At 61.0% G+C, this 115,343-nt stretch carries 95 protein-coding genes, 1 tRNA gene, 3 pseudogenes and 1 riboswitch (1 of these 100 running past the window's edge); of the genes and pseudogenes, 49 read left to right on the top strand and 50 right to left on the bottom strand.

What is annotated here, in order from left to right; all coding sequences use genetic code 11:
* The 7 genes from M0H32_RS02285 to M0H32_RS02255 all read left to right on the top strand — a co-directional run.
* A protein-coding gene (locus tag M0H32_RS02285; RefSeq protein WP_248150172.1) for an acyl-CoA dehydrogenase C-terminal domain-containing protein crosses the window boundary here: on the top strand, nt 1-1,500 show its 3' portion. It extends 297 nt beyond the left edge of the window; 1,500 of the gene's 1,797 nt are visible here — the last part of the coding sequence; the start codon falls outside the window, past its left edge; it ends in the stop codon at nt 1,498-1,500.
* A gap of 115 nt (nt 1,501-1,615) precedes the next feature.
* On the top strand, nt 1,616-2,254 hold the full coding sequence (locus M0H32_RS02280; RefSeq protein WP_248150170.1) for a glutathione S-transferase family protein: 639 nt from the start codon (nt 1,616-1,618) through the stop codon (nt 2,252-2,254).
* A gap of 27 nt (nt 2,255-2,281) precedes the next feature.
* Nucleotides 2,282-3,490, top strand: coding sequence for an acetyl-CoA C-acetyltransferase (locus M0H32_RS02275; RefSeq protein ID WP_248150167.1), 1,209 nt, complete (start codon nt 2,282-2,284; stop codon nt 3,488-3,490).
* Nucleotides 3,491-3,493: 3 nt separating this feature from the next.
* A complete protein-coding gene (locus M0H32_RS02270; RefSeq protein WP_248150164.1) occupies nt 3,494-3,877 on the top strand; it encodes a cupin domain-containing protein in 384 nt (127 codons plus the stop codon).
* Between the two features lie 20 nt (nt 3,878-3,897).
* Nucleotides 3,898-6,108, top strand: a complete 2,211-nt coding sequence (locus tag M0H32_RS02265) for a 3-hydroxyacyl-CoA dehydrogenase NAD-binding domain-containing protein (RefSeq protein WP_248150161.1) — start codon at nt 3,898-3,900, stop codon at nt 6,106-6,108.
* A 160-nt stretch (nt 6,109-6,268) separates the two neighbouring features.
* Nucleotides 6,269-7,342 (top strand): AraC family transcriptional regulator, encoded by a 1,074-nt coding sequence (locus tag M0H32_RS02260; protein ID WP_248150159.1) that lies wholly within the window; start codon nt 6,269-6,271, stop codon nt 7,340-7,342.
* A 544-nt stretch (nt 7,343-7,886) separates the two neighbouring features.
* Complete coding sequence (locus M0H32_RS02255; RefSeq protein WP_248150156.1) at nt 7,887-8,165, top strand: DUF6460 domain-containing protein; 279 nt, start codon at nt 7,887-7,889, stop codon at nt 8,163-8,165.
* Here M0H32_RS02255 and M0H32_RS02250 read toward each other — a convergent pair.
* Both M0H32_RS02250 and M0H32_RS02245 read right to left on the bottom strand, forming a co-directional pair.
* Nucleotides 8,128-9,060 carry a histone deacetylase family protein gene (locus M0H32_RS02250; protein ID WP_248150153.1) on the bottom strand — a complete coding sequence of 311 codons (933 nt, stop codon included), beginning with the start codon at nt 9,058-9,060 and terminating at the stop codon, nt 8,128-8,130. The genes M0H32_RS02255 and M0H32_RS02250 overlap by 38 nt on opposite strands.
* 86 nt (nt 9,061-9,146) lie before the next feature.
* Complete coding sequence (locus tag M0H32_RS02245; protein WP_248150151.1) at nt 9,147-9,884, bottom strand: hypothetical protein; 738 nt, start codon at nt 9,882-9,884, stop codon at nt 9,147-9,149.
* An 89-nt stretch (nt 9,885-9,973) separates the two neighbouring features.
* Here M0H32_RS02245 and M0H32_RS02240 point away from each other — a divergent pair, with 89 nt between their 5' ends.
* The gene (locus tag M0H32_RS02240; protein ID WP_248150148.1) at nt 9,974-10,315 is read left to right on the top strand and encodes a winged helix-turn-helix transcriptional regulator; all 342 of its coding nucleotides are present in this window, start codon (nt 9,974-9,976) and stop codon (nt 10,313-10,315) included.
* Nucleotides 10,316-10,364: 49 nt separating this feature from the next.
* Entirely contained in the window at nt 10,365-11,711 is a 1,347-nt protein-coding gene (locus tag M0H32_RS02235) for an MATE family efflux transporter (RefSeq protein ID WP_248150146.1), read from the top strand.
* Between the two features lie 197 nt (nt 11,712-11,908).
* Here M0H32_RS02235 and M0H32_RS02230 read toward each other — a convergent pair whose 3' ends face one another.
* Both M0H32_RS02230 and M0H32_RS02225 read right to left on the bottom strand, forming a co-directional pair.
* Nucleotides 11,909-13,003 carry a quinone-dependent dihydroorotate dehydrogenase gene (locus M0H32_RS02230; protein WP_248150144.1) on the bottom strand — a complete coding sequence of 365 codons (1,095 nt, stop codon included), beginning with the start codon at nt 13,001-13,003 and terminating at the stop codon, nt 11,909-11,911.
* Complete coding sequence (locus M0H32_RS02225) at nt 13,000-13,344, bottom strand: DUF952 domain-containing protein (RefSeq protein ID WP_248150141.1); 345 nt, start codon at nt 13,342-13,344, stop codon at nt 13,000-13,002. The genes M0H32_RS02230 and M0H32_RS02225 overlap by 4 nt, the downstream gene beginning before the upstream one ends.
* 206 nt (nt 13,345-13,550) lie before the next feature.
* Here M0H32_RS02225 and M0H32_RS02220 point away from each other — a divergent pair, with 206 nt between their 5' ends.
* From M0H32_RS02220 to M0H32_RS02205, 4 genes are all read left to right on the top strand, one after another.
* Entirely contained in the window at nt 13,551-14,114 is a 564-nt protein-coding gene (locus M0H32_RS02220; protein ID WP_248150139.1) for a helix-turn-helix transcriptional regulator, read from the top strand.
* Between the two features lie 65 nt (nt 14,115-14,179).
* Entirely contained in the window at nt 14,180-15,061 is an 882-nt protein-coding gene (locus M0H32_RS02215; RefSeq protein ID WP_248150137.1) for a thermonuclease family protein, read from the top strand.
* A gap of 165 nt (nt 15,062-15,226) precedes the next feature.
* Nucleotides 15,227-17,203 carry a methyl-accepting chemotaxis protein gene (locus M0H32_RS02210; RefSeq protein ID WP_282449009.1) on the top strand — a complete coding sequence of 659 codons (1,977 nt, stop codon included), beginning with the start codon at nt 15,227-15,229 and terminating at the stop codon, nt 17,201-17,203.
* 99 nt (nt 17,204-17,302) lie between these two features.
* A complete protein-coding gene (locus M0H32_RS02205) occupies nt 17,303-18,106 on the top strand; it encodes a pyrroline-5-carboxylate reductase family protein (RefSeq protein ID WP_248150132.1) in 804 nt (267 codons plus the stop codon).
* 281 nt (nt 18,107-18,387) lie between these two features.
* Here the strand turns inward: M0H32_RS02205 and M0H32_RS02200 are convergent, their stop codons facing one another.
* Nucleotides 18,388-20,046, bottom strand: a complete 1,659-nt coding sequence (locus M0H32_RS02200) for a lysine--tRNA ligase (RefSeq protein ID WP_248150130.1) — start codon at nt 20,044-20,046, stop codon at nt 18,388-18,390.
* A 217-nt stretch (nt 20,047-20,263) separates the two neighbouring features.
* Here M0H32_RS02200 and M0H32_RS02195 point away from each other — a divergent pair, with 217 nt between their 5' ends.
* The 3 genes from M0H32_RS02195 to M0H32_RS02185 all read left to right on the top strand — a co-directional run bounded on the left by M0H32_RS02195 (nt 20,264) and on the right by M0H32_RS02185 (nt 22,304).
* Complete coding sequence (locus M0H32_RS02195; protein ID WP_248150539.1) at nt 20,264-20,677, top strand: tellurite resistance TerB family protein; 414 nt, start codon at nt 20,264-20,266, stop codon at nt 20,675-20,677.
* Between the two features lie 18 nt (nt 20,678-20,695).
* Nucleotides 20,696-21,751, top strand: a complete 1,056-nt coding sequence (locus M0H32_RS02190; protein ID WP_248150128.1) for an alpha/beta hydrolase family protein — start codon at nt 20,696-20,698, stop codon at nt 21,749-21,751.
* A gap of 148 nt (nt 21,752-21,899) precedes the next feature.
* A complete protein-coding gene (locus M0H32_RS02185) occupies nt 21,900-22,304 on the top strand; it encodes a hypothetical protein (RefSeq protein ID WP_248150126.1) in 405 nt (134 codons plus the stop codon).
* 15 nt (nt 22,305-22,319) lie between these two features.
* Here the strand turns inward: M0H32_RS02185 and apaG are convergent, their stop codons facing one another.
* Nucleotides 22,320-22,721, bottom strand: a complete 402-nt coding sequence (apaG, locus tag M0H32_RS02180) for a Co2+/Mg2+ efflux protein ApaG (protein ID WP_248150123.1) — start codon at nt 22,719-22,721, stop codon at nt 22,320-22,322.
* Nucleotides 22,722-22,862: 141 nt separating this feature from the next.
* Between apaG and M0H32_RS02175 the strand changes: the two genes are divergently transcribed.
* Nucleotides 22,863-23,474: a CDP-alcohol phosphatidyltransferase family protein gene (locus tag M0H32_RS02175; protein WP_248150120.1), complete on the top strand. Its 612-nt coding sequence runs from the start codon at nt 22,863-22,865 to the stop codon at nt 23,472-23,474.
* 12 nt (nt 23,475-23,486) lie between these two features.
* Here the strand turns inward: M0H32_RS02175 and M0H32_RS02170 are convergent, their stop codons facing one another.
* Nucleotides 23,487-24,389 carry a LysR family transcriptional regulator gene (locus tag M0H32_RS02170; RefSeq protein ID WP_248150119.1) on the bottom strand — a complete coding sequence of 301 codons (903 nt, stop codon included), beginning with the start codon at nt 24,387-24,389 and terminating at the stop codon, nt 23,487-23,489.
* Between the two features lie 87 nt (nt 24,390-24,476).
* Between M0H32_RS02170 and M0H32_RS02165 the strand changes: the two genes are divergently transcribed.
* The gene (locus M0H32_RS02165) at nt 24,477-25,088 is read left to right on the top strand and encodes a LysE family translocator (RefSeq protein WP_248150117.1); all 612 of its coding nucleotides are present in this window, start codon (nt 24,477-24,479) and stop codon (nt 25,086-25,088) included.
* A gap of 52 nt (nt 25,089-25,140) precedes the next feature.
* Here the strand turns inward: M0H32_RS02165 and M0H32_RS02160 are convergent, their stop codons facing one another.
* Nucleotides 25,141-26,340, bottom strand: coding sequence for an O-succinylhomoserine sulfhydrylase (locus M0H32_RS02160; protein ID WP_248150116.1), 1,200 nt, complete (start codon nt 26,338-26,340; stop codon nt 25,141-25,143).
* A gap of 41 nt (nt 26,341-26,381) precedes the next feature.
* Nucleotides 26,382-26,461: riboswitch (SAM riboswitch) on the bottom strand.
* Nucleotides 26,462-26,589: 128 nt separating this feature from the next.
* Between M0H32_RS02160 and M0H32_RS02155 the strand changes: the two genes are divergently transcribed.
* Both M0H32_RS02155 and M0H32_RS02150 read left to right on the top strand, forming a co-directional pair.
* Entirely contained in the window at nt 26,590-27,726 is a 1,137-nt protein-coding gene (locus M0H32_RS02155) for a 2'-deoxycytidine 5'-triphosphate deaminase (RefSeq protein WP_248150115.1), read from the top strand.
* Nucleotides 27,727-27,733: 7 nt separating this feature from the next.
* The gene (locus tag M0H32_RS02150; RefSeq protein WP_248150114.1) at nt 27,734-28,282 is read left to right on the top strand and encodes an IMPACT family protein; all 549 of its coding nucleotides are present in this window, start codon (nt 27,734-27,736) and stop codon (nt 28,280-28,282) included.
* A gap of 217 nt (nt 28,283-28,499) precedes the next feature.
* Here the strand turns inward: M0H32_RS02150 and M0H32_RS02145 are convergent, their stop codons facing one another.
* Nucleotides 28,500-29,300: an ion transporter gene (locus M0H32_RS02145; protein WP_248150113.1), complete on the bottom strand. Its 801-nt coding sequence runs from the start codon at nt 29,298-29,300 to the stop codon at nt 28,500-28,502.
* 183 nt (nt 29,301-29,483) lie between these two features.
* Here M0H32_RS02145 and M0H32_RS02140 point away from each other — a divergent pair.
* Nucleotides 29,484-29,557: transfer RNA gene (locus M0H32_RS02140), tRNA-Gly, on the top strand.
* 6 nt (nt 29,558-29,563) lie between these two features.
* Here M0H32_RS02140 and M0H32_RS02135 read toward each other — a convergent pair.
* From M0H32_RS02135 to M0H32_RS02130, 3 genes and pseudogenes are all read right to left on the bottom strand, one after another.
* On the bottom strand, nt 29,564-31,465 hold the full coding sequence (locus M0H32_RS02135) for a hypothetical protein (protein ID WP_248150112.1): 1,902 nt from the start codon (nt 31,463-31,465) through the stop codon (nt 29,564-29,566).
* A 359-nt stretch (nt 31,466-31,824) separates the two neighbouring features.
* Nucleotides 31,825-31,959, bottom strand: a pseudogene (locus tag M0H32_RS29710) (IS481 family transposase); the annotation flags it as partial.
* A gap of 681 nt (nt 31,960-32,640) precedes the next feature.
* On the bottom strand, nt 32,641-40,788 hold the full coding sequence (locus M0H32_RS02130; protein WP_248150111.1) for an Ig-like domain-containing protein: 8,148 nt from the start codon (nt 40,786-40,788) through the stop codon (nt 32,641-32,643).
* A gap of 585 nt (nt 40,789-41,373) precedes the next feature.
* Between M0H32_RS02130 and M0H32_RS02125 the strand changes: the two genes are divergently transcribed.
* Nucleotides 41,374-43,125 (top strand): ATP-binding response regulator, encoded by a 1,752-nt coding sequence (locus M0H32_RS02125; protein WP_248150110.1) that lies wholly within the window; start codon nt 41,374-41,376, stop codon nt 43,123-43,125.
* 15 nt (nt 43,126-43,140) lie between these two features.
* On the opposite strand, the gene M0H32_RS02120 is transcribed toward M0H32_RS02125, so the two are convergent.
* Nucleotides 43,141-43,791: a response regulator gene (locus tag M0H32_RS02120; protein WP_248150107.1), complete on the bottom strand. Its 651-nt coding sequence runs from the start codon at nt 43,789-43,791 to the stop codon at nt 43,141-43,143.
* 352 nt (nt 43,792-44,143) lie between these two features.
* Nucleotides 44,144-44,368, bottom strand: coding sequence for a DUF1127 domain-containing protein (locus tag M0H32_RS02115; protein WP_248150104.1), 225 nt, complete (start codon nt 44,366-44,368; stop codon nt 44,144-44,146).
* 145 nt (nt 44,369-44,513) lie between these two features.
* Here M0H32_RS02115 and M0H32_RS02110 point away from each other — a divergent pair, with 145 nt between their 5' ends.
* On the top strand, nt 44,514-44,963 hold the full coding sequence (locus M0H32_RS02110) for an Lrp/AsnC family transcriptional regulator (protein WP_248150102.1): 450 nt from the start codon (nt 44,514-44,516) through the stop codon (nt 44,961-44,963).
* Nucleotides 44,964-45,281: 318 nt separating this feature from the next.
* Nucleotides 45,282-46,148 (top strand): transporter substrate-binding domain-containing protein, encoded by an 867-nt coding sequence (locus tag M0H32_RS02105; RefSeq protein WP_248150100.1) that lies wholly within the window; start codon nt 45,282-45,284, stop codon nt 46,146-46,148.
* Between the two features lie 210 nt (nt 46,149-46,358).
* On the opposite strand, the gene M0H32_RS02100 is transcribed toward M0H32_RS02105, so the two are convergent.
* The gene (locus M0H32_RS02100; protein WP_248150098.1) at nt 46,359-47,207 is read right to left on the bottom strand and encodes a sterol desaturase family protein; all 849 of its coding nucleotides are present in this window, start codon (nt 47,205-47,207) and stop codon (nt 46,359-46,361) included.
* 126 nt (nt 47,208-47,333) lie between these two features.
* Between M0H32_RS02100 and M0H32_RS02095 the strand changes: the two genes are divergently transcribed.
* Complete coding sequence (locus M0H32_RS02095; RefSeq protein WP_248150096.1) at nt 47,334-47,975, top strand: alpha/beta family hydrolase; 642 nt, start codon at nt 47,334-47,336, stop codon at nt 47,973-47,975.
* Here M0H32_RS02095 and M0H32_RS02090 read toward each other — a convergent pair whose 3' ends face one another.
* The 5 genes from M0H32_RS02090 to M0H32_RS02070 form a co-directional block, all read right to left on the bottom strand.
* Nucleotides 47,976-51,368, bottom strand: a complete 3,393-nt coding sequence (locus M0H32_RS02090) for an efflux RND transporter permease subunit (protein ID WP_248150094.1) — start codon at nt 51,366-51,368, stop codon at nt 47,976-47,978.
* Nucleotides 51,369-51,382: 14 nt separating this feature from the next.
* The gene (locus M0H32_RS02085; protein WP_248150092.1) at nt 51,383-52,786 is read right to left on the bottom strand and encodes an efflux RND transporter periplasmic adaptor subunit; all 1,404 of its coding nucleotides are present in this window, start codon (nt 52,784-52,786) and stop codon (nt 51,383-51,385) included.
* A gap of 191 nt (nt 52,787-52,977) precedes the next feature.
* The gene (locus M0H32_RS02080; RefSeq protein ID WP_248150090.1) at nt 52,978-53,955 is read right to left on the bottom strand and encodes an Hsp33 family molecular chaperone; all 978 of its coding nucleotides are present in this window, start codon (nt 53,953-53,955) and stop codon (nt 52,978-52,980) included.
* Nucleotides 53,956-53,967: 12 nt separating this feature from the next.
* Nucleotides 53,968-54,897 carry an ornithine carbamoyltransferase gene (argF, locus tag M0H32_RS02075; protein ID WP_248150086.1) on the bottom strand — a complete coding sequence of 310 codons (930 nt, stop codon included), beginning with the start codon at nt 54,895-54,897 and terminating at the stop codon, nt 53,968-53,970.
* On the bottom strand, nt 54,894-56,093 hold the full coding sequence (locus M0H32_RS02070; RefSeq protein WP_248150084.1) for an aspartate aminotransferase family protein: 1,200 nt from the start codon (nt 56,091-56,093) through the stop codon (nt 54,894-54,896). Before M0H32_RS02070 ends, argF begins: the two co-directional genes overlap by 4 nt.
* A 438-nt stretch (nt 56,094-56,531) precedes the next feature.
* Here M0H32_RS02070 and M0H32_RS02065 point away from each other — a divergent pair, with 438 nt between their 5' ends.
* Complete coding sequence (locus tag M0H32_RS02065; RefSeq protein WP_248150081.1) at nt 56,532-57,062, top strand: GcrA family cell cycle regulator; 531 nt, start codon at nt 56,532-56,534, stop codon at nt 57,060-57,062.
* A 382-nt stretch (nt 57,063-57,444) separates the two neighbouring features.
* Here M0H32_RS02065 and phoB read toward each other — a convergent pair whose 3' ends face one another.
* From phoB to M0H32_RS02020, 9 genes are all read right to left on the bottom strand, one after another.
* A complete protein-coding gene (gene phoB / locus M0H32_RS02060) occupies nt 57,445-58,143 on the bottom strand; it encodes a phosphate regulon transcriptional regulator PhoB (protein WP_248150079.1) in 699 nt (232 codons plus the stop codon).
* Nucleotides 58,144-58,227: 84 nt separating this feature from the next.
* Nucleotides 58,228-58,923 carry a phosphate signaling complex protein PhoU gene (gene phoU / locus M0H32_RS02055; RefSeq protein WP_248150077.1) on the bottom strand — a complete coding sequence of 232 codons (696 nt, stop codon included), beginning with the start codon at nt 58,921-58,923 and terminating at the stop codon, nt 58,228-58,230.
* 31 nt (nt 58,924-58,954) lie between these two features.
* Complete coding sequence (gene pstB / locus M0H32_RS02050; RefSeq protein ID WP_248150074.1) at nt 58,955-59,752, bottom strand: phosphate ABC transporter ATP-binding protein PstB; 798 nt, start codon at nt 59,750-59,752, stop codon at nt 58,955-58,957.
* A gap of 11 nt (nt 59,753-59,763) precedes the next feature.
* Nucleotides 59,764-61,113, bottom strand: coding sequence for a phosphate ABC transporter permease PstA (pstA, locus tag M0H32_RS02045; protein WP_248150071.1), 1,350 nt, complete (start codon nt 61,111-61,113; stop codon nt 59,764-59,766).
* The gene (pstC, locus tag M0H32_RS02040) at nt 61,113-62,585 is read right to left on the bottom strand and encodes a phosphate ABC transporter permease subunit PstC (RefSeq protein ID WP_248150069.1); all 1,473 of its coding nucleotides are present in this window, start codon (nt 62,583-62,585) and stop codon (nt 61,113-61,115) included. Before pstC ends, pstA begins: the two co-directional genes overlap by 1 nt.
* An 82-nt stretch (nt 62,586-62,667) precedes the next feature.
* A complete protein-coding gene (locus M0H32_RS02035) occupies nt 62,668-63,705 on the bottom strand; it encodes a substrate-binding domain-containing protein (RefSeq protein ID WP_248150067.1) in 1,038 nt (345 codons plus the stop codon).
* Nucleotides 63,706-64,059: 354 nt separating this feature from the next.
* Entirely contained in the window at nt 64,060-65,058 is a 999-nt protein-coding gene (locus tag M0H32_RS02030; protein WP_248150065.1) for a substrate-binding domain-containing protein, read from the bottom strand.
* A gap of 170 nt (nt 65,059-65,228) precedes the next feature.
* Complete coding sequence (locus M0H32_RS02025) at nt 65,229-66,584, bottom strand: ATP-binding protein (RefSeq protein ID WP_248150063.1); 1,356 nt, start codon at nt 66,582-66,584, stop codon at nt 65,229-65,231.
* Nucleotides 66,585-66,773: 189 nt separating this feature from the next.
* The gene (locus M0H32_RS02020) at nt 66,774-67,250 is read right to left on the bottom strand and encodes an SRPBCC family protein (RefSeq protein WP_248150060.1); all 477 of its coding nucleotides are present in this window, start codon (nt 67,248-67,250) and stop codon (nt 66,774-66,776) included.
* Nucleotides 67,251-67,396: 146 nt separating this feature from the next.
* Here M0H32_RS02020 and M0H32_RS02015 point away from each other — a divergent pair, with 146 nt between their 5' ends.
* Nucleotides 67,397-68,308, top strand: coding sequence for an MBL fold metallo-hydrolase (locus M0H32_RS02015; protein ID WP_248150057.1), 912 nt, complete (start codon nt 67,397-67,399; stop codon nt 68,306-68,308).
* A gap of 5 nt (nt 68,309-68,313) precedes the next feature.
* Here the strand turns inward: M0H32_RS02015 and M0H32_RS02010 are convergent, their stop codons facing one another.
* On the bottom strand, nt 68,314-69,303 hold the full coding sequence (locus M0H32_RS02010; RefSeq protein WP_248150055.1) for a DUF1499 domain-containing protein: 990 nt from the start codon (nt 69,301-69,303) through the stop codon (nt 68,314-68,316).
* A gap of 197 nt (nt 69,304-69,500) precedes the next feature.
* Here M0H32_RS02010 and M0H32_RS02005 point away from each other — a divergent pair, with 197 nt between their 5' ends.
* The 3 genes from M0H32_RS02005 (at nt 69,501) to M0H32_RS01995 (ending at nt 71,497) form a co-directional block, all read left to right on the top strand.
* Nucleotides 69,501-69,941 carry a hypothetical protein gene (locus M0H32_RS02005; RefSeq protein ID WP_248150053.1) on the top strand — a complete coding sequence of 147 codons (441 nt, stop codon included), beginning with the start codon at nt 69,501-69,503 and terminating at the stop codon, nt 69,939-69,941.
* A gap of 281 nt (nt 69,942-70,222) precedes the next feature.
* A complete protein-coding gene (locus M0H32_RS02000) occupies nt 70,223-70,366 on the top strand; it encodes a hypothetical protein (RefSeq protein WP_248150051.1) in 144 nt (47 codons plus the stop codon).
* Between the two features lie 156 nt (nt 70,367-70,522).
* Nucleotides 70,523-71,497, top strand: a complete 975-nt coding sequence (locus M0H32_RS01995) for a magnesium transporter CorA family protein (RefSeq protein ID WP_248150049.1) — start codon at nt 70,523-70,525, stop codon at nt 71,495-71,497.
* A 10-nt stretch (nt 71,498-71,507) separates the two neighbouring features.
* Here M0H32_RS01995 and pdxH read toward each other — a convergent pair whose 3' ends face one another.
* Entirely contained in the window at nt 71,508-72,143 is a 636-nt protein-coding gene (gene pdxH / locus M0H32_RS01990) for a pyridoxamine 5'-phosphate oxidase (protein WP_248150047.1), read from the bottom strand.
* Between the two features lie 80 nt (nt 72,144-72,223).
* On the opposite strand from pdxH, the gene M0H32_RS01985 reads away from it, so the two are divergent.
* Nucleotides 72,224-72,691, top strand: coding sequence for an RT0821/Lpp0805 family surface protein (locus M0H32_RS01985; RefSeq protein ID WP_248150045.1), 468 nt, complete (start codon nt 72,224-72,226; stop codon nt 72,689-72,691).
* Nucleotides 72,692-72,888: 197 nt separating this feature from the next.
* The gene (locus M0H32_RS01980; RefSeq protein WP_248150042.1) at nt 72,889-73,872 is read left to right on the top strand and encodes a DnaJ C-terminal domain-containing protein; all 984 of its coding nucleotides are present in this window, start codon (nt 72,889-72,891) and stop codon (nt 73,870-73,872) included.
* A gap of 75 nt (nt 73,873-73,947) precedes the next feature.
* Here the strand turns inward: M0H32_RS01980 and M0H32_RS01975 are convergent, their stop codons facing one another.
* Together M0H32_RS01975 and M0H32_RS01970 are read right to left on the bottom strand one after the other, a co-directional pair.
* Entirely contained in the window at nt 73,948-74,439 is a 492-nt protein-coding gene (locus M0H32_RS01975) for an SRPBCC family protein (protein WP_248150040.1), read from the bottom strand.
* Nucleotides 74,440-74,448: 9 nt separating this feature from the next.
* Nucleotides 74,449-74,802, bottom strand: coding sequence for an ArsR/SmtB family transcription factor (locus tag M0H32_RS01970; RefSeq protein ID WP_248150038.1), 354 nt, complete (start codon nt 74,800-74,802; stop codon nt 74,449-74,451).
* A 96-nt stretch (nt 74,803-74,898) separates the two neighbouring features.
* Here M0H32_RS01970 and M0H32_RS01965 point away from each other — a divergent pair, with 96 nt between their 5' ends.
* The 3 genes from M0H32_RS01965 to M0H32_RS01955 are packed head-to-tail and all read left to right on the top strand — an operon-like array spanning nt 74,899 to nt 76,434.
* Complete coding sequence (locus tag M0H32_RS01965; protein ID WP_248150035.1) at nt 74,899-75,420, top strand: MarR family winged helix-turn-helix transcriptional regulator; 522 nt, start codon at nt 74,899-74,901, stop codon at nt 75,418-75,420.
* Complete coding sequence (locus M0H32_RS01960; protein ID WP_248150033.1) at nt 75,417-75,737, top strand: antibiotic biosynthesis monooxygenase family protein; 321 nt, start codon at nt 75,417-75,419, stop codon at nt 75,735-75,737. Before M0H32_RS01965 ends, M0H32_RS01960 begins: the two co-directional genes overlap by 4 nt.
* Nucleotides 75,730-76,434: a GNAT family N-acetyltransferase gene (locus M0H32_RS01955; RefSeq protein WP_248150030.1), complete on the top strand. Its 705-nt coding sequence runs from the start codon at nt 75,730-75,732 to the stop codon at nt 76,432-76,434. The genes M0H32_RS01960 and M0H32_RS01955 overlap by 8 nt, the downstream gene beginning before the upstream one ends.
* Nucleotides 76,435-76,438: 4 nt before the next feature.
* Here M0H32_RS01955 and M0H32_RS01950 read toward each other — a convergent pair whose 3' ends face one another.
* Together M0H32_RS01950 and M0H32_RS01945 are read right to left on the bottom strand one after the other, a co-directional pair.
* A complete protein-coding gene (locus M0H32_RS01950; protein WP_248150009.1) occupies nt 76,439-76,957 on the bottom strand; it encodes a ClbS/DfsB family four-helix bundle protein in 519 nt (172 codons plus the stop codon).
* Nucleotides 76,958-77,034: 77 nt separating this feature from the next.
* On the bottom strand, nt 77,035-77,661 hold the full coding sequence (locus M0H32_RS01945) for a GNAT family N-acetyltransferase (protein ID WP_248150005.1): 627 nt from the start codon (nt 77,659-77,661) through the stop codon (nt 77,035-77,037).
* Between the two features lie 942 nt (nt 77,662-78,603).
* Here M0H32_RS01945 and M0H32_RS01940 point away from each other — a divergent pair.
* The gene (locus M0H32_RS01940; protein WP_248150003.1) at nt 78,604-78,840 is read left to right on the top strand and encodes a hypothetical protein; all 237 of its coding nucleotides are present in this window, start codon (nt 78,604-78,606) and stop codon (nt 78,838-78,840) included.
* Nucleotides 78,841-78,888: 48 nt separating this feature from the next.
* On the opposite strand, the gene M0H32_RS01935 is transcribed toward M0H32_RS01940, so the two are convergent.
* Both M0H32_RS01935 and M0H32_RS01930 read right to left on the bottom strand, forming a co-directional pair.
* Nucleotides 78,889-80,211: an NAD(P)/FAD-dependent oxidoreductase gene (locus tag M0H32_RS01935; protein WP_248149999.1), complete on the bottom strand. Its 1,323-nt coding sequence runs from the start codon at nt 80,209-80,211 to the stop codon at nt 78,889-78,891.
* Between the two features lies 1 nt (nt 80,212).
* Entirely contained in the window at nt 80,213-81,538 is a 1,326-nt protein-coding gene (locus tag M0H32_RS01930) for an NAD(P)/FAD-dependent oxidoreductase (protein ID WP_248149996.1), read from the bottom strand.
* 204 nt (nt 81,539-81,742) lie between these two features.
* Between M0H32_RS01930 and M0H32_RS01925 the strand changes: the two genes are divergently transcribed.
* Nucleotides 81,743-81,973 (top strand): hypothetical protein, encoded by a 231-nt coding sequence (locus tag M0H32_RS01925; protein ID WP_345779312.1) that lies wholly within the window; start codon nt 81,743-81,745, stop codon nt 81,971-81,973.
* 6 nt (nt 81,974-81,979) lie between these two features.
* Entirely contained in the window at nt 81,980-84,358 is a 2,379-nt protein-coding gene (locus tag M0H32_RS01920; protein ID WP_248149990.1) for a fatty acid cis/trans isomerase, read from the top strand.
* Between the two features lie 510 nt (nt 84,359-84,868).
* Here the strand turns inward: M0H32_RS01920 and M0H32_RS01915 are convergent.
* Nucleotides 84,869-85,756 carry a LysR substrate-binding domain-containing protein gene (locus M0H32_RS01915; protein ID WP_248149987.1) on the bottom strand — a complete coding sequence of 296 codons (888 nt, stop codon included), beginning with the start codon at nt 85,754-85,756 and terminating at the stop codon, nt 84,869-84,871.
* A 170-nt stretch (nt 85,757-85,926) separates the two neighbouring features.
* Here M0H32_RS01915 and M0H32_RS01910 point away from each other — a divergent pair, with 170 nt between their 5' ends.
* Genes M0H32_RS01910 through M0H32_RS01900 form a run of 3 tightly spaced genes read left to right on the top strand, consistent with a single transcriptional unit; the run spans nt 85,927 to nt 90,249 of the window.
* On the top strand, nt 85,927-87,540 hold the full coding sequence (locus M0H32_RS01910; RefSeq protein WP_248149985.1) for a GMC family oxidoreductase: 1,614 nt from the start codon (nt 85,927-85,929) through the stop codon (nt 87,538-87,540).
* Nucleotides 87,540-89,027: an aldehyde dehydrogenase family protein gene (locus M0H32_RS01905; protein WP_248149984.1), complete on the top strand. Its 1,488-nt coding sequence runs from the start codon at nt 87,540-87,542 to the stop codon at nt 89,025-89,027. Before M0H32_RS01910 ends, M0H32_RS01905 begins: the two co-directional genes overlap by 1 nt.
* Before the next feature lie 10 nt (nt 89,028-89,037).
* Nucleotides 89,038-90,249 (top strand): mandelate racemase/muconate lactonizing enzyme family protein, encoded by a 1,212-nt coding sequence (locus tag M0H32_RS01900; RefSeq protein WP_248149983.1) that lies wholly within the window; start codon nt 89,038-89,040, stop codon nt 90,247-90,249.
* A 52-nt stretch (nt 90,250-90,301) separates the two neighbouring features.
* Here M0H32_RS01900 and M0H32_RS01895 read toward each other — a convergent pair whose 3' ends face one another.
* Complete coding sequence (locus M0H32_RS01895; RefSeq protein WP_248149982.1) at nt 90,302-91,486, bottom strand: ROK family transcriptional regulator; 1,185 nt, start codon at nt 91,484-91,486, stop codon at nt 90,302-90,304.
* Between the two features lie 300 nt (nt 91,487-91,786).
* Between M0H32_RS01895 and M0H32_RS01890 the strand changes: the two genes are divergently transcribed.
* Together M0H32_RS01890 and fsa are read left to right on the top strand one after the other, a co-directional pair.
* Entirely contained in the window at nt 91,787-92,470 is a 684-nt protein-coding gene (locus M0H32_RS01890) for a nucleoside triphosphate hydrolase (protein ID WP_248149981.1), read from the top strand.
* An 85-nt stretch (nt 92,471-92,555) separates the two neighbouring features.
* Nucleotides 92,556-93,209 carry a fructose-6-phosphate aldolase gene (gene fsa, locus M0H32_RS01885; protein ID WP_248149980.1) on the top strand — a complete coding sequence of 218 codons (654 nt, stop codon included), beginning with the start codon at nt 92,556-92,558 and terminating at the stop codon, nt 93,207-93,209.
* Between the two features lie 26 nt (nt 93,210-93,235).
* On the opposite strand, the gene M0H32_RS01880 is transcribed toward fsa, so the two are convergent.
* The 3 genes from M0H32_RS01880 to M0H32_RS29410 form a co-directional block, all read right to left on the bottom strand.
* Nucleotides 93,236-95,335: a putative bifunctional diguanylate cyclase/phosphodiesterase gene (locus M0H32_RS01880; protein WP_248149979.1), complete on the bottom strand. Its 2,100-nt coding sequence runs from the start codon at nt 95,333-95,335 to the stop codon at nt 93,236-93,238.
* Nucleotides 95,336-95,628: 293 nt separating this feature from the next.
* A complete protein-coding gene (locus tag M0H32_RS01875; protein WP_248149977.1) occupies nt 95,629-97,791 on the bottom strand; it encodes a malate synthase G in 2,163 nt (720 codons plus the stop codon).
* Nucleotides 97,788-97,916 carry a hypothetical protein gene (locus tag M0H32_RS29410; RefSeq protein ID WP_282448997.1) on the bottom strand — a complete coding sequence of 43 codons (129 nt, stop codon included), beginning with the start codon at nt 97,914-97,916 and terminating at the stop codon, nt 97,788-97,790. Before M0H32_RS29410 ends, M0H32_RS01875 begins: the two co-directional genes overlap by 4 nt.
* A 106-nt stretch (nt 97,917-98,022) precedes the next feature.
* Here M0H32_RS29410 and M0H32_RS01870 point away from each other — a divergent pair, with 106 nt between their 5' ends.
* The gene (locus M0H32_RS01870) at nt 98,023-98,937 is read left to right on the top strand and encodes a DMT family transporter (RefSeq protein ID WP_248149974.1); all 915 of its coding nucleotides are present in this window, start codon (nt 98,023-98,025) and stop codon (nt 98,935-98,937) included.
* Nucleotides 98,938-99,037: 100 nt separating this feature from the next.
* A complete protein-coding gene (locus M0H32_RS01865; protein WP_248149971.1) occupies nt 99,038-101,920 on the top strand; it encodes a cation:proton antiporter domain-containing protein in 2,883 nt (960 codons plus the stop codon).
* 290 nt (nt 101,921-102,210) lie between these two features.
* Here M0H32_RS01865 and M0H32_RS29705 read toward each other — a convergent pair.
* The 7 genes and pseudogenes from M0H32_RS29705 to M0H32_RS01830 form a co-directional block, all read right to left on the bottom strand.
* Nucleotides 102,211-102,361 (bottom strand): annotated as a pseudogene (locus tag M0H32_RS29705) (transposase); the annotation flags it as partial.
* A 532-nt stretch (nt 102,362-102,893) separates the two neighbouring features.
* Nucleotides 102,894-103,004 (bottom strand): annotated as a pseudogene (locus M0H32_RS29700) (hypothetical protein); the annotation flags it as partial.
* A 384-nt stretch (nt 103,005-103,388) separates the two neighbouring features.
* On the bottom strand, nt 103,389-104,195 hold the full coding sequence (locus M0H32_RS01850; RefSeq protein WP_248149965.1) for a mechanosensitive ion channel family protein: 807 nt from the start codon (nt 104,193-104,195) through the stop codon (nt 103,389-103,391).
* Nucleotides 104,196-104,332: 137 nt separating this feature from the next.
* Nucleotides 104,333-105,850 carry an ankyrin repeat domain-containing protein gene (locus M0H32_RS01845; protein WP_248149962.1) on the bottom strand — a complete coding sequence of 506 codons (1,518 nt, stop codon included), beginning with the start codon at nt 105,848-105,850 and terminating at the stop codon, nt 104,333-104,335.
* A gap of 187 nt (nt 105,851-106,037) precedes the next feature.
* Nucleotides 106,038-106,901 carry an SDR family oxidoreductase gene (locus M0H32_RS01840; RefSeq protein ID WP_248149959.1) on the bottom strand — a complete coding sequence of 288 codons (864 nt, stop codon included), beginning with the start codon at nt 106,899-106,901 and terminating at the stop codon, nt 106,038-106,040.
* A gap of 176 nt (nt 106,902-107,077) precedes the next feature.
* Nucleotides 107,078-107,821 (bottom strand): crotonase/enoyl-CoA hydratase family protein, encoded by a 744-nt coding sequence (locus M0H32_RS01835; protein WP_248149957.1) that lies wholly within the window; start codon nt 107,819-107,821, stop codon nt 107,078-107,080.
* A gap of 20 nt (nt 107,822-107,841) precedes the next feature.
* Complete coding sequence (locus M0H32_RS01830; RefSeq protein WP_248149955.1) at nt 107,842-109,626, bottom strand: acyl-CoA dehydrogenase; 1,785 nt, start codon at nt 109,624-109,626, stop codon at nt 107,842-107,844.
* A gap of 217 nt (nt 109,627-109,843) precedes the next feature.
* Between M0H32_RS01830 and M0H32_RS01825 the strand changes: the two genes are divergently transcribed.
* On the top strand, nt 109,844-110,839 hold the full coding sequence (locus M0H32_RS01825; protein ID WP_248149954.1) for an L-threonylcarbamoyladenylate synthase: 996 nt from the start codon (nt 109,844-109,846) through the stop codon (nt 110,837-110,839).
* A gap of 444 nt (nt 110,840-111,283) precedes the next feature.
* On the opposite strand, the gene M0H32_RS01820 is transcribed toward M0H32_RS01825, so the two are convergent.
* Entirely contained in the window at nt 111,284-112,057 is a 774-nt protein-coding gene (locus M0H32_RS01820; RefSeq protein ID WP_248149953.1) for a substrate-binding periplasmic protein, read from the bottom strand.
* A gap of 250 nt (nt 112,058-112,307) precedes the next feature.
* On the opposite strand from M0H32_RS01820, the gene M0H32_RS01815 reads away from it, so the two are divergent.
* The 3 genes from M0H32_RS01815 to M0H32_RS01805 all read left to right on the top strand — a co-directional run bounded on the left by M0H32_RS01815 (nt 112,308) and on the right by M0H32_RS01805 (nt 115,088).
* The gene (locus M0H32_RS01815; protein ID WP_248149952.1) at nt 112,308-113,237 is read left to right on the top strand and encodes a histone deacetylase family protein; all 930 of its coding nucleotides are present in this window, start codon (nt 112,308-112,310) and stop codon (nt 113,235-113,237) included.
* Nucleotides 113,238-113,379: 142 nt separating this feature from the next.
* Nucleotides 113,380-113,628, top strand: a complete 249-nt coding sequence (locus M0H32_RS01810) for an exodeoxyribonuclease VII small subunit (RefSeq protein WP_248149951.1) — start codon at nt 113,380-113,382, stop codon at nt 113,626-113,628.
* A gap of 356 nt (nt 113,629-113,984) precedes the next feature.
* Nucleotides 113,985-115,088, top strand: coding sequence for a helix-turn-helix transcriptional regulator (locus tag M0H32_RS01805; protein ID WP_248149950.1), 1,104 nt, complete (start codon nt 113,985-113,987; stop codon nt 115,086-115,088).
* The last annotated feature ends 255 nt before the right edge of the window (nt 115,089-115,343 follow it).

The raw sequence follows: 115,343 nt of genomic DNA, 5'->3' as shown, positions 1-115,343 counted from the left end.
TATGGCGGCCAGGGTCTGCCGCACACGCTGGCAACCATCTTCAACGAGTTCGCCTCCTCCGCCAACATGGCCTTTTCCATGTATCCGGGCCTGACGGCCGGAGCGGTTGCGGCGCTGACCACCCATGGCACGGACGAGCAGAAGCAGACATACCTGCCGAACATGATCGCCGGCACCTGGACCGGCACCATGAACCTGACCGAGCCCCATTGCGGCACGGATCTGGGCCTGATCCGCACCAAGGCGGTGCCGCAGGCGGACGGTTCTTATAAGATCTCCGGCACCAAGATCTTCATTTCCGCCGGTGAACATGATCTCGCCGAGAACATCATTCACCTGGTGCTGGCCCGCATCGAAGGCGCGCCGGACGGGGTCAAGGGCATCTCGCTCTTTGTGGTGCCGCGCAACGAGATCGCCGATGACGGCTCGGTCGGCGCCAACAACGGCGTCTCCTGCGGCTCGATCGAGCACAAGATGGGCATTCACGGCAACGCTACCTGCGTGATGAACTACGATAACGCCACCGGCTGGCTTGTCGGCGAGGAGAACAAAGGCCTCAAGGCCATGTTCATCATGATGAACGAGGCCCGCCTCGGCGTCGCTGTCCAGGGTCTGGCCCAGTCCGAGGTCGCCTATCAGAACGCGGTCACCTACGCCAAGGACCGTCTGCAGGGCCGTTCGCTGACGGGTCCGAAAAATGCCGACAAGCCCGCCGATCCGATCATCGTGCATCCGGATGTCCGCCGAACCCTGATGTCGATCCGTGCCTTCAACGAGGCCGCCCGGGCCTTTGTCATCTGGACCGCGCTGCACGGCGATGTCTCCCACCGCTCCGACGACGAGAAGTCCCGGCAGTATTCCGACGACATGATGGGCCTGATGACACCGGTCCTCAAAGGCGTCCTGACCGACACCGGTTTCGCCAACGCGGTCAATGCCCAGCAGATGTATGGCGGCCACGGTTATATCGGCGAATGGGGCATGGAGCAGTTTGTGCGCGATGCCCGCATCGCCATGATCTATGAAGGCGCCAACGGTATCCAGGCGCTGGATCTCGTCGGCCGCAAGTTACCGGCCAACGGTGGTCGCGCCATCATGAGTTTCTTCAATGAACTGAACAGCTTCCTGAAGGAACACAAGGACAATGAGGAGCTCGCAGCCTTCACCGGTCCGCTGAAGAAGGGGGCCGACGACCTGCAGGCCGCCACCATGTGGTTCATGAACAACGCCATGAAGAACCCGGACAATGCCGGGGCTGGCTCCACCGACTACATGCATCTCTTCGGCCTTGTGGCCCTTGGCTACATGTGGACCCTGATGGCCAAGACCATCAAGGAGAAGCTGGCGAACGGCGCCGGCGACAAGGCCGAATGGCTGGAAAACAAGCACGCCTTCGGCACCTTCTTCATGGAACGCACCATGCCGGAAACCGCGGCGCATCTGGCCCGTATTTCCACAGGTTCGGACACAATGATGTCGGTTGACGCCGAGGCCTTCTAAGTCTTTCCGGCCCGCTCACTTCTTCGTGTGATCGGGCTGGAAATTCACCCAAGCAAATTGGATCCAATCCGGATAATCTTTCCACCGATTCAATTTGCCAGGGAGATTTCACGTTATGGCTGATTACGTTCTTCATTGTATGGCCCAGTCCGGTCACTCTTACAAAGTGGCCTTGATGCTGGAACTGTGCGGTGCCGACTGGACCCCGAGATGGGTGGATTTCTTCAACGGGGAGACCCGCACGGAAGAATTCCGCTCGACCTTGAACGAGATGGGTGAAGTGCCGGTGCTGGATCACCGCGGCAAGCTGCTGACCCAGTCCGCCGTGATCATGGATTACCTGGTCGAGAAATTCGGCCGGTTCGGCTGGGACAATAACGAAGAACGTCGTGAGGTGCTGCGCTGGACGATCTTCGACAACCAGAAGGTCTCCGGACTGATCGGTCCGCTGCGCTTCATGCGCACGCTGGTAAAAACCGGCGAGACCGACGTCACCAAGTTCCTGGACGGCCGGTCGCAATCCGCGCTCGCCATCCTGGACAAGCATTTTGCCAAGAACGAATTCGCCATCGGCGCGAAGCCGACGACCGCCGACTTCTCGCTGTGCAGTTACCTCTTTTACGACGGCGAGCTCGGCATCGACCTTGCCGCCTACCCGAATGTCGTTGCCTGGCTGGGCCGCATCAAGGCCCTGCCCGGCTGGAAACACCCCTATGACCTCATGCCCGGCCATCCCATGCCGGAGAGCAACTGAGGACGATCTGATCTAGAGGAGGATCTGATGCCCGAAGCCTATATTTACGATCACGTGCGCACTCCGCGCGGGCGTGGCAAGAAGGACGGCGCGCTGCACGAAGTGCCCGCCGTCCGGCTCGCCGCGACAGCGCTGGAAGCCATCCGCGACCGCAACGGCCTGGACACCGGCCGGGTCGACGATGTCGTGCTCGGCTGCGTCGACCCGGTCGGCGAGGCCGGCGGCGACATCGCCCGTGCAGCGGTTTTCGCGGCAGGCTACGACACGTCGGTTCCGGGCATGCAGATCAACCGCTTTTGCGCCTCCGGCCTCGACGCGGTCAACATGGCGTCGGCCCAGGTCATGGCCGGCCAGCACAAGCTGGTCATCGCCGGCGGCGTGGAAAGCATGAGCCGCGTCGGCCTCGGTGCATCCGGCGGCGCCTGGCCGATCGAGCCGCAGGTCGCGATCCCCTCCTATTTCATGCCGCAGGGTGTCTCCGCCGACCTGATCGCCACCAAATACGGCTTCAGCCGCGACGATTGCGATGCCTATGCGGTGGAAAGCCAGAAACGGGCCGGCAAGTCCTGGGACGAAGGCCGTTTTGCCAAATCGGTGATACCGGTCAAGGACATCAACGGCATCACCATCCTCGACAAGGATGAGCATATGCGCCCGGACACCGACATGCAGTCGCTGGCATCGCTCAACCCGTCCTTCGAGATGATGGGCGCCATGGGCGGTTTCGACGCGGTCGGCATCCAGGCCCATCCGGAAATCGAAAGCCTCAAGCATGTGCACCATGCCGGCAACTCCTCCGGCATCGTCGACGGCGCAGCCGCCGTCCTGATCGGTTCCAGCACGGCGGGCCGCTCCTCCGGCCTGAAGCCGCGCGCGCGCATCAAGGCCTTCGCCAACATCGGCTCCGAGCCGGCCCTGATGCTGACCGGCCCGGTGGATGTCACCGAGAAGCTCCTGAAAAACGCCAAGATGGAAATGAAGGATCTCGACCTGATCGAGATCAACGAGGCTTTCGCCTCCGTTGTCCTGCGCTACCAGCAGGCCTTCGATCTCGACCCGGCGACCGTCAACGTCAATGGCGGTGCGATTGCCCTCGGTCATCCGCTCGGCGCGACCGGAGCCATGATCCTCGGCACCGTTCTGGACGAACTGGAACGCCGCGATCTCAACACCGCGCTTGTGACGCTGTGCATCGGTGCCGGCATGGGCACGGCCACCATCATCGAGCGGGTCTGAACGATGATCAGCAACATCGACAAGGAGTTCGCACAGATCACCGACTATTGGTCGCCGCGCGTGGTGGCCGATGTCAACGATCAGACCGTCAAGCTGGCCAAGCTGAAGGGCGAATTCGTCTGGCACGACCATGAGGACGAGGACGAGCTGTTCTTCATCGTCAAGGGCAGCCTGACCATCCGCTACCGCGACCGGGACGACGCCGTGCTGATCGCGGGCGACATGCATGTGGTGCCCAAGGGCGTCGAGCATAACCCGGTCGCCGAAGAGGAATGCTGGGTGATGCTGTTCGAACCCGCGGAAACCAAACACACCGGAGACGTTGTTGTTGAAGGCACGAAGACGGCAGCGCAGCAGCGCGCCCACCTGCCTTCCGGCAACGCCTGACCCCGAGGAGGAATGACACGATGAGCTACAAGAATTTCACCATTGAAACCGATGAGGACGGTTTCGCCCTGATCAGCTGGGACATGCCGGAAAAGTCGATGAACGTCATCGATCTCTCCGTGATGGACGAACTGGATGCCCTGGTCGACCAGGTCGCCGGCGACGAGACCATCAAGGGCGCGGTGATCACCTCCGGCAAGGCCGCCTTTTCCGGCGGTGCGGACCTGACCATGCTGGAAGGCCTTCTGAAGGACTTCCACATCAAGCGCGGCAACGACCCGGAAGCGGCCGCAAAGGCCCTCTTTGAAGGCTCGCGCAAGCTGTCGCTGGTCTATCGCAAGCTGGAAACCTGTGGCAAACCCTTCGTCGCGGCAGTCGCCGGCACCTGCATGGGCGGCGGCACCGAACTGGCGCTCGCCTGTCACGGCCGTGTGGTCGACGAAGGCCTGAAAATGGGCCTGCCGGAAGTGAAGGTTGGCCTCTTCCCTGGGGCCGGCGGCACCCAGCGTGTCATGCGCATGACCGACGGCCAGCAGGGCATGCAGTTCCTGCTTCAAGGCCGTACCCTGCGCGCACCACAGGCCAAGCAGATGAAGCTGGTCGACGAGGTTGCCGGCACCAAGAAGCTGGTCGCGGCCGCCAAGAAGATGCTGAAAGCCGGCCTCGATCCGGTCAAGGACTGGGACAAGAAGGGCTACAAGCTGCCGAACGGCAAGGTCTATTCCCCGGCCGGGTTCCAGTTCTGGCCGGCGGCCAACGCCATCTACCGCCGCGAGACCTTCGACAATTATCCGGGCGCGCGCTATCTGCTGCATTCGGTCGTCGAGGGCCTGCAGCTGCCGATGGATCTCGCGCTTCAGGTGGAAAGCCGTTACTTCGCCAAGGTGTTGCAGACGCCGGAAGCCGCCAGCATGATCCGCTCGCTGTTCGTCTCCATGCAGGAGCTGAACAAGCTGGCCCGCCGTCCGGTCGACCAGCGCCCGAACAAGATCAAGAAAGTCGGCATTCTGGGCGCCGGGTTCATGGGCGCCGGCATTGCCTATGTCACCGCTCAGGCCGGCATCGATGTCGTCCTGATCGACCGCAGCCAGGAAGCCGCCGACAAGGGCAAGGCCCATACCGACGAGCTGATGAGCAAGGCGATCAAGCGCGGCCGCGGCACCGAGGAGCAGAAGGAAAAACTGCTCGCCAAGATCACCGCCACCACGGACTATGAGGCGCTGGCCGATTGCGACTTGGTGATCGAGGCCGTGTTCGAGGACCGTGAGATCAAGAAGACCGTGACCGAACAGGCGGAAGCGGTGATGAAGTCCCGGGCGATTTACGCTTCGAACACCTCGACCCTGCCGATCACCTCGCTGGCCCAGGCCTCCAAGCGGCCGAAGAACTTCATCGGCATCCACTTCTTCTCGCCGGTCGACAAGATGATGCTGGTGGAAGTGATCCTCGGCAAGCGCACTTCCGACCGGGCGCTGGCCATGGCGCTCGACTATATCAAGGCCATCAAGAAAACCCCGATCGTGGTCAATGACAGCCGTGGTTTCTACACATCGCGGGTCGTCATGACCTATATCCGCGAAGGCCTGATGATGCTGGCCGACGGCGTCCCGGCGGCAATGATCGAGAATGCCGGCAAGATGGCCGGCATGCCGGTCGGCCCGTTGTCGCTTGGCGATGAAGTGGCGCTGGATCTGGCCTGGAAAATCGTTTCGGCTACCCGCAAGGATCTCGGCGTCAAATATGTCGAAGGCCCGCTCGACAACATCCTGGAAGAAATGGTGGTGAAGCAGGAGCGCTTCGGCCGCAAGAACGGCAAGGGCTTCTATGACTACAAGGGCCGCGACAAGAGCCTGTGGCCGGGCATTCCGGATGTGGTCGGTCAGCCGAAACCGGCCGAGAGCTTCAACATCGAAGAGCTCAAGCAGCGCCTTCTGGTGATGCAGGCGCTGGAAACCGCCCGCATCTTCGAGGAGAAATGTCTGACGGACGTGCGCGAAGCGGATGTCGGCTCGATCCTCGGCTTCGGCTTTGCTCCCTATTCCGGCGGCACGCTCAGCTATATCGACATGATGGGCACGCCCGCCTTTGTGGAACTGTGCAAGAAGTTTACCCGCAAATGGGGTCCGCGCTTCAAGCCGAACAAACTGCTGCGTGAGATGGCCAAGGAGAACGCGACCTTCTACGGAAAGTTCCCGCCCAAACCCGCCGAAAAGGTCAGCGAAGCTGCCTGATAAAAGCAAAAGTGCCGCCTCCCGACGGAGGCGGCATTGTTATTTATACATAAGTTTAAAGACATATTTGTTTGCAAATTACGACAGAACTTGATCCAGCCTGACTTGTCATGCACAGTTTGAATACGTGAAATCGTGCACGGTCTGGCAGGAGACTTTGATGCCGCTTGAAGGCGAATGGGCGCGCTCGGACGTGTTCCGGGTACTGCGTGACATTTGTCCAAATGCGAATTTGGACTGGCCGGCGATGGCGCGCCAATATGATTTTGATCTCGCCAGCCTCGACGATCCTCAGGGAACCGTCCCGATCACGGCCTGGCATGCCGTCTTCGAGCATGTCGCCGATGTGCTTGGTGACGATGCCACGATGTTCGACCTGTTCAACAATGTCGAAATCGGCTGTTTCTCCATTTTCGACTACCTGTTTGCCTGCGCGCCGACCTTGAGAGAGGCATGCCAGGCCTGGGTCCGGTTCTCGCCGATCCGCACCAACGCCTACCGGATGATTTTCGAGGAAGACGAAACCGGCGGCTATGTCGAATGGCCGATCCTGGAAGGTCGGGGTGAGTGGCGCCAGAACATGTTCGGCCGGATCGGCTGGGCCACCCAGCAGATCGAACTTGCCCTGGACATGCAGGTTCCGCCGATCCTGATCGAACTGGCCACCACGGCACCGGTATCGACCTCGAACTTCCAGAAAAAATACCAGGGCCGGCTGAAATTCGGCGCTGCGCACAACAGGATCCTGATCCCGACCACGCTCCTGTCACGTCCGCTGCGCCGGAACGACGCCCATCTCTACGACATCATCCTGAAATCGGCGAGCAGCGAACTGGACCGGTTCGGGCAAATGGAATCGCCCCTGTCCAGGATCGCCAACGAAGTTGCCTCGAACCTCTCCAACGGCGCTTGCACGCTGCCGCAGATCGCGGCGAAGCTCGGCATGTCCCAACGCGCCGTGCAAAGGCTCCTGGAAAAGGAAGGCACGAGTTTTCGGAAGCTCAGCGAGGAAATCCGGCGGTCGGCAGCGGAACGCTATTTGCGTGGAACGGACATGCCGATGAAGGAAATAGCCTATCTATTGGGTTTTTCCGAGCTGAGTACTTTTTCCCGCGCGGTAAAGACATGGTTCGGCGTCTCACCCAAAAAGGTGCGCGACAGTTCCGGCCTGACTGGCAGGCGGACAACTTTGTTCGCCGGTTCAAGGCCTGACACTGCCGAGGCCGCTGAATGATCGCAACCGAGTAGAAAGCCAAACAGGTCATCGGGAATTGAGGCACGGTGACAGCTTCGGGCAGTGCCATCACCGTGCCAGAGATCTTTCCTTGCAAACAGACATCCGCAAGACTCCCTCCTGAGGGTCTGTCTGGTGCCCTTCCGTCCGGATGAGGAAACGGAGAGCCGTTCTCCGGATCGAGGGCCCCGTTGGCGTGATCGTCTTTTGATCTCCGGCCACCGTCCGCTACGGCCGGGAGACTGTCTTTCACCACCGGTGGAGGAATGCAGAACGCAAGCGCGTGTGGGAGCATCGCTTACGTGTGGTTGCAACTTCCTGCCTTTTTCAATACGCCAGCAGTTGCCTCTTGTCTTTGGCGTGACACGAACAGGATTTAGCGATTTACGACACCACCTGCAATTAATCGGCAAGTTTACGGAGGGTCCGAAGGCGGTCGCTTGAGCAGCGCCCTGAGGGTCTGGCCCATCAGGTCACATTGTAATTTCGCGCTCCCCTTCCTAACTTGGGACTCATGGAACACGACCACGCAGGAGTCCCCGAAATGTCCGATACAGGCCTGAGCCGATTTTTGGGTGGCTCGCCCGCCCAGGTCTTGCTGCGGCTCGTGTTCCTGTCCTTTGTGGTCGGGATCGTCCTTTCCGCCCTCAATCTCGATCCGCTCGACCTGATCGACATGGCCGTGAATTTTGTCGAGCGCCTGTGGGACATGGGGTTCCACGCCATTGACCGTCTCGGCAATTATCTGGTCATAGGTGCGATAGTGGTGGTGCCGATCTGGCTGATCACACGCGTTCTGGCAATGGGACGGCCCCGTTCATGACCGTTCTTGCGGTCCTGTGCAGGGTCAGATGCCGGTCGGCGAGCTCGTCGATATCGGTTGAATAGCCGCCGCCCAGAACACCCGCCAACGGAATCCCCGCGGCCCTGACGGTCTCCATCACATATCGGTCGCGCCGGCAAAGGCCCTCGCGTGTCAGCGCCAGACGCCCCAAGCGATCGCCGCCATAGGGATCGACCCCGGCATTGAAAAAGACGATGTCCCAGGCGCGCGTGGCCAACAGCTCCGGCAGGGTTTCCGCCAGGATCGCCAGATAGACCTCGTCGCCGGTGCCGTCTGCAAGGCCGATGTCCCGATGCGAGGGCACCTTGCGAACGGGATAGTTCTTTTCCGAATGCATGGAAAACGTGAAGACGTCCGGATCTCCCTGAAAAATGTCCGCAGTGCCATCGCCCTGATGCACGTCCAGATCGATTACCAGGGCATTTCGGACCGCCCCGTCCGCCTGCATCACCTTGATGGCGACGGCGACATCGTTGAAGACGCAGAAGCCCGCGCCATGGGCCCGCCGCGCATGGTGGCTGCCGCCGGCCGTGTTGCAGGCAAGTCCATGTTCCAGGGCAAGATAGCCGGTCAGTACCGTGCCGCCGGTGGCGCAGCGGGCACGCTGGGCAATGTCGGCGCGCATGGGAAAGCCGATTTCCCGGGCGACTTTCTCCGGTACATGAGCGTTGAAAACCTGATCCACATAAACCGGGTCGTGGGCAAGCGCGACCCATTCGAAGGGAGCCGGCCGCGGCCGGTAGAACGGGTGGCCGTCCAAGAGATCTTCGGTCCGGATCAACTCGGCCACCGCCAGGAACTTGTCCATCGGAAAACGGTGATTGGCGGGCAGATCGGCGCAATAGGCCGGATGGTGGACAATCGGCAAAGTCATTGAGCGCAATATAAGGCGCCCGCTGACGGGTGACAGCCCCGAAATGCCGCCCGGTCTGACCGGGCGGCGGTATGGCTTACCCCACCTCACGTAGACACGGTGAGCCTGGAATAACTCCTGCGCAGGCGCAGGATCGAGAAGACATGCGCGGACAGGAAAATCGGTACGAAAAACGCCGGAAACAGCACCAATGGGAAATGGTTGATAATGTTCGGATTCGCTTGAGCCATCACGTGAAAGAACCCTTCCGATGTCATCAACCCGGTTCCGACCGCCACCGCAAAGTCGGCGAGCCCGATGACATTGGCGCGCCACACCAGTGCCTTCGCGTTTTCTGCCCCACGGTTCAAGGCCTGGTATGCCTGCCAGCCGGCGATGCCCGCCCAGATGTCACCAAGCCCCGCGGGCAGAGCGAATTGCCAGGGAATTTCACCAAACACCCAGCCCAGCAGAAACACGCCACCCATGACCCGTGGCACCTGGAGGGCGACCAGCACTCTCTGATCGGCTTGTCCCGTCAATTTGCGCCCGAGTTTCGTTGCCCGGCCCAGAAGGATCAGAAGTGCCGAACCGCCGAACAGAAAGAACAGGATATATGGTACACCGGTGACCGTTTCGGGCGGCATCAGTAGGCCCTGCAGACCCATGAAGGCAGCCAGAGCATACCAAAGTCCGAACAGCAGACCGAGACAGCCCACCGCAAGCGCGGTCTCTCGCATGGTTGCTCTGGCCTGTTGTGCCGAAACTGCAACGGCAGCCGCAGCCAGCATGGGCAACAGGGTCGTGAACACCCTCACGTAAAATTCCAGGAAACTTGCAAACATGAAACCACTCCACATACTACATTTCACATAGTCACTATAAAAATTGTAGTTACTTCACAAATTGCAAGTGGCGACCTACATTTCATGCCATGAAACAGCTGTCACGTGCCAACTGCCCGATCAGACGGGCAACCGATGTCATTGGAGATCAATGGTCTTTCCTGATCTTGAGAGAATTTTTCCTCGAAGGAAAAAAACTTCGGTTTCAGGATTTACAGGCCGTACTCGGCCTTTCACCCAATACGCTGTCGAGCCGGCTGAAAAAGCTGGAAAAGATGGGCATCGTCGAAAAACGTCTCTATTCAAGCCATCCGCCCCGGGGAGAATATGTCCTGACCGCAAAAGGCCGAAGCTTTGCTCCCGTCATGGACGCCCTGTACGACTGGGGTAGCGCGCTTGCTGACGATGGAAGCCTTCCTGACACAGGTTGACCTTAAGCAACGAACTGGACACAAGGGACCGGTTCAACACGAGACCTCCATGTCCCAGTCCGCAAACACCCCCGATCCGTCCGGGCTTGCCTTTTCCGTCACTCATCGCTCGGTTCTGGCCATCGCCGTGCCGATGACGCTGGCCTACCTGTCAACACCACTGCTTGGCGTCGTCGACATGGCGGTGATCGGACGTCTGGGCGATGCCGCCCTTCTCGGCGGCATCGCGCTCGGCGGCATCATCTTCGACCTTGTCTTCACCACCTTCAATTTCCTGAGATCCGGCACGACCGGACTGACGGCCCAGGCCGTTGGCGGTCGCAATGAGGAAGAGATCAAGGCAACCCTCTTGCGCGCGCTGGTGATCGCCTTCGCGGGCGGCCTTGCGGTCATGGCCCTGAATGTTCCCCTTTTGAAAGTCGGGCTCTGGTTTCTGGGCGGCAGTGACGATGTCCAGACGGCCACAGAACGCTACTTCGACATCCGTCTCTTCAGCGCGCCGTTTCTCCTGGCCAATTACGCCATTCTTGGCTGGTTCATCGGTCTCGGCCGAGCGGGCACGGGGCTTCTGCTGCAGCTGGTGCTCAACGGGCTCAACATCGTGCTCAGCGTGTTTTTCGTGATCGGGCTGGGCTGGAGCGTGGAAGGCGTGGCGCTCGCCACGGTCCTGTCCGAGGTCGCGGCGACACTCGTGGGCGGATTTCTGGTTCTGGCCCATGCCAAGGGGGGTAACTGGCCCGCGGCCGCCGTCATTTTCGACCGGCGTCTGCTCATACGCATGATGGCGGTCAACCGGGACATCATGATCCGCTCCTTCACGCTGCTCTATGCCTTTGCCTTTTTCATGGCCCGCTCGGCGGACCAGGGCGACACGATGCTGGCGGCGAATGCCCTTCTGGAGAAATTCATCATGGTCGGGGCCTTCTTCCTGGACGGCCTTGCCACCGCGGCCGAACAGCTTGCCGGCCGCGCCGTCGGTGCGCGCTACCGGCCTGCCTTCGACCGCACGCTGAAACTGACCGCCCTGTGGAGCTTTGCCCTGGCCGGACTGCTGGCTCTGCTCTTCTGGGCCCTTGGCCCGGCCATGATTGCCTTCATGACCACGGCCCCGGAAGTGCGTCTCGGCGCGGAGACCTATTTGATCTGGGCGGTGATGACGCCCGTCTTCGGCGTGCTGGCCTTCCAGATGGACGGGGTCTTTATCGGCGCCACGTGGTCGTCCACCATGCGCAACATGATGCTTCTGTCGCTCGCGCTCTATCTGGCGGCCTATTACAGCCTGTTCCCGCTGCTCGGCAACCACGGCCTCTGGCTGGCGTTTCTTCTCTTTTTCGGCATCAGGGGCCTGACCCTGCTGGCCGCCTGCCGGAAGCGGGCGGCGGAGACGTTTGCGTGAGGCGAATGGGGCCAGACGCTGGCGCCTGACGGTCCTCGAACACTCAGGAGGCAACACACTCTCCATCATCCTGAGGAGGGCCAAAGGCCCGTCTCGAAGGATCGGCTGCACGCTCCAAGAGCAAGTGGCCGATCCTTCGAGACGCCGCTGTCGCGGCTCCTCAGGATGACGCGGAGTTTTGTGCGGCTCTTGCGATCCTAAACCGTTTCGGATGCCCAGGCCTCGACATTGGCGTCGCGCGCCTCGCGCAGGGTGTTGAGGCCGTTCTCCCGCAGCTTGGCAGACAGTCCGGTCAGGATCTCGTCGACCAGCGCCGTGCCCTTGAAGACCAGAGCGGAGTAAAGCTGCAACAGGTCTGCCCCTGCGGTGATCTTGATCCAGGCGGTCTCCGCGCTGTCGATGCCGCCAACCCCGACGATCGGCAGGTCCGGACCGGCGAGCTTGCGCGCGCGCGCAAGCACGATGGTCGATTTGCGGAACAGCGGCCGGCCGGAGAGGCCGCCGGCTTCATCGGCCGGACCTCTGCCGCTGAGACCGTCGCGGGTGATGGTGGTGTTGGAAACGATCAGACCGTCGACACTCTTGGCAAGAACTTCCTCGACAATGTCCCTGAGATCCTCGTCTGCGACATCCGGTGCAATTTTCAGCAGGACCGGCACATGCCGGCCGAGTTTTTGTGTGCATTCATCCCGGACCGAAATCACCGCCGTCAACAGGTCGGCCAGGGCAGACCGCGCCTGCAGGTCGCGCAAGCCCGGCGTGTTCGGAGACGAGATGTTCACCGTGAAATAGGACGCAATGTCGGCGAACTGATAGATCCCGGCGACATAGTCGGCAATGCGGTCCTCGGCATCCTTGTTGGCGCCGACATTGATGCCGACAATGCCGGCAAGGCGCTTGCGGGCGTCGAGGCGCGCGCGCAGGGCCGCATGGCCGTCGTTGTTGAAGCCGTAGCGGTTGATGACGCCCTGGTCCTCCGGCAGCCGGAACACGCGCGGCCTGGGATTGCCCGGCTGGGGCCTCGGAGTGACAGAGCCGACTTCGGTATAACCGAAGCCAAGTTTCAAGAGAGCGTCGGGCACTTCGCCGTTCTTGTCGAAGCCGGCCGCCATGCCGAGCGGGTTGGGAAACGTCAGGTCCCAGAGCTTGACGGCCAGTTTCGGATCGCCAGCCGCGGCGCACCCGGGAACAAGACCGGTTTTCAACGCCTTGACCGTTAGTCGGTGCGCGGTTTCCGCGTCCAGGCATTGCAGTCCTTTCAGGGCTGCGTTCTCAAGCAGAGGCAGTCTCACTGGTCCAGCTCCGGAAAGAGATGCGCGCCCTCGGCCGACAGCGGCAGGTCGCGGACCCAGAGCGCGGCGCCGGGCTCGAAGGTGTCGTAGAGATGGGGAAACAGCGCACCGCCGCGAGAGGGTTCCCACTTCAGAGCTTCACCGAACCGCTCCGCTTCAAAGGCCGCCAGCAGCAGATCGGTCTGGCCGGCAAAGTGCTTGGCGGCGGTCTCCCGCGCCTGCTCGCCGGTCGAGAAGTGAATGTAGCCATCGGCGAGGTCCACGGGTGCTCCCTCGAAGACGCCGCGCTCAACGGCCTCCTGCCATAGGGTTTTCGGTACGATCTTGAATATCAATGTCATCTGCGCCCTGGTCCTGCCTGCCGGTTCTGCCTGCCGGTTCTGCCTGTCTGTCTCCCGACCGGCCCGGACACTACTCAGGAGACCGGCGGGGAACAAGAGAGGCACACCGGTGATTTTGCGCCTTTTGCATTTTCACCGGGAAAAACCATATATCGGGCAAGGAATATCTTCCTGTCCGAAGATCCTGGAAAGGAAAACCGGCAACCGTGCTCTCGCATGAAACAGTCTGGGCCGCGATCGACGCGCTGGCGGCCAGGAACGGCCTGTCGCCATCGGGCCTCGCGCGGCGTGCAGGCCTGGACCCGACATCCTTCAATCCGTCGAAACGGCACGCGGGCGACGGCCGCCCGCGCTGGCCATCGACGGAGTCGCTCGCCAAGATCCTGAACGCAACCAACGAGACCCTGGAAACATTCGCCTATCGCTTCGGCAACCCCGACAGCGGGTCGAACAGAGCCCCGGCCTTGACGGTCGGACGCCTCTTCGACGACCGCAATCAGCGGCTTGGATCCGGTCTGACGGAATATGACTTGCCCGACATAGCCATGCCTGGCGCTTTTGCCATGCGTGTGACGGGCAAAGCCTTCCTTCCGCATTACCGCGACGGGGACATCCTCGTTGCGTCCCGCGATGCCGTCATCAGGCAGGGCGACCGGCTTGTGCTCAAGCCGCAAGCCGATACCCCGTCCCTTTTTGAACTTCGCGCCCGCACGCACGCACGAGCTGAAGCTCAGTTCAATAGGGGACAAGCCCGCCTCGGTGAGCTATAGGCACTCGGCAATCGAGTGGTCAGCCCGTATTATCTGGGCAAGCCAGTGAAAGTGAGTGACGTTGGATGAGACTTCGGCCTCTCTTGGTGCCAGCCTTTCTCCTGACCGCCAGCGGCGGCCTGGTGGCTTGGCTGTTGCTCGCCGAGCCGCCATCTGTCGAGGGCGAGACGTCTGTCGCTTCTGCGGAAACCGCCCAACTTCCCGCATCCGTTCTCGATCCGGCCTCAACCGGAACAACCGGACCCGCCACGTCTCAGCAGACCACAGCTCCCCTGCCCGATGACATTCGCGACGTGTCACCGGAAGGCGTATCGGCGCCGAAGGTTGACGGCAGTCTCAAAAGGATCGAACCGTCCAAGCGCTATCTGGAACTGAAGGATCCGCCGATCGAGCCTGTCCCGGACGGCCCGCTGGAACTCGTTCGGGTTCAGGTTCTCGATGGCGGTCATATCAAGTCGGACCGGTTGACGGTCACCCTGGCGCATATCAAACCGTTGAAACTGGATGAAACTTGCCTCTCCCGGCTGGGCGGCACATGGCCGTGCGGTACACGCGCGCGAACCTTTCTGCGCGGGCTGGTCCGTCAGTTCAAGGTGACCTGCGAGAAGATCGAGGAGACGGGACCGCAACAGATCCTCGCCACCTGCACGCGGGGCTCATTCGACCTGAGCAAGCGTCTCGTCCAATATGGCTGGGCCGACCCGGCCGAAGGCGCGCCCGCCGATTTCGCCGAGATAGCCGACAAGGCCCGGGAAAAGAAAATCGGCAAATGGCAGGCAGAATGGCTTACGGACCTGCCCAAGACCAGCTGGGAAGGCGAACCCGACGCAACTCTGCCAGGGCTCGAGGACCTGGAACCGGAGATTGTGGAATGGAGCCTGCGGACGGACACGGCCCCCGCCACCCTGTCCGGAAACGAAGCCGAGCCAGTTTCGCCCGTTCAATGATCGGCCAGCCCGTCGCGCCGTGCATTCCCTAACGTTAACCCTCATTGACCAAGATCTAATATAGTTAATAGGTAGAAATGACATGTCCTACAATTAGACATATATTTACAGAAGTAAGCGACAGTCGGCCCTACCCATCCATTCCGCCACGAGGGCCGAAGAGTAATGAGCGCCGCCGCCCATAAAAAACCTGTAGAAGCTAACAATATCTCCAAATATGTACAGTTCATGTCCCAGAGCGGCAGTAATACAGCGACCGCACAAAAAGCCTGGAAATCCCTGCAATCGGCTCTGCCCGGCATTCTTGACCGCTTTTACGAAGAGCTGCTGAAACAGGACGAACTGCGCCAGAAAATGGGGGCGCACGAAAAGAACACAGGACACCTCAAAAACGCCCAGACCAAACATTGGGATTATATCTTCAACCACGATCCCGATCTGGAATTCATCGGCCAGGCCGCGCGGATCGGTCAGGCGCATGTGAAGATCGGTCTGAAGGCGGAATGGCTGATGTCCGCGTTCGGCCGGCTGCTGAATGAAATCCTCCCCGTGATTGTAAAGAAAAACCGGTTCTCCCAAGGCGCGATGATCCGCGACATGCAAGCCGTTGTGACCCGCCTGTTTCTGGACATGATCCTCGCGCAGCGCGCCTTTGAAACGGAAAACCGCCGCCTGGAGGAGCTGGAAAAGCGCGAGACCATCGATCTCAACAATCTGCGCACGACCGCCAACACGATCAGCGAACTCAACGAGATCGTCATGTCGATGGCCCTGTTGTCGCGGAACACGCAGGAAGCCAACGCAAACGGCCAGTCGATTTCAGCGGCCGCCGACCAGCTTGTCGCCTCCATCGGGCAGATTTCCGAGAACAGCGAAGGCGCCGCCGAGGAAGCCAATCACACCAACGCCGCCGCGAAGGACGGGCTCGACAAGATGTCGGCCGTCTCCAAGGCCATCGGTGACATTTCGTCGACGTCCCGGCAGACTTCTCAGAGCCTGGCCGACCTCAGCGAAGCCGCCTCCCAGATCAGCGAATTCCTGTCGGTCATCCAGTCGATCGCCGACCAGACAAACCTCCTGGCCCTGAACGCAACCATCGAAGCCGCCCGCGCGGGGGAAGCCGGCAGGGGCTTCGCTGTTGTGGCCTCCGAGGTCAAGACACTGGCTTCGCAGACCGGCAAGGCAACCGAGGATATTGCGCAGCGGATCGAAGCCCTGTCGGCAGGCATGGAAACCATCCAGACCGCCATTCAAAGTTCGGAAGGTGCGGTTCAAAACGGCGAGGACGCGATCACGGCCGCCAATGAAATCATGCAGTCCATCGACGGCATGGTCGGAAATGTCTCCGACCGCGTCACCCAGATCACGGAGATCCTGCACCAGCAGAAAGAAGCCAGCCACGAGATTGCGCGCAATGTCGCAAATGTGGCGGACTCCAACCGGAACACGGACGAGCAGCTCGGCAGCATGCAGAAGGTTCTGAAGAAGAGCAACGACAGCTTCAGCGGCTCTGCAAAAACCTTCTTCGACGCCGATTCCGACAGGTCCCTGATCGAAATGGCGCGCATCGATCACGTGCTCTTCAAGAAGCGGGTCGTCGACACGGTTACCGGCCATGACGACTGGGCCTCAACGGCCATGCCGGACCACCATCACTGCCGTCTTGGAAAGTGGTATGACAACATCAAGAACGAGAAGATCCGGGCGCATTCGGCGTTCAAGAACCTCGTTGCTCCCCACAAGGACGTCCACGATGCCGGTCACCGCGCGCTGAGCGCGGCCGAACAAGGCAACACCACGGAGGCCTTCGTTGCGCTGGTGGACCTGGAAAAGGCCAGCACAAAGGTGCTGAAAGGTCTGCAGGACCTTGCGGCCGCCATGGAACAGGAACTCAAGGACGCGGAGGCCCGCAGATCGCCGCGCCAGGACATGGAAACCAGGGCGGAAATCCAGGTCGAAGGCAAAACCCAGTCTGTCACGCTTGAAAACCTGTCCGGCACCGGTGTCGGCCTCAAAGGCGTTTCCGGCCTCAAAACAGGGCAAACGGTCTGCGTGCGTTATGAAGGCAGGGAACGCCTTGGCCATGTCATCTGGGTGGAAGGCACGAAGGCCGGTGTGCAGTTCTTCGACGAACACAAATAGGATGCTATCCGGCCATCAGGGTTCGTTCCAACCCGCGTGACAGTCCAGTTTGTCCCCGCTAGGCTCCGGAGTTCACAGCAATGATCTCCGGAGTTTTTCATGTCTCTGAAAAAGACCCTCGGCATCATCGGCGGCACCGGCCAGCTCGGCAGCGCGATGGCGACCGCCTGGCTGGAAAGCGGCTGCCTGGCCCCGGACAGTCTGTGGATCTCGAACCGGACCGGCAACAGTGCCGGTTTCGACACCTGGCCGGACATCACCTTCACAAACAGCAATCAGGCGCTCGCCGACGCCTGCGACATCATCGTGCTGTCGGTGCCGCCGGCCCTCATTGAGTCAGTCCGTATCGAAGCGCGGGGCAAACTGGTTTTCTCCGTGATGGCGGGTGTTTCGCTTGAAGCGCTCTCCGATCTGACGGGGTCAAGCCGGGTCATCCGCGCCATGTCGAGCCCGGCGGCGCGCCAGCGGCTGGCCTATTCGCCCTGGACCGCGCCTGACGGCCTGCCCGGCCCGGACCGAGAGGCTGTCAACACCCTATTGTCCGCCTGCGGCCTTTCGGACGAGGTCCAGGACGAACGCCAGATCGAGGTCTTCACCGCCCTCACCGGACCGGTGCCGGGCTTCGCGGCCTTCTTCGCCGACGCCATGGTGCGTTACGCGCTTGCCAATGGCGTCGCGCCGGAGATTGCCGTCAGGGCGGTCAAGCAGCTGTTTCTGGCCTCGGGCCAGATCATGTCCGCGGATGCGATTTCCCCCGAAGACCGGGTCAAAGAAATGATCGACTACGCCGGAACGACGGCAAGCGGACTGGTCAGGATGCAGGAGCTGGACCTGCCGCGCCTGATCGCCGAGGGCTTCGAGGCCAGCACCGCACGCGTGCGCACTATTGCGGGCGGGGATTGAGCGGCAACCTCCCATTGATCTGCACGATTTAAAGAGGCGGCGCTCGACGCAGCTTATTTGCCAACGCTATCGATCGTCGTCCCGGACGCAGTGCAACGGAGATCCGGGACCGGGGAGCCGTGTCCTCTCCATGGAAATGGAATATCTAACATTGGTTTCTGGCACCCCGGTCCCGGCTCGCGCTTCGCTTGGCCGGGAAGTCGGCGGCGAAGAAGTGCATTTGTCGTAAAGAAAAGGCGGCGCAAATTGCGCCGCCTTTTCCTTCAAGGATTTGCGTCCGTTCAGGCCGCCAGTTCGCCGGCCAGCGCCTTGCGGATCATCTCGCGGGTCTCGGCAACGCCATAAAGCGCGACGAAGGAGCCGAAGCGCGGGCCCTTTTCCTGGCCCAGCAGCAGCTGGTAGAGCGCGGAGAACCAGGCGACCGATACTCCGGGACCGCCATCGGGGCCCTTCTTGTTCGGATCCTGGTAGCGCTCGATGGCACGGGCCACGTCCAGAACCGCGTCCTGGATCGCCGCGCCGTCTGCATCCGCCGGCAGTGCGGCCAGTTGCCGGTCCAGCTGCTCCAGCGCGGTCCGCTCGACCTCGTCCGGCGTCTTGAAGGACTTGGTCGGTTTGACGAAATCGTCGAAATAGCGGATCGCATAGCCCACAAGGGCATCCAGTTCCGGATGGGTTGCGGCGGTCACGCCCGGTGCATAACGCGAAATGAACGCCCAGAGCACGTCCTTGCTGTCCGCGTTGGAAGCGGACACCAGGTTCAAGAGCATGGCAAACGGAACCGGCATGTCGATCTTCGGGATATTGCCCGAATGGATGTGCCAGGCCGGGTTCTGCAGCTTCTGCTCGACCGGCATCTGCTCGTATTTCTGGACGAAGGTGAAATACTCGTCCACCGCCTTCGGGATGACGTCGAAATAGAGCTTCTTCGCCGTTTTCGGCTTCTGGTAATTGTACAGCGCCAGGCTTTCCGGCGAGGCATAGGTCAGCCACTCGTCGATGGTCAGGCCGTTGCCCTTCGACTTGGAGATCTTCTCGCCCTTGTCGTCCAGGAACAGCTCGTAGACATAGTGTTCCGGTGCCTTGCCGCCCAGAATGTTGCAGATCTTGTCGTAGATCGGCGCATTGGTCATGTGGTCCTTGCCGAACATCTCGAAATCGACGTCGAGCGCCGCCCAGCGCATGCCGAAGTCCGGCTTCCACTGCAGCTTCACCTTGCCGCCGGTCACCGGCAGCGTGATGTCCTCGCCGGTTTCGTCCTCAAAGGTGATCGTGCCGTCCTTTGCATTGACGTCCTTCATCGGCACGTAAAGCACGCGGCCGGAGCTCGGCGAGATCGGCAGGAACGGCGAATAGGTCGCCTGACGCTCCTCGCCGAGGGTCGGCAGCATCACATCCATGATCTTCTGGTACTTCTCGGTCGCCTTGATGAGGACGTCGTCGAATTTGCCGGCCTTGTAGTATTCGGTCGCGCTGGCGAACTCGTAGTCGAAGCCGAACGTATCGAGGAAGCGGCACAGCATGGCATTGTTATGCGCGGCAAAGCTCTCGTAATCGCCGCCGAACGGGTTCGGCACGGCGCTGAGCGGCATCTGCAGATACGGCTCCAGCGCGGCCCGGTCCGGAACGTTTTCCGGGATCTTGCGCATGCCGTCCATATCGTCGGAAAAGCTCAGCAGCCGCGTCGGGATCTTGTCTTCGGTGAGCAGGCGAAAGGCCGTGCGCACCATGGTCGTGCGCAGCACTTCGCCGAAGGTTCCGATATGCGGCAGGCCTGACGGGCCATAACCCGTTTCGAACAGAACCGGTTTGTCCGAATCCCGTTTCTCGACGCGTTTGACCAGTTTTCGCGCTTCTTCGAACGGCCAGGCTTTCGATTTCCGGGCCGCCTCGACAAACTCTTGCGAAAGGTCAAGCGTAGGCAGGGATTGGTCGGTCATTTTTTAAGGTCTGTTCTGTTCATTTGGATGGATGGATCGCTGCACAGGCAGGTTTTTGTGTGCTCCTGCCGTTTGCTGCGGCGCGACACTAGATCAAGCCGCAAGCATGTGCAATCACATGTCGAAAGACCATGACTTGAAGCTTTCCCGCCAACCCGATACACCGGGCCTTCACTTTGCCTTTGAAACCGGCGCCACTGGAGAATGAATAGTGTCTATGAATGAGCCGATCAGCGTTCAGGAAGCCCTCATCTACGTGATGGTCATCGTTTCGGCGTCGGACAATGAAATGACCGACAAGGAACTGGCCACGATCGGCGACGTGGTCAAGATGCTGCCCGTCTTCCAGGGTTATGACGGCAGCCGGATCATCCCTGCCGCCCAGCGCTGCGGCGACATTCTTCAGGAAGACAACGGCCTGCAGCTCGTGCTCGAACTGGTCGGCGATATCCTGCCGCACAAGCTCTATGACACCGCCTATGCGCTGGCTGTTGAAGTCGCTGCCGCGGATCTTCATGTCGAGCAGGAAGAGCTGCGCATTCTGCAGCTTCTGCGTGACCGGTTCCGCCTCGACAAGCTGACCATCGCCGCTATCGAGCGCAGCGCCATCGCCCGTCATCGTCCCGCCTGATCTCGGGGAGAGCATCCCTTGAAACGCAGACGGGTTCTTGTCTGGACCGGGACAACGATCCTCGTTGTGCTTGCCCTGTTGTTGTTGGCCTTCCTGGGACTGCGGGATTTCGACTTTTCCGAATACAGGACGCGGCCACTCTCCTTTTTCTTTGGCGATGCCACGGTTGCCGGAACGCTGCATTTGCCGGAGGCCGACAATCCGCCCGTCGTGTTGCTGGTCCATGGCGACGGCCCCGCCGACCGTTATTCCGGCGGCGGCTACATGCCTTTGATCAGTGAGCTTCTGGACAATGGCATCGCCGTCTACAGTTGGGACAAGCCGGGCGTTGGCGAGAGCAGCGGCGACTGGCTCTCCTTTTCCATGGAGGATCGGGCCGGACTGGCGGCAGCCGCATTGGATGCCGTGAAGGCCCAACCTGAGTTCCAGTCCTCGCGCACAGGATTTGTCGGCTTTTCGCAGGGTGGCTGGGTGGTGCCCATCCTGGCAGAGGCGCCTGCGGAAGCCGATTTCTTCGTGATCATCGGCGGAGCGGTCAACTGGCTGCACCAGGGCAGGTACTATACCAAGCGCAGACTGGAACTGGCCGGAGCGGATATCAAGACGATCGAGGCAACGCTGGCGGACGACGACGCCGGCAACGAAAAGCTGTTGTCGGACGGTTATACCTATGAGGCCTACCTGGCCGATCACTCGAACGGCGCACCGATGTCCGAAGCGCGCTTTGCTTTTGTCCGGAAAAACGCCCATGCCGATTCCAGCGCCAGCCTCCAGCGCATTTCAGCGCCCGTTCTGACGTTGCATGGCAGTGGAGACCTCAATGTCGACCCGGCCTATAATTCCGACCGCTACCGGGAAATTCTGGGCGGCCGGAACGATGCCAATCGTAATCTGGTGATCGAGGGCGGCAGCCACGCGCTTTTGAGAACAGCTCTTTTCAACCAGCAGACCGCAGGCGACATGCCGGCCTGGAGCAAGCTTGCCTTTGCGCTGCTTGGCCGGAAGGCTTATGCGCCGGGAGCGCTGGACACCCTGACGAGCTGGATCCTGGACCGGGCCGGACAAGCCGGTTGACCGGCAACGTCCTCAGATCGTTCAAATTGCACCGAATTTGTTTTCCCTTCCCTAAATCCCGGACCCGTAAGACCGTTTGAGGGAACGGGGAGCGATCGCGCGGAAGAGCTGCGAGCCTGCCTCAAGTTTTACAGCAGCGGGAACGCGCATGAACAGTCAGGCTTTCGGGGAACAAGGCAGTGTCCGTTATCCGTTGAGGCGCCGCCGGCAGCAGCCCCCTTACCGGCGTCATCAGCCGGTGGCCATGCGGCAAATTCAGGTGCGCCGGGGTCCGAAGCCCGTCAACTGGGGCCACCGCATGCTGATTGCCTTTGCCGGCTTCCTGTGCGGACTTGCGGCGGACTCGCTGGTGATGTTCGCCGAACACCATTTCCATCTCGCCAAGGACCGTGACCCGGATCTGTTCGCCCTGGTTCTGGGCACCGGCTTTGCCGGACATGCGCTTTATCTGATCTTTGCGGCTCTGGCCGTGTCGCTCCTGGTGGCGTTCAACCGGCGCAAATGGATCCTGTGGCTCCTGCTCGGCTTTGCCGGCGGGCTCATAAGCATCTGACCCCGACAGCTTCCGTCAGTTGAGGCTGTGGATCGCGTCCGGCAGATCCAGGGAGAACGCCGGGATCGTGACATCGAACAACGACCCGTCCGGGCGCTCCATGGAGAAGAACCCGGCCATGATCCCGCTGTCCGTCGCAAGCGGGCAATGCGAGGAATATTCGTAGGTTTCGCCCGGCTCGATCACCGGTTGCTCTCCGACGACGCCTTCGCCGCTAACCTCTTCCTGGCGCCCGATCGCGTCGGTGATCTGCCAGTAGCGGGTCTTCAACTGCACCGGTTCATCGCCGCCATTATGGATCTCGACCATATAGGCCCAGATGAACTCGCCCGCTTCCGGCCGCGATTCATCATCCAAATAAAACGGCTCGACCGAGACTTCGATCCCTTCGGTGATGGCGCTGTAACTGCCCGACACGTTTGTTCCTTTTGCCTTCAGGCTTCGGTTCCGGAGGCGCTTATAGGGCGAATGACACAAGCGTGAAAGGGACTTGCTTGTGATTTCCGGATGGATTTTGCATGTAGGGCGCGAAATCACTTAAAAACAGGTTCCCAATCCGTGCTCGATGCCCGCCTGCGCCCCCTGATCGACCCACCGCTCAACCGCATGGGCCGGGTTTTGGCCGATGCCGGTATCGGACCGAACACGGTGACCCTGACCGGCTTTGCCATCGGGCTCTGCGCCGCGATTGCGATTGCGGCCGGATATTCCCTAATCGGCCTTGTGCTGATCGCGCTCAACCGCATCGCTGACGGTCTCGACGGTGCCGTTGCGCGGGCGACCCGCAAGACCGATCTCGGCGGTTATCTCGACATCACCCTCGACTTCTTCTTCTACGGTGCCATTCCGCTGGCCTTTGCCCTGCAGAACCCCGCGGCCAATGCGCTGGCCGCCGCAGCCCTGCTTGCCAGCTTCTATGCCAACGGTTCGGCCTTTCTCGCTTTTGCCATCATGGCGGAAAAGAACCGGCTCTCGACGACGGAACAAGGATCGAAGTCGCTCTATTACATCGGCGGTCTGGCCGAGGGCACGGAGACCATCGCGCTCTTTCTCCTGATGGCACTGCTGCCCGGCTGGTTCCCAGCGCTTGCCTGGGGGTTTGCCGCCATCTGCTTTGTCTCCGCGGGCGCTCGCGTTCTGATCGGCATCAAGGCACTGCAAGAGCCTTGAGCGGCGGCGCCGTCACGGCGTGAAGCGGCCGCAGAACTTCCAGAAGGTTTCGGCGGCATTGGACTTGAAGGTCTTGCCGGTCCTCGCCCAGCCAATCACGCGCGGTGCCACAGGGTCCAAAGGCAGGACCCGGCATTTGCCGCTGACATCCGGCAGCGCCAGCTCCGCCATGATCGAAACACCGAGCCCTGCCTGCACCAGCGCCACAATCGAGTTCACCTGCAGGATCGTATGCGCGATGTTGGGGGCGACCCCGGCCTGCGCGAACCAGCGCTCCACAAGCGGCCCGCTGCCGCCCTTGGTCAGAATGAAAGGCCTTCCCGCGAGATCGGGCGCCGTCAGGAGAGACTTGCCGCCGAGCGGATCCGTCAAGGGCACCAGCGCGACCAGCTTGTCCGACGTGATCGGCACGATCTCCAGGTTTTCCTCCTGTTCGACCGACAGGATCGCCATATCAACGATGCCGTCTTCCAGCGCTTTGCGAAGTTCCTCGTCCGGAAATTCCAGCACCTCGACGGCGATCCCTGGGTATTTGCCGGCAAAAGCCGCCAGGGTCTTCGGCAGAATATGGAACGAGGCAGACGAGCCAAAGGAGCCGAGCCGCACCGTGCCGCTGCGATTGTGCCGGGCGTCTTCCAGCGCGCCGAGCGTTACTTGCCGCGCCAAGTCCTCCTGGCGCGCATAGCGAGCAAGCGCCTCGCCTTCCTCGGTCAGCGTCAACGGCCGGGAGCCGCGCCGCACGAGGTTCACACCAAATCGCGCCTCCAGTTGCGCAATGCCCTTGCTGATCGCCGGCTGGGTGACACCGAGCCTTTTCGCCGCTTCCGATACGCTTCCGGTGGTGCCTATCAGGTCCAGGGCCCGGGCAATGCTCAGCGGAATATCCGGTCTGTCTGAAGCAGGCTTCATAACCATGAGTTATTTCCATATGTGAATCATTTCTCATAGTTATGAAAGGTCGCTCCTCATCTGTCATCCCTTTTCAAAAGCAGTCCCGCCGACATGACCCTCGAAGCCTATCTGGCCTTCATAGCCGCTTCCCTGATCCTGACCATGAGCCCAGGCCCCAGCATATTGCTGGGCATGGTGCATGCCCTGCGCTTCGGATCCCGAAAGACCCTGTTCACGGCGCTCGGCGACATCAGCGCGAACCTGATCCAGATGCTGCTGGTGGCCATCGGCCTTGGCGTCCTGATCGCCAGCTCGGTTCTGGCGTTTCAGCTTTTGAAATGGGGCGGTGTCCTGGTTTTGGTCTATATGAGCCTGCGCATGCTGCGCGGGGCCCCCGGCGCTTCACTTGAGACCGCACCCGTGTCTTCGTCGCATCCGGCCCGGCTGTTCCTGTCGGGTTTCCTGGTTGCCTTCGGCAATCCGAAAGCCCTGCTCTTCTTCACCGCCTTCTTTCCGCAATTCATCGACCCGCAAGCGGATCTGGCATCCCAGCTCCTGGTGATGTGCCCGACCATGGCGGCGCTGGATTTCACCTTTGTCATGCTCTACGCCAGCAGCGCCCGCGCGGCCCTTGGCTTTCTGCGCTCCCGTCCCATGCTTTTGAACCGGATCAGCGGCACAGCCCTGATGGGCGCTGCGGGCATTCTCGCCTTTGCCAAATAAAACCCCGGCACGCGGGCCGGGGTCTTCACCAGATTGGAGCTATTCTGGTCCGTCAGACCGCGCCGAGTGCCTGTTCGACATCCTCCAGCAGATCCAGCGGATCTTCCAGGCCGATCGACAGGCGCAGGATGCCGTCGGTGATGTCGAGTTCGGCGCGCGCTTCTTCGCCGATCGACTGGTGGGTCGTGGTCGCCGGATGGGTGATCAGGCTCTTGGCATCGCCCAGGTTGTTGGAGATCTTGATGACCTCGAGCGCATTGGTGAAGCGGAAGGCTGCCTCCTTGCCGCCGTCGATTTCAAACGCCAGCATGGTTGAGCCGCCGCGCATCTGGCGCGCGACCACATCGGCCTGCGGATGGTCGGCGCGGCCCGGATAGATCAGGCGCGACACCTTGGACTGGCCGGCGAGAAAATCGGCGATCTGGCCGGCGGTTTCGCTCTGGCGTGCAACACGCAGCGGCAGGGTTTCCAGGCCCTTCAGCAGCACCCAGGCGCTGAACGGGCTCATATGCGGACCGGTATGCTTGATGAACGGCATCACCTCGTCGTTGATCCATTCCTCGTCCGACAACACCACGCCGCCAAGACAGCGGCCCTGGCCGTCAATGTGCTTGGTGGCGGAATAGACGACCACGTCGGCGCCGAGCTGCAGTGGCGACTGGTAAAGCGGGGTGGCAAAGACATTGTCGACGATCAGACGCGCACCGGCTTCCTTGGCAATGTCGGCAACCGCGGCAATGTCGATCACTTCCAGCGTCGGGTTGGTCGGGCTTTCCAGGAACAGCGCCCTGGTGTTCGGGCGCACGGCTGCCTTCCACTGGTCGATGTCGGTGCCGTCCACCAGGGTGCTCTCGACACCGAAACGCGGCAGCAGGGTCTCGCAGATATAGCGGCAGGAGCCAAACAGCGCCTTGGCGGCGATGACATGATCGCCCGCCTTCACGGACGCCATCAGCGCCAGGTTGACGGCCGCCATGCCGCTGGCGGTGCCGCGCGCGGCCTCCGCGCCTTCCAGCGCCTTGATCCGGTCCTCGAACATGGTGACCGTCGGATTGGCATAGCGGGAATAGACATAACCCGGGTCGTCGCCGTTGAAGCGCGCCTCGGCGGCCTCGGCACCGGCATAGGTGAAGCCCTGCGTCAGATAGATGGTTTCGGAGGTCTCACCGAAGGGCGAGCGCATGGTGCCGCCATGGACCAGATTGGTTGCGGGACGCCAGTTCTTGTTTCCGGTCTTGGTGGTCTCAGTCATCTTCCATGCTCCAAACGCAAAAAACCCCAGCCTCAAGACCGGGGTTTGCACCTCCGGCCTTTTTAGCAACTTGTTTAACGTGGCTGCAAGCCGGCCGGCCCAAATCACCACGAAGTGCCCCTCTCCTACGGGATAACGCCACGCCGGTCAATCTTCTTTGGCGAAAACGGCTTGCCGGGCGCAAAGCCGGTTGGCGCGGCGCGCCGCATCCGTTAAGGACGTTAGGACAGACAAATGCGGGAAAACTCGATGAATGTGACAGCGGGGCAGGTCTTGAACGGAAGCGCATCTTTGCAGGCCGAGGGCATCCTGCCCGAGCGGATCATCCACGCCATGTTCGCAGCCGGCGAAATCGCCGCCGCCCTCCCCCCGGTGGAAGGCCAGGTGCAGCCCGCCAGCCTAGACCTGCGTCTCGGCCAGGTGGCCTACCGGGTGCGCGCCAGCTTCCTGCCCGGACCGCAGATCAAGGTCGCCGACCGGCTGGAGCAGCTGAAGCTGCACACGGTAGATCTCTCCGAGGGCGCGGTCCTGGAGACCGGCTGTGTCTATATCGTGCCCCTGCAGGAAAGCCTTGCCCTTGCGTCCGACATTTCCGCGACCGCCAATCCGAAAAGCTCCACCGGCCGGCTCGATGTCTTCACCCGCGTCATCACCGACAACGGCCTTGCCTTCGACACCATTCCGGCCGGCTATTCCGGCCCGCTTTATGCGGAAATCTCGCCACTGACCTTCCCGATCCTGGTCCGCTCCGGCTCACGCCTCAGCCAGATCCGTTTCCGCCGCGGCCAGTCGCTCATTCCCGACGCGACGCTGGAAGAGGTCCACAAGGCCCACACCTTGATGAGCGGCGGCAACGGCCGCATCGGCAATGGCGTGCAACTTTCCATCGACCTGGAAGGCACCGGCCCAAACAGCCTGATCGGCTACCGTGCCAAGCAGCATTCCGGCCTGATCGATGTCGACAAGGTCGGCGCCCAGGACGTGCTCGATTTCTGGGAACCGATCTACCGCCGCCAGCGCGCCGAACTGATCCTCGATCCGGACGCATTCTACATCCTGGTCAGCCAGGAAGCGGTGCATGTGCCGCCGGACTATGCCGCCGAGATGGTGCCGTTCGACCCGCTGGTCGGCGAGTTCCGCGTGCATTATGCCGGCTTCTTCGATCCGGGATTCGGCCATGCGGGCGCCGGCGGCGTCGGCTCCAGGGCCGTCCTGGAGGTCCGCTCCCACGACGTGCCGTTCATTGTCGAACACGGCCAGACCATTGGCCGGCTTGTCTATGAGCATATGGCCGAACGCCCCGAGCGGCTTTATGGCGAAGGCATCGGCTCCAACTACCAGGGCCAGGCGCTGAAACTGTCGAAACATTTCCGGGCGCCCGCCTGATCCGGACATGTCACTGAAAACGATCACCCGCGAATTTGAAGGCTTTCTGGAAGACCGGAAGTCGCGTTTCCTGGCGCATCTGGTGCCGATCGATCTCTTCGAGCAGCGTCTGGAAGAGTTGCGGAAAGAACACAAGAAGGCCAATCACATCGTCACCGCCCACCGGCGCCTGCTTGACGACGACCGGATCGAGGAAAGCGGCAAGGATGACGGCGAACCGGCCGGCACCTCCGGCATGCCCACTTTACGCGTGCTGCAGGGCGCGGACCTGATCAATTGCGCCGTTCTGATCGTGCGCTATTTCGGCGGCACCAAACTTGGCGGCGGCGGCCTCGCCCGCGCCTATTCCGGCGCTGCGCAGGACGCCATCGCCAACGCGAAACTCGTGCCGTTTCAAAAGATCCTGACGAAGACGGTCAGCGCTGATTTCGCTTCCGGCTCGGAGCTGGAACGGCGGGTCGAGACCCTGGGCCTCAGCGTGATTGCGCGGGACTACACGGAAGACGGCGTCACCCTGACAGTGGAAGGGCCGGAAGAGGTGCTGGCGGCGCTTTAGGGCGTGGGGCCGATCCTTCGAGACGCCGCTGCGCGGCTCCTCAGGATGACGCTGAACGTGTCGCGATCTTGTGATTTGCCACTTCTTCTGCGTCATCCTGAGGAAGCGCGTCAGCGCTGTCTCGAAGGATCGGCCACTTGCTCAGCCGAGCTCACAAAGCGCCACAGCATGATGACGGGCATATCGCAATAAGGCCTGCACCCGATACACAAACGCCTCACGCCTGCTCGCGGCCGACCTCCGCCTTCAACTCCCTGAGTTCCGCCCGGAGCGCCTTGACCTCTTCCAGGATCAGGCCGGTGTCGTCGTGGATGGCCTGGCGGTTGGCGTCGGCTTCCGCGTCGTGCTCCTCCTGCATCGCCGAGACGATGATACCGATGAAGAGGTTCAGCACCGTGAAGGCGGTACACAGGATGAAGGGCACGAAGAACAGCCAGGAAAGCGGATAGACCTCCATCACCGGCCGGACGATGCCCATGGACCAGCTTTCCAGGGTCATGATCTGGAACAGCGTATAGAGCGAGGCGCCGAGATCGCCGAACCATTCCGGGAAGGCCGCGCCGAACAGCTTGGTCGCCATGACGGCAAAGACATAAAAGACCAGTGCCATCAGCACGACGATCGAGCCCATGCCCGGCAGGGCGGCGATCAGCCCGCCAATGACGCGCCGAAGCGAGGGCACCACTGAGATGAGCCGCAGCACACGCAGGATCCTGAGCGAGCGCAGAACGGAGAGATTGCCGGTCGCCGGCATCAAGGAGATCGCGACGATCAGGAAATCGAACACGCTCCAGGGATCGCGGAAGAATTTCGGGCCATGTGCATAGAGCCGCAGCACCAGCTCGACCACGAAGATGCCGAGGATCGTGCGATCGACCAGCATCAGGAAACCGCCAAATTCGCTCATCGCCGCTGGACTGGTCTCCAGCCCCAGTGTCACCGCATTCAGGACGATGATCCCGATGATGCAGAATTCCCACTTGCGCGAGGTGACCAGCGCCTTGACCTGATTTCGCATGTAACCGACCCGACTTTTCCTTTAAAAACGCGGCTTCACGCCGCGCCGGGCGGAACATGGCGATTTCCGTGCCGCAGTGCAAGATCAGGCGGTGCGGGAAAAGCAATCATCCCCGGCGGCGTCCGCTTGACAGGCCCGGCACTTCAGCGCAGAAAGCTTGAACGGTCCGGCACGGGCCGCCAAGCGGGTGTAGCTCAATGGTAGAGCAGAAGCTTCCCAAGCTTAAGACGGGGGTTCGATTCCCCTCACCCGCTCCAGAGAATTCATTGTTCAACCTTGTCGCAATCGACGGCGTCATATTTGAAGACGTCGCCAATTGCGTTGGTAAGAACCATCTGACGTTTTTTCATCTGAAGCGTGAAGGTGTGGGTGCCTCCGAATTGGGAATGCGCGGTGAAAACAAAGCTTCCCTGACTATTGGCGGCGACAGCCACAATCTGGGCCCGCTGTTCCCAATAGACTAGGTCTCCGGAAGTTTTGTTGCCAAACGTGTCCAGCAATCCGGGAATATCGTGGAAGGCTATTCGGTACGTTGTTGTATTATCGCTTCTGAAGGTGAACTCGTCCGTGTCAAGAACCCAGTCACCAATGAGCGACTGGTCGGAGCCTGACTTTCGTGACCAGATGCTCTCCCCCCAGTCAAATTTGGTACCGTCGTTGCTGATTGCAAATTGCTGCTTGCCGCTCGAGAGAAAAAACCTCCCGTCAGCCAGTAGCCGCAAATAATGGGGCCGACCCGATTTGAGGGCGTGCTTCCAACACCCTCGAAACTGCGGCGGAACAACATCGACGTGTGTTGTCTCAGCAGAAACAGCTGTTGCCGGATCTGAATCGTCAGGCATGCGCCAGCCCAGGTAGGGGAACGGCTGCAATGGCAAAGCCTGAATTATGATTCCCTTGTCAATCAAGCTCAAAACGCTTGGTATTTGCGCAAGCGTGACAAGCACCAGAAACATTGCGAGCACGATGCCGCCAAAATAGAAGGCTATTTGCCAAACCCAACCCTCAATAACAACGGCCAACAACAACGGCACTGCAAAACCAAGCAGCAGTGGTGGCGACAATAACAAAATGATCGCAACGCCTATGCCAATCACCTTGTTAAATCCGTAGAAGGCATAAAAACTCGGCACATTCCCGACAACTGTGTCCTTGGACACGATTTTCGGCGCGTATCGAATTGCTCGACTTGTATAAATGGCGATTGCAAGTGTGCAAAAAACGAGTATCCACGGTGCAATCAGAACGGCATCCCTCAATTGAAGCGAAACGGAGATCACCGGCAACTCAAGTTCGCTCGCCTGACCACCCGCTCTCAAGTGCAGCTGAGCTTGTTTTTGATAAGCTTCCTTCAAATAAACGCTGGTTTGTGCGAGCGTAAGCGACACCCGCCGCTGAATTTCCTGTTCCTCGAGTGCGGTATTGGCATTGCCGCGCGAGGCCGAGCTTATCCATTTTTTCCAGATTTTTTCAGCGAATTGCCGCAACCTTTTGTGTTCCATGGATTGGACATCAGCTGAAACACCCGCCAAGTCCGACCCAAAGTCGTCCAAAACAGAACCTTTTTTCAGTGCGTTAATGTGCTTAGTCAAGACTTCCGACCATCTCGGCAAATCGAGTGTGCTAAGCCACAAGTAACGCGCTGCGTCCTCGATCCGCAAATCTTCAATCTTTTCACTAACGAGATAGCTGCCAGCCTCATGCTCGGCGAGAAGAAGGGAGGGTTCAGACGGGATGATGCTTCCATCAGGGTCAACAGCATCGTTTAACAACAACATCCGCCACATGTAGTTGATCGAAGTATTGATTTCTATTCTCTTATCATTCGGCATTTTCGATGTCACCTTAAGCAGGTTTTCATCGAGCCAAATATGTTTCTTAATGATTGAGCTTCGAAGTTTTCGAATTGTCTCAACTCCACCTTTTTCATTTTGGTAGTTCGGCAATAAATAAACTGCCGTTCTAATAATTTTTGCCACAGTGACCGCGTCACGTTCAAAACCGGAGTAGAAATCGATTAGGTGGTCATTCGTATTTACTTCACGGTGATAGGATCGAAAATCGAGAAAGGCAGTCAACAACACCAAGGATGTCACCAACCACATCAAAATATAGAAACTGTTTGCTCGACTAAAACTATCTTCCGAGGCTTCAATATTAGTCATGAAATAAGGCCTAGAATTAAAAATGAAAGTAATAAAGCGACATCGAAGGAGACTGTGAACTAACCGTCTTCGTCAATTGCCTGCAGGTTTTGTGGTCAGCGACCCGCCACATTCTTGGCGGCAATTGCGCCGAGATCACTCTGCCGCTCCCCCCCTTCAATGAGCAGCTGCGAACCATCTATCAAGATAGCGATCGCATACGCTGTGTGCCCGATAGGCGTAAGTTATAGTCAAGTATAAAATTCAACTTATAGCATGTCACACCCATATCGACAAGCTGAAGGAGAAGGCGGAAGCGCCACTTGCGATACCGCCCCGCGCGATCGGTCGCAATGCACGTCCCACGCCTAACGTCAACAACGGCGCCCGATATTATAGCCGGTCTTGCGGGAAATACCGAAATCACGATTAACCGAATTCATGCCTTCTCCATCAAGAAGACGGGCGATGAAACGAAGACGTTCCTCCACTTTGGACACCTCTTGCCACGGCATCGACACCTTCCGAAAAACGGAAAGTGTTACCTATGTGTCCGGAACGTTTTGTCACCCATGTCTCAGGTCGGGCAGCTTCCACCTGAGGGGAGCCAACGTCTCCGACTTCATCGGAGCAGAGGCACTCCTACCACTTGTTCCGGCAAATGGCGTTCTCCATGGCGACAAAGGCTTCGACAGTGACCGGATCCACCGAAACGTCGAGGCGCGGTTCTCTGCCAACAACGCCCCACAAAACACGCAAATGGAAAACTGTTTCTCGCTGTACCCTTACAAGGGCAGAAACGTCATTGAGAGGAGTTTCGCAGGGTCGCAACTCGCTATGACCGCAAAGCTTGGAATTCCCCTCGTCCCTCTGCCTCGCAGCAACCTTGCGTTACTTGTCATGAGTCTCAAGCCTAAGTGTGGAATTGCCGGGGTGCCGGTCATGGTCAGTCCAGGCCGTTGTGAGCGATGGGTCTTCACCGAATGACTCGCGCCGGTTAACACCATCCAGACACGCTCAGCGCACAAACTCTTCTCGTTCTTCCATGGTCGACGTCTCCTGCCATGGCATGAACACCTCCCGCGGCGAAACACATGCCAAAGTGTCAACCATGTCTCCGATTTGTACACCTACCCCGGGGGAGACAAGGCCAAGTGGCGGTGTCTCCCTGGGGAATTGGCGAGGCTTCTGGCCTATCAGGCGAAGAAGTCGTCTCCATTGAGCGTGATCCTCAGGCTCTCGGTGTCCGTTGCCCCGGCCGCATCCGTGATCTGGATCTGGTAGTCGAAGATCAGGCTTTCGCCGGCGCCGAGCCCCTCCAGAACATTCGCAAGGGCCGGATCGGACATATCGAAGTTCCAGTCCACCGTATCGGCACTCTGATCGACGGCTTCCAGATCGAGGAAGTCGAAGGCATCCGACGGGTTCAGCAGGCCGTTGTCGCCTGTAACCGTCACAGATGCCACGGCCGCGCTATGGGTGTCGGTGACATCGATATCGTCAAATGCGACCGTGCCCGAACGGATGATCTCCATCTCGTAATCAAGGCCGACGAAGTAGTTGGTTTCAGTCGTGTTGTCGCTGGCCAGGAACAGTTTCAGGCCGAGAGACGGGTCGAGGGCGTTGGTCTGATCGGCAGGGTCCCCGGCAGCGCTGTACCCGTCGAAGGTGCCAACGAGAGCACCGTTGCTTCTGAAGATCGAGATCGTGTCGTTTTCTCCATCCAGAACGATCTCGAGCCGGAAACTGTTGTTCTGTCCCCCGCTGAGATTGACAGCGTTGGACGTGATCGCGCCATTCTGGACGGAATCCCCGGGTTGAGCATCTGTCTCCAGGTCGCCGGCATAAAGCCGTCCCGAAGCGCCATTGACACTGAAATAGGAGACCTGGCCCCTACCATCGGTCAGACCGAAGAAGATATCCTGATCGCCACCCGTGCGGGTGACCTGACCTTCGACGGTCAGGCTGATCTTGTCGTCCGACTGAAGGACCCCGGCTTCGACGATTTCCAGGAACGTGTGCGGATTGCGCTGGCTTTCCGAATTCACCTGAACCCGGAGCGCCTCCAGGCCATTGACGGTGACGACCGAGGCCGTGCCCCTTGAGGTATCGAACGCGGCGAGGAAGTCAGTGGCGTCGAAACTGCCCGAAAGCCTGAACCCGGCCGTGACCTCTTCCGTCAGATCGGAAGCGGCCAGATCGATCACCGGTGCATCGTTGACCGGTGCCACATCGATCGTGGCGGTTGCCGTGGAGCTCCCCCCGTTTCCGTCCGACACCGTGTAGTCGAACGAGGTTTCTCCGAAAAAGTTCGCGTCGGGCGTGAAGACGACATCGCCATTGACATCGAGGCTTACACTGCCGTTGACGGCGTTGGAGACGGAGGAAATCGACAGGCTCTGGCCGTTTGTCGCGATGTCCGCGTCGGTGTCATTCGCCAGAAGGTCTTCTGCCGCGATCGTCAGCGGCACGTCCTCCTGAGCTGCAATGCCGCCGTCGTCATTGGCAACCGGGCCATCGTTGACCGGATTGACCGTCACCGTGAATGTTTGGGTGCTTGTCGCCGTGTCGCCGTTTGATGTCTCCGTCGACGTTACCGAGACTGTCAGGTCAAACGACCCGTTCCAGTTCTCCGCGGCCCGAAGTGTCAGGCCGCTCAACTGGGCCTGGGTCACTGTCCAGGTGCCATCGTTGTTATCGGTTCCGGCCGAAAGCACGGCGCCGTCCGGCACACCGGAGATCGTGATATCCGACAGGGTTTCCGACCCGTCGGTGTCCGTGAGTGCTGCTGAAACATCGAGGGCGATATCCGTGTCCTCATCGCCCGAGGCGCCGCTGCCGGCCGCCGCGCGGACAAAGACACCCCAGCCCGAACCGTCGGCGCTATTGTCCGACCATGTCACGACATATCCGCCATCCGGCCGGGCGTCGATGCTGGAATATCGCTGGTCATTAGCCGTCGTGGTATTGATCAGAACTTCCCCGCCGACCTTGTTGCCGGCAGCGTCGAATTCCTGCGCCACGACGCCGTAACCGGAGCCATCGGCCACACGACTGTCCCAGATCACCACAAAGCCGCCACTTGCGAGACCCGTAACGCCGCCAAAATACTGGGTGCTGCCCGTGGTCGTGTTGACCTGGAACTCTGAGCCGACGGCATTTCCCGAAGCATCGTAACGCTGTCCGAAGACACCATAGGCACTTCCATCCTGACCATTAGACGACCAGGTGATGACGTATCCGCCGTCGGTGAGCGCCGCGACATTGGCATAGAGTTGATTGTTTGTCGTGTAGGTGTTGACCTGAAACTCAGCCCCTACGGTGTTTCCGTCCGCATCGTATTGCTGGGCGAAGACCGCATAGCCGGACCCGTCTCGGCTATTGTTATCCTGCCAAGAAATGACAAAGCCGCCATCCGCGAGACCGGCAATGTTCTTGTTGATATGGCCATCGTTAAACTGGTAGCCAGATGTAACTGTGTTGACCTTGAACTCGGTACCGACCGGGTCGCCGTAGACATCGTATCGCTGTGCGAAAATTCCGTAGCTGGACCCATCCTGGCCGGAGGAGTTCCAGTTGACGACGAACCCGCCATCGGCGAGCGTTGCGACGTTCGGCAGATACTGCGTGCTGTTGGTGTAGGTGTTGATTTGGAACTCGGAACCGGCAGGATTCCCGTCAGCGTCAAAACGTTGACCGAAGACGCCATAGCTGCTGCCGTCCTGCTCGCCGGATGACCAGACAACGACAAACCCGCCATCGCCAAGATCGGTCGTACTCGCGTATTGCTGTGTGGAAGTCGTGGTGGTGTTGACGCGGAATTCCGATCCGGCAGCCGATCCGTCGGCTGCATATCGTTGGGCATAAATACCCGTCCCGGATCCATCCTGACCGGACGACGCCCAGGTCACGACATGACCGCCATCGGCGAGCGTGGTGACTTCCGAAAAATACTGGGTGCTTAGCGTATAGGTATTGGCGCGCTGCTCTGCCTGCAATTCACCGGTGCCGCCAGGCACTTCGATCACGGGCGCGTCGGCGACCGCATCGACGTTGAGCGTGACCGAACCCGACGCGGTGCCGCCATTGCCGTCGGAGACGGTGTAGTCGAAGGTGGCCGCACCGGAGAAATCCGGTGCCGGCGTGTAGGTGAAATCGCCATTTTCGGCAATCGTGACACTGCCGCCGTCGGACGTCGCAAAGGTCCCCGTGGTAACGGTCAGGCTGTCGCCGTCAACGTCGCTGTCATTTGCAAGGACATTGCCGGTGATTGCCGTGTCTTCATCGCCCGCGAAGGTGTCATCGACCGCAATCGGTGTGTCATTGACCGCGGCGACATCCAGCGTGACGGTCGCCTCACCGCTGTCCTCCAGCCCGTCGCTGGCAATATAGGTAAAGCTGTCGGCACCGTTGTAGTTGAGGTCCGGCACGTAGGTCATGGCGCCACCGGCGCCGATTGTGATCGTGCCGTGGTCGGTCGCGATCGTTGCGCCGGCCGTTGCCGCCTGACCGTTGATGGAAACCACGGACAGCGTTTGCGTCACGACAGGGACGTTGTTGCCGTCGGTGTCGTTGCCGAGGAGATCCAGGGTCGCGGGCGTGTCTTCGGCGACCGTAAAGCTGTCGTCATTGGCAACAGGGGCAACATTGTCTCCAGACCCACTGATTTCCAGCGTCAGAGTCGCCGTATCCTCGCCTCCGTTACCGTCGGAGACCGTGTAGGTGAAGACTTCGAATGCGGTTTCACCGTCTGCCAACGCTTCGGTGTCCGGATCCAGATTGTCCAGCGTGTAGTCCCAGCTTCCGTCCGCCTGAATGGCCAGAGAACCGTAGCGCCCGAGGACGATCTGGACCGTCGTCGCGTCGACAGCCATATCCGAGCCGGGCTCTCCCGTGCCGGAATTCACCCTCGTCACCGAAAGCACATCCGACAGATCTTCATCGCTGTCATTGGCGATGACATTGCCGGAGGCCGTGTCGTCGCCGGCAACCCCAAAACCCTGTTCGACGAGGACGTCGTCGGCGTTGTCATCATTGACCGCGACCGGTCCGTCGTTGCGGCCCTCGATCACGAGGGTTGCGGTGGCCGGCACCGGTTCAGGAGAGACATTGACAGCAAGCGCGTCGAATGCGGGCTGAATTCCCGGCGCCGCCTGATCAAATCCGGTGAAGACGAAGGTGTGGGTGGCATCGCCGCAATCGCCGCCGTCGCGCGGGATCGCGATCGTCAGCGTCGAATCCGCCAGTGTGCCCTCGTAGAACGCGTAGGTAGGGGGCACGTTGTTGGGATCCAGCCCGACCGTGCCGGTGAAATTGGTCATCGATTGAATGGCCGAGGCATCACCGATGGCAAATACACCGTCGACAACGGTTCCCGCGGAGACACCAAGACCCCGCGAATTGTCGTCAACCAAGACGACACTGCCATCTGTCACGCCTGCGGCATTGATGGCCTGCTGGTGCGTGACAATTGCGGAAGACCGCTTGACCCGAATGATAGACCCGGTGTCGTTGTCCGCGATGAAGAACGTGCCGGCATTGTCGAGGGCCTCGCCGGCAGCCGTGTCGTCATAGGCGCGGTCTTCCTCGATCACATCGTAGGCAATCGTCAGCGTGGCCTGTTCACCAGCGGCCAGATCGTTGAACTGTGACGGATCGATGCTGATCTCGCCCGTGGATACGTCGACCGACTGGACGACAACGGTGCGGCCGTCCGAGGACGTCACCGCGACATTGGCTACGCCCAGATCGTCCCCTTCCGCGTCGCTGGCATTTGCTAGAAGATCGACGGTGACGGGAGATGCATCCTCGTGCGTGGTCCCGCCATCCACATTGCCGCTGACGCGCGGCAGGTCGTTGGTGCCGGTCACGGTCACGCTGACCTGAACGGTGTCCGCGCCCTCGGCATCGGAAACGGCAATTTCGTAAGTGAAAACCAGCTCTTCATCGCAGCCGAGATGATCGAACAGGGCATTGTCGGCCGAGAAGGTCCAGTCTACGGAACTGTCCTGCGCAAACGCGCTTGTCGACAAACCGGACAGGCTCAGGAAGGTCAGGGCCTGTGCGGCCGTGATCGGTCCCAGGTCACCTGTGACGGATACAAGCGCGCGTGACGCGGACTGGAGGTCCGTTGTATCAACATCCGAGAAGGATATGGTTCCGGTGTCGGAAAGAGTTTCAGCGCTGTCCTCGACAACCGTCCCGCTAAGATCGGAAGCTGCCGCATCAATGACCGGGGCATCGTTCGTACCAGTAACGGTGACGGTGACAACCTGGGTCGCAGTCGCCCCGAAGTCGTCGGTAACGGTCGCTGTGAACGTCTCCGTGACGGTTTCGCCCACGACCAGCGCGTCGGTGTCACCGTCGGCATTGTCCAGCGTGTAGGCCCAAACACCGGTCGCCGGATCGATGCTGAACGAGCCGTAAGTGCCGGCGGCATCGCCGGACCAGGTTGCGGTCGCGCCCGTGTCGACGTCGGACGAGGTTAGCGTGCCCGTGGCAACCGGGGTTCCCGGAACGCCCGTGTCCCCCGCTTCGACAACAGCGCCTTCATTCGCGCCGGTGGCTGTGGTGATGACCGGGCTGTCGTTCGTGCCGGTGATGGTGACGGTGACAACCTGGGTCGCAGTCGCCCCTAAGTCGTCGATAACGGTCGCGGTGAAAGTTTCTGTGACGGTCTCGCCCGCAGCCAGCGCGTCAGTATCGCCGTCCGCATTGTCCAGCGTGTAGGTCCAAACACCGGTCGCCGGATCGATGCTGAACGAGCCGTAAGTGCCGGCGGCATCGCCAGACCAGGTGGCCGTCGCGCCCGTGTCGACGTCGGACGAGGTCAGCGTGCCCGTGGCCACCGGGGTTCCCGGAACGCCCGTGTCCCCGGCTTCGGTGACAGCGCCTTCATTCGCGCCGGTGGCTGTGGTGATGACCGGGCTGTCATTGGTGCCGGTCAGCGATATCGTGACCGTCTTCGAAGCGGAGCCGCCCTGGCCGTCATCGACCGTAACCGTATAGACCTGTGTGATCACCTCGCCCTCGGCCAGGTCGTCAACCGCACTGTCTGCGACCTCGAAGGTCCAGGTGATCTCGCCTGCACCATCTCCAGTTGCCGCATCCGAGACGACGGCGGACAGCGTTCCGCGTGCCGCCACAGAGCCGAGCAGGCTGTCGGTGGCCGAGACCGGTGTCACGGTGACCGAGTGGGTGTCGATCAGGTCGACATCCGAAAAGGCGATGGTGCCGCTGTCGGAAAGCTGCGCCGTGTTTTCACCCGCAGCACCGTCGGCGATTTCCGTCACGGCGCCGCTGACATCCGCCAGACCGATCACCGGATCTTCATTCGTGCCGACGAGATTGATGGTGACGGTTGCCGTGTCCGTGTTGCCGCTGGCGTCCTGAACCGTGTAGCTGAACGTGTCGGTGGTCTCTTCGCCTTCTGCCAGATAGGCGAACTGGCCGTTGGCGTTGTAGCTGAAGCTGCCGTCGGACTTGATCGTCACGATGGCGCCGCTGTCCAGCGTGATCGTCGCGATGCCATCGCCCGTCCGCTGTGTGAAGGTTCCGGCCAGCGACACGTCGTCGACCTCGAAGATCTCGCCATGAGAAGAGGCCTCCGCGATCAGACGGATCTGAGCCGTCTCCGCGTCCCCCGCCAGTGCGGCCAGATCGTAGGACAGGGCAACAAACCCGTCCGACACGGCAACTTCCTGTCCGCTCTCCCGGCCGACAAAGACCTGCTGACCGCCCCGCCACTCGACGTCGAACACATCGATGGTCCGGTAGGAACCGTCGTCAAAGCGGACCTGAACCTCGACGAAGTCCCGTGCCCAGCCATAGGATTCGAACCGCTGACATCCGAGAAGATCCGCATTCAGGGAAAACGAGAAGATCTCGTTGTCGAGACCGGTAATGTCAACCTCGGCGAATTCAAGCTCGCCACCGGAGCGGTTGGTGGTCCGGGCTGCCCCGTCGACGCCGTGCAGGTCGCTGTCTTCAACCGTCTCAAGCTTTTCAAGGTTGCGTTTGGCGTCGTCGAAATTTTCCTCGAAAACGGTCACATCCTGCTCGATAGAACCGAAGAGGTCGACACCCTCGGCGGAGACGATTTCCAGCGCCTCGCCGTTGCCGTCCGTGTCGTTCGCCAGCAATCCGCTCTCGTAGCCTGTTTCGACCGTCTGTTCGCCCTGGATCAGAACATCGTCGAAGGTCACGATCTCGCCGAATTGCGAGAAGTCGGTGACGAAACGAAGCTGGACAGACCCGGCGCCCTCGGGAAGGGCGTAGGAGAGCGTGGCACCGTCCGAGCTGAAGGTCTGGCCCGTCAGGCTGCCGACAAATGTCTGCAGCCGCCCTGCAAGTCCCTCTTCGGATTCGGGAACCGAAAACAGGTCGAGCAGAATGAACTCGCCGCCATCGATACTGATCTCGACACGTACATAGTCACCGAAGCGGCTGCCGGACGCTTCGAAGCTGGCCCAGCAGGTCGGATCGGAATCGATGACGAAAGACAACGTACCGGCTTCAAGGCCGGTCATGTCGACCGGTTCGAACAGCAGAACACCGTCCGCGCAGGCGTTGGAGAACGCCTTGCCGTCAACGGCGGCCAGATCGCTGGAGGCAACCGTGTCGAGACGTTTCAGATGCCGGGTGCCGGAAAAATCCTCATCGAGGACGGTGACGCTTTCCGTCTCAGTGCCCATGACGGCAGTGACGTCCAGGACTTCGGTTTCGCCGAGATCGAGCGTATAGGAGTCGTTTTCCGCCTGCGGTGCCGTGTCCACCAGACTGACATTGTCGATCAGGGCTCCGACAGTATCCCGGTCTTCGTATTGGGCTGACGAGAAGGACAGCGAATAGGTTCCAGCATCGAGGTCCAGATTGGCCTCGAAGCGCTGCCACGCCACTTCGAGATTGCCTTCCCTGGCGGAAAACTCCTGGAAGAAAACAACGTTTCCGTCTTCGTCGGTGATGGTGACGGAGAAATCGCTGGTCCGCGTGCTGCAATTGGCGGCGTAGCTGAAACCGAGGGCGAAGCTGCTTGCCTCCTCAAGGGTGAAACTCTGGGAAACCGTGCTGTCCGCCTCGCGGCCGTCCGCACGCCAGCACCTGGACTGGTAATCGTAACTGTCAAGCTCCAGAACGGACCCGGAAGCCAGAATGCCTGTCTCATCCACCGGGGTGCCGCGGCCTCCACTCGAGGCGTCCTGAATTTCAATCAGGCCTTCCGTCGCTTGCCAGCCTTCGATGGCTTCGGCGGTGAACCAGGTGCCGTGATCGACCGCGCCAGTCGCGTCGTCGGCGCCTGTTGCTTCGAAATCGCCGTTGGTCAGAATGTTGTTGCTGTCAGACATGCTGCGCTCCCTTGAGACCGGGATGACGACGTCCGACAGGATGTTTCACAGCACAAAAGCTCCCGTTCCGGCGCAGGAAGCACCAGACCAAAATCATTCGTATTGCAAAGGTTTTCCGGCCCAATCGCCTCAATCGGACCAATCTTCCCCCGTCGGAAAAATCGCCTCCAGTGGAGAAATAAAATTTTTCCTTAAATTTATTCGTATTCTCAAAAGTATAATGCCGCAATCACCCATTCGGGTGGCTTGAACCACCCAAATTCACCTAAAATTATCTCACTGGATTCTTGGTAAATTCAATCAAAGATAGATTTAACTTCTAATCGTTCCCGTATAACGTGTCTTTCGCCCGGCGGTTTTTCAGAATATTGAATTCAGGCTAGTCACCCGAAACTGAAGTTCGTCTCATTGTCCGGCAGGCTCTGAACGAACTTCAGTTTCGGGTGACTAGTAAATGTATGCTTCTAGTGTGGTTTTCGAATTTGAAATACGCCACGGCGGGTGCTGCAATGATAAGCCGTATTTCAAATTCACCACACCAGGGTGGGGGCAGATTGACAATCCATATAAGGCCAACGGAAACGCATGCTGAAGCGGTCTGATACACCTGACCAGCTGTCGTTCCTGATTGCCCAGGCCCAGCAGCTGAAGGCGGGCGTGATCACATCCTGCCTGTTCGTCGAGATCATCATCGCGAACAGTGCTGTGATGCTGTTCTTCCAGAACCTGAAATCTGAAGCTGCCATCTGGTTCGGCACCGCGAGCCTTCTGGTCCTGGTGACCTATGTCTACAATACGCAGGCCGCCAAATCGGGGATCCGTGCGGAAAATGTCCGCACCTTCCTCAAAGGGCACATCGCGGTCACCTGCCTTACGGGCCTGACCTGGAGCGCCAACGCGATCTACCTGTTCGATCCCGCATCCGATTTCAGGGTCTTCATCGGCACCCTGATCGTCTTCAGCATCACGCTCGGCGGCATGCTTCCGGGCGCGGTCTACAGGCCGGCCTTCGTGGCGCTGGCAATCTGCTGCCTTCTGCCATTCGGAACATATGTCCTGGCGACGGCGGACTGGCCCTACCGCGCGGTCGGCATCGGATCCTTCGTCTATTTCGCTTTCGGCATGATCACCAGCGCGCGTTCCGAATCCAACAGCCGCGAAGCCTCTAGCGCGGAGACCACCAAGGCGCTGATGGCGGAGGTGGTCAGCCAGAAGGACACGATCCAGAAGATCCACGAGGAAAAGACACGGTTTCTCGCCGCCACGAGCCACGACCTGTCGCAGCCGCTTCATGCGCAGGGTTATTTCCTGCATCTGTTGCGGGACAAGCTCACCGATCCGGACGCCCTGGATCTTCTGGAGCGCATTGAAAACAGCTGGCGCGGACAGGTCGAGCTGCTCAGGGGCCTGGTCGAGATCAACCGCCTGGACAGCGGCTCCGTCATCCCGGATCTGAAGGTGTTTGTCCTGAAGCCGGACTTCGAGGCACTGGCGGCCGAATTCGACGCCCTGACCACCACGAAGTCGATTTCCCTGACCACGGATATCGACAATGTCCAGGCCATCACCGACCCGGTCCTCCTGACCCGGATCGTCCGCAATCTTCTTTCAAACGCAATCAAGTACACGCCGGCCGGAGGGGCCGTCTCCCTGATTGTCCGTCACGCCGGCGGCATCGCAACAATTGAGGTGGCCGATAACGGTCCGGGCATTCCGGTGGACAAGCAGGACGCCATCTTTGACGAATATGTGCAGCTTCAGGGCCGAGGCACGGAGACAGCCTCCGGCTTCGGACTGGGCCTTTCCATCGTCCGCCGCCTGGCCCAGTTGCTCGATGTCGGTGTCTCGCTTGTGTCCGAACCCGGAAAAGGCAGTACCTTCCGTTTGGCGTTGAAGGCGGCACCGGCCACCAACACCGCCTCTCCGGCTTCGTCTGCGGGCAGTGAAAAATTCGAAGGCGCACCGCTGGTCGTTCTGGTCGATGATCAGGCGGCCGTCCTGAGCGGCATGGGCGGGTTGTTGACGCTGTGGGGATGCCAGGTCATTTCGGCCACCGGTACCAGGGAAGCAATACGCCTTCTGAGCGAAACCGCCACCGATCCGTGCCTCTTCATTGTCGACAAGAGACTTGGCGAGGGTGAAAGCGGCGTCGACCTGATCCTTGCACTGCGCGACGAGGTGAACGAGGAAACACCGGCATTGCTGATGAGCGGCGATCTTGGCGGCGAGGAAAACCTTACCCTGCCCGTCGGCGTGGTCTTCCTCAAGAAGCCGGTCGAGCCCGCGCGTCTGCGCCAGGTTCTGGAGAAGACCCTGCATCGCAGAAATTGTCCCTGACCGGCAGACAGGACTTCAGATCAGTCCGAAGACCCTTGCCTGACGCACGCAGGCAGCCCGCTTGTTGACCCCGAGCTCCGAGAACAGGATCTTGATGTGGCTCTTCACGGTGTTCTCGCTGATCATCAACTGATCCGAAATATCCCTGTTCGATTCTCCGGCCGCAATCAGTTTCAGAACCTCAACCTGCCGCTCGCTGAGTTTGGGGTACCGGAAGCTTTCGCCGTTTGCTCTTTCAAGGCTGCGGACCGCGGACGCCGAAGGCCGCTCGGACACCTTGCCGTTGATGTAGGTCTTGCCGTCCATGGCCGCCCTCATCCCCTCGAACAAGGCTTTGTGCCCGACTTTCTTGGAGACAAACCCGCTCGCGCCGGAAGACAGAATTGCCTCTTCCGTCAGGTCTTCTTCCACGCCCGACAGCAGCAGAACGGGCAGGTCCGAAGCTCGGTCGCGAATTGCGGATGCAAAAGCGAGCCCATTCATCTTCAGCATGAACAGGTCGGTCACGACGAGCGCAATATCCGAGTTCGGTGTCAGCGTTTCCAGAAACTCGATCGGGTCGGCCGATGTCTTGATGTCAATGTCCGGCATTTCCGACACGATCAGATTGGCCAGACCATCCAGCACCATCTGATGGTCGTCGACCAATAATACCTTCTTGTTCATTCAATGCGCCCCCAACGCACTGCCGGTTGATCCCGCCTATCGACATCCGTCAGTTTCACAAACGGCGCATGCATTAAGCACACTCAAGGCGGACAGGACAACCACCGCCTTCGTACCAGTGGTTCGGCACAAGGATTAACGCAATGGGGCAGTCATCCAATCGCGATCCTTAAAAAAGGGAGCAGAGATCGAAGCGATGACCAGTCGCCATCCGGTGGTTTACGCCGAAGCAACATAACCATCAAAACAAGCTGAGCACTGTCAGGAGACCAAATAAGGTGTTGAGCTCAAATTGGCGGCAATTGTTTTACGGATCAAACCGCTTCGACAGCGCCCAGACCATTTGCCCCGTTCATCGCCACTCCTCTTTCACCGGCAACACGACGGGTAGGTCCGTCCGCGTCAGGCCGACATCCTCCAGTAGATAATCCGGCAGTTCGGCCAGATGCGCGCGGTCGCGGTGGCGGCGCAGCCGGGCGAACACACCTCGCCAAGCTCTCCACGCCACTCGCAAGAGATTGAATTGAGCCACTTGTTTTGGCCCAGAAAGGTAGGTGGGCAGGATCTGGTCGCTCATGGTCTTGCTCCTTCGAGGATCGATGAAACAAGCCTACGCACCAGCATTGCGAATTGCGCGCGACTTTCGCTCCATGAAGTTATTTGGTCGCAATATTTTCTATTATTCGATAATTTCTCTTATCAATCAGCTGGAGAAAGCACACATGGATCTCGACGACTTCGATCATCAGCTGCTGCGGCTTCTCAGCCTGGATGCGCGCCAGACCGGCAAGGAGCTGTCGGAAAAAGTCGGCCTGTCGCCGGCAGCGTGCCTGCGCCGGGTGCAGCGGCTCCGGGAGATCGGCGCCATCCGGAAGGAAATCGCCGTCCTGGCCCCGGAGGTGACAGGCACCACGGTGACGTTGCTTGCCATGCTGGAAATGGTGCGCGGCCAGCCGGAGCGGAACGCCAGGGCCCGCGAAAAGCTTTTGAGACTGCCGGAGGTCAAGAAGCTCTACCACGTCACCGGCAAGGCAGACCTGGTCCTGACCATCGAATGCGCCTCCATGGAAGCCTATGCGGCCTTCACCGAGCGGCATTTCTACGCCGAGGAGATCAAGGGTTTCGATACGATAGTTGTGCTCAGGTCGTATGATCCGGAGATCGAAGTGTAGTCACTCACACCAATGGGTTAACCGTCTCTGCGTGTCACCCCGGGCGAGCGGAGCGAGACCCGGGGCCCACTCGTTTCCAGAGCGCTGACGAACACTGTTGCACTTCCGGCAATAACGCTGTTGCTTCAGCAAGCCGAGCAGCGAGTAGGCCCCGGATCTACGCTGCGCTTGTCCGGGGAGACATCCGTGTTAGTGGCGCGGTCTCTTGCCCTGTGCCAAAGAGCAGGCTGACAAAGGCGTCTGGTTCACGATACTCTGCTCCTCATGATTCCCGGCTTATTCCGCCGGCCATGACTTGATACGGAACGGGACGGCCGCGTGCCACTTTCACTGCCTCTCTTCGAACCTCTCCGCCGGCTGACCGCCGGGCTCCTGGCGTTTGGCGTGGCCACGCTCTGCGCGCTGCCTGCCTCCGCACAGGATCCGGAGATCCGCGTGCCCAATTTCTGGGATCCGAAGGCGGTGCATGACCGGCCGACCACCATTCCGGACAAGATCCAGTTCCTGGCGATCGACAACTACCCGCCCTTCGTCTTTCGCGATCCGCAGGGCCGACTGACCGGGTTCAATGTGGATCTGGCCCGTGCGCTCTGCCAGGAACTCGGCAGTTCCTGCGCGCTGCGCATCAAGCTGTTCGACATCCTGTTGCCCGCGCTTGACGAGGAGGAGGGCGACGCCATCATCGCCGGACTGTCCCGCGCGAAGGCCGCCGGCAAGGGGCTCAACTTCACCGAAGACTACCTGAAACTGCCCGCGCGCTTTGTGGTCCCGGCGGACAAGGCCGCGGAGTTCGACGAACAGGCGTTAAAAGGTCTGAAGGTCGCAGTCGTTGAAGATTCGCGCTACCAGGCCTTTGCCGAGCGGTTCTGGCCGGAAGCCGAGATCACCGGCTATGAGACCCCGCAGGAGGCGCGCGAGGCCGTCAAGGCCGGTCAGGTGGACGCCCATTTCGGCGATGGCCTCAGCTTGTCCTTCTGGCTGCCGAGCGATGGGGCGGACGGCTGTTGCGCCTTTGCGGGCGGGCCATGGCTGGAGCCCGGCTATTTCGACGAGGGCATGGCGATCGCCACCCGCCCCGACGACCCGGAACGCGCCGCCGCGCTCACCTATGCCCTGCGCCAATTGCACCAGAAGGGCATCTACCGCGAACTCTATCTGCGCTATTTTCCGCTGAGTTTTTATTGAGGCGCGCCCCTTTCCGGTGTCACCCTGGATCAGTGCAGCGCAGATCCGGGGCCTACTCCCCAGAGCTGCCATTCACGCCCAACGCAACAGGCAACACAAGCCGGGTGTCCTCATAGATTGGGGGACACTTTGGTCCCTCCCCACAAGGGGGAGGGAGATGCTGGTGGCACCGCCGCGCAAACACCCAGGCGTTTGTAATTGACGAACGCTTCAGCGCTCCTGGGCCGGCGCCTCCCCATGCTTTTCCCCCCGCTTCTGCTCATGCGTCGTCACAAACGGGATCGCCAGGCTGAAGGGGAAGGAATGCGCCCTTGGGGTGAGCGACGGGCCGAGGCCGATTTCCATGGTCTCGTGGCCCTGTTCCGGGTCCTCGGTGTAGGTGCCGAAGAGACGATCCCAGACGGAGAGGTAAAAGCCGTAGTTGCTGTCGGTCTCGCGGCGGAGCACCGAATGGTGGATGCGGTGCATGTCCGGGGTGACCACCAGCCACCGCAACAGGCGGTCGGCGCGCTCCGGGATCTTCAGGTTGGCGTGGCTGAAAACGGCTGAACCGTTGAGGACGATCTCGAAGAGCAGCACTGCTTCCCAGGGTCCGCCGAGCGCAACAATGACCGCGCCCTTCCAGACGAAGGAGAGCAGGATCTCGATCGGATGGAAGCGCAGCGCCGTCGTTGCGTCGACCTCGCTGTCGGCGTGGTGGACCCGGTGGACGCGCCAGAAAAGCGGGATCTTGTGAGAGGCAAGATGCTGGAACCAGACGGCAAGATCGAGCACCAGGAAGGCCAACAGTCCGACCACAATACCCGACCAGCCCAAAAGGCCGAACAGGCCCCAACCCTTGTCCTGCGCCAGAAGCGCGAGACCGACGCCACCGATCGGAAAGATCAGCCGCACCAGCAGCGCGTCAAGCAGGATGAAACCCCAATTGGTCGGCCAGCGTTTCAGACGACTGCTTTTCAGGCCCCGGCGCGGCAGCCAGACTTCCATGAGCGCCATCGCCAGAAAGACGCCGCCGAAGCAGGCCATGCGCAGCGTGTTGATGTCGATCTCGTCAAACATTCCGTTTTGTCGTCCAGGTCTTTATCGTCCCAGAGGGACGAAGCCGCTTGCCATGAGGAACGCGGCTCTATAGGGCAGATCCTATCCTTCTATACACCTCTTGCCGCTGCGACAGATCACATCACCATGACCGACTTTCTCTGGACCCGCCCCGACACCGATCCGACGGCCACGCTTCTCCTGGCCCACGGCGCCGGCGCGCCGATGGATTCCACTTTCATGGAAAAGCTGGCGGCCGCGCTGGCGGCCGAAGGGATCGCGGTCGCCCGGTTCGAATTCGCCTATATGGCGGGCCGGCGCACTGGCGGACCGAAAAAGCCGCCACCGAAGGCCGACAAGCTGATCGGAGAGTTCCAGACGGCTTTGCAGGCGCTGATGAAAGACGTTGACGGCCCGTTGCTGGTCGGGGGCAAGTCGATGGGTGGCCGGGTCGCAGCGATGCTTGCCGGCGGCGGTTCCCTGCCCGGCCGCGTGAGAGGCGTTGCCTGTTTCGGCTATCCGTTCCATCCGACCGGCAAGGCGGACGCCGAGTGGCGCCTCGCGCCTCTGGAAGAAGCCAAAAGGCCGGTTTTGGTGCTGCAGGGCGACCGCGACCCGTTCGGTACCCAGGCGGAGCTCGACGCGATCACCCTGCCCGGCCATGTCGCGATCACGTATCTGGAAGACGGCAACCACGATTTCGGCCCGCGCGGCAAGTCGCCGGCAACCCTCGACGGCAATATCCGGCAGGCGGCCACAGCAACGGCCGCCTTTTCCAGGCCCCTCTGATCACTCGGCCGGTGTCAGGTCGCGCCCGGACGCAGTTGGTGCGTGCGGCCGGTGGCGCATCCTGACCAGGCCGCCGAGATCGTCGCCGATCTTGATCAAGGCAGGCACCAGCACGAGCACCAGCACGGTGGCGGTTCCCAGACCGAACACGATAGTGATTGCCATCGGCAGCAGGAACTGGGCCTGAAGGCTGGTCTCGAACATCAGGGGCAGCAAGCCGCCGATGGTCGTCAGCGATGTCAGCAGCACGGCGCGCAGGCGGTCGCAGCTGGAACCGACCGCCGCGGTATCGAGATCCTCGCCGGCCGCCAGGCGCTCCTCGAACCGCGCCACCAGAATGATGGAATCGTTGACCAGGATGCCCGCAAGGCCGAGCAGCCCGATCATGCTGAGAATGGTCAGGTTGAAGCCCATCAGGTAATGGCCGACAATCGCACCGACGATGCCGAAGGGAATGATCGACATCACCGCCAGCGGCCGGGAATAGCTGGCAAAGATCGCCGCCAGGATGATGTAGATGCCGATGACGGCCAGGATCCCGCCGATCATGAGATCGGAAAAGGCGGTCGACTGTTCCTCGGCCCTGCCGGCGAAGGAATAATCGAGGCCGTAGCGCTCGGCCAGCTCCGGCAGGAAAGCCTTGTTCAGCTCGGCGATGATCTGGGTGTTTGAGGTGACGGTGCTGTCGACATCGGCGACCACGGTGACAACCGTGCGGCCGTCCCGGCGCAGGATCACCGAGAAACCCTGATCGTCCGTCAGCCGGACCACCTCGGACAGCGGCACGAATTCGCCGGCTGGCGTTTTCAGCGACAGCTGGCGCAAAGCCGCCGTGCCGTCCTGGTCGAACACCTGTTTCACCCGAACCGTGACTTCCTCGTCGCCTTCGGCGAAACGGCGGGCGATGTTGCCCTCAAAGGCGTTGCGGATCTGGCGGGCGGCGGTTTCCACCGTGAAGCCAAGCGCGCGGCCGCGCGGGGTCAATTCGACCACCAGCTCCGGCTTGCCATAGGGCAGATCGTCCTCCACGCCGCTGGTACCCGGGAAGCCGGAGAGCTCCTGCTGCAGTTCCTGGGCGGCGGCCTTCAGCTCATTGAGCGGCGCACCGGTCAGGCGGATGTCGAGGTCGCGGCCCGGAGGTCCGCCGCGGCGTTCGGCAATGGCAATCCGGGCGGTGCCGGGAATGGACGGCAAAGCTTCGCGCCAGGCCCGGACGATTTCCGGTGTGCGGACCGTGCGGGCCTCGGAGGGGCTGAGCTGTACCTTGATGTTGGCGACGTTGTCGCCCCGGTTGTTTCCGGCCTTGCCGAGCGTGGCATAGGTGGCCAGCACCAGTTTCTGATCCGTGCCCTCGGTGAGGTTCCGCTCGGTCTCGGTCAAGGCCGTTTCGACCCGCAGGATGCCCTCAATCGCCTGATCCTCCGGAATGCCGGCATGGAAATAGATCGCCGCCGTCAGGTTTTCCGATTCCGGCGAGGGGAAGAAGGTGAAGCCGACACGGCCGCCGCGCACCAGCCCGACCGCCAGGATCATGGAGGCAATCGCAAGCGCCAGCGTCACGTAGCGCCAGGTGACGGCGGCTTTGACAAATCCGCGGAAGGGGAAATCGCGCATCCAGTTGAAACCTGCATCGAAGGAGCGACGGAACCAGCTCGGCCGCTCATAGGCGCCGCGGCGCCGTTTGGACCGGCGCAGGGCCATCAGCAGTGTTTCCAGGGCCAACGCGAGCAGGAAACAGACAACGACCACCACGATCTCGAACACAACCGCGCCGGCACTGTCCCGCAGAGACCGCAGCGGGTCGTCGATCAGGTCGAGATAAGGTGGCACGGACATGTCCGGCTGGGCTACAAGGCTGCTCAAGAAGATGGCTGGCACGCCGGCCACGAACACCACCCGCCACCAGCTCCAGCCCGGCCGGCTGTCGAGCGCATGGGAAAGATGGCCCGGCAGCACCAGGAAACACTCGAGCAGCGACGCGATCACCACAGCCACCACCACGACCGGCAGCGTGCCCATGATCTGGCCGAGCACGTCGCTGACCAGCAGGATTGGCAGAAAGGCGGCAATGGTCGTCAGACTGGCGGCAAAGACCGGCGCCAGCATGGTGGTCGCCCCGTTGACCGCCGCATCGTCCGGCGTATCGCCCAGGCTCTGGCGCGTCGCGGTGTGTTCACCGACCACGATGGCATCGTCGACGATCACGCCGAGCATCATGATCAGCGCAAACAGGGAGATCATGTTGATGCTCTCGCCCATCAGCCACATGATGCCGATCGTCGCCATCATCGCCACCGGGATGCCGGCAGCGACCCAGAGGGCGATCCGGGCGTTCAGGAACAGGAACAGGATGCCGACAACCAGCACAAGGCCGGTGAGGCCGTTTTCGATCAGGAGCGAGATGCGGCCTTCGACCAGGTCCGCGCTGACATCGTATTTGACGATCTCCAGGGATTGCGGCAGCTGGGGAATGGCTTCCGACAGATAGTCGTCGACGATCTTCGCGGCCTTGATGGTGTCGGTGTTTTCCGTCCGCAGGATCTGCAGTTCCACGGCCCGGTCACCACCGGAAAACCCCTGGTTCTCGCTTGAATCGAAGTCGCGGCTGACGTTGCCGATATCCTTGACCAGCGTTTTTTCACCCGACGCATAGGATTTCACCTCGACCCGTCCGACGGCATCCGGAGAGCGCTCTTCCGACAGGGCCCGGATCTGCCGTTCGACGGCTCCGTCGAGATTGCCCGCGGGCAGGTCGACTGTGTTGCCCGCGATCTGGCTGGCGACATCGGCGATGGTGAGGTCGAGACGGCGCAGCTCGCGCTCGGGGATCTCGACCAGGTATTCCGGCGAGCGGTAGCCATAAAGTTCGACCTTGTCGATGCCGCGCGCCAGAAGATCGTCGCGGATCTGCCTTGCGAAGATCTTGAGCGCCCGCTCAGTAAAGGGCCCGCGCAGGGCCAGGGTCGCAACACGGTCGGTGAAGGTCGAGGCGGACACCACCGGTGTTTCGGAATCCAACGGCAACGTTGTGACGCCGGCAACGGCCTGTTCCACGTCGGACAGGGCCTGCTGCATGTTGGTGCCTTCGACGAATTCCATCTGCACCGAGGCGCTGCCCTCGCGGGCATAGGAGACGATCTCGTCGAGGCCGTCGGTGAAGCGCAGCTCCGGTTCGATCACCTCCAGGATGTTGGCGGCGACATCCTCCGCGCTCGCGCCTGACCAGGAGATCGAGACGGAGATCCGGTCGGTCTTGATCGTCGGAAAGAACTGGGTGTTGAGCTTGGCAAAGCCATAAGCGCCGAAGAGCACCATGGCCGCCATGATCAAGTTGGCGGCATTTGCGTGACGGACGATCAGCTCCAGAAAGCTGCGGGACCGGTTGGCGGTCATTTCGGAACGTTCCCTCACTGGCCATTACCCGCGTTTTGGGCATCCGGGTTGTTGGCGCCTGCCTGCGCTTCGACGACATCCTTCACGAGCAAGCCCGCCCCGGCCTCGGGAATCCGGGTGGTCAGAAGCACATCGCCGTCCTTCAAGGCACCCGTGACCAGAAGCCAGCCGTCATCAATGGCAAGCGAGGTCACCTTGCGCGGCTGGAGACGGCTGTTCTCAACCACGAAGACCGTGCCGTCGCCATAATAGGCGGTTTCCGGAATGCGGTAGCTCTGTGCGTAGCTGCGGTCCGCCAGCGACACTTCGACAAAGGCGCCGGGCCGGAGCGGAATGCTGGTTGCCTTGCCGTCGATCCGAGCGATCACCTCGACACCGCCGCGATTGCTGGCGACATCAGCGCCGATGCGGGTGACAGTCGCCGGATAGATGACTGGCTCGTTGCCGAGATACCAAGTCACGTTGACCGGCCGGCCGACCACCGTGCCAGTTTCCGCAAGCAGGCGGCCATACTGGTTATCGGAGAGCGTGAAGCGGACCTCGAACGCATCGCTGCTATAGAGCGAGACGATGGCGTCGTTGATGCTGACCAGCCGGCCGAGTTCGGCGGATTCAGAGCGCACGATCGCGTCGAACGGGGCCGTCAGAATGGTATTCTCCAACTGGCGCTGCGCATTCTGCAGCCGCCATTCCAGCCGCTTGATCGCGGCTTTCTGCTGGTCGACCCGGGCTTCTTCAAGGGCCAGCGAATTCTGGGCCTGTTCCAGGGTCTGGCGGCGCTGCGACACGATCAGCTTGCGGTCGTCGAGCGTGCGCTCGGTGACCGCGCCCTTGCCGAGCAGTTCCTCGGCGCGTTCCAGATCCCTCTGGGCAAACTCCAGCTGTTCCTGTGCCCGGACGACATTGCCCTTTTGAAGTTTTACCCCGCCCTCGCTCTCCACCAGTCCAGCGCGGGCTTCGGCAAGATTGGCCTCGGCCTCGGTCACGGCACCCTCATAGTCGAACCGGTCGATGGCGACCAGAACCTCGCCCTGTTTGACCGCACCGCCGGCCTTGAGATCCGGATGCACCTCAACCACCTCGCCGGCGACCAGCGAGCGCAGCTCGACTTCCCGCCCGGCGGTGGTCTCGCCGTAGACATTGATGGTCGGAGCATGGTCGGCGGCGGCAAGGTTGAGCGTTTCTACGGCGTAGCTCTTTTCCTGGATCGGGCGCTTGGGCACCTCGGGCTTGGAAGCGATCAGGACGTTCATGCCCTTCACCGCGCCGAACAGGATGGCGAACGCGATCAGCATCTGCAGCAGCGCCTTCAATAGCAGCGTCCAGCGGCCGCGGACGCGTTGCGCCACTTTGCCTTCCGGCGGCAGCACTTCGGAGACGGGCTGTTTTCCGGGATCTTTCTGAAGGGACTGCAACATATCTGCTCACCAGGGCCTTGGGCTGTTTCTTGCGCGCACGAGCATTAGATTTACTTTGCACTGCAAAATTCAAGCCCGGCTTACCTTTGAAGGCAATTCCTGGCACGCCGAAAGTTGTAACAGAATGTGTCCGAAGGCCGCTGCCGCGACCTCCGGTTACCAGGAGACTGTCAATCAGACAGGTGAGACACTCAGGATGCGTCGAAGTCGTAACGGCTGCTGCAGAATTCGCAGGTGACGACAATCTTGCCGTCGACCGTCATGTGTTCGATTTCCTCAGCGCTGAAACCGGCCAGAACACCCTCGATCTTGTCGCGCGAGCAGCTGCATTTGTCCGCGAGCGGCTGGGGCTCGAAGAGGCGCACACCGCGCTCATGGAACAGGCGGAACAGCAGCATTTCCACACTGACTTCCGGGTCCGTCAGTTCAACATCCTTGATAGTATCGACCAGCACCTTGGCTTCCACCCAGGCATCGTCCTCGTCGATCTCATGCGGCGAAACGCCTTCCGGCGCGTCGCCCGGGTCGATGTCGGCCTGCTTCATGCGCTCCGGTGCTTCGGGCAGGAACTGGATCAGGACGCCGCCTGCGGTCCAGGATTTGTTTGGTCCCTCGCCTTCCTGACGCGTGAACAATTCGCCGACACCGAGACGCACCTCGGTCGGGATCTGCTCGGAGCGCTCGAAATAGCGCCGGGCCACCTCTTCCATTGAGATGCCGTCCAGCTCCACCAGCCCCTGGTAGCGCTGCATGTGGCGTCCCTGGTCGATGGTCATCGCCAGATGGCCGCGGCCCAGGAGCACCTCCTGGGTCGCCTTGCCGCCGGCCATCAGTTCCTCCACCATTTCCCTGTCGAAGGTGGCACAGGCGCGGATGGCGTCGGGGGTGGCGAAATCCACCACCAGCATGGACACCGGGCCATCGGTCTGGGTCTGCAACGTGAAGCGGCCGTCGAATTTCAGCGACGTGCCGAGCAGGCTGGTCAGGACGATGGCCTCCGCAAGCAGGCGGGAAACCGGCTCCGGGTAGTCGTGCCGGTCGAGAATGTTTTCCAGAACAGGACCGAGCGCGACCGCTCGGCCGCGCACGTCGAGGGCTTCCACGGCAAAGGGCCGGACAGCATCCAGCCCGGCAGGCGTGATGCCCAGGTCATCAAGATTCAGTGCCACGATGGCTCCGCCTTAAGCTGCGCCGAAACACCAGGCCAGGATGCCCTTTTGGGCATGGAGCCGGTTTTCGGCCTCGTCAAACACAACGGAATTGGGACCGTCCATGACTTCCGAGGTGACTTCCTCACCCCGGTGGGCCGGCAGGCAGTGCATAAACAGCGCATCGCCGTTCGCTTCCGCCATCAGCCGCTCATTGACCTGATAGGCGCTCAGGAGATTGTGACGCGTCTCCGTGTCATCGTCTCCCATAGACACCCAGCAGTCGGTGACGACACAGTCGGTCCCCTTGACGGCCTCATATGGGTCTGTCGTGACCTTAATGGAACCACCCTTGGCGCGGGCAGCGTCGATCAGCTCCTGCGGCGGTGCCAGTTCGCCGGGCGTGGCGATGCGCAGTTCGAAGTCGAACCGCGGCGCCGCATGGATCCAGGAGGCCAGAACGTTGTTGCTGTCACCGGTCCAGGCGACGCTCTTGCCGGCGATCGAGCCGCGATGCTCCTCGAACGTCAGGAGGTCGGCCATGATCTGGCACGGATGCGACAGCTTGGTCAGGCCGTTGATCACCGGAACCGTCGCGGCCTCGGCCAGCTCCCGCAGCTCGTTGTGATCGAGAATGCGGATCATGATGGCATCGACAAAGCGGGACAGGACACGCGCCGTGTCGGCGATGGTCTCGCCACGGCCGAGCTGCATTTCCGCGCCGGTCAGCATCAAGGTCTCGCCGCCGAGCTCGCGCATGCCGACATCGAAGGAAATGCGCGTACGGGTCGAGGGCTGTTCGAAGATCATCGCCAGCACCTTGCCGGCCAGCGGCCCCTCGCCGCGGCGAACGCCGTTGCGGCCGGCCTTGATCTTGCGGCTGGTTTCCAGGATCTCGCGCAGGTCGTCGCCTTCGAAATCGGTCAGGTCCAGAAAATTCCGGTAGGATCCGTTAGCGGTCATCCGGCCGCTCCTTCCACCAAGTTGGCCTCGACCGTCCGGGCCGCCTGTTCCAGGCGCTCGACGGCGAGGGCAATTTCATCTTCGTTCATGGTCAGCGGCGGCATGACGCGCACCACATTGTCGCCGGCCGGCACGGCCAGGAGGCCTGCCTCGCGGGCGGCGGCGACATAATCCGCCGCCGGCACAACGCATTTCAGGCCAAGCATCAGGCCGTTGCCGCGCACTTCGCCGAGAACCGTCGGATGGCTGTCGACAAGACCGGCCAGCTTCTGCTTGAAGCTGAGGCCCTTGCGCTGAACCTCTTCCAGGAAGCCGTCCGCCAGGACCACGTCCAGAACGGCGTTGCCGACGGCCATTGCCAGCGGGTTGCCGCCGAAGGTCGTGCCATGGGTGCCGGGCGACAGCGCGGCAGCCGTCTCGGCGGTCGCAAGGCAGGCGCCCATCGGGAAGCCGCCACCAATGCCCTTGGCGATCGCCATCAGGTCCGGCGCAACACCGGTCCATTGATGGGCGAACAGCTTGCCCGTGCGGCCGACACCGGTCTGGATCTCGTCAAAGATCAGCAGAAGGCCGTTGTCATCGCAGAGCTTGCGCACGGCGCGCAGGAATTCGGTCGGGATCTCGCGGATGCCGCCTTCGCCCTGGATCGGCTCCAGGCAGATCGCGGCAGTCTGCGGACCGATGGCCGCCTTCAGCGCGTCCAGATCATTGGCCGGCACCTGATCGAAACCGGGCGCCTTCGGGCCGAAACCTTCCAGATACTTCGCCTGGCCGCCGGCCGCGATGGTCGCGATGGTCCGGCCGTGGAAAGCACCTTCAAAGGTGATGATATGGAAGCGTTCCGGCTGACCGTTGTCATAGTGGTAGCGGCGCGCGCATTTGATCGCGGCTTCCATGGCTTCGGCGCCGGAGTTCACGAACAGCACTTTCTCGGCGAAGGTCGCCTCGCAAAGCCGCTGTGCCAGCCGCTCGCCTTCCGGGATCTGGTGCAGGTTGGACGTGTGCCAGAGCTTGGCGGCCTGCTCCTGAAGAGCTTTCACCAGATGCGGGTGGCTATGGCCGAGGGAATTGACCGCGATACCGGAACCGCAATCGAGGAATCGTCGGCCGTCTGCCGTTACCAGCCAGACGCCTTCCCCGTGATCGAAAGACAGGTTCGATCTTGCGTAATTTCCGAATAGTGCCGTCGCGGACATAACCTCGTTGATCTCCTCAAGAACGCCCAAACGCCCCGACGTCACCCTGACGCGGAGCAGGCAACCGTTAAAGGTGCCATTGGGCCAAAACGCAACGTGCCGCCTCATCGGGCGGCACGCAGCGGTTTTCTTATACACCGGCCCCACCATGGACTGTCAATGGAAATGGCGCACAAGACATATATGAGCGGCCCCGGAGCGAATTTCGTAAAATTCTCAATAGCCTCGCTTATTTGGGGAAAAGTCCCTTCATCCCCAACTGGTTTGGGTCAAACGGTTGCCTGATAAATTAACGTTATTGTAACCTCTGGGACATCGAACACGAGATCTCGTGCGGCAAATCACTTAGAGGCACTAGATATGCCATACTTAGGCGTGCACGCGCATGCTTAACACGGGGTTAATGGCTGCAGGGCGGTCAAATTAAAGGGTGCGGCAATGAGTTGGACAAACGAACGGGTCGAGCTTCTCAAAAAGCTCTGGGGCGAAGGTCTGAGCGCGAGCCAGATCGCTGGCGAGCTGGGTGGCGTCACCCGCAACGCTGTGATCGGCAAGGTGCACCGCCTGGGCCTGTCCGGTCGTGCCAAGACCTCCTCGTCCAGCGCTAAGCCGCGCCGGCCGCGGACCGCCGCGCCGGCCAGTGCCGCGCCCAAGAAGCCAAGCCAGCAGCCGCAGAGCATTGGCGCGACGGCGCTCAAAGCCGACATCGCACCGGCTCCGGTGGTCCAGGCCAAGCCGCAGGTCGAGCCGATCGCGGATCTGGTGCCGATCTCCCAGCGCGCCTCGATCCTGACGCTGACCGAGCGGACCTGCAAATGGCCGATCGGCGATCCGGCAACCGACGACTTCTATTTCTGCGGCCGCAATTCCGATGCCGGCGTGCCCTATTGCGCCCATCACTGCAAGATCGCCTACCAGCCGGTCGCCGACCGCCGCCGCGACCGCAAGGTCATCGCCCAGGCCGGCTGACCAATACAAGCCGAGTTCCCCCTTTTAAAGCCCGCCAACCGGCGGGCTTTTTTCATTCCAGGAATTCAGCGACCGGAATCTGCTGTTACCACCATCGTCATGCCGTTTCCCTTCCACGAGGCAAAGCCTTGTTAGCCGGCAATGACGAAGTTGGAAGTGGCGTCCAGGTCCAAGCCTTTCCATCGTCATCCCGGACGCAGCGAAGCGGAGATCCGGGATCGGGGAGCCGAGATCTTGCGAAGGTACATCAGAGTACCAGCGGCCACTTTGGGCTCCCCGGTTCCGGCTCGCGCTGCGCTTGGCCGGGATGACGATGGAAAGGTCGTGTAAATACCAAAAAGCCCGCCAGTGGCGGGCTCTTTCCAGTCAATGTGGTCACTTCTCAGGCGGTTGCCGTGAACTGGTCGTTGAACGCATAGCCGGCACCGCGAACGGTGCGGATTGGGTCCTTGGCCTTGCCCTTGTTGAGGGCCTTGCGCAGGCGGCCGACATGGACGTCGACGGTGCGCTCGTCGACATAGACATCATGACCCCAGACACCGTCGAGCAGCTGCTCGCGCGAGAACACCCGGCCCGGCGACGTCATCAGGAACTCCAGCAAGCGAAACTCGGTCGGCCCCAGGTGGATTTCCTTGGTGTTGCGCCGGACGCGGTGAGTTTCCCGGTCCAGTTCGATGTCGCCGGACCGCAGCATGGTCGAGACCACTTCCGGGCTCGCCCGGCGCAGGATGGCGCGCACGCGGGCCATCAGTTCCGGAACGGAGAACGGCTTGACGACATAGTCGTCGGCACCGGTGGACAGGCCGCGGATCCGTTCCGCCTCTTCGCCACGCGCGGTCAGCATGATCACCGGCAGGCGCTCGGTGTCTTCCCGGGCGCGCAGACGGCGGCAGAGTTCGATACCGGACAGGCCCGGCAGCATCCAGTCGAGCAGCAACAGATCCGGCAGACTTTCGCGCAGGCGGATCTCGGCTTCATCCCCGCGGACACACGATTCAACCGCGTATCCCTCGGCTTCCAAATTGTATCTTAACAGAAGGCTGAGCGGTTCTTCGTCTTCAACGATGAGCACCTTCGGCATACGTCTCGCTCCAATTACAGCAGCCGGCACAAGTCTCTAGTCGATCCGCGCCGGCCGGATCTCTTCCGCGGAAATCGTCAGCGGTTACACAGCACCGGTTTCGTCAACCTTGGCACGCTCTTCCGGCAGTCGCTCACCCGTCACCATGTAGTAGACGTTCTCGGCGATGTTGGTCGCGTGGTCGCCAATGCGCTCAATGTTCTTGGCACAGAACAGAAGATGCACACACTGGGTGATGACGCGCGGATCTTCCATCATGTAGGTCAGGAGCTCGCGGAACAGCGACGTATAGATCGCATCCACTTCCGCGTCGGCTTCCTGCACCCGGCGGGCGGCTTCCGCGTCCTTGCGCGTGTAGGCGTCCAGAACCTGCTTCAGCTGGGCCAGTGCCAGTTCGGTCATGTGTTCCACACCGATGGCAAGCTTCTTGGACTGCAGGTCGCTGTCGATGGCAATCACGCGCTTGGCAACGTTCTTGGCCAGGTCACCGACCCGCTCCAGGTCGTTGGCGATGCGGGTTGCTGCGGTGACTTCGCGCAGGTCCTGGCCCATCGGCTGGCGGCGGGCGATGATCTCGATCAGCTTGACCTCGACCTCGTGATGCAGCGCATCCAGACGCACGTCGTTCGCAATGGTGGATTTCGCCAGGTCCAGGTCCTGCGACACCAATGCGTGAACGGCATCGGCGAAGGCTTTTTCCGCCAGACCGCCCATTTCGGCGATCTTGCCGGCCATGGCCGTCAGTTCCTCGTCGTATGCCGAGACTGTATGTTCAGACATCCCGTGTCCCCTTCAGAATTCGGATAATCGCTTAGCCGAAGCGGCCAGTGATGTAGTCCTGCGTACGCTTGTCTTTCGGATTGGTAAAGATGTCCTCGGTCGGACCTTCCTCAACCAGAATGCCGAGATGGAAGAAGGCCGTGCGCTGCGACACGCGGGCCGCCTGCTGCATGGAGTGCGTCACGATCACGATCGTGTAGTTCTCACGCAGTTCGTCGATCAATTCTTCCACCTTGGCGGTCGCGATCGGGTCGAGAGCCGAACAAGGCTCATCCATCAGGATGACTTCCGGGCTGACGGCAATCGCGCGAGCGATACACAGACGCTGCTGCTGACCGCCGGACATGCCGGTGCCCGGCTCATCGAGCCGGTTCTTCACTTCTTCCCAGAGACCGGCCTTCTGCAGGCTGGACGCGACGATGTCGTCGAGATCGGACTTGCTCCTGGCCAGACCGTGAATGCGCGGGCCATAAGCGATGTTGTCGTAGATCGACTTCGGGAACGGGTTCGGCTTCTGGAACACCATGCCGACCTTGGCGCGCAGCTGCACCGGATCGACCTTCGGATCGTAGATGTCTTCGCCGTCGATCTTGATCGAACCCTCGACACGGCAAATGTCGATGGTGTCGTTCATGCGGTTGAGCGTCCGCAGGAAGGTCGACTTGCCGCAGCCGGACGGACCGATGAAGGCGGTAACCGAGCGCGGCTGAATTTCGATGTCCACGTCCTTGATGGCGTGGGTATCGCCATAATAGACCTGCACCTTATTGGCGGAAATCTTGCTGTCGGTCATGTTATTGGCCCGTTCAGTATTGAGCATCTGGTTCATCGGTACATCCCTTACCAGCGGCGTTCAAATCTGCGGCGCAGGATGACCGCGAGAATATTCATGGTGAGGAGGAACACCAGAAGGACGATGATCCCACCCCAGGCTTTTTCGTAGAAGGCATAGTCCGCGCGGGCTGCCCAAGTGTAGATCTGTGCCGGCATGGCCGAGTTCGGGTCGACGAAGCCCGAGACAACGCCGTCCGGATAACCGCGGGCCACGAAGCCGACCATGCCGATCAGCAACAGCGGTGCGGTTTCGCCGAGCGCCTGGGCCAGGCCGATGATGGTGCCGGTCAGGATGCCGGGCATTGCAAGGGGCAGCACGTGGTGGAAGATCGCCTGCATCTTGGAGGCGCCGACACCGAGAGCCGCGTCACGAATGCTCGGCGGCACCGCCTTCAGCGAGGCGCGGGTCGAGATGATGATCGTCGGCAGGGTCATCAGCGTCAGCACCAGACCGCCGACCAGCGGTGCCGATTGCGGCAGATGCATGAACTGGATGAACACCGCCAGACCGAGAATACCGAACACGATGGACGGAACCGCGGCCAGGTTGGAAATGTTCACCTCGATCAGGTCGGTGAGTTTGTTCTGCGGCGCGAACTCCTCCAGGTAGATGGAGGCGGCGACGCCGATCGGCAGCGCCAGGAACAGCACCACCAGCATCATGAAGAACGAGCCGACGACCGAGGCACCGATGCCGGCACCACCCGGGTTGTCCACACCGGAATCCGCTCCGGTGATGAAGTTCCAGTTGAACACCGTTTTGATGATGCCGGATTCCGTCAGCTTGTCGACCAGATCGAGGTCGGCCTTCATCAGGAAGCGGCTGTCGGTCATGTTTTCGCGGGTGACGCGACCGTTCATGTAGCCATCGACCCTGGAAGAGGCCGCCAGTTCGAACTGCACCGGCTCGCCAAGCTTGTCCGGGTTGGCCTGGAAAAATTCGCGAATGGTGCCGCCCGGCTTGCCGACGATGCGCTCGATGGTGGCATTGTCGAACGGCACGCTGACACCGCTGGCCTCAAGCTGTCCCTGAAGCGCGTTGACGAAGATCCCTTCATAAGCCTTGGTCTTGAAAAGCGTGCCTTCGGCTTCGTCGAACTGTTCCTGGGTCAGGGTGAAATCCACCGAAACCACGGTTTTGGTGAAGGCCGGAATGCCCTCGGAGATGATCGACACCGCGAGCACCACCAGGAAGAACAGTCCGATGGCAATGGCTCCGATGCCATAAGCCTTGAAGCGTTTTTCAGCGGCGTTGCGCTTGCGGGTCAAATCGTCGATGGCATAGAGCGACTTCGATTTGGCCGGTGCACCGGAGGGCGTTTCGGACGTTATGGGAGAAAGCGTTGTGTCGGTCATCAGTCATACTGCTCCCGGTACCTGCGCACGATGTAGAGCGCGACGATGTTGAGACCGAGGGTAACCACGAACAGGGTCATGCCCAGGGCAAAGGCGACCAGCGCGACAGGCGAGGCAAAGTCGGCATCGCCGGTCAGCTGACTGACGATCTTGGCCGTCACCGTCGTCATGGCTTCGAAAGGGTTGAGGCTGAGGCGCGCGGCCGCACCGGCGCCCAGTACCACGATCATGGTCTCGCCGATGGCGCGCGAGGCGGCCAGCAGGATGGCGCCGACAATGCCCGGAAGCGCCGCCGGCAGAATGACCTGCTTGACGGTTTCGGATTTGGTTGCGCCGAGGCCGTAGGAGCCGTCGCGCATGGCTTGCGGCACCGCGTTGATGATGTCGTCGGAGAGCGAGCTCACGAACGGGATCAGCATGATGCCCATGACGAGGCCCGCGGTCATCACGGCCGTGCCGGCTTTCATAATGCCGAGGCCGCCGTCACCGAACACGGACAGGAGCAGCGGCCCGACGGTCAGGAGAGCGAACAGACCGTAGACGATGGTCGGGATGCCGGCCAGGATCTCGAGCAGCGGCTTGGCCACCGCACGCACTTTCGGACTGGCATATTCGGACAGGTAAACTGCGGCGAAGAGGCCGATCGGCACAGCCACGATCAGCGCCACGATCGAGATGTAGAAGGTGCCCCAGAGCAGCGGGATAATGCCCAGTTCGGAAGAGCCGCCGCGGCCCGAGAAGCTCGGCGACCAGGTGGTGCCGAAGAAGAAGTCCGTCGCCGGATACAGCCGGAAGAACTCGACCGTGTTGAAGACCAGCGACAGCACAATGCCGATGGTGGTCAGGATGGCGATCGAGGCGGCGGCAATCAGAATGAAGCGCACGCCCTTTTCAACCGTGTTGCGGGCCCGGAAGTCCTTGTTGGTTTCGCGCAGCCCCCAGAGGCCGCCGGCGATCGCGGCCAGGATCACCACGATGGACATGATCAGGTTGCCCGTCGACACCATGATCCGATAGCTCTGCGCCGCGCGCATCACCGGTTGGGTGATCTGCGAGGTGACGATCTGGCCGGCGTCTTTCAGGCGCGCTGTGATGTCGTTGAAATCGGCTCGTGCATTGCGGGCGAAATCATCGGTCATCTGACCGCTGGCAACCGCGTTGTCGAGGCCGGTCGCCGCGCGGCGCACCTCGGCCATCACCAGTCCGAGCGACGAACCTTCGCCGACCGCGGACTCGGGGATCATCTGGGAAACTGTGCCATTAATGTAAAAAGGCTGCGCCAGCAGCCAGACAACAAGGATCAGAAAGGCCGGCACCGCGGTCTTCATCGCCACGTTCGAGCCGTAATAAGAAGGAAGAGAATGCAGGATCCGCATGTCTCCTCCGGCGCTGGCCAAGGCACGCGCGCGCCCGACAACGTAGCCAGCCACGGCAATGGCGAGCACGATCACTATGAGCCAGAACAAGGACATGTGGTCCCCCGAGGAATAATACTGTCCGGAAATGAAAAAGGGGCGGCGGGAAAGCCGCCCCTCGAAACGAGCCTGGGCTCGATTACTTCATGGTTTCTTCAGCTTCGACGGAAGCCTGGACAGCAGCCAGCTCCGGGTCGGAAACCAGGCCGTACTGGGCCAGCGGGCCCTGCGGACCGGCGATTTCGTCAGCAATGAAGAACTGAGCGTATTCTTTCAGGCCCGGGATCACGCCGATATGTGCCTTCTTGATGTAGAAGTACAGCGGACGGGAAACCGGATATTCGCCGGAAGCGATGGTCGCGGTGGACGGAGCGATACCGCCCATGGTGGCGACTTTCAGCTTGTCCTGGTTGTTCTCGTAGAACGCCAGACCGAAGACGCCGATGCCGTTCGGGTTGCTGTCGATGCGCGCCAGGGTCTCGGTGTAGTCACCGTCGATGTCGGTGGACTTGCCGTCGGCGCGGACGTCGATGCAAGCGTCTTCAGCGTCGTCTTCGGACATGCCGCTGTCGATCATCGCCTGCAGGGCACCGGTTTTTTCACAGCCAACAGCCAGAACTTTTTCTTCGAACACTTCACGGGTGCCGTGCTTGGTGCCCGGGATGAAGGCAGCAATGCCAACGTCCGGCAGATCAGCGTTGAATTCGGCCCAGTTGTTGTACGGGTTGTCGACGATCTTGCCGTCAACCAAAACCTTGGCGCCGAGGGCGTTGAAGACGTCTTCCGGCTGGAAAGCAGTGAAAGCCGGGCCGTCTTTCTGGGAAGCGAAGACGATGCCGTCATAACCGATGCGGACTTCGATGATGTCCTTCACGCCGGCTTCGGCACAAGCCTTGATTTCCTTTTCGCGGATCTTGCGGGAAGCATTGGCAACGTCGATGGTGTTTTCGCCAACACCTTCACAGAAGCGCTTCAGGCCGGCGGAGGAACCGCCGGACTCAACAACCGGGGTCGGGAAGTCGGTGTTTTCACCGAAAGCTTCAGCAACGATGGAAGCGTACGGCAGAACCGTGGAGGAACCAGCAACTTGGACCTGGTCGCGAGCCTGGGCTGCGCCAACGAATGCAGTGGAAGCAACGGCCAGGGCAGTTGCGCTAACGAGGGTCGTAAATTTCACTTGACCACTCCCTTTGAATGTCAAGGTTTCTAGATGATCACCGTGCCTTGAACTGCACGAGCGATGCCGGGAACCTAGGCTCCGTGGATGAGAGTTCTATGACAGTTGTTTTTCAGTTTTGTGACAATTTAACTTATTGAAATGATTGAAGTTTTTTCCATTCTTGACTCTTTTGTGTCGCGAACTTCCGTAAATACGTGTCAGTTGAGGGTCCGAACGTCGCGCATTGGACTCACCCGTAAAGATGACAGGACGCATTAATAGGATGCATGCGATCCTGGTCACCAGCCGATGTCATTTCGCTGCGGTCTCAATCGGTTGTAGCAAGGCCTGCATTTTTCCGGCTCACAATCCTCACAATTGCAAGGCGGTCAAGGACCGGGCTTCTATCGCCTGCTGCGTGCGGGTTTCGGGTGCGAGCGGAATCAGTCCTTTGGCGGCAAGATAGCCGTCGTCACCCCAGGCTTCTTCGCTGGTAAAGGCTGACACGTAGGCCTCGAGACCCGGGATCAGGCCGACATGTTCTTTCTTGATGTAGAAGAACAGCGGCCTGGAAACCGGATAGGCGCCAGAGGAGATGTTCTCAAAGGTTGGCTCCACCCCGTTGACGCCGACGCTCTGGATCTCGTCCATGTTCCGTTTCAGGAACGAATAGCCGAAAATGCCGACCGTGACCGGGCTTGCCTTGAGCGCGCCGACAATCAAGTCGTCATTCTCCCCGGCCTCGACAAAACTGCCGTCATGGCGCATCCGCGTGCACTGATCCGTCTCAAGGCCGCCAACCGCCTTGCAGCCCTCCTCCATGACCAGTTCCTCAAAGGCGTCGCGCGTGCCCGATGTCGGCGGCGGTCCGAGCACCTCGATCTTTTCAGCCGGCAGCGATGCTTCGATGTCCGACCAGGAGGCGTGCGTGTTGTCTGCAATACCGCCGCTACCCGGCAGTTTTTCCGCAAGCGCTTCAAAGATCTGTTCCAGCGTCAGGCTGAATTTCGGCCCTTCCCTCGAATTGGCGAGCACGATGCCATCATAACCGATTTTCACCTCGACCGGCGTGACGCCATTGGCGCGGCAGGTCTCCAATTCCGAAGGTTTCATGCGCCGTGAGGCGTTGGTGATATCGGGCGTGATGTCGCCCGTTCCCCTGCAGAAGAGTTCAAAACCGCCTCCCGATCCGGTCGATTCCACGATCGGATATTTCATGCCGTCCGCCCCGACCTTTTCGGCAACGGCGGTCGCGAAGGGAAATACGGTGGAGGAACCGACGATGAGCAGCCGGTCGCGTGCCTCGGCGGACCAGGCGGTCAGACACAAAAGTCCGCCAAGCAGGGCGCGGCAAGTCAGTGTTTTGGACACGTCAATTCTCCTAAAATCAAGCCGCTCGCCCCGGCAATAATCGGGACGAGCCGGAAGCGCGGATCCGAATGACCTTCGGATATCAGCGCCCGGTCTCAGCTTTACGACAGTTGCGCGTTAGAGCATGCCCCGGTCAAGGTGGGCCATATCAACGAAACAGACACCCGACCTCAGGCCGAGATCTTTTCCGGAAGACCCTGGGTGTTCTCAAGCGCTGGCAGGTTGACCTTGAACGTGGCCCCCTTGCCCGGATCACTCTCAACCTCCATGCGCCCGCGGTGCCTTGTCAGGATGTGCTTGACGATGGCCAGACCCAGCCCTGTGCCTTTCATGGCCCGGCTTGATTCAACGTCGACGCGGTAGAACCGTTCGGTCAGGCGCGGCAGATGCTCCGGCGGAATACCTTCACCATAATCCCGCACCGCGAGTTGCCAGGCCGGCGCGTCCTGGCTGTCGGACAATTCGCTCAGGGTGACATCGACATATTCGCCGCTATGGCCATATTTGAGTGCGTTCTCAATCAGGTTTTCAATGACCTGAATGAGTTCATCGCGATCGCCCTTTATGCGGACCGGCGTGTCGGGAATCCGGAGACGGACTTCGACCCCCATGTCCGCGGACAGGGGCGACAGCGCGTCCGCCGTGTGCCGGATGATCTCCGTCAGGTCGACCGTGTTCGCCGGGCGGACATGAGCTTTCAGTTCGATTCGCGACAGGGACAGGATGTCATCGATGAGACGGCGCATGCGGCCGGCCTGATCCAGCATGATGGTCAGGAACCGGTCCTGCGCTTCCGGATCGTTGCGTGCCGGCCCTTGAAGAGTTTCGATGAACCCGGTGAGCGACGCCAGCGGGGTGCGCAATTCGTGGCTGGCATTGGCGACAAAGTCCGTGCGCATGCGCTCCAGACGGCGGTTCTCGGTCAGGTCCTGGATCACCACCAGAATAAAATCCGGCAGGCTGGGCGTGCGTTCCTGGCCCGCGTTGCCCGGCATATAGATCGGCGCCAGATGGGCTTCGTACCAGGTTTCAGTCGGCACCTTTTCAATCCAGCTGATCCGTTCGGCCTCGCCCGTGGCGCAGACCCGGTCGAACGCTTCCAGCAGCGACGGCGCCCGCAACGAAAAGGACAGCGGATCGCCAGGCTTCACGCCCTTATAGGTCTCCAGCGCCTGCCTGTTGATATAGCGCGTGATACCTCGCCCGTCGGCAACGAAACATGGTGTCGGCAAGGCGTCCACAGTCACCTTCATTCCGGTGCCTGGCCACATTCGGCGGATGTCTCGCTGCGCATTCAGCTTGAACCGCCGGCTGGCGGCCCGGCGCGGGATGAATCCTGCGGTCAGGGCTACCACCACGAGAAATCCGACCGCGGGTCCAATCGGCACGTCATAGAGGACAACAGCCGCCGCCGACGCGCACAAGGCGGCAAGCAGCACCCACCGCGCTTCACCGAGGCGCGTCAACGGCGAGGCAGTCGGCTGAACATCAGCTGACTGGTCGAGGGGCGATTGCGATTGTGTCATGGATACATGCGTGGGCTGAGGTCGGCGGTTGGCGTCTAAATCTGCGAGTACTATTTCGACGCCTTAGTAATTGCGCAAGGCCGAAACAGGGAAAACCGAGCATTTTGGATGACATCCTCTAGCATGAGAAGCATGTCATCCAGGCGACAATAGTCGCTTTTTTTTGCAGCAGCTCATGGGCAGCAAACCTCAGCGCCAATCCCGTCGCCGCGCCGCAGATTTCAGCTTATCGAGAATACGCGGCCAGCCCTCGGGCGAGCACATGCGGGCAAGATAGTCGGCACCGGCTTCGCCATGCCGCAGGAATTCGTCATGGAGGATTTCCAACCGGGTTGCCCCACCCGCTTCCCTGAAATTCACCATCAGGCGGCTGGCGGTGCCGGGGTCGGCGACTTCTTCGCCATCCTGCGTCACCTGCCAGGCCAAGCGCACATAAAGCGGAGGTTCAATGGACAGAACCGTGCCCCAGATACGCCGGCCCGCGCCGTCGATCTCATAGCAGGCTCCACCGGCAAAAGGTTCGATGCCGACCTCCAATGCGTCGCCGCCCGGTACCCTGAACGGCGACACCCACCACAGATCGGGCCGGTCGACAAACAGCGAGAACGCCCTCTCCCGCGGCAAATCCAGCAAGGTGTCAAATCGGCATTCCGTTTCGTAGGTCATCGTGTTTCGCCGAGCATTTCGCATTTCAACCTACCCGCTACTGTTTCACAGATGGCCCCGGATTGGCAAAGTTCTGCTTCCCTATCCGATTCAAACGTCAGATACATGACGTCAGCGCCAGCACTGACGAAGGGGGTTCGGCCGGTATGAAACACGATCGGGTTTTTGATCCACATTACGGCACTGCGGTCGAGGTCGCTCCGGGCATCCGGCGCCTGACGGCCAACAATCCCGGACCTTTCACCTTTTTTGGCACCAACACTTATCTGCTGGGAACACGGCGGCTGGTCTGCGTCGATCCGGGCCCGGCGGCAACCGATCATATCGATGCCATTCTCAATGCCGCTTCAGGTGCAGAAATCGAGGCGATCCTGGTCACGCATACCCATATCGACCATTCTCCCGGCGCCCGTCTCCTCAAAGAGCGTACCGGAGCTCCCATTGCCGGCTGCGGTCCGCACGAAGCGGCGCGCGCGCTTGGCGACAACGAGATCAATCCACTTGATGCCAGCGGCGACAAGGATCATCGACCTGACCGTCAGCTTTTCGACGGCGACGTGTTTTCCGCTTCCGAGTGTCAACTCGAAACCATCGCCACACCCGGCCATACCGCCAATCACCTTTGCTTTGCCCTCCAGGGGACGGACCACTTGCTGTCGGCCGACCATGTGATGGGCTGGTCGACCTCCGTGGTCGCGCCGCCCGATGGCAACATGCGTGCCTATATGGCTTCCATCGACACATTGCTGAGCCGGGACGAGGACATCTACCTGCCTGGCCATGGCGGCGTCATCCGGTCCGCGCGCGCCTATGTGCGCGACCTGAAGCAGCACCGCCTCGCACGGGAACAGGCGATCCTTGAACAGCTGCAGGATGGAGAGAAAACGATTCCGGACATCGTGCGGGTTCTTTATGCCGCCGTCGACCCGACGCTGCATCCGGCCGCGGGCCTATCCGTCTTTGCGCATCTGGAAGATCTTGCCGGCCGAGGCCTGGTTACAGCGACCCCGTCGCCAACCCTCAGTGCCCGCTATCGCGGCGGTGTTTCGTCAGACTGAACCGGTCAGCCTTCCAGGTCCGTCGCGTCGACGCCATCCGGCACGGTCGCGTCTTCCTCTTCGAAATAGGGTTTGAAACCCGGTAGCGGAATCGTATCTCGCGGTTCTCCCGCCGGTTCGGGCTGAAGCTCGACGTCCTCCAGATCGCTTTCATCGACGGCAAGGCGCGCCAGATCGCCATAGGTCTCCAGCAGAACGCGGTCGATCTCGGCAAAAACGCTGCGGATATGATCCACGTTTCCGGACAGGTCCCGCAGCGGCGTGCGCGAGCGGGCGCGCACGTCCAGCAAGGCGCCGACGGGATCGGGCTGGATCCGGAGCACAATGTCTGTCTTCAGTCCAAGCAGCTGCGAGGTGCCCTGCGCCTGCAGCCGGGTAGCGGCATCCAGAAGGTCCGGTGGCAACTCGTCCACGATTGTCCAGCTCAAACCGTCCATTGCCTTGACACCGGCGGCGTGCAGCTGTGCCGTGGTGATCCGGTAGCGCCTTGAAACAATATCGGGATACCGCGCGGTATTTACAGCTTCCGCCGGTTCTTCCCCGCCTTTTGTCAGCGCAACAACCGGCCAGACATGATTTGCAAGAGCGGTGTCGAGCCAGGTCAGGAAGGGAGTTCGTGTCAACACGACCTCGGCCTTGATCTCCGGCGGCTGCGCGCGGTCGGTCGACAAATCGTGAGTGCCCGGATGCAGCGTCAGCAAGCCAATGAGCAAGGCCGATGGCGTCAGTGCCAGCAACGCAAAAAACGTCCCTGTCAAAGCCGCCGGCACCCCGGGACCGCCGCGTGTCCAGATCCGGTTGAAGGCAAAAAGCGCCAGCAGCATGGCCAGCATCGCGACAACGGCCGCCGCCACGAGGGACAGGACGAAAACATCCGCGTCGATCAGATCGAAGCGTTTTGCCAGGAGCGCAATCACCGCCAGCGCGAGGCCGATGGAGCCCAGCTTGCGGCTCGCGGGAGCCGCGGAGGTACGATAGACGGCGTAACGCTTCATCTGGTCCTGTCTCGCGATAACCGTCTGAGACGGCCAAGGCGCCGCAGACGTCCTCATTGTTTGTTCGTATCAGGCCCAAATGTCAAAAATGAACTTCACTTCCGCGCCAGACGACGCCTAAATGTACACAGGACATGACAATATGACGTGCCAGGCGCGCGCAGGCCGGGCAGGGCCAATGATAGTCGGGGTGGGGAATGACCGGACGACGCTCCCGTTTTCCGGCGGCTGGTGAGCCGGATCACCGGAGAAGCAGACAGCGACGAACCGTATACCGGTTCCCGGCGACGGTGTTCCGCCCCGGTCCGGCCAATATCTGTCTGTGCCACATTCTGGTGGCGAGCCTGGCGCTGGCCCCGCTCGCTCTCATCTTTTCCGTTTGGTATGCCGATCCCGGAGCGCGCTGGCTTGAAGCCCATTATCTCTACCTGAGGACATCCATTGCCCTTCTGGTGATCGGCGCCGGGCTCGGCAGTCTCATGATCCTTCTGGGAGCACCGCTGTCCTCGCTTCTCATGCTCGGTGGCCTGGCCCTGATTGCGGCAACCCTTCTGCTGACGCTGGCACGCTGCTGCAACGGCTTCTTTCGGACGCTGTTCGGGCGCCCGCTGCGCGACCCCAAAAGCTATCTTGTCTGAACGGTGAACGACGTCCTCAAAGACGACCCCACCCGAGTGGTAAATAAAACCTTACCCTAATACTTCAAATCCGCCGCTATTTCGTTACATCCTGTTATGGTAATTGACTGGCCGAAATCGGCCGATAAGCGCATGCTTATTCCGTCCAGATCAGGAATTGGCAGCTGAAGGGGAAAATTGCCCTTCCTTTGCCGCATTTGGATACGACATGCACGCGGCCCGCGGCACCTCAACAAGATCACCAGAGTGCGGGCCCTGGAAATGAACAACGGACCTGACAAATGTCTGAGCAAACCAACCGCCCGACCCAGTCCAATTCGGCCGACGCGAAACTTGTCAATCTCTACAAGCCCGTCGGCATTGCCGCGCTCAACGCGGCGGCCCTGTGCCGGAAACCGGTCACGGTGACCAAAAAGGGCAAATAAGACGCCCCTTCGGCGGCGCGCCTTTGCAAATTGACGAACCTGACGATTGTCGGGCCGTCGCTGCGCCAGCGCCGTTCAGTGGTTGCCGAGACAAGGTCTCTTGGGCAAACTGCCGCCAACAAGGGCACAGCTCGTGTCCACGCGGAGATTGCCCGAATGATCATTGCCTATTGTCCTTCAGTCCATGGCCTGGAGCGCGTTGAACTGGCGCCGGGCGATGCCCTGCCCGCCACCTCCATATGGATCGACCTTGTTGCGCCGACCCAGGAGGAGCAGCGTGCAGCGGAAAAGCTGATGGGCGCGGAAATTCCGACACGCGAAGAGATCGCATCGATCGAAACGTCGGAACGGCTTTACCTGGAACCGGGGGCGATCGTCATGACCGCCCAGCTGCCGATCGCCACGCGGATGATCGATCCTGCACTGTCCTCCGTCACTTTCGTCGTCAACTCAAAACGGCTGGTCACCGTGCGCTATGGCGAACCCAGATCGATCACGCTTGTGTCAAAGAAGGTGCAGGCCGACAAGACCATTGCCCACCGGGGGCCCGCCGTCCTGTTTGCCATGCTGGACACGATCGTCGACCGCTGCGCCGATGAAATGGAAAGCGCCTCCGCGCGCTACGACAATCTCGCGGTCGAGGTGTTCGGCGACGGCCTCAACACCCGCAAGACGGCAAGCTATCAGATCGCCATCAAGAAACTTGGCCAGGTCGGCCTGCATGTCTCAAAGATGCATGACGTGTGCACCGGACTGTCCCGTATGCTGCTTTACATGGCGACCAATGCCAAGCGTCTCGGCCTCGACGAACAGCAGATCGCGGACTGCAAGATGTATGGACGCGACATTCACTCCATCAAGGAGCATGGCGACGCCCTGGACAACAAGCTGGCTTTCCTGCTGGATGCAACGGTCGGCCTGGTCACCCTTGAGCAGAACCAGATCTCCAAGATCTTCACGGTCCTCGGTTTGATCTTCCTGCCGCCCACGCTGATTGCATCGATCTACGGCATGAATTTCAGGAATATGCCGGAACTGGACTGGCAACAGGGGTTCCTGTTTTCTCTCGGCATGATGTTTGTGTCGGTCGTGCTGACCTTCCTGTTCTTCCGCTGGAAACGCCTGCTCTAGGGTCAGGACCCTAGGGATAGAGCCGCAGCTTCGACCAGGGCTGGTCCGCGGACGGCCGGGTGAACTGAACCCGGTCATGCAGGCGGAAGGGCCGGTCGTGCCAGAACTCGATCGAGGTCGGCTCCAGCCGCATGCCGGACCAGTGGTCAGGGCGCGGAATATCGCCGATGCCGAATTTGGCGGTGTATTTGGCGACTTCCTTTTCCAGCGCGAAGCGGCTTTCCAACGGCCGAGACTGTTTCGAGGCCCAGGCGCCGATCCGGCTGCCGCGCGGCCGCGAGCGGTAGTATTCGTCGGCCTCTTCCCCGGAAACTTCAACGACCGCCCCGCGAATCCGGACCTGACGGCGCAGAGATTTCCAGTGGAAACACATCGCCGCCTTGCCGGCGTTGAGCAGCTCACGTCCCTTTGCGCTTTCGAAATTTGTGTAAAACACAAAGCCGCGCTCGTCGAAATCCTTCAGGAGAACCATGCGCACATTGGGCAGCCCGTCCTCGTCGACGGTCGCCAGCGACAGCGCGTTCGGATCGTTGGGCTCCGCGGCCTTAGCGTCTTCAAGCCATTCAGCGAAAAGATCAAATGGTTTCACAACCTCCGTGAAGTCACCTTTTGTTAACTCTTCCGGCGGATCTTTAAGGTCTGTCATCGGTAACCTGTCGAAGGAAGCGACGGCCTGCTAACGGGCATTCACATGCCGACCGCGAGGGCTGTCTGAAGATGTTTCGTATGCGTTCATATACTGGCCGGCACATCAAGATCCACCCCCTAGCGGCAACCATCGTCACGATGGGTGCCCTCTTGAGCGGGTGCAGCCAGGTTTCCGTTCCCATGGGCAGCAACAATATCGACACTCCGACGGTGCTGACCGGGTCGATCCCTTCGGCCACGGACGTCGCCTATTCGGACATCAACGACGGCGACCGTGGCATCATTGCCGCCCATCTGGATTCCCTCAGCGAGGACCTGACGGGCGAGCAGGCGGTAGCCGGCCTGTCCCTGCCCTGGCTGAACTCCGTCTCCGGCAATTCCGGCACCCTGTCCGGGATCGACACCGCCACGCTTTCAGAGACCGGCTGCGTGACCTTCCGCACCACAGCCAACACGATCACCGGCATCAAGCTTTACGACGGCACGGCCTGCCGGGACGTGACACGGAAATTCTCGGTCACCACGCTCACTGTTTCCGACGCTTGAACACTGAGAAAAACCCGTTAAAACCGATGGGTCTTCGAACCGGTGGCGCAGGTCTGGAATTTTTTCCTATCCATCCCGATATAGAAGACAAGTCCGGTTGAGCCGGCTCCGAACGTCATTGCAGCCGCACCAAAAAGGGCGGGAGCGGCCGCGCACGGGGCGCTTTTCCGGAAAATCTAAGAAACCTGGTGAAACGAATGCGTGATCCCTACAGCGTTCTCGGGGTGGCGAAAAACGCCAGCGAGGGCGACATCAAAAAGGCCTTTCGAAAGCTGGCCAAGAAATACCATCCGGATCAGAACAAGGATGATCCGACCGCACAGAAGCGTTTTTCCGAAGCCAACCAGGCATATGAAATTGTTGGTGACAAGGAAAAGCGCGCCAAGTTCGACCGCGGTGAAATCGATGCGGAAGGCAAACCGCGCTTCCACGCCGGCGGCTTTGACGGCTTCACCGGATACGAGGATTTCGGTGCTGCCGGCGGTGCGCGCGGCACGCGCTCCGGCGCCGGTGGCGGCGGCAGTTTCGACGATATCCTGAACGACATTTTCGGCAGTTTCGGCAGCGGCCGCACCCGTGCCGGTCCGGGCGCCAGTGCGGGCGGCGGCGGCTTTGGCGGCGCGCGTGCCAAGGCGCCGCCGAAAACCCAGGGCGCCAATGCCGACATCACGGCCCGGGTCACGCTTGAAGACATCGTCAATTCCGGCAAGACGCAGGTAACCCTGCCGAGCGGCAAGACCGTCAATGTCACCTTGCCCAAAGGGGTCGTGGACGGCGAGAAGATCCGGCTGAAGGGTCAGGGCTATCCGGGCGACAATGGCGGACCGGCCGGCGATGCCCTCGTTGAGGTCCGCTTCAAACCGCACAAGCTGTTTGAGGTCAAGGGCTCCGACCTGCACCTCGACCTGCCGCTGACGCTTTATGAAGCGGTGCTGGGCGCCAAGGTGCGGACACCGACCTTGTCCGGCGCGGTCAACCTGACGGTTCCGGCCAACGCCTCGAGCGGCAAGACCATGCGGCTGAAAGGTAAGGGCCTGCCGACCAAGACCGGCGGCCACGGCGACCTTCTGGTCAAGCTGCAGATCGTCATGCCGCCTCATGGCGACGACGAGCTGGACACGTTGATGAAGGCCTGGAAGGAAATCACACCCTATCGTGCGCGCGGGCCGGAATTCGACTGACCCCAGACCAGACCTGTTTGAAGTGCCGCCGCGAGGCGGCACTTTTCGTTTCAAGCACGGCCGGCATTGTGTCGCTCAGGCTTGCAGCTCTTCCAGCAGCTCGGCCAGAAGATCCATGCCCTTACCCCAGCCCTTGTCGAGGCCGCTGATGGCACCTGCGAAGCAGGAGATTTCCGCCTCGCTCGCCTCATGCGGCGCCCATACCAGCCGCACGACGGTCTCGTCCCCCTCCTCCAGGAAGGTCACAGTCGTCAGGAGGACACGCGGCCAGTCGGGCATCATCGGATTGGCCGCTATGTTCCAGGCGGCATCGGCGACGGAGTGCAGCCAGACCAGTTTTTCCGGCGCGATCACTTCCGTGTATTCGACCCGCTGGTAATGCGAACCGCCCCCCATTCTCATTTCGTTCAGCCAGAGGCCGCCGGGCGTGACATCAAGTTTGTGAATGACGGTTTCGACCCCCGGCCCGTACCACCGGGCCAGCAGATCGGCTTCGGTCCAGCTTCTCCAGACCAGTTCGCGCGACGCGTTGAAACGTCTTTCCAGTACAAATTCCGGCAGTGCCATATTCCACTCCTACTCATCTACCTTTTTGAGTTCTTCCAAAAGCGCGTCGAGCTGATCGAAGCTTGACGTCCAGAACCGCTTGAATTCCTCGAGCCACGCAACGGCGTCCTGCATCGGCGCGGCGTTCAGTTTTGCCGGCCGGCGCTGCCGGTCGGTGCCGCGGGTCACCAGGCCGGCCTTCTCCAGAACCTTGAGGTGTTTCGAGACAGCCGGCTGGCTCATGTCGAAAGGCTCGGCCAGTTCATTGACCGACGCTTCACCGGAGGCGAGCTTCGTCAGAATTGCGCGGCGCGTCGGATCCGCGAGCGCGGAAAACACCGCATCGAGGTTCGGCGGCCCACTTGTATAACCAATCTGTTCCATAACCTATTAGTTATATTAATTGATCAACCCTGTCCAGCATCGCTTGCCGTTTCTTTGATATCGTGTTATATAACTTGTTATGTTATGAGGTGTCCGATGGAAGATGTCGTTCGCGCGCTTGGTTACGCCACTTTGGGCAGCCGGCTGAAGCGGATCGGGGAAAAACTGCAAGCGCAGACGCAGGACCTTGCCGGGGAGCTGGCCGGCACCGGCCTGCCGACGCCGCACAATCCTGTTCTGGCGGCCCTCGACCGGCAAGGCCCGCTGAGCATCGGCGACCTGGCCAAGGCCCTGGGCCAGAGCCAGCCGGGGATCACCCGCATGATCAACAAGATGAAGTCGGAAGGGCTCGTCAGCGTGACATCGCTGGAACAGGACCGCCGGGTCAGCACCGTCGCCCTGACGGAGGCGGGCCGGCACCTTGTCGACCACCTGAAAGCAACGCTCTGGCCGGCGGTCTCGTTCGCCGTCGCGGATGCCTGCGCTGGTCTGGACGGCCCCTTGCTTCAACAGCTGGACCAGCTGGAAGCCGCCCTGACCGAACAATCCCTGAGCACACGTCAGACAGGGCAGCCCCTGCCCGATTGGGATACGCTAGACCTGGAGACAAGATCATGATCAAGCGCATCTGGCACGGCTGGACCACGCCGGAAAATGCCGACACCTATTGCAAGGTTCTATTGAGCGAGGTGATCCCGGGGATCGAGGACAAGGCCATTCCGGGATATCTCGGGATCGAGGTGCTCCGGCGGGACCTCGAACGGGAAGTGGAATTCATCACGATCATGAGCTTCCGCACACTTGAGGATATCATCGCCTTTCAGGGGCCCGACTATGCCCGCTGCTATGTTCCGGACGTCGCTCAAAAGGTGCTGAAACGGTGGGACCAGACCTCGCAGCACTACGACCTCAAGGAGACGCGAAGCTATGCCTGATGCTGTCACACCTGTCTTGAACCGTGTTGTCTGGTCCGCGCTAACCACGAGGCAACAGGGTTTTGTACACGGCGGCAGCCTGGCCCGCCGGTTCGATCCTGCAGTCTCGCCCTTCGCCGCGTCGAAAGACAATTCTCCCGAAGCCCTTGAAGAGCTGGCCGGGTTGATAAGCCCGGGCGAGGATCACGTCTATCTGCTGCAGGCAGAGGGGATTGCCCTGCCCGACGACCTGGAGGCCGAGGTCACGGCGGTCGGTGTCCTGATGACCGAAACGCGGCCGCCGGCTGCCGCGTCCCCCTCCGTGGAGATCTCATCGCTTACAGACACCGATATTCCAGAGATGGTGGCGCTGGCGGACTTGACCAGGCCGGGTCCATTCACCGCGCGCACGCCGGAACTCGGGGCTTTTTACGGCGTCAGGATCGACGGCAGGCTCGCAGCCATGGCGGGTACGCGGTTGAACCTGACCGGCTTCACCGAAGTGAGCGGCATTTGCACTCATCCCGATTTCCGTGGCCGCGGCCTTGCCTCGGTCCTGGCCATGCAGGTGGCCTCAAACATCCGCGCACAAGGCGACACGCCGTTCCTGCATGCCTATGCGGACAATCACGGCGCCATTGCCCTTTACCGCAAGCTGGGTTTCGAGATCTGGCGGGAAGTCAATGTCGCGGTCGTCCGGAGAAAGAACCGGAGCTGAGGGTTCAGGCGGCGTTTTCCGGCCGTTCGGCTTGGAACGTCCGGATTCGCTGGCGCAGATATTTCACGGCTGAGCGATAATGGCTGGGGCCTGCGGCTTCTGCCCAACGCCCAGCGGTCCAGTCATTGTTGGCGCCTTTCATGGGCCCGGCATAGAGATCCTCGTCCTCGAGGCTTTCCAGCAGCGCCAGCAGCTCCGCGTGACCGGTCTCCAGGAGTGATCTGGCGGACGGCCAGGACAGGCTGGACTGTTTTTGCCTCAGCTCGGCATTGTAGCGCTTCAGCTCGTTCCACTTATAGCCCTTGGCGGGAAAGAAGACTTCCTTGCCGTCCCTACCGTCGTGGTACCAGCCGAGGAACAGCTGAATCCAGTGGGCACGGTGACCGACGATGTCCTTGGGAGACGTCTCGTCGGCATCCTTCTCCAGCCGCAACATGGCCGGCATGTCATCTAGCAGCCTTTGCAGCTTGTCGAATTCCTTGTCGGCCAGGGCCAACAATTCTTTCTTGGTTTTTGCGGGCATCGCTTCCTCCTGACAACTCCCGCGAGAGTGGCAAACTCCCGCACACCCTTCCTTGACCCACAGCAAAGAGTTGCCGGTTAAATTTGACGTCCGCACCATATGGTTCCGCGGGAACCGCTATCCGGCACAGTCGCGACCGGCTCAAAACCGCGAGACGTCCAGAAAGCGAGCCCCGCCGAATTGACGGCGCTGACACCGGCATGGACTGCGCCGGCGCCACATCGCCGTGCTTCGGCCAGCCAGGCTTCCAGCAGCCGGGAACCGATCCCCTTTCCTTGCGCACGCGGCAAAAGGTTCATGTGAATATGCGCCGGGTAGGCCTGAACGATTTCCTCCGGCACATGCGAAGGATGATGGATCGACCAGATCCTGCGCTCATCCATCGTCCAGGACGCGGGGTCGCCGGTCGGTTCCGGATAGTATTTCCGGAAAGACGGCCACCAGTCCTGCTCGAGCTGCTCTTCAAAGCCGCGCGTGTCCGCGGCGCCAACCGCATAGCCAACGATCCCATCGCTGTCTTCGGCGACAAAGCTAACCAGCCCGCCCATGATAACATAAGGCCCGGCATAGATATGGCCGATCAGATCCGGGTCGTCATACTGCTCCGTCGCGTCCCGCCCGGCATCGCCGGTTTTCAGGCAGACTGCGTAGACCGCATGCAGATCTCGCGGTTCCGCCGGCCGGATCGTCACAGTGTCACTCATGTTGGTCGTCATCGCGTTCCTCGTGGAGCCCAAAGGTCACTAGTGTGGTGAATTTGAAATTCGCCTCATTGTTGCAGCGACCATCGAAGCGAATTTCAAATTCGAAAACCACACTAGAAACATATGCTTGCTAGTCACCCTTTGGAATCTGAAGCTCGTTCCGAGTGTGCCGGGAAATAAGACGAACTTCAGATTCGGGTGACTAGTGTGGTGAATCTGAAATTCGACTCATTGTTGCAGCGACCATCGAAGCGAATTTCAAATTCGAAAACCACACTAGAAACATATGCTTGCTAGTCACCCTTTTGAATCTGAAGCTCGTTCCGAGTGTGCCGGGAAATAAGACGAACTTCAGATTCGGGTGACTAGGGTCAGGACCCATTCATTTGAGTGAAATGGTAGGGATGAATTTGTTCGGATACTAGGCGCAAAGCTGCAGGAAACCGTCCGGCTTCCAAAGGTTTGCAACGACGTTGCCGGGCAAATTCACCCTATCCCGGAGGGACGCAAAACGGCTTTGATTTGCTCCCTCAAACCGCTCAACCGGGCATGAAGCCCGCTTTTCGCGCTTTTCCTTGCAACTCTTTGCCGTTTGTTGCGCCATTTCGATCAAATGAATGAGTCCTGACCCTAAGCAGACCCGGCGGCAAGGTTCAACGCGTATTTGGCCTGGGACTGTTCAGCAACAGGTCGGAAACCTCAGGTAATTCCCGCCTCTGCAGGCTTGCGCAAATTGACCGGCTGCAATACACACCCCATCGTCAAAAATTACAGAGGTAAAAAATGCGTATTATTTTTGCGTGCCTGTTTGTTTTGTTTGTTTCTTCAAATGCCCAGGCAGATACATTCCGTGAAACCGTTCCACGGAACAAATCCACCGTCGTCGGATCGCGTGCGACAACCTTGCCCGGCTGTTTGACCGGCGCCCCGCCCAGGATGAAGGTGACGGTGCCGCCTAAACACGGCAAGGTCAGCTTCAAGCAGGTCAGTGGCCAGCTGGGTGAAAAAGCCGGGCGTTGCGCCGGCAAAACCGTGAAGGGCACCCTGGTGATCTACCGGCCGGACAAGGGCTACAAGGGTGACGACGTCTTCAAGGTCGGCTTCGTCATGGACATGTATGTGTCCGGATCGGCCAAGGTCCGGAACGTAGTCGACAAATACGTGATCAAGGTGAAGTGACTTGTGGCGCGGCCGCGGCGCGGCCGCGGCGCTCCCGCGGCCGCACGCTCACCTGTCCTGGTATCCGTACCACCAGTAAGCGCCCTGCAGATACAGCTTGCGCAGGGCGGGCAGCGGGAATTTTCTGAATGGCCGCTGCAGGGGCAGCGGCAGGTCCTGCGCGCGCAGCTTGCCCAGGATCAGTCCGGCCAGCTTTTCGCCTGAGATCGACGCCATGGCAACACCGCTGCCATGCCAGCCCATGGCTGCATAAACGCCGTCCAGCCCTGGCACCGCGCCGACAAAAGGCGTCAGGCTGCGTGACAGGCAGACATGGCCGTGCCAACTGTATTCGGGCTCGATATCGGCCCAGGCGGGAAACATCTCCCTGAAATCGGCGCGAGCGCGTTTTTGCATAGCCGCGAGCGCCGGAGCGTTTTCAAAAACACCGCCACGGGTGCCGAACAGGAAACGGCGATCCGGCAACAGGCGGAAGTAATGCAGAAGGACCCTGGTGTCGGACGCCATCGTGTCCGTCGTCCAGCCTTGCGCCGACAGTTCCGCATCGCTCAACGGACGTGTCACCTGAATGGACGACATCACCGGCATCGTGCGCCCATGGAGCCATTTGGGAACGTTCTCGTTGGCATAGCCGTTGGCGGCGAGCACGACCTTGCGGGCACGCACGAAGCCGTGCTCCGTTTCAAGATGCCAACGATCGCCGTCCCGGGTCAGGCCGGTGACCGGCGACTTTCCGAAAATCCTGCCGCCCGCCCGGCGCACCTGCTCGGCCAGCGCCTGAACATAGGCCATCGGATTGAGCGCAAAGCCATAGGGCATGCGCAAACCGCCATAGAAACCGGGGCCGCCATAGCCTTCCTCCTGGAGCTCATCCCTGGACAGGAGGCTGGCCTTGATGCCGAAATTTTCTTTCAGAAAGGCCGCGTTGGACCGGAGCGACTCGATGTCCTTGAGCCGGTGCGCCAGATAAATCTCGCCTTTGGAATGGCGGTCCGCGTGAACACCCCAGCTGTCCAGCCGGTGCGCGACGAGATTGATCCCGGCGACCTGATAGGCCACGAACTTGCGCGCCTCTTCCAGGCCGAACTTTCGGATCAGCTGACGTTCGTCGAGCTTGGTGCCGCCGAGGCAGCAGAAGCCGCCATTGCGACCGGAGGCACCATAGCCGACATGCTCGGCGTCCAGGACACACACGGAAACGCCCGATTGCGCCAGCTTGAGCGCGGCGCTCAGCCCGGCAAATCCCGCGCCGATGATGGCGACCTCGAAGGTAGCGTTGCCGATCAGCTGCCTGTCCGGCTTCAAAACCGGGACACTCGCCTCCCAGTAGCTGCCGATGGTCCGGCGCGGTTCGTTCCGGGTCTGCAGCACGTCAGATCCCCAACTTGTCGCGCAGGGAGAACCAGCTCATGGCCAGAACGAGCAACGGGAACCGAAGCCTGTCTCCACCCGGGAACGCTGGAATGTCGAGCTTTTCAAAGACATCGAACCTGCCGGCCGTGCCGGCAACCGCTTCGGCCAGAAGCTGGCCGCCAAGGGTAGCCATGGCGACGCCGTGACCGGAATAACCGGTGGCGGTCAGGGTGTTCGGGGCAAGCCGGGAGAAAAAGGGCATGCGCTTGGGCGTGATCGCCAGCGTGCCGCCCCAGCCGTAATCGATGGCAACATCGTCCAGCTGCGGAAAGATCTCCAGCATCGGACCGCGCACAAAGGACTTGATGTCCTCCGGAAAACGGTAGCCGTAATTTTCGCCGCCGCCGAACAGCAAGCGCCTGTCGGCGGACAGGCGGAAATAGTTGATCACGAACTTGCTGTCGGCGACCGCCGCGTTGTTCGGGATGATCTTCTTCGCCTCGTCCTCCGAAAAGGGTTCGGTGGCGACGATGAAATTGTTGATCGGCATGACATGAGCCGCCGTCTCGCGGTCAAGCCGGCCGAGATAGCCGTTGCAGGCCAGGATCAGGTGATCGGCGCGCACTTCGCCGCGCTCGGTCTTCACCGTGACACGCCCCGTGCCCTTGCCGTCAATACCGGTGACCCGCGTTTCCTCGTACAGCTTGGCACCGGCTGCCTCCGCGGCGGCCCCAATGCCGAGCGCGAAGTTGAGCGGGTGCAGATGGCCGGCGCCTGTGTCGAGCGAGCCGCCGTAGTAGCGGGGGCTGCCGACCTGGTTGCCGATCTCGTCACCGTCGATGAAGCGAATGTCCTCATAACCATATACCAGCCGGAGATGCTCGACATAGTCGCGGCTTTCCGGAACGAAACTCTTGCGATGGTCGGCATGCAGGATGCCGGGCGTATAGTCGCAGGCGATCTGATGCTTGGCGATCAGGCTCTTGACCAGGGACTTGGACTCTTCGGCAAGATCCCACAGCAACCTTGCATGGGACTTGCCGTGACGCTCTTCAAGAACCGTCTGTTCCACGCGCTGGCCGGTGCCGACCTGGCCGCCGTTGCGCCCGGAAGCACCCCAGCCGATGCGGTTGGCCTCGAGCAGCATGACGTCGATGCCCCGCTCCGCCAGATGCAGGGCGGCGGACAGTCCCGTATACCCGCCGCCGACGATACACACGCTGCTACTGCGCGCGCCTTCCAGAGGCGGATGAGCTGTTGCCCGGTTTGCTGTCGCGGCGTAATAGGACGGAGCGTGCTGGCCAGGCGTGTCATTAGCTGTCAGGAGATCAAGCGCAGTCAGCATGTCGGCTCCACGGCTCCGATTTGCAATAGGAATGGTCGTGACCCAGATAGGATGGCCACAATCTCTTGTTCGGTGGCTGGTTTCAAGGTGTAATCAATTCAAAGCGGCCAGGTTTCTCGTGGATTTGCAAACTCTTGAGGCTTTCCCTGCGTCAAGTGACAGCCACGGACCAGCGCCCAGATGACCCAAAAGGAAGGCAAAACTGTGTTTGGACCCGTTGAACATCCCTGGTTTGATCCGCTCTGGCGCAGGATCGTTCTTGTTGCCTTCTGCGCTGCCTGGACCGGCGTGGAATATTCCTTCGGAAACACCACCTGGGTTTACATCATGGCGGCCATCACCGCCTATGCCGGCTGGGCCTATCTCGTGGCCTACAAGGGCCCGGATCATGCGGACCGCCAGACCCGGCCCCGGATGGAAGAAGACGAAGGTTAGCGTTTGATGGCTTTTCTGGCGCGTCTGCCGATTGCAATCCGGTCGCTGTCTTCGCGTCTCACAGGGATTGGAACGTGCGTTTCCGCCCAGTTTGTCATTGCCTTTGCGCTTGCCTCCCCGGGAACAGCGCAGCAGGCAGCCTCGCCAATTCATGACGTCCTGAACAAGCGCTGCGTGGTCTGCCACGGCTGTTACGACGCCCCCTGCCAGCTGAAACTGTCGTCTCCCGCGGGCTGGGCACGCGGCGCGAGCAAGCAGAAAGTCTATGACAGCACCCGGCTCGACGATGCGCCAATGACCCGGCTCGGCATCGACGCCCGGACCGTGCCCGCCTGGCGGCAGAAGGGCTTTTTCTCGGTGACCGACAAGGCGAGCGGCAAATCGGTGCTGGAAAAGCTGCTGCAGGCCGGGCGCGACAATCCGTTCAAGATGGGCGCCCCCTTGCCGGACAGCATCGATATTTCAACGCTGCGCAAGAATGCCTGTCCCGCCGACGAAGATATCGCCGGCTATCTGGACGAGCATCCGCAGGGCGGCATGCCCTTCGCCATGGCACCGCTGCCGGACGCGGATTTCCAGCGTCTGATCTCCTGGGCCGCGGACGGGGCTCCGGCCCCCGAAAAGCAAAAAGCCCTTCCCGGGGACATACGCGAGATGCTCGCCTCGTTCGAAACGTTCCTGAACGGCGACGAGCCCAGAACCCGACTGGTGGCGCGCTATCTTTATGAGCACCTGTTCCTGGCCCATCTGCACCTGGAAGGCGACACACCGCGCCGGTTCTTCCGCCTGATCCGCTCGCGCACGAAACCCGGAACCGCTGCCGAAGAGATCGCCACGCGGCGGCCGTTCGACGATCCCGGCGGGCCGTTTTTCTACCGCCTCGTTCCACTTGAGGGCACCATCCTGCACAAGGAGCACATGGTCTACGAGATCGGCCCCGAGCGGCTTGAGCGGTACCAACAGCTGTTTCTTGACGACGAGTGGACGCTGGCTGCCCTGCCACCCTATTCCTCGGCCGCCGGCGGCAATCCGTTATCCACCTTCCGGGCGATCCCGGCCCGCAGCCGCTACCAGTTCCTGCTCGATGACGCGCTTTATTTCGTGCGCTCGTTTATCCGCGGTCCGGTCTGTTACGGCCAGGTCGCCGTCAACGTGATCGAGGACCGGTTCTGGGTGTCGTTTCTGGACCCGGACGCCGATCTTTCCGTCACCGATCCCGCATACCTGAATAAGGCCATCCCGATCCTGGAGCTGCCGGTGGCGCAATCGGAAGGCAAGGTGGCCGACCGGCTGAAAAACTTCCTGCAACTCGGCCCGGTCAAGTATCAGGAATTCCGGCAATCGCGCTATGCCCGCCGCTATGCCGAAGAGGGCGGCCCCGGATACGAGGATATCTGGCATGGCGCGCCCGACAATGCCGATGCCAGGCTGACCATTTACCGGAATTTCTCCTCCGCCTCGGTGACCACCGGTTTTACCGGCGCCGTGCCCGAGACCGCCTGGGTGATCGATTTTCCGCTGTTCGAGCGGATTTATTACAATCTGGTCGCCGGTTTCGATGTTTTCGGCAATGTCGAGCATCAGCTGACGACACGGATCTACATGGACAGCCTGCGCCGGGAAGGCGAGCGCATCTTCCTGTCCTTTCTGCCGCCGGATCAACGCGACCGGCTGCATGAAAGCTGGTACCAGGGCCCGCTGGTCAATCTTGTCGACCTCTGGAAGGAAAGCGCCCTCGACGAGACGTCACCCACCGGCATTGCCTTTGAAAGCAGCGATCCGAAAGCGGAATTTCTGACCCATCTGCTTGCGCTCAATCCGAAGCTCTGGCCGGTTACGGATCCGATCAACCGCTGTAAGGGCGAGGCCTGCGCTCCTTCGGATACGATTGCCGGCAAGCTGCGCCCGCTCACAGGGAGACCTGCGCCCTTTGCCAAATACCTGCCGGACATTGCCGTCCTGCTGGTCGAGACGGATCAGGGCGACCGGATCTTCTCACTGGTGCATGACGAGGCGCACGCCAATGTTGCCTTCCTTTTCAACGAGGATCTGCGCCGGCAGCCGGAACAGGACACGCTCACCGTCGTGCCAGGCCAATTCAGCAGCTACCCGAATTTTATCTTCCGGATGCGGGAAAACCGGCTTGCCGACTTCGTCGCCGCTGTCAGAGAGATCCGGACCCAGGACGATTATCTCGGCGTTGTTGCGGAATTCGGCATCCGCCGGACTCACAAGGATTTCTGGCAGGTCTACGACCGGGTCCAGGCGGCGCTCAATGCCCAAGACGCGATTGAGGCAGGACTTCTGGATCTCAACCGCTATCGGGATCCCAAAGCGCCGGACCCGATCGAAAGGCTGTTCGAGTTCACGTTCAAGGTGGAGTGAGCGGACTTCGCCTCTTACGGCCTCATCCCGAGGAGAGTGACAAGCCCGTCTTGAAGGCAAAAATCTTGGTTCCGTTTGCACACCCGCACCACTCAAACAGCGTCATCCTGAGGAGGACCGTCAGGTCCGTCTCGAAGGATCCGGCCGCTTACTCCTGCGCAAGGTGCCGATCCTTCGAGACGCGCGCAGGCGCGCTCCTCAGGATGACGCTGAGTGTGGGGCAGTCTTTTTGCTTTGCCTCGGATCGAAGGCCTCTTGCCCCTCCGACCTCATCCCAAGGAGGGCAACAAACCCGTAACGAATAGGCGGCAAATCCTTGATCCCGATTGCCCTCACTCACTACACCCACAGCGTCATCCTGAGGAGGGCCGTCAGGTCCGTCTCGAAGGATCCGGCCGCTTGCTCCTGCGCAAGGTGCCGGATCCTTCGAGGCGCGCGCAGGCGCGCTCCTCAGGATGACGCTTTGGGTGGGGCGGTTCTCCGGTTTTCTTCAATGAAGCTCCTTCGCCCTCACCCGCCGCCAAGTTCACGGATCATCCAGCTGCAGAAGAGCTGCGCGTCCGGCCCCAAGGCCTGGCGGGGGCCGTTGGTGACGAGATAATAGCTGTGCCGGCTCTTGATCTTCTTCGATGTGGAGCGGATCAGGCGGCCGCTGTCGAGATAGGGCTGGGCCAGCGTTTCCAGCACCAGCGCGTGTCCGTGGCCAAGCGCGGCCAGTTCCAGCGCCGACAGGGTCTGGTCCACCTGCAGACCATTGCGCTTCGGGACGGCGAGGCCGAAGCCCCGGAAGAAGCTTTCCCAGGTGTCGACCACGCCCATGATGTCCAGCCGCGGCGCTTCGGCAAGTGCGGCGACGTCCCGTGTGCCCTCTGGCAGGGCCAGATCCGGATGGCAGACCGGAATGATCGGATCGTTGAGCAGGAATTCGACCGCCCCGTCGCTCCAGCTGCCGTCGCCGAAGCGGATGTCGATGTCGAACAGTTCCGGGCTGAGGGTTTCCGCCCAGGAGGCGGAGATCATCTGCAGGTCGACACCCGGATGCGCCTTTTGAAACGCGCCGATCCTTGGGATCATCCAGAGCTGGCCGAAACTGTTGAGGCAGCGGAAGCGGACCGGTTGGCGCTCACGTTCGCCGAAGACGGAGACCGTCGCAATCGACAGGTCCGAAAACGCCTTCTCGACCGTCGGCAGATAGGTCTGGCCGAGCCGTGTCAACGCCAGTTCCCGGTGCACCCGGTCGAACAGCGGATAGCCCAGCAGCTGTTCGAGCTGGCGCACCTGATAGCTGACTGCCGCCGGCGTGATCAAAAGCTCTTCCGCGGCCCGGGTGAAGTTGCCCAGCCGCGCGGCCGCCTCAAAGGCGCGCAACCAGCCGAGCGGCGGCAGATTATAGGCCATTTTTCACCTGCTTGAACGCCAGTCCTCTTTCGTAGGAAACCCTATCCGGCATTTGTCGTCAGCACCTTCCTTCAAATTTTTTCAATGTTATACCAAATGATTTTTCGTTTCAGGAATATCGGAGGCGCGCGCACACTCGAAGGAAATTTGCATCCGGACAGTGTCGCGAAATGGACAAAGCCGATTACATCATCGTGGGCGCCGGCTCGGCCGGGTGCATCCTGGCGGAGCGTCTGAGCGCGGATCGCGAGACCCGTGTCCTCTTGCTCGAGGCGGGCGGTTCAGATGCCTCGCCCTGGGTCTCGCTGCCGCTCGGCTACGGCAAGCTGAACTCAGATCCCGTGCGCACCTGGCGCTTCATGACCGAGCCGGACGAAGGTCTTGGCGGGCGCAGCGTCTACTGGCCGCGCGGCCGTCTGCTTGGCGGCTCAGGTTCGATCAACGCCATGGTCTATTGCCGCGGCCTATCGGGAGATTTCGAGGACTGGGAAGCCTCCGGCGCCGCAGGCTGGGGCTGGGAGACGGTCCGACGCACCTATGAGCGGCTGGAGACGAAAGTCTCTCCTGTCGGGGAAAAGGCGGGCAGCGGACCGATCCATATTCAGAACGTGACCGATCAGGTGCACCGCTTGAACCGGCATTTTCATGCCGCCATCCGGGAAGTCGGCCTGCCCTGGACCGATGATTTCAACGGCGATACGCCCGAAGGCGGCGGCATCTACCAGATCAACACCCGGAACGGCCGGCGCTGTTCCTCCGCCCGTGCCTTCCTGCACCCGGCGCTGACCCGGCCGAACCTTGCCGTGCGCACCAACACACAGGTGCGCCGCATTCTATTCGATGGTTTGCGGGCGACCGGCGTGGAACTCGTCAGCGGAGAGACCCTGCGCGCCGGGCGGGAAGTGATCCTGTCGGCCGGTGCGATCGGCTCGCCGCAGCTCCTGCAACTGTCCGGTATCGGACCCGGGCGTCTCCTGAGCGAACTCGGCATTCCTGTGCTTCACGACAATGACAATGTCGGCGGCAATCTGCAGGACCACCTGGCGGCCAATTTCACCTTCCGGGCCAAGGAACCGACACTGAACGCGGTGCTGCGGCCGCTGCTCGGCCAGGCTATGGCAGCGGCGCAATATGCGCTCACACGCAAGGGGCCCCTGTCCCTGTCGGTCAACCAGTGCGGCGGCTTCCTGCGCTCGACCCAGGCGCTAAGCCGGCCGGACCAGCAGCTCTATTTCAACCCGATCAGCTACCGGCTCCTGCCGCGCGGCAACACCACCCGGCTGACCATCGACCCGTTCAACGGCTTCATCATCTGCGCCCAGCCGACCCGTCCGACCAGCCGCGGCCGGGTCGACATTGCCAGTGACGACGCCACTGCCGCCCCGAAGATCCGGCCAAATTCACTGTCGACCGACGAAGACCGCGCGGCGGTGATCGCGGGCGGGCGGCTGTGCCAGCAGCTGATGGCCAGCAAGGCCCTCAGCGCATTGGTCGAACAGTCGGAAGCGCCACATTTGCCCGATCTCGACGATGACGGTCTCCTGGCCGACTTCCGGGCCCGCGCCTCGACGGTGTTCCACCCGGTCTCGACATGCCGAATGGGCGAAAACCGGACCGCGACGGTGGTCAGCAGCCGGTTGAAGGTTCATGGTGTCGATGGCCTGCGCGTGGTCGATGCCTCCACCTTCCCGAACATAACCTCGGGCAACACCAATGCCCCGACCATGATGCTGGCCCTCAAGGGGGCCGACCTCATCCTAGAAGATCAACAACAGGTTCACTGATGACAGTCCAGGACATCGCACAAGACTATCTTTCCACCGGCAAGCTGGACGCCCTGCCCGACGGCCATTTCATCGGCGGCAAGACAACCCCAGCTTCGAACCGAAAGATGGAGAGCTTCGACCCCGGCCGTGCCGAGGCCTTCGCAGAGTTCTCGCTCGGCGACGAGGCGGAGATGGACCGCGCGATCGACACCGCCGAAAAAGCCGCGGGCCACTGGCGCCAGGTAACGCCCGACGAGCGCTGCCGCATCCTCAACACCGTCGCACGGCTGTTCAGAGACAATGCCGACCGGCTTGCCGTGATCGAGGTGGTCGACAGCGGAAAGACCCTGGCCGAGGCCCAGGGAGACGTTCAGTCCTCTGCCCGCCTGTTTGAGTATTACGCCGGCGCCGCCGACAAGCTCGACGGCCGCTCGGTCAATCTCGGTCCAGCGTACACCGCTTTCACGCTGCGCGAGCCGGTTGGCGTTACCGGGCACATCATTCCCTGGAACTATCCGACCTCGACCTTCGCGCGCGGCGTCGCCCCTGCCCTTGCCGCAGGCTGTTCTGTGGTGGCGAAGCCCGCCGAGACCACGCCGTTCACAGCGCTGGTCATGGCTGAACTTCTCTGCGAAGCCGGTGTCCCCGATGGTCTTGTCAATGTCGTCACCGGGCTTGGCTCGGATGTCGGTGCCAAGATGGCGCGCGATCCGCGCATCAAGCAGCTGACCTTTACCGGTTCGGTCGGCACCGGCGTGAACGTTGCCCAGATGGCGGCGCCGAATGTCACGCGGCTGACGCTGGAGCTCGGCGGCAAGTCGCCGCTGATCGCCTTTGAGGACGCCGACCCGGAAAAGGTCGCCGAGGGCGCCTATTGGGCGATCTTCTCCAATTCCGGCCAGATCTGCTCCGCAGGCTCGCGGCTGATCCTGCACAAGACCCTCAGGGACGACGTGCTCGCGATCCTCACGGAACGCGCCGCGAAGATCCGGCCCGGCCACGGCCTGAGCGGTCCGGATATGGGCGCGATCAACTCCGACCTGCATCTCTCCCGGATCAAGGCCCATGTCGATGCCGCCAAGGCGCGCGGCGCCAATATCCTGACCGGAGGTGACGCCACCACGGATGCTGAGACCGGCAAGGGCTGGTTCTTCCAGCCGACCATCATTGCCGATCTTGCCCCGAACGATCCGGCGGTCCAGGAAGAAATCTTCGGCCCGGTTCTGTCCGTCCAGACCTTCGACACAGAGGACCAGGCGATTGCGCTCGCCAACGGCACCGAGTTCGGCCTGATTGCCAGCGTCTATACACGGGATGTCGGCCGGGCGATGCGCATTGCCGGCGCCATGGATTGCGGCCAGGTGTCCGTCAACGACTATTGGGCCGGCGGGCTGGAACTGCCTTTCGGCGGCAACAAGAAATCCGGCTATGGCCGCGAAAAGGGCTGGGAAGGCCTCGACGCCTATACCAAGGTGAAGTCCGTCACCATCAGCAATGCCAGCTAACAGAGATCCCATGAAACTCGACCACATCGAGACCTTCGTCGTCGGCAATCCGCCTCCCCGCCATGGCGGCCGCTATTTCATTTTCGTCAAGCTGGTGACCGCTTGCGGCATCACCGGCTATGGCGAGATCTACAACGCCACCTTCGGGCCGCATCTGGTGGCCGAGATGGCCAAGGACGTGTTCCGCCGTCAATTCGAAGGCGAAGATCCGCACCACATCGAGAAGCTCTGGCACAAGACCTATGGCGCCGGATACACCCAGCGTCCGGACGTGACGGTGATGGGCGTGCTCTCAGGGCTCGAAATGGCCTGCTGGGACATTATCGGCAAGGCCGCCGGCAAACCGGTCTACGAGCTTCTGGGCGGAAAGGTGCATGAGCGGCTGCGTTCCTACACTTATCTCTACCCCGCCGATGGCGACGTCTATCCGGATCCGGCCAAACCCAATGTCTATAATGACGCTACAATGGCCGCCGAAGCCGCCGCGATCGCCGTCACCAAAGGCTTCACGGCGGTGAAATTCGACCCGGCCGGCGCCTATACGATCTATGACGGCCACCAGCCGAGCCTCGAAGACCTTGAGCGCTCGGAGGCCTTCTGCCGCGAGATCCGGGAAGCGGTCGGCACAAAGGCAGACCTCCTGTTCGGTACCCATGGCCAGTTCACAGTATCGGGTGCCAAGCGCCTGGCCCGCCGGCTGGAAGCCTATGATCCGCTATGGTTCGAGGAGCCAATCCCGCCCGAGAGCCCCGAGGACATGGCCGAGGTCGCCAGATACACCTCGATCCCGGTCGCGACCGGAGAACGGCTCTGCACCAAGTATGAGTTCGCCCGGGTTCTGGAAACCGGCGCCGCAAGCATCCTGCAGATGAATCTCGGCCGGGTCGGCGGCCTCCTGGAGGCCAAGAAGATCGCCAGCATGGCGGAATGTCATTCGGCCCAGATCGCCCCGCATCTTTATTGCGGTCCGCTGGTGGCGCTGGCCAATATCCAGCTGGCCACCTGCAGCCCGAATTTCCTGGTGCTGGAATCGATCCGGACCTTCGACGGCTTTTATGCCGAGCTCCTGAAATCGCCGATCCGGTGGGAAGACGGCTATGTCATTCCCTCAGGCGAACCGGGTCTCGGACACGATCTCAACGAGGAGATCGCCAGGGCACATCCCTATGAGGGCGACGAACTGCATCTCGGCTTTCAGGAGAGCCCTGCCCTGCCGTTGTGACGGAGACAAAGGTGCATCATCAAACGGATGACAGGTTTCGCCTGCTGTCGGCTTACGCGTTCAGGTAATCGGCGCTGATCAATGTCGCCGCGGCGCCCAGGGTCCGGGCTTGAGTTCCCAGAACACCGGCTTCGATGTCCGGCATGTGCACCCCTTGCAGGTCTGTGTTCTCGAGCTGGTCGCGCACTTCCGCAACGAGCCGGCTTTTGACCTCTGCCGGCAAGGCACCGTCGATGACGACGGATTCGAAGTCGAGAACAGACAGGGCCGACACCGTTGCGTGAGCGAGGTTACGGCCCGCGTCCGCGATCCAGTTTCCGACCTGCGGTTCGAAAGCGTCCCAGGTGTCGGCGTTTTCGTAAATTTCGAAAGGCGCACTGCCAGCCTCGGCTAGGCGTCGCTCCAGAACAACCAGGGACGCATGGTCGACGAGCCGGTTGCCCCCTTCCTGATCGGGAACGCGCATCGGACCAAACCCGCCGGCATTGCCACGACTGCCGGTGTAGACGTTGCCGTTCAGGACCACGCCACCGCCGATGAAGGTGCCGACATAAAAATAGATCCAGTTCTGCTTGTCCGCATGCGGCCCGAACAGCAGTTCGGCGCGGCAGGCCGCTGTGCCGTCATTTTCGACCAGGATATTCCAGGGCACGAGGGTCGAAAGTTCCTGCACCAGGTCAAAATCCCGCCAGGCGTCCATCTTCTCCCCGGGCGCACCCAATTCATCCGTCCAGCTCCACAGTTCGGACGGGCAGGAAACCGCCATGCCGGAAATGGACTGCCGGCTTTTTTTGGCGGAGCGTAGCACGCCATTCAGTTCCTTTTGGACAAAGTCCAGTGTGATTTCGGGTGTCGGAAAGGCCAATGAGATGCTCGTCTTCGCAACGAGTTCACCGACAAAATTCACCACGCCCAGTTCCAGGCTCCGGCGCCCGATCTTCAACGCAACATAGTGATGCGCGTCCGGATTGAGGCGGAGCGGCGTTGATGGCTGCCCGATCTTTCCGCGGATCGGCGCGTCGCGTAAAAGAAGCCCTTCTTCCTCCAGCGACCGGAACAACACCGAAATCGCGTTGGCGGACAGTCCGGTGGCCCGCGTGGCTTCTGCTTTTGTGAGCGCCCCCTGCTCCCTGACCAGTTGCAGGATCAGCCGCTCATTGTGGCTTCGAACGGCAACCTGATTGGTGCCTTTCCTGATGTTTGCCTGCGGCTGCGCGTCTGTGCTCTTTCGATCCATTTCTATTGTGTGCCTTCGGCTCTGACGGCAATGCAAGCGTTATTTGCCGACCTTTCTCTCTTTCCAGCACTGGATTTGAGGGTCCGCATTGATCACTATTTAATTCATTAGGAATTAATTATTGACTCCTGTCGGCGTTTGACACTATGCAAACAGGAGACGGTGTCACAGCCACCGAACAAAACACAAAGCCGGGGTGAGCACTTGAAGCGGCGACTGCCTGTGCTCATGCATTTTTCAAACCGCCAACGCGTTGCGCCGTGGTCTGTCGGCCCTGCACGACGCATTCGGGACGACAGCATGACCAAGACCACCATGGAGCAGGACGTCGACCAGGTCTGCACCCTCATCGAGCGCAGCATGCGTGACGGTGAACGCACCATCATCGGCATCGCCGGGCCGCCTGCCTCGGGCAAATCGACCCTGGCGGAGGCGGTGGTGCAGAGCCTGAACAGCGGGTCGCGTTCGTCCGTGGCCAGAGCATCCCTGTTGCCGATGGACGGGTACCACCTGGACAACCGGCTCCTGGAATCGCGTGGCCTGCTTGCCCGCAAGGGCGCACCGGAAACCTTCGATGCTTCAGGTTTCTGCGATGCCGTCGGACGACTTGCCGAGGTAAACCGCGAGACCTATCACCCGAAATTCGACCGCCATCTGGATCTGGCAATTGCCAACGCAATCGCCATTCATCCCGAAACGCCCGTCGTTGTGGTGGAAGGCAACTACCTGCTTCTTGACCGCGCACCCTGGTCTTCCCTGCGCGCCCTTTTCGCGGCAACCGTTTTTGTCTGTCCGTCCATGCAGGCCCTTCGGGAGAGATTGCTGCAGCGATGGATCAAGCACGGGCTGGAACCGGACGCCGCCCTTAGAAAAACCATCGAGAACGATCTGCCAAATGCCGAGCTCGTTGCCCGCGAAAGCCATCTGGCCGATCTGATGCTGACCCAGGATTACACGGAGTTCGGCGTCCGCTACGCCTATTGAATGCACCCTTGGAATGAACCCAAACGCCTGCAGGTGAGCTCTGACCCGGCTCACCTCCCCCAACTGCTGACCAAAGGAAAAAGACATGGACTTCTTCGTGGACACAGCCGACGTCGATGACATCAAAAGCCTGCTTGAGACCGGCCTGCTCGACGGGGTCACGACCAATCCAAGCCTCGTTGCAAAATCCGGACGCGACTTCCTGGAGGTGATTGCCGAGATTTGCCGCCTGACCGATACACCGGTCTCCGCGGAAGTGTCGGCTCTGGATGCCAAGGGCATGATCCTGGAAGGCGAGCGCCTTGCCGGAATCGCCGGAAATGTCGTCGTCAAGCTGCCTTTGACGCTCGAAGGCCTGAAGGCCTGCAAACATTTCAGGCGCTATGGCGTGAAAACCAACGTCACCTTGTGCTTCACCGCCAACCAGGCCCTGTTGGCCGCAAAAGCGGGAGCAACCTATGTCTCGCCCTTTGTCGGCAGGCTCGACGACATCAACCTGGAAGGGAGCCACCTCCTGGGCGACATTCGGACGATCTACAACACCTATGATTTCGACACCAAGATCCTCGCGGCATCCATCCGCAGCCCCAACCATGTCACCCAGGCCGCGCTGGCGCGCGCCGATGTCGTGACGGTTCCGCCGGGCGTCCTTCGAAAACTCGCCGATCACCCCCTGACCAAACAGGGGATCGACCAGTTCGTCGCGGACTGGAAAAGCACCGGGCAATCCATCTTGTAGGATTTTCTTCTCTGGGGAGCGTCGCCTCAGGCCACCTGGCTGACCAGAGTGATTTTGGGGGCCTGCGCCGGCTCGGTCTCCGGTTCGTCCTTGCGAATGGCCGTCGAGGCCATCAAGGCCCGGCGGATGTCGCGGACCGGCATCGGCTTGCCGAACAGGAAGCCCTGGACCTCGTTACAGCCCTGCGAGGCCAGGAAACCGAGATGGCCTTCCGTTTCGACACCTTCGGCGAGAACCGGGATCTGGAGGCTCTCGCCCAGGATGATGGTTGCCCGGACAATGGCCTCGGATTGCTTGTTGCCGCCGAGATCCTTGACGAATTCCCGGTCGATCTTGATCTTGTCGAAGGGAAACGCCTGCAGAGTGGCGAGCGAGGAATAGCCGGTGCCGAAATCGTCCATGGCGATGCGCACGCCCAGCTTCTTCAGCTGGTGGATGATCTGCAGCGCATGCGAGGTGTCAGCGATGATGCCGGTCTCGGTGATTTCCAGTTCCAGGCGTTCCGGCCTGAGCCCGCTTTCCCTCAGCGCATGGGCGACGATGTCGGGGAAGTGGTTGTCGGCGAGCTGCACCGGCGCAACATTGATGGCGACCTTGACCGGGTTGGTCCAGCTGGCGGCCTCGCGGCAGGCGGTGCGGATGATCCAGGCGCCGATCTCCTTGATCTGCCCGGTTTCCTCCGCGATCGGGATGAATTCGAACGGCGGCACCATGCCGCGCGCCGGATGGTTCCAGCGCAGCAACACCTCGGTGCCCGTGACCTCGCGGGTCGTGACGTCGTTCTGAAGCTGGTAATAGAGTTCGAATTCGCCATTCTTCAGCGCATTGCGCAGATCCATGGCAAGGGCGCTACGCTCGCGGGTCTGCTCATCCTTGTCGGCATCGTAGCAGAGCGCCGCGTTGCCCCCGTTCGCCTTGGCGCGGTGCATGGCCCGCGATGCGGCTTCCATCAGCTTCGGGCCGGTTGCCGCGTGATCCGGATAGGTTGCATAGCCAACGCTGCTGGCAACGCGGATTTCCTCACCCTGCCAGGCTAGGGGAAGCGCCACCAGTTTCTGCACCCGCTTGCACAGGTCCAGCATGTAGCCACGATAATAGACAGGCTTGCCAACGACGACGAACTCGTCGCCGCTGATCCTGGCAACATATTCTTCCGGGTCGAGATGTTCCGAAAGACACTTTGCAACATGGCGCAGAACCGCGTCGCCGCCGGCATGGCCAAGCACTTCGTTGATTTCCTTGAACCGGCTCAAATTGCAGTTGAGGACGATCACACGGGCGTTGTCCATGGCAACGCGGTTGATGAACCCATCCAGATGCCGGTCGAGCGCCGCCCGGTTGGGCAGGCCCGTCAGCGGGTCGTGATGGGCGATATGGTTCAGTCGATTGTCGGCAACCTCTGTGTTCACGGTGTCGATGGAATAGGTGATCATGGCGGAGAGCATCAGCACGCTCATGGTGAAGACAACCGCGATCCCCATCAGCTGGTTGGAGATCAGATCTCTCTCACTGCCATCCAGCCGCAACGGCAGGATTTCGACACCGCCCATGGCAACAAAATGCAGGCTGGCGACGGCCAGAATGAAACTGACTGCAGCCCCGTATTTGCAATAACGCGTGACCGGGCGCGCGATCCTGCTGGTCGCGAACATGCCGAAAATACAGGACAAGAGGACTGAGGTGACGACAAAGGACGTGGACAGTGTCAGAATGCCGGACACCTTCAGCGCTTCGATGCCCATGAAATGCATGGCCGCGATCGACGCGCCGAACACGATCCCGCCGACCTCGATCAGGTAAGAACGCTGCGTCATCGAGCTAATCAGCAGACCAGCAGTGGTCCCCGCGATGGCGACAAGTAGCGACAACGCGGTCAACACCAAATCGTAGCCCAGGATGAACGGGCTTTCATAGGCGATCATGGCGACAAAGTGCGTACTCCAGATCGTGCCACCCGCGATCAGACCGGACAAAAGCAGCCACATGTACTTGAGATTGCCCTGGGTACGGCGAACCCTTGCGAACAGACGCATGGTCAGAACCGCGCCGATCGTCAGGATTATCACCGCCAGGGCGAGAAACAGAGGATCATGCTCGAATACGATGCACGACAGGACAGTTAGCATTATCTACTCCAGATAATACAAGGTACCTGCTTCTCCGCCGAAAGTCGTAAAAACACGTAGACGCCCAGACTTATGGATAATGACCGGTAAACACGCCTAATCTACTGAAATATATGAACTAAAACACCTTCACAACAGACAGTTCGCACGGTGAAAGTTTGCTTCGATTTTTACCCGTTTACCATTCCCGCCCTGCGATAACCTTTAGCGGCAGACCCGCCCTGCGTGCACCTCGGACGCAAAAAGGCTCCTGTCCCTATGCACAGGAGCCTCGTGGTTCGGCAGCAACCCGATCAAGCAGCCGACTTTGCCTTGAACTCGATCCGTCGGCGGTGCAGCACGGGTTCGGTATAGCCGTTCGGCTGCTTCGTTCCCTCAAGCACCAGTTCACAGGCGGCCTGGAAGGCGACTGACCCCTCGAAATCGTCGGCCATCGGCCGGTAGAGCGGATCGCCTGCATTCTGGCCGTCGACCACGGCCGCCATGCGCTTCATCGTTTCCAGCACCTGCGCCTCGGTGACGACACCGTGATGCAGCCAGTTGGCAATGTGCTGGGAGGAAATGCGCAAGGTCGCCCGGTCTTCCATCAGCCCGACATCGTTGATGTCCGGAACCTTGGAACAGCCGATGCCCTGCTCAACCCAGCGCACCACGTAACCCAGGATTCCTTGCGCGTTGTTGTCGAGTTCCGCCTGAATGGCTTCCGGCGCCCAGTTCGGACGTTCGGCGACCGGAATGGACAGGATGTCCTCCAGCTTCGCGGCGTTACGGCTTTTCAATTCGCCCTGGCGCTCCGCCACGCTCACCTTGTGGTAATGCAGCGCATGCAGGGTGGCGGCGGTCGGTGACGGCACCCAGGCGGTGTTGGCGCCCGACAGCGGATGGCCGATCTTCTGCTCCAGCATGTCGTGCATCAGATCGGGCATTGCCCACATGCCCTTGCCGATCTGGGCATGGCCCGGCAGGCCGCAGGCGAGACCGATATCGACATTGTTGTTCTCATAGGCGCCGATCCAGGTGGCGGCCTTCATGTCGCCCTTGCGGATCATCGGTCCGGCTTCCATGGAGGTGTGCATCTCGTCGCCGGTGCGGTCGAGGAAGCCGGTGTTGATGAAGAACACGCGATCCCTGGCCTGGCGGATGCACTCCTTGAGGTTCACCGTGGTCCGGCGTTCCTCGTCCATGATGCCCATCTTGAGCGTGTTGCGGGCGAGGCCAAGCGCGTCCTCGACCCGATTGAAGATCTCGCAGGCAAAGGCGACTTCTTCCGGACCGTGCATCTTCGGCTTGACGATATAGACCGAGCCGGCCCGGCTGTTGAGCTCGCGGCCCTTCGGGCCGATGTCATGCAGGGCGATCATGGCCGTGATCATGCCGTCGAGCAGGCCTTCCGGCACTTCGTTGCCGTCGCGGTCGAGCACAGCATCTATGGTCATCAGGTGGCCGACATTGCGCACCAGCAGCAGCGACCGGCCGTGCAACTTCAGCACGCCGCCGTCGGGCGCAGTGTATTGCCGGTCGGCATTCATGCGCCTCGTGACGGTCTCACCGCCCTTTTCGAAAGTTTCTTCCAGATCGCCCTTCATCAGGCCGAGCCAGTTGGAATAGACGACGACCTTGTCCTCGGCATCAACGGCGGCGACGGAATCCTCGCAGTCCATGATGGTCGACATGGCCGATTCCAGAATGACGTCGGCGATATGCGCCTTGTCGGTCTTGCCGATCGGGTGCTGACTGTTGATGTCGATTTCCAGATGCAGGCCGTTCTTGACCAGAAGAACCTTGTAGGGCGCGGCGGTGTCGCCGGAATAGCCGGCGAACTGAGCCGGATCCTTCAGCGCGGTGGTACCGGTTTCCGTGGAGATGAGCAGCTGTTCGCCGTGAATGGCAAAACCGGTGACATCCGACCAGCTTCCGCTCGACAGCGGCGCAGCCTCGTCGAGGATCTTGCGGGCATAGGCGATGACCTCGGCGCCGCGCGCAGGATCGAAGCCCTTGCCCTGCGGCTTGGAGCCCATCGCATCGGTGCCGTAGAGCGCGTCGTAAAGCGATCCCCAACGGGCATTGGCTGCGTTCAGGGCGTAGCGCGCATTCATCACCGGCACGACCAGCTGCGGACCGGCCACCGATCCGATTTCCGGATCGATGTTGGCGGTGCCAACCTCAAAATCCGGTCCTTTCGGCACCAGGTAACCGATTTCTTCCAGGAAGCTCTTGTAGCCGTCCATGTCGGGTGACCCCGGGTGCGCCTTGTGCCAGGCGTCGATTTTTTCCTGGAGCTGATCGCGCTTTTCCAGCAACGCGCGATTCTTCGGCGCCAGATCGTGCACCAGGTCCGACAGGCTCTTCCAGAATTGGTCCTGATCGACACCGGTCTCCGGCAGGGCCCTGTCATTGACGAAGTCATAAAGATCCCTGGCAACTTGCAATCCGTGCGCGTCGATCCGGCCTGTCATGGGGCTGTTCCTTTCACAATCTCTTTTATCAAGCTATTGGCTGGTGTTTTGGGGTCAAGGACGGCAATCGTCAATTGTCCTGTGCCACCCATGACTTTTTCCATTTTGGAAAAGATCAAAATCATTATCTCCAACAGTATATGCCGGTATACAAAAAGAACGCCCTTTCGGCGACCCGCTCGATCCGGTACCGATGGCGTTTCGACCGATCCCACTTCCCGACAGGACCCCATGATTGCGCTGGCAAAACGATTTGGCGACCTGACCTATGGCAACGCCATCCTGATGCTGACCCTTACGACCCTGTTCTGGGGCGGCAACACGGTGGCCGGCCGCCTTGCGGTCGGCGAGGTCTCGCCCATGATGGTGGTTTTCCTGCGATGGGTCATTGTCGCCGCGATCATGCTGCCGCTGCAAGGCAAGAACATTCGCCGGGAATGGCCGCTGATCCGGCCCTATTTCCCTTACATGCTGCTGATGGCAATCTTCGGGTTCGTCGCCTTCAACACTCTGTTTTATATTGCCGCGACCGAGACCACAGCGGTCAATCTCGGCATCATTCAGGGCTCCATGCCGATCCTGGTGCTGATCGGATCCGTAATCGCCTTCGGCGCGAAGGTGCGTTTCCTGCAGGTGCTCGGCATTCTCCTGACCCTCGCCGGGGTTACCCTGATCGCCGCGCAGGGCAAACTGGAGGTGCTGCTCGCGCTCGCCGTCAATCCGGGAGACGGCATCATGCTTATCGCCTGCGTGCTTTATTCCGGTTACACGCTGGCACTCAGGAACCGGCCGCAAATTTCGCCGCTGACCTTCTTCGCTGTGCTGTCCGGCATTTCCGCGCTCGCTGCCGTTCCTGGTCTTTTCTACGAAATTTCTGCGGGCAGTGCCCAATGGCCGGGCCTGAAAGGCTGGCTGGTGGTTCTCTATATCTCCTTTTTCCCGTCCTTCCTGGCGCAGATCACCTTCATGCGCGGGGTCGAGCTGATCGGCCCGGCCCGGGCGGGCGTTTTCATCAACCTGGTGCCAATCTTCGCTGCGATCCTGGCGGTCTCGATCCTCGGGGAAGACTTCCAATGGCACCACGGCACGGCCCTGGTGCTGGTGCTCGGCGGCATCTGGCTTTCGGAGCGCAAAGCGGCCGCTTGAGGCTTCCCTCCGGACAAACCACACTTAAGACGACGAATTCCCTTTTTGTGCATTTGAATTTGCCGCAATCGCGGTGCACCATGGCCCCATGGAAACACCTTTGATAACAGGCGCTTTTGCGCTGTTGCTGATCACGATTTCTTTGCTGCAGCCGCTGGCTCGACGGCTCGGGCTCGCGCCGAGTGTGCTTCTGGCGACCGTCGGCACCATGATCGGCATCCTGGCGATCTATCTGCGCTATTCGGCCGAGACCAACGCCTTCAACGCCATCGCCGATGTTTTCATCAATCCGCCGCTGGATTCGGAGATGATCCTCTACATCTTCCTGCCGATCCTCCTCTTCCAGACGGCCTTGACACTGGATGTGCGCCGGATCCTGGAGGATATCGGGCCGATCCTGGTGATGGCCGTCGTGGCGGTGTTTGTCGCCACCGCCTTTATCGGCTTTGGCCTCTACCCGCTTGCCTTGCTTTTTTCGCTTCCGGATATCGGATTGCTTGCCTGCCTCCTGCTCGGCGCAATCGTGGCCACGACGGATCCCGTGGCGGTCGTCGCCATCTTCCGGGATATCGGCGCGCCCGCACGCCTCGGCCGGATCGTGGAAGGCGAAAGCCTGTTAAACGATGCCGCCGCCATCGTGATTTTCGTCCTCCTGCTGCACATGCTGACCGGCCAAAACTCATTTACCGCCGGCGAGGCCCTGATCGCATTCTGCCGGTCGTTTGCCGGCGGCCTTATCGTCGGAGCGCTGCTCGGACGGATCACCGTCAGCCTGTTGCCCCTGATGCGCGACCTGCCGCTTGCCCAGGTGACCTTGTCGCTCGCCCTGCCCTACGCCACCTATGTGCTGAGCGACCAGTTCGTGGATGTGTCCGCTGTGGTTGCCGTGGTTTGTGCCGGCACCGTGTTCAACTTCTATGGCCTTGCGCGCATTCAACCCTCCAGCTGGCAATTCCTTCATGCCGTCTGGGAGCAGATTTCCTTCTGGGCGGCCTCACTGATCTTCCTGCTGTCGGCCATCCTGATCCCGCGTTTTGTTGAAGGCTTCACACCGATCGACATTCTGCTGTTGCTGGTGGTGATCCTTGCCGCACTTGCCGCCCGAGGCATCGTGATTTTCGGCGTGTTGCCCTTTTTGAGCGTCTTCGGGATGGGACAATCGGTCAACACCAAGTTCAAGACCGTGATCCTGTGGGGTGGCATGCGCGGCGCGGTGACCCTGACCCTGGCCCTGTCCGTGTCGGAACACGCCCTCTTGTCGACGGAGGTGTCCGGCTTCATCACAAAGCTTGCCACGGGCTTCGTGCTGTTCACCCTTCTGGTCTACGGCACAAGCCTGAAGCCCTTGATCCGGCTGCTTCATCTCGACCGGCTGACCCCGCGGGACGAGGCTCTCCGGACCCAGTATCTGGCGCTGTCGCTTTCCGATATCCGCCATGAACTCGAAACGGCCGCCAGCAACTATCATATCGGTCCGGACGTGACCTCCGCCGTCCTCAAGGACTACGAGACCCGGGCTGCGGCCGCCGCCGCAGAGACCAACAAGCTGGAGGAACTCAAGGACTGGGACCGCGTGCGCATGGGCCTGATCGCGCTTGCCGACCGGGAACAGCAGCTGGTTCTGGAGCATTTTCACGAAAAAACCATCTCAGGCCGGTCCGTGTCGCGCTTCCTGACCCTGACAGGGCGGACTGGCGATCTGACGCGCAGCGACGGCCGCTCCGGCTACAACAAGGCCACGCGCCAGCCGCTCAAATTCGGGCTTGGGTTCCGTCTTGCCCAGACCCTGCAGCGTCGCCTGCGCATTGCCCGACCGCTGGCCATCCGCCTCGCCGACCGGTTCGAGTTCCTGCTCGTCTACCGGATCCTGGCCGACGAGCTGATCGTCTTCAACAACCGCCGGATCCGGCCCCTGCTCGGCGATCGTGTTGCCGACATTCTTCAGGACACGCTGACGATCCGGCAGGACGAGACGCATGCGGCGATCGACGCGTTGCGCCTGCAATATCCCGACTATGCCGACGCGCTTGAAGGGCAATTTCTGCGCAAGGCCGGGGTGCGGCTGGAGGAGACGGCCTATGATGAGGCCAAGGAACAGATGCTGATCGGCACGGAACTCCACCGCGACCTCCTGCGCGATGTCGAGCGGACACGCCGAGAATGCCACACACGGCCGAAACTGGATCTCGGCCTGAAAACCCGCGAACTGGTCAGCGCTCATCCACTCTTCGCCGACCTTCCGCGGAAACAGCAAAAGGCGATCCGGCGCATGATGCGGCCGCAATTCGCGACCCCGGGCGAGCAACTGATCCGCAAGGGCGACCGGGGCGACGCCGCCTATTTCATTGCCTCGGGCGCCGTCGAGGTTCGCGCGCCGACCCACAATGTCCGGTTAGGACGCGGCGATGTCTTCGGCGAAATCGCGCTGATGACCGGCGGCCGCCGCAGCGCCGACGTGGTCGCGCTCGGCTATTGCCAGCTGCTCAGCCTGCGCGCCCAGGACTTCAAGGCCCTGATGACCGAACACGAGGACCTGCGCCAGCACGTGGTGTCGCTCGCCAAGAAACGCCAGCTGATGAACACCGACGACCATGACGCGGATATCGAGGATCCGGTGGTTCCCGTTTTCGTGGAGCCGGCAAGCGTTTCCCGGGAAAAAGAAGCGGCGGGAGACGATGGGGAACAGGTGACCGAGACCAGCCTTCAGGAAGTGTTGGCGGCTGAAGAGGATGAACCTGACGCGCCGGTGACCGCGACTGACGTCATCTCGGCCGCGCCACAGGATGACACGGGTTCTGAGGCGGCAGAACCGACCGAGCAGACATCGGCGGAAATGCGGCCGGACGAGACGGAAAGCGCGCCTCTGGAAGAGCCGACAGGCCCAGGTGCCGAGGAGCCCGTTGAAAAGGCATCCAGTGATGACACTCAGGACGAAGCTGAAGTCCGGAATAAAGATCTAAAGAAGGAACCTGAAACGGCCTGAGGCGGGCAATGTGCAGCCACGTCCGATGTTGTCATCCCCGCGAAAACGCACAGCTGTCCGGGATTTTTGTCCCGGTGTCGGTGTTCATGCGAGTTGCAGCTGCAGTTGGGGTTTTGGGGGTCTGAGGCGAGGTGGTCTTGGCTTCGGCTTTTGACGTCCGGAAAGATCGAGGGGGTTGAGGATGGCGACTTTCAAGCGTGCCATGAGATCCTTGAGGCTGCCTTTGTGTGCCCTGGCGCAAGTGTCCTTCATCAGCCTGAGCAGCAGGAAGGCGATAAGGGCGACATAGAGCTGGATCCTGACGGCATTTTCGGAGCGTCCGAGGAAGGTCCTGATCTTGAGGTTCTGCTTGATCCACTTGAAGAACAGTTCGATCTGCCAGCGCTGCTTGTAGAGTTGGGCGATGTCCTCGGCCGAGCGCTCCATGTCGTTGGTGACCAGACGCAGAGGCTCCTTGTTCTCGCGCTCGACCAGGATCTCGCGCAAGGTGGTGTCGAAGAGCGGGTTGTCGGCCCCGCCACGGGGCTTCCTGTGACCGACTTTGAAACAGTTGTCGGCGAGGATGGGGGCTTCGAGTTCGTCCGCGTTCGCGGTGACCTCGCGCCGGGGTGATGGCGCGGGCAAGGGTCGTGTCGCTGACCTTGGGCGAGGTCAGGTCGAAGCAGACTGGATGCTCCGTCTCGGGGTCGTAGTGAACGTAGAGCTTGAGGCCGCGCACCCGGCTGTCGGCCTCCGGCCAGGCGAAGCGGGCATCGCGCAGTGGGATCGGCGAGGCGTCGATCAACTCGATCAGACCCTTGCTTTCCTGGCGCAGCCTGCGGGTCACGTCGGTCATCAGATGGCCGGCCAGATCGCGGAAGACCGCCGCCGGGCGGGTGGCGTTGGCGTCCGACAGGGTCGACTTTCCGGGAACTCTCAGCCCCAGGTGATAGAGCGCCTCCGGCCGGGCCGCCAGGGCCTGCTCGATCTCGCGCAGGCTGGTAAGGCCGGCCAGTTGGGCGAACAGCAGGGCCTTGAGATGGCGCTGGCAGGTCCAGGCCCCGTCTCCCTCGCCAACACCGTGGTTGCCCTTGTGAAAACTCACCACACGGTTGACGACGCGACGGTCGAGTGGTTCCAAAACGCGCTGAAAGGCGGTACGAATAAACGGCACGGCAGACCTCCAAAAATCAAGTTTGGCGACAAGATTTTTGACCTGAAGCGCAGGCAATGTCTGTCGTGCAATTTGACTCACCCTAAAAATCCCGGACAGCTGTGCGCAAAAGCGGGGATGACAACTGGGGAGAACCCATTTTCCAACAGAGCTGCTGGTTGCGGTTCAAACGTCCCTAACCGTCGTCATTGCCGGGCTTGACCCGGCAATCCATGCCGTTGCGCTCAACAGCCAAGGTTGTTCGCCTTGGCACTGAAACGGCATGGATGCCATGGTCGAGCCATGGCATGACGAATAGGTAGAGGTGAATGCCCCCTACCCCGCCTTCTGGATTTCCACCGAATGCGGATACGGGATGGAGATGCCACCGGCGTCGAAGGCCTGTTTGACGGCCTTCAGCATGTGGAATTTCAGCTCCCAATAGTCGCTGGCATCGCACCACAGGCGCACACCGAGATCGACGGAGCTGTCGCCGAGATTGGTCAGCCGCACCCAGGGTTCGGGATCCTTGTGGACCCGCTCATCCGCATTGGCGACGTCCAGGATGATCTGGACGGCCTTGTCGACATCATCGCCATAGTCGATGCCGAAGGTCAGGTCGAGACGCCGGGTGGAATGGGCGGAGAAATTTGTCACCACCGCGCCCCAGGCCTTGCCGTTGGGCAGGATGATCTGGACATTGTCGGGCGTGACCAGCTCTGTGACGAAAATGTTGAGGTCCTTCACGGTTCCCGACGTGCCGCCGATATCGACAAACTGGCCGATCTTGTAGGGCCGGAAGATGATCAGCATGACGCCTGCCGCGGTGTCGCCGAGTGTCCCCTGCAAGGCCAGACCGATGGCCAGGGTACCGGCGCCGAGCACCGCGACGAGGCTGGTCGCCTGGATGCCGAACAGCTGCAGGATCGCGATCACCGTGACCAGCAGGATCAGCCAGCGGATGATCGAGGCCGCAAAACCGCCGATCGTGTCGTCAATGCGTGGATGACTGACGATCCGCCGCTTGGCGAGCGCGGCGAGAAATCCGGCCAGGAACCAGCCGATGACCAGAACGACAAGGGCTTTTGCCGCGTTGATGACCAGCGGCATCCAGACGCTGACCTGGTCCATTGCGCTTTCCATGATTTCTCTCCGTCCGAAACAAACACTTTGAATACGTGAGAGTTCTAACAGTGGATCGGTCGGCTGACCAGCAGATCGCAGTGTCATTTGCCACAAGGCTCCCGGGCTGGCTTTGCCAGTCCCGGGAAAGCCCAAGATCAATTGAGATTTTGCAGCCAGTCCTCGAGAAAAGCCACCATGTCCGGATTGCCGCAGCCCGCAATAAAGCGCGGGTCCAGGACACTGCCCGCTTCCAGAAGCAGGCGCGCGCAGGTGATGTGATCGGCTTCGGGACGTTTCGGGGCAAATTCCGAGCCGTGAACGACCGTGTCGAGCGCGTCGCCGCCAAAACCGTTCTTGCGGGTCAGATCGGGCCCGAGCGACAGAAAATACCGCAGTTCCTCGACCAGGCCATTCCAGCCGGCAACATGAAGCGGCGGCAGGCCCATGCTGTCGGGAACATCCGGGTCCAGCCCGGCTGAAACCAGCGCCTTCATGTGATCCAGCTTGCCCGGAATGAAGGCGAGCCGCGTCAGAAGTCCCCGGTCCTCTTCGCTTAAGCCATTCGTGTCGAGCCGGGCCGCCAGAGGTCTGTTTTCCGCGCAGGCCGCCAAAATCGCCTCATTGCCATTCAGCGGCCGAGCATAGCCATTTGCCGCCAGGAAATCGGCTACCGGCCGGTTGCCATAGATCAGTGCCATGGCGTGAGGTGTGTGTCCGTCCCAGACCGCAGTTGCGTCCGCGCCATGCTGCAAGAGCAACTCAGCGACCTCGATCGGCGCATCGCGCCGCGCGGCCTGGTGGAGCGCGGGGATGGTGTTCATCGGCAAACCGCTTGGGTGATCCGGCTCGGTGATGTTCGGATCGGCACCCGCCTCCAGCAACAACCGGACCTTGGCAATGTCGTCGAAATCGAGTGCCCGCGGCAGTGCATTGGTGCCGTCCGGCCGGGCGCCGTGTTTCAATAGCAGCTCCAGCGCCCGTGTGTGACCGAGTTCGGTGGAATGATAGAGGCTCTCATTGTCGTTCGGATCGGCGCCCTTCTCCAGAAACCAGCGCCCGAGCTCAAAATTGTCGGCGTGGCAGAGGGCGCCATAAAGCGCGGAAAGGGCGTGATCCGCGCCGGGCTCCGGCGGATAGCCGTCGTTTACATCCGCGCCGTGCGCCACCAGCAATTCGGCGATCGCCAGCATGTCCGACTGCCTATCGGGGCGGCGATGAATGTCCTTGGAAAAGGCCAGATGCAGGATTGGGCTGCGGATACCGACCAATGCGGTCGCCGCAGCGGGATCGGCGTCAATCGCCGCGCGCACGGCATCCAGATCGTAGAGCGCAATCTGCAGGCCGAGATTGTCTTGCCGCAGTGCCGGATCGTCCGCGAGCAATTTTTCGGTGATCCAATGCTGGCCGTGATAGAGCGCCATCTTCAACCGTTCCGCTTTCTCGGCGCGGGTCATGGCAGCGCTTTCCAGCGCGAATTTCAGCTTCGGCCAGCTGTCGTGACCTTCCTCGCGGGCAATCACATGCAGAAAGTCGGCATGCCTCAGACCCTTTGCCGGATCGGCATGGGCGGCGACACGCGCAAGCGCATTCGCGTCGCCTGTGGAATATGCCTTCCTGAGGCGGCGGGCGGATTTCTTGTAGGTGTCAAGGGAAGTCGCAGGTCCATCGGACATGGCTTTTCTCCTGGTTCGAGAGCCCGGGCGATCCGCTGGTGTCGGGCGCAGGTGAAAAACCGGCATATGTCGTCAGGTGTCAGGGTGCTTTCGCTTTCCGCGGATCCGGCTGCCGCCCTCGTCGGCCCCGGAATCGTGCCGGAACGGGCAGGACAATGCAAGCCCGTTCCTCAAGCCGGTTAGCTTATCAGCTCTTCACGGGACCGAGATCGCAAGGCGCCTCGCTGTCGTCGGGCACAAAGAAATCCGGAGCCAGCGCCAGGCTCGGATCGACCCGGTACTTGTCGAAATCGGTCACACCGCGGCTTGCCAGGAAGGTGTCGTCGATGACGAACTGGCCGGTGAACTCACGAGACGGCGAAGTGAAGATCTCATGGGCGGCGTCGGCCAGGATCGCCGGTGTGCGGCTCTGCTGCATCATCTTGTCGCCTCCGATGATGTTCTTGATCGCCGCCGTCGCGATGGTCGTGCGCGGCCACAGCGCGTTGACAGCGATGCCCTTGGAGCGCAGCTCTCCGGCCAGGCCCAGCACCACAAGGCTCATGCCGTATTTGGCGATGGAATAGGGCGTGAACGGCGCAAACCATTTTTCCTGCATGTCGAGCGGCGGCGACAGCATCAGGATATGCGGATTGTCGGTCTTCTTCAGATGCTCGATCGCATGTTTGCAGCAGGCCAACGTGCCGCGCGTGTTGATCTGGTGCATCAGGTCGAAGCGCTTCATGTCCGTCTGCTGCAGGGGCGTCAGCTGGATGGCGCTGGCATTGTTGACCAGGATATCGAGCCCGCCGAAATGCGCCGCCGTCTTGTCGATGGCCTCCTTGACCGCTTCGTCGTCGCGCACGTCGAGCACGATCGGCAGCGCCTTGCCGCCAGCCGCTTCAATCTCCTCGGCGGCCGAAAAGATCGTACCTTCGAGCTTGGGGTGCGGCTCCGCGGTCTTCGCAGCAACAGCGACATTGGCGCCGTCCCGGGCGGCCCGGAGCGCGATTTCCTTGCCGATCCCGCGCGACGCGCCGGTGATGAAAAGTGTCTTTCCCTTCAGGGACATGTTTGTCTCCTCCGTCTGTCGCTCTCGGGGCGACGACCTTGCGGTCTCCAATGTTGTCATCCCGGCCAAGCGAAGCGAAGAGCCGGGACCCAGGACTCCCGGGCCGATGTTGTCGGCACAAACCTATGAGGCTTCCTGGGTCCCCGCTTTCGCGGGATGACATTCGTTTACGTTGCTCAGGCCTTCTTCTTCATCATGAAGGCCTGGAAGGCGGCAATGGTTTCCGGGGCGCTGAGACGGCTGGCGAAGATCCTGATTTCCTCTTCCACCCGCTCCGACAGCACCGATGTGTCGCCGCGCAGCAGCTTGCGCGAAAGCGCCATGGCCTGAGGCGGTTTCGACGCGATTTCCCTGGCGCAGGCCAGCGCCGCCGCGTCGACGTCACCTTCCACCACCTCGTTGACCAGGCCACAGGCGGCGGCTTTCTCGGCGGAAAACCCATTACCAAGGCAAAGCAACTCAAACGCGCGGGCATGCCCCATCAGCTGTGGTCCGAGCAGGCTGGAACCGGCTTCCGGCACCAGGCCGAGATCGACAAAGGGCGAGCGGATCAGCGAGCGCGGACTGGCAAAGACCATGTCGCAATGCATCAGCAAGGTCGTACCGACACCGATGGCGATGCCGTCGACCGAGGCGACCAACGGTTTCTCGTTGCGCACCAGCGCGCGCAGGAAGCGCACGACCGGGGTCTCGTCGAGGCCCGCCTTGCCGGCATGCTGCAGAAAGTCGCCGATATCGTTGCCGGCGGTGAAGACCTCCGGCTGGCCGCAGATCAGCTGGCAGCGGATGCCGTCATCGCCGTTGCCTGTCTCCAGCGCCTCGGCAAGTGCGTTGTACATCTCGCCCGTCAGGGCATTCTTCTTCTCCGGCCGGTCCAGACGCAGGATTCGGACGCCGTCTTCAAGGGATGTTTGGATCATTTGTTACTCCAGGGGACGGCTCACGAAGCCAGGGCTTCCGGGTCGAAACCCTGAATGACTGCGGCGGACAATAGGATGTCCGACTTCAGGCCGGCGGTTTCGCCAAGCGTGGTCTCGCAGAAGCTGCGCGCCAGTAGGGTGCGTTCGGCAAGACGGGCCGCCGGCTCGTTCGCGGAGCGCAGCGCACCCTTGGCCAAGAGAGCTCCGCCAAGCGCCAGACCGGCGACGCGCAGATAAGGCGTTGCGCCGGATAGGGCGTCCGCAATCCGTCCGTCAGCCTGTGCCGCCAGCATGTAGTCGGTTGCCTCGGTGAGATCCCGAAGACTGGCTGCGAGCCGCTCCGCTGTCGCGCCGAATTCCGGGCGGTTGGAGGCGGCGACCTCGTCCGCGATGTCCGTCAGCTCCTGAATGAAGCCCCTGATGTGCTCACCGCCGGAGAGCGGCAGTTTGCGCATGACGAGGTCGATGGACTGAATGCCGTTGGTGCCCTCATAGATTGGAGCGATGCGGGCGTCGCGCAGATGCTGGGCGGCACCGGTTTCCTCGATGAAGCCCATGCCGCCATGAATCTGGATGCCGAGCGAGGCCACCTCGACGCCAAAATCGGTCGACAGCGCCTTGGCAATCGGGGTCAGCAGGCTGGCGCGTTCGCTCCAGAAGGTCTTGGCGGCCGCCTCCTCCGCGACATTGGCCATGTCGATGGCATGGGCGCAGGCATAACAGATCGCGCGTGCGACCTGGGTGCGCGCCTTCATGCCGAGCAGCATGCGCTTGATGTCCGGGTGGCGCGCAATCGGGCTCATGCCGTCCTCGCCGGTGTCACCCGGCGCCCGGCCCTGCTTGCGCTCGATGGCGTAAGCCAGCGCATGCTGAAAGGCCCGCTCGGCGACGCCCAGCCCCTGGATGCCGACGGCGAGGCGCGCGTTGTTCATCATGGTGAACATGCAGGCAAGGCCACGGTTCTCCTCACCGATCAGCCAGCCCTTGGCGCCGCCCTCGTCGCCATAGACCATGGTGCAGGTCGGCGAGCCGTGAATGCCCATCTTGTGCTCGACGCCGGCGACCTTGACGTCGTTGCGGTCGCCCAGGGAGCCGTCATCATTGACCAGGAATTTCGGTACCAGGAACAGCGAAATGCCCTTGGTGCCGGGAGGTGCGTCCGGCAGGCGCGCCAGCACCATGTGGATGATGTTGTCAGTCAGATCGTGGTCGCCATAGGTGATGAAGATCTTCTGACCGAAGATGCGGTAAGTGCCGTCCTCATTGCGCTCGGCCTTGGCCTTCAGGGCATTCAGGTCCGAGCCGGCCTGCGGCTCGGTCAGGTTCATGGTGCCCATCCACTCGCCGGTGACGAGCTTTTCCAGATATTTGGCCTTGAGCTCCTCGGAGGCGTGTTTTTCCATGGCCTCGACGGCGCCGATCGTCAGTGTCGGGCCGATCGCAAAAGCCATGGAGCCGGAGTTCCACATTTCCAGCGCGGCGGCCGACAGCATCTGCGGCAGGCCCTGGCCGCCCGACTGCGGATCGGCGGTCAATCCGTTCCAGCCGCCCTCGATCCAGGCATGATAGGCTTCGCGCCAACCCGGAGGGGTCGACACATTGCCGTTTTCCAGCGGCGTGCCATGTGCATCGGCCACCTTGTTGAGCGGGGCGATCTCCTCGGCCGCGAACCGGCCGGCCTCGGTCAGGATGGCGTCGACAAGATCATCGCCCAGTTCCGCATGGCGGGCACTTTTCTGCAGATCGCTCAATCCGCAGACATGTTTGAGCGTGAAGGCGATCTCGTCGACAGGGGCGCGGTACATTCAGGTCCTCCCAAACCTGCCGGCATCGCTTTAGCCGGCATATGACTGTTTTCGCTGTTCAAAGCTTGACGGAAGCGCAGCTTCTCCGCAAAAGGCGCTATCGACAGCGAGTTGACAGGACAATAGACCAGTTGACGTTAACGTCAACCCGTATCGCTGCGGCAGGTCATCGTCTTTTTGGTCAAGGCGCGGAAAACAGTTGGACCGGATCCGCAAGATGCAGCGTTGGACACTCGATCTCGACACGCCCGGCTGGCAGGCCGCTCCGGAAGCGGACGCGGTGTGCGCGGCGATCGTGGCCGGCGATCTCGTTGCCGTACCGACCGAGACCGTTTACGGCCTCGCCGCCGACGCCACCAACGGCGCGGCCTGCGCGAAGATCTTCGAGGCCAAGGGCCGCCCCCAGTTCAATCCGCTGATTTCCCATGTGCCGTCGCTCGAGACCGCCCTTGCCCATGGCGTTTTCAACGACCAGGCACTGGCCCTGGCGGAAGCCTTCTGGCCCGGCCCGTTGACGATGGTGGTGCCGAAACGGAAAACTTCGCCGATCTGCGATCTGGCGACCGCCGGTCTGGACACGGTGGCCCTGCGGGTCCCTGACGGGCCGGTGATGCGGTTTCTGGCGGAAAAATCCGGCCGCCCTCTGGCTGCCCCCAGCGCCAACAGATCCGGGAAGATCAGCCCGACGCGGGCGGAAGACGTGGTCGCCGATCTTGAAAGCGCGCTCAGCTTCGTGATTGACGCCGGCCCCTGCGCGGTCGGCATCGAGTCCACAATCGTCGGCCTGCTTGACGACAGACCGCGGCTGCTCCGCCCGGGCGGCATTGCCCGTGAAGAGATCGAAAGCGTCCTGGGACTGGTTCTTTTGAGCGCCGATCCGGCCATGCGCCCGGACGCCCCGGCCGCCCCGGGCATGCTGTCCTCTCACTATGCGCCGAACGCCCGCATGATCCTCGCTGCCGATGCGGCAACCCCGGAAGACGGTCTGCTCTCGTTTGGCCCTACCCCCCTGCCCGGCGCCGAACACGCGCGCGCGGAATTCAACCTGAGCCCGACCGGCAACCTCCGGGAAGCCGCCGCAAACCTGTTTCACGCGATGCGTTTTCTGGATTCGACCGGCGCAAAGGCCATTCGGGTGCAAATTATCCCCAACTTTGGTCTGGGCGAAGCCATCAACGATCGGTTGCAGAGGGCGGCCGCGCCGCGAGATTGATCAGCGCCGCCGCGGTAGAAACACCGGTAACGACTGCACGTTGTGGAACAACTTTGACGCTTTCTTCAGCAGGATTTCAAAAAGCCTGAAAAATCAGCAAGTCATGACACAATTCTGACTCAGAAGTTGAACCGGGAACGCCTGAAGTTAATCCGGGTATTGTTGAAGTTTCCGCTTTAACGGAGAACTACATCGAAGATTCGAAACCCGATTTTGGTTAAGCAATTCATACAATAGAGACTGACAAATCTGCACCAGTCTCAAACTTATCAACACCATGACCCAAATGAATTACGGTAAAAAGCTCGCATTCCGCTACTGGAATCACGTAAGTTAAAACTCAGATTTGAGATGCAGCGGACCTCCCCTCGGGCATTGCGGTGCTCGCACCTCGTAAAGGGCCGGCGAAAACAGCCGGCCCATTTTTTTGGCAAAATTCCAACCTCAATAACCGAGATACGAATCGCCGAGGCTGTCTCGGTACTTGTCGACCCAGGACGTGTTGATCTTCTTGATCGTGCCGTCTGCATCCAGTTCCTTGAAGCAGCGATTGAAATCTTCCGCATGCCCCGCGTCGCGGAAGGCCATCGTGTAGGGGCTGGAGTCGAAGACTGCCTTGAAAGTGACCGACTGGTTCGGATCAAAGCGCAGATCGCTCTGGCCGCGCAGTTGCTGATTGTATTCGGCAAACAGCATGCCATCGCCGATGATCGCATCCACGCGTCCGCCGAAGAGGGACCGGCTCTGGGTGATCTGGTCGGTGACTTCCCGATAGTCGGCAAAGGAACCGGTGTGGTCGGAAAGCCCCGGAATGATGCTTTCCGCGCCCTTGAAGCCGATCACTTTCTTGCCGGCAAGATCGCCCAGGCCAGCGTAACTGGCACCACTGTCTGACAGGAACGAAACGCCGTTCTGGTAATGGATATAGACATCGCTCGGCGTGCCGTCGATCGGCATGCCCTGTGGCACGGTGGCGACTGCATCGCCTTCACCGGACTTGTAGCTCTCCCAGTGCCGGGTGAAGGGCTGGATTTCAAAGCTCACCGTATGACCGCATTTTTCCATGACGGCGCTGATGATTTCGGCTTCCCGTCCCTTGCCGTTGTCCAGGAACATCGGCGGCAGATTGCCAGCTAGTATCTTGATTTCGTCGGCCTGAGCCGGAGCGACCGCCGCGGACATCATCAGTCCGAGCGCGAAAAGGGACTGTTTTTTCATGGGACACCTCCTGTGGAACAAAGCATTGCGAGCGAAGTAAAGGCCCAACGACTAAACAATTGATTACTTTCGGCCAGCGACCTCGACCCTCAAGCTATTGATAATTTTACTTAATTCCGCACTTAACCCACCTGTTCCACACGGTTTTCCCGGTCATATTAATCCGCTTCGGTAATTGACAGTCCCTGCTGCAACCGTTCTGATGCCCGGCAACGATTTTCATAACAATTGACCTCCCGGAAACGCCTCCTTGTCGACCCTGATCCTTCATCATCCGTCCTATCTCGACCACCTGACGCCGATTGGGCACCCCGAACGCCCGGACCGGATCCGGGCCATTGACCGCATTCTGGAACATGAGAAGTTTCAGTCCGTCGAACGGGACATGGCGCCGATGGGAGCGGTCGAGGACATCGCACGGGCGCATCCGATGAGTTACGTCGACCAGATCCACCGGCTCGCGCCGGACGAAGGCACCGCGCGGGTCGACGCGGACACCACCATGTCGCCGGGTACCTGGGAAGCGGCGCTGCGCGGCGTCGGAGGCGCCTGCCGGGCCGTCGACGAGGTTCTGACCGACAGGGTCAGCAATGCCTTTTCCGCCTCCCGCCCACCCGGTCACCACGCGGAAAAAACCCGGGCAATGGGGTTCTGCTTCTTCAACAATGCCGCGATTGCAGCACGGTATGCCCAGTCGAAATACGGACTGGAACAGGTGGCCATCGTCGATTTTGACGTGCATCACGGCAACGGCACCCAAGACATCTTCTGGGACGACCCGACCGTCATGTATTGCTCCACGCACCAGATGCCGCTTTACCCGGGCTCCGGCGCGGCGTCCGAGACCGGCGATGCCAACACCATCGTCAATGTACCGCTGCCGCCGGGCGAAGACGGTACCGGTTTCAAGGAAGCCTTCGAAGTTGTGATCCTGCCGCGCCTGGAGACGTTCGCTCCCGAACTGGTGATTGTTTCGGCCGGCTTCGACGCCCACGCCCGCGATCCGCTTGGCGGGCTCAACCTGGTCGAGGCGGATTTTGCCTGGGCAACACGAGTGCTGATGGACATCGCTGACAAACACGGCAACGGTCATCTGATCTCCGTTCTGGAAGGCGGCTATGATCTCGAAGGCCTGGCACGCTCGACTGCGGCCCATGTCATGACCCTGATGACGGGCTGAGTTTTTCCCGATGCGAACGGATCGCGCCAGCCAAAAGCACGGGGATGAGCGGTTCGAATTTCAAAAGACACCTTGACCTTCGCCTCCCGGCCCGCAAGTTTGCCTTCAAGACCGATGCCACCTGACCGACGGGACCGCCGCCATGACCGATGCTGCGAACGACATTTCCGGCCTCTCCTTCGAGGACGCCCTCAAGCAGTTGGAGACCATCGTGCGCGAACTGGAACAGGGCAACGTGCCTCTGGAACGCAGCATCGACATGTATGAGCGCGGCGATGCCCTACGCAAACATTGCGACACGCTGCTGAAATCGGCCGAAGCCAAGGTGGAAAAGATCCAGCTTGGCCAGAACGGCGAAGCCAGCGGCACCGAAGCGCTAGATCCGCAGTAATAAGCCCTTCCTCGATCGCTTCAGGCAGCAACAATCGGCGGGCTTCCGAGTGAAACAGCGCGCTTATCGCGCGACTGCCACGGGACAAACTCCCGCCATGGCTCAAGCCAACCCGCAGAACTGATACAGTTTTCGCGTTTCTGATTTCACTACAGCTGAACCGGCTACCCAAACTTCCTCGTGACGAGTTGCCATGAAAGCGACAAATTGATAGTAATATTCATAGTAAGAAGAGGCATTTATGTAATAGTTAGTAGATATAGCGCATTATGCCAGCACTCAGTGAGACAGACCAGTCAAAACTACTTATACGGGTTCTTGAGTGTTCCTCGCGCACCGAGGATTGGCCGCAGCTATTGGCCTTCATCGACAAAGCGCTCGGCTGCAAATCCTTTCTGGCGGAGTTCGATGGCGACGGCAAACCGTTGCCGCATTTCGGCGGTCAGCAATCTGCGCAAGACCTGGGCACACTGTTAGGGCGAATTGAAACAGAAGGCGGGCGCAACGTCCTTGAGTTTCTGCTGTCGGACGCATCGCTGCACTATCCCTATTGCAAGACGTCGCTCACCCGAGGCGTCCGGGAAACGCCGACGCTGAACGGGTCAAATGGAGAACCGGCCGGAGCCAATGGAAACCTTCCCGATCGGCAGACGATATTACGGCAAGCCCCTGGACTGATCTCGCCGGTTTGGCGGGCAGATGGCTCCACGATCCTGTTCGGATGTCTGTTCACGGCCCACACGCCCGACACCATCGACGTCGGCCTCGCCAGCGAGACCTTCCGCGGCATCGTCAAAGCCCTGACCCCCGGATTGAACATTCACTTTCGCATAGAAAAGGAGCGCCAGGACAGTCTGTGTCAACGCATGCTGCTGTCGGAAGTGGACGGCCCTGCGGTGCTTTTGTCCGAAGACCGGACCATTCTGGCCCAGACGCCCGGTGCCGCGGATGCGCTTGCCAGGGCCGACGCCGCGGCACAGGAACGTCGAAAACTGCTGGTCAAGAACAAGAAGCTGGACGCCGCGCTCCTGGAACTTGCCGTCGCAACGAGGCAACAGACCGGTGGCCATCCCCCCGTGACGGAAAGTGTGCCACAGCGGTCATTCTGCATTTCCGACGCAAACGGATTTCTGAAGCGACTTCAGATCAAGGCTGTTGTTCCCGTCGCGGAAAAACCGGCCCGGCCCGCCGAACCCATGTTTATTGTCAGGCTGTCGGAAACGAGTGACGTTCCAGAAGGCGTGGAAAAATGTCTGCAGGATCATTTTGATCTGTCCCAATCCGAAGCGCATCTGGCGCGGCAACTAACGTTGTCCGGCTCCATGAACGCCACGGTCGACGCACTCGGAATCACCCGAAACACGGCCAAAACGCACCTGCGGCGCATCTATGAAAAGACCGGCGTGAACACACAACTTCAGCTAGCAAGGCTGGTGCACAGGCTGGCGCAGCTGTTCTGACTGATTACCGTAATGTCTGAAATATCGTTGCCGCCAACCGCCGAAACGCATGGCAGTGTCCGTGCGCAGCATGGCCTTGAGGCAAAAAATGGGGCCGCGAATTGCGACCCCAAGTTGATCACTGTGCACGTGGCCCCATCGACCACACCCTTCCCTTAAGGGAGATCCGCACCCGGCGCATCACCCAAAAGGGTGATTAATGACGATTTCGTGAAAAGTTGCACATTTTTTGCCGGTCCAACTTTTAATTTAGTC

Origin of the sequence: Roseibium sediminicola (genome assembly GCF_023156505.1) — a bacterium.
Classification (GTDB): domain Bacteria; phylum Pseudomonadota; class Alphaproteobacteria; order Rhizobiales; family Stappiaceae; genus Roseibium; species Roseibium sediminicola.
Note: the sequence above shows the minus strand (reverse complement) of the source record. Positions and strands in the feature narration are given on the sequence as shown.

What these genes read in the sequence shown, in the direction of transcription:
- M0H32_RS02135 (WP_248150112.1), bottom strand. Translation starts at nt 31,465, where the DNA reads ATGACTAATATTGAAGCCTCGGAAGATAGTTTTAGTCGAGCAAACAGT.
- M0H32_RS01985 (WP_248150045.1), top strand. Translation starts at nt 72,224, where the DNA reads ATGCGTTCATATACTGGCCGGCACATCAAGATCCACCCCCTAGCGGCA.
- M0H32_RS01835 (WP_248149957.1), bottom strand. Translation starts at nt 107,821, where the DNA reads ATGATCCAAACATCCCTTGAAGACGGCGTCCGAATCCTGCGTCTGGAC.
- M0H32_RS01840 (WP_248149959.1), bottom strand. Translation starts at nt 106,901, where the DNA reads ATGTCCCTGAAGGGAAAGACACTTTTCATCACCGGCGCGTCGCGCGGG.
- M0H32_RS02015 (WP_248150057.1), top strand. Translation starts at nt 67,397, where the DNA reads ATGAAACACGATCGGGTTTTTGATCCACATTACGGCACTGCGGTCGAG.
- M0H32_RS01880 (WP_248149979.1), bottom strand. Translation starts at nt 95,335, where the DNA reads ATGCTAACTGTCCTGTCGTGCATCGTATTCGAGCATGATCCTCTGTTT.
- M0H32_RS02150 (WP_248150114.1), top strand. Translation starts at nt 27,734, where the DNA reads ATGTCACTGAAAACGATCACCCGCGAATTTGAAGGCTTTCTGGAAGAC.
- M0H32_RS01910 (WP_248149985.1), top strand. Translation starts at nt 85,927, where the DNA reads ATGGACAAAGCCGATTACATCATCGTGGGCGCCGGCTCGGCCGGGTGC.
- pstA (WP_248150071.1), bottom strand. Translation starts at nt 61,113, where the DNA reads ATGACCGACACAACGCTTTCTCCCATAACGTCCGAAACGCCCTCCGGT.
- M0H32_RS01980 (WP_248150042.1), top strand. Translation starts at nt 72,889, where the DNA reads ATGCGTGATCCCTACAGCGTTCTCGGGGTGGCGAAAAACGCCAGCGAG.
- pstB (WP_248150074.1), bottom strand. Translation starts at nt 59,752, where the DNA reads ATGAACCAGATGCTCAATACTGAACGGGCCAATAACATGACCGACAGC.
- M0H32_RS01820 (WP_248149953.1), bottom strand. Translation starts at nt 112,057, where the DNA reads ATGAAAAAACAGTCCCTTTTCGCGCTCGGACTGATGATGTCCGCGGCG.
- M0H32_RS02250 (WP_248150153.1), bottom strand. Translation starts at nt 9,060, where the DNA reads ATGACTTTGCCGATTGTCCACCATCCGGCCTATTGCGCCGATCTGCCC.
- phoU (WP_248150077.1), bottom strand. Translation starts at nt 58,923, where the DNA reads ATGTCTGAACATACAGTCTCGGCATACGACGAGGAACTGACGGCCATG.
- M0H32_RS01960 (WP_248150033.1), top strand. Translation starts at nt 75,417, where the DNA reads ATGATCAAGCGCATCTGGCACGGCTGGACCACGCCGGAAAATGCCGAC.
- M0H32_RS02085 (WP_248150092.1), bottom strand. Translation starts at nt 52,786, where the DNA reads ATGTTGCAGTCCCTTCAGAAAGATCCCGGAAAACAGCCCGTCTCCGAA.
- M0H32_RS01825 (WP_248149954.1), top strand. Translation starts at nt 109,844, where the DNA reads ATGCAGCGTTGGACACTCGATCTCGACACGCCCGGCTGGCAGGCCGCT.
- M0H32_RS02185 (WP_248150126.1), top strand. Translation starts at nt 21,900, where the DNA reads ATGAACAGTCAGGCTTTCGGGGAACAAGGCAGTGTCCGTTATCCGTTG.
- M0H32_RS02010 (WP_248150055.1), bottom strand. Translation starts at nt 69,303, where the DNA reads ATGAAGCGTTACGCCGTCTATCGTACCTCCGCGGCTCCCGCGAGCCGC.
- M0H32_RS02000 (WP_248150051.1), top strand. Translation starts at nt 70,223, where the DNA reads ATGTCTGAGCAAACCAACCGCCCGACCCAGTCCAATTCGGCCGACGCG.
- M0H32_RS01810 (WP_248149951.1), top strand. Translation starts at nt 113,380, where the DNA reads ATGACCGATGCTGCGAACGACATTTCCGGCCTCTCCTTCGAGGACGCC.
- M0H32_RS02270 (WP_248150164.1), top strand. Translation starts at nt 3,494, where the DNA reads ATGATCAGCAACATCGACAAGGAGTTCGCACAGATCACCGACTATTGG.
- M0H32_RS01875 (WP_248149977.1), bottom strand. Translation starts at nt 97,791, where the DNA reads ATGACAGGCCGGATCGACGCGCACGGATTGCAAGTTGCCAGGGATCTT.
- M0H32_RS01965 (WP_248150035.1), top strand. Translation starts at nt 74,899, where the DNA reads ATGGAAGATGTCGTTCGCGCGCTTGGTTACGCCACTTTGGGCAGCCGG.
- M0H32_RS01915 (WP_248149987.1), bottom strand. Translation starts at nt 85,756, where the DNA reads ATGGCCTATAATCTGCCGCCGCTCGGCTGGTTGCGCGCCTTTGAGGCG.
- argF (WP_248150086.1), bottom strand. Translation starts at nt 54,897, where the DNA reads ATGACCGCTAACGGATCCTACCGGAATTTTCTGGACCTGACCGATTTC.
- M0H32_RS01850 (WP_248149965.1), bottom strand. Translation starts at nt 104,195, where the DNA reads ATGGAAAGCGCAATGGACCAGGTCAGCGTCTGGATGCCGCTGGTCATC.
- M0H32_RS02090 (WP_248150094.1), bottom strand. Translation starts at nt 51,368, where the DNA reads ATGACCGCCAACCGGTCCCGCAGCTTTCTGGAGCTGATCGTCCGTCAC.
- M0H32_RS02070 (WP_248150084.1), bottom strand. Translation starts at nt 56,093, where the DNA reads ATGTCCGCGACGGCACTATTCGGAAATTACGCAAGATCGAACCTGTCT.
- M0H32_RS01905 (WP_248149984.1), top strand. Translation starts at nt 87,540, where the DNA reads ATGACAGTCCAGGACATCGCACAAGACTATCTTTCCACCGGCAAGCTG.
- M0H32_RS02005 (WP_248150053.1), top strand. Translation starts at nt 69,501, where the DNA reads ATGACCGGACGACGCTCCCGTTTTCCGGCGGCTGGTGAGCCGGATCAC.
- M0H32_RS02115 (WP_248150104.1), bottom strand. Translation starts at nt 44,368, where the DNA reads ATGAGCGACCAGATCCTGCCCACCTACCTTTCTGGGCCAAAACAAGTG.
- M0H32_RS02235 (WP_248150146.1), top strand. Translation starts at nt 10,365, where the DNA reads ATGTCCCAGTCCGCAAACACCCCCGATCCGTCCGGGCTTGCCTTTTCC.
- M0H32_RS02130 (WP_248150111.1), bottom strand. Translation starts at nt 40,788, where the DNA reads ATGTCTGACAGCAACAACATTCTGACCAACGGCGATTTCGAAGCAACA.
- M0H32_RS01920 (WP_248149990.1), top strand. Translation starts at nt 81,980, where the DNA reads ATGGCTTTTCTGGCGCGTCTGCCGATTGCAATCCGGTCGCTGTCTTCG.
- M0H32_RS02095 (WP_248150096.1), top strand. Translation starts at nt 47,334, where the DNA reads ATGACCGACTTTCTCTGGACCCGCCCCGACACCGATCCGACGGCCACG.
- M0H32_RS01955 (WP_248150030.1), top strand. Translation starts at nt 75,730, where the DNA reads ATGCCTGATGCTGTCACACCTGTCTTGAACCGTGTTGTCTGGTCCGCG.
- M0H32_RS02240 (WP_248150148.1), top strand. Translation starts at nt 9,974, where the DNA reads ATGAAACAGCTGTCACGTGCCAACTGCCCGATCAGACGGGCAACCGAT.
- M0H32_RS01830 (WP_248149955.1), bottom strand. Translation starts at nt 109,626, where the DNA reads ATGTACCGCGCCCCTGTCGACGAGATCGCCTTCACGCTCAAACATGTC.
- M0H32_RS02195 (WP_248150539.1), top strand. Translation starts at nt 20,264, where the DNA reads ATGAATGAGCCGATCAGCGTTCAGGAAGCCCTCATCTACGTGATGGTC.
- M0H32_RS02245 (WP_248150151.1), bottom strand. Translation starts at nt 9,884, where the DNA reads ATGTTTGCAAGTTTCCTGGAATTTTACGTGAGGGTGTTCACGACCCTG.
- M0H32_RS01975 (WP_248150040.1), bottom strand. Translation starts at nt 74,439, where the DNA reads ATGGCACTGCCGGAATTTGTACTGGAAAGACGTTTCAACGCGTCGCGC.
- pstC (WP_248150069.1), bottom strand. Translation starts at nt 62,585, where the DNA reads ATGTCCTTGTTCTGGCTCATAGTGATCGTGCTCGCCATTGCCGTGGCT.
- M0H32_RS01930 (WP_248149996.1), bottom strand. Translation starts at nt 81,538, where the DNA reads ATGCTGACTGCGCTTGATCTCCTGACAGCTAATGACACGCCTGGCCAG.
- fsa (WP_248149980.1), top strand. Translation starts at nt 92,556, where the DNA reads ATGGACTTCTTCGTGGACACAGCCGACGTCGATGACATCAAAAGCCTG.
- M0H32_RS02065 (WP_248150081.1), top strand. Translation starts at nt 56,532, where the DNA reads ATGAGTTGGACAAACGAACGGGTCGAGCTTCTCAAAAAGCTCTGGGGC.
- M0H32_RS02205 (WP_248150132.1), top strand. Translation starts at nt 17,303, where the DNA reads ATGTCTCTGAAAAAGACCCTCGGCATCATCGGCGGCACCGGCCAGCTC.
- M0H32_RS02275 (WP_248150167.1), top strand. Translation starts at nt 2,282, where the DNA reads ATGCCCGAAGCCTATATTTACGATCACGTGCGCACTCCGCGCGGGCGT.
- M0H32_RS02025 (WP_248150063.1), bottom strand. Translation starts at nt 66,584, where the DNA reads ATGACACAATCGCAATCGCCCCTCGACCAGTCAGCTGATGTTCAGCCG.
- M0H32_RS02225 (WP_248150141.1), bottom strand. Translation starts at nt 13,344, where the DNA reads ATGACATTGATATTCAAGATCGTACCGAAAACCCTATGGCAGGAGGCC.
- M0H32_RS01845 (WP_248149962.1), bottom strand. Translation starts at nt 105,850, where the DNA reads ATGTCCGATGGACCTGCGACTTCCCTTGACACCTACAAGAAATCCGCC.
- M0H32_RS01900 (WP_248149983.1), top strand. Translation starts at nt 89,038, where the DNA reads ATGAAACTCGACCACATCGAGACCTTCGTCGTCGGCAATCCGCCTCCC.
- M0H32_RS01995 (WP_248150049.1), top strand. Translation starts at nt 70,523, where the DNA reads ATGATCATTGCCTATTGTCCTTCAGTCCATGGCCTGGAGCGCGTTGAA.
- M0H32_RS02260 (WP_248150159.1), top strand. Translation starts at nt 6,269, where the DNA reads ATGCCGCTTGAAGGCGAATGGGCGCGCTCGGACGTGTTCCGGGTACTG.
- M0H32_RS02125 (WP_248150110.1), top strand. Translation starts at nt 41,374, where the DNA reads ATGCTGAAGCGGTCTGATACACCTGACCAGCTGTCGTTCCTGATTGCC.
- M0H32_RS01945 (WP_248150005.1), bottom strand. Translation starts at nt 77,661, where the DNA reads ATGAGTGACACTGTGACGATCCGGCCGGCGGAACCGCGAGATCTGCAT.
- M0H32_RS02100 (WP_248150098.1), bottom strand. Translation starts at nt 47,207, where the DNA reads ATGTTTGACGAGATCGACATCAACACGCTGCGCATGGCCTGCTTCGGC.
- M0H32_RS02155 (WP_248150115.1), top strand. Translation starts at nt 26,590, where the DNA reads ATGAATGTGACAGCGGGGCAGGTCTTGAACGGAAGCGCATCTTTGCAG.
- M0H32_RS02265 (WP_248150161.1), top strand. Translation starts at nt 3,898, where the DNA reads ATGAGCTACAAGAATTTCACCATTGAAACCGATGAGGACGGTTTCGCC.
- M0H32_RS02160 (WP_248150116.1), bottom strand. Translation starts at nt 26,340, where the DNA reads ATGACTGAGACCACCAAGACCGGAAACAAGAACTGGCGTCCCGCAACC.
- M0H32_RS01890 (WP_248149981.1), top strand. Translation starts at nt 91,787, where the DNA reads ATGACCAAGACCACCATGGAGCAGGACGTCGACCAGGTCTGCACCCTC.
- M0H32_RS02020 (WP_248150060.1), bottom strand. Translation starts at nt 67,250, where the DNA reads ATGACCTACGAAACGGAATGCCGATTTGACACCTTGCTGGATTTGCCG.
- M0H32_RS02210 (WP_282449009.1), top strand. Translation starts at nt 15,227, where the DNA reads ATGAGCGCCGCCGCCCATAAAAAACCTGTAGAAGCTAACAATATCTCC.
- M0H32_RS29410 (WP_282448997.1), bottom strand. Translation starts at nt 97,916, where the DNA reads ATGATTTTGATCTTTTCCAAAATGGAAAAAGTCATGGGTGGCACAGGA.
- M0H32_RS02255 (WP_248150156.1), top strand. Translation starts at nt 7,887, where the DNA reads ATGTCCGATACAGGCCTGAGCCGATTTTTGGGTGGCTCGCCCGCCCAG.
- M0H32_RS02110 (WP_248150102.1), top strand. Translation starts at nt 44,514, where the DNA reads ATGGATCTCGACGACTTCGATCATCAGCTGCTGCGGCTTCTCAGCCTG.
- M0H32_RS02215 (WP_248150137.1), top strand. Translation starts at nt 14,180, where the DNA reads ATGAGACTTCGGCCTCTCTTGGTGCCAGCCTTTCTCCTGACCGCCAGC.
- M0H32_RS02165 (WP_248150117.1), top strand. Translation starts at nt 24,477, where the DNA reads ATGACCCTCGAAGCCTATCTGGCCTTCATAGCCGCTTCCCTGATCCTG.
- M0H32_RS02145 (WP_248150113.1), bottom strand. Translation starts at nt 29,300, where the DNA reads ATGCGAAATCAGGTCAAGGCGCTGGTCACCTCGCGCAAGTGGGAATTC.
- pdxH (WP_248150047.1), bottom strand. Translation starts at nt 72,143, where the DNA reads ATGACAGACCTTAAAGATCCGCCGGAAGAGTTAACAAAAGGTGACTTC.
- M0H32_RS01870 (WP_248149974.1), top strand. Translation starts at nt 98,023, where the DNA reads ATGATTGCGCTGGCAAAACGATTTGGCGACCTGACCTATGGCAACGCC.
- M0H32_RS02170 (WP_248150119.1), bottom strand. Translation starts at nt 24,389, where the DNA reads ATGGTTATGAAGCCTGCTTCAGACAGACCGGATATTCCGCTGAGCATT.
- M0H32_RS01970 (WP_248150038.1), bottom strand. Translation starts at nt 74,802, where the DNA reads ATGGAACAGATTGGTTATACAAGTGGGCCGCCGAACCTCGATGCGGTG.
- M0H32_RS01950 (WP_248150009.1), bottom strand. Translation starts at nt 76,957, where the DNA reads ATGCCCGCAAAAACCAAGAAAGAATTGTTGGCCCTGGCCGACAAGGAA.
- phoB (WP_248150079.1), bottom strand. Translation starts at nt 58,143, where the DNA reads ATGCCGAAGGTGCTCATCGTTGAAGACGAAGAACCGCTCAGCCTTCTG.
- M0H32_RS02120 (WP_248150107.1), bottom strand. Translation starts at nt 43,791, where the DNA reads ATGAACAAGAAGGTATTATTGGTCGACGACCATCAGATGGTGCTGGAT.
- M0H32_RS02280 (WP_248150170.1), top strand. Translation starts at nt 1,616, where the DNA reads ATGGCTGATTACGTTCTTCATTGTATGGCCCAGTCCGGTCACTCTTAC.
- M0H32_RS01895 (WP_248149982.1), bottom strand. Translation starts at nt 91,486, where the DNA reads ATGGATCGAAAGAGCACAGACGCGCAGCCGCAGGCAAACATCAGGAAA.
- M0H32_RS02200 (WP_248150130.1), bottom strand. Translation starts at nt 20,046, where the DNA reads ATGACCGACCAATCCCTGCCTACGCTTGACCTTTCGCAAGAGTTTGTC.